The sequence below is a fragment of the Methylobacterium sp. B4 genome (assembly GCF_003201865.1).
GTDB lineage: Bacteria > Pseudomonadota > Alphaproteobacteria > Rhizobiales > Beijerinckiaceae > Methylobacterium.
This window is the reverse complement of the sequence record NZ_QJJJ01000003.1, coordinates 225,349-335,059: the sequence shown is the minus strand read 5'-3', so window position 1 is coordinate 335,059 and position 109,711 is coordinate 225,349. Positions and strand designations below refer to the sequence as shown.

112 protein-coding genes and 1 riboswitch (2 of these 113 running past the window's edge) are annotated in these 109,711 nt (G+C 71.3%); of the genes, 54 read left to right on the top strand and 58 right to left on the bottom strand.

Translation table 11 applies throughout. The features are described from left to right. Positions 1-267: the 5' portion of a YcgN family cysteine cluster protein gene (locus BY998_RS07170; protein WP_110350925.1), read on the bottom strand. 210 nt of this gene lie to the left of the window's left edge; only the first 267 of its 477 coding nucleotides appear in the window; its start codon is at positions 265-267; the stop codon falls past the left edge of the window. Positions 268-618: 351 nt separating this feature from the next. Between BY998_RS07170 and BY998_RS07165 the strand changes: the two genes are divergently transcribed. The 5 genes from BY998_RS07165 (at position 619) to BY998_RS07145 (ending at position 6,528) form a co-directional block, all read left to right on the top strand. After that, the gene (locus BY998_RS07165; RefSeq protein WP_110350924.1) at positions 619-2,910 is read left to right on the top strand and encodes a PBP1A family penicillin-binding protein; all 2,292 of its coding nucleotides are present in this window, start codon (positions 619-621) and stop codon (positions 2,908-2,910) included. 10 nt (positions 2,911-2,920) lie between these two features. Beyond that, positions 2,921-3,622 carry a DUF1214 domain-containing protein gene (locus tag BY998_RS07160; protein WP_110350923.1) on the top strand — a complete coding sequence of 234 codons (702 nt, stop codon included), beginning with the start codon at positions 2,921-2,923 and terminating at the stop codon, positions 3,620-3,622. Then, entirely contained in the window at positions 3,619-4,221 is a 603-nt protein-coding gene (locus tag BY998_RS07155) for a hypothetical protein (protein WP_110350979.1), read from the top strand. Before BY998_RS07160 ends, BY998_RS07155 begins: the two co-directional genes overlap by 4 nt. A gap of 90 nt (positions 4,222-4,311) precedes the next feature. After that, positions 4,312-5,610 carry an HlyC/CorC family transporter gene (locus tag BY998_RS07150; RefSeq protein WP_110350922.1) on the top strand — a complete coding sequence of 433 codons (1,299 nt, stop codon included), beginning with the start codon at positions 4,312-4,314 and terminating at the stop codon, positions 5,608-5,610. A 435-nt stretch (positions 5,611-6,045) separates the two neighbouring features. Continuing rightward, positions 6,046-6,528, top strand: a complete 483-nt coding sequence (locus BY998_RS07145; RefSeq protein WP_110350921.1) for a MarR family transcriptional regulator — start codon at positions 6,046-6,048, stop codon at positions 6,526-6,528. 88 nt (positions 6,529-6,616) lie between these two features. Here the strand turns inward: BY998_RS07145 and BY998_RS07140 are convergent, their stop codons facing one another. Further along, positions 6,617-6,979, bottom strand: coding sequence for a c-type cytochrome (locus BY998_RS07140; RefSeq protein ID WP_110350920.1), 363 nt, complete (start codon positions 6,977-6,979; stop codon positions 6,617-6,619). Positions 6,980-7,318: 339 nt separating this feature from the next. Between BY998_RS07140 and BY998_RS07135 the strand changes: the two genes are divergently transcribed. Together BY998_RS07135 and BY998_RS07130 are read left to right on the top strand one after the other, a co-directional pair. Then, positions 7,319-8,752: an FAD-linked oxidase C-terminal domain-containing protein gene (locus BY998_RS07135; RefSeq protein WP_110350978.1), complete on the top strand. Its 1,434-nt coding sequence runs from the start codon at positions 7,319-7,321 to the stop codon at positions 8,750-8,752. Positions 8,753-8,756: 4 nt separating this feature from the next. After that, complete coding sequence (locus tag BY998_RS07130; RefSeq protein WP_110350919.1) at positions 8,757-9,014, top strand: hypothetical protein; 258 nt, start codon at positions 8,757-8,759, stop codon at positions 9,012-9,014. Between the two features lie 13 nt (positions 9,015-9,027). Here BY998_RS07130 and rlmJ read toward each other — a convergent pair whose 3' ends face one another. Continuing rightward, a complete protein-coding gene (gene rlmJ / locus BY998_RS07125) occupies positions 9,028-9,876 on the bottom strand; it encodes a 23S rRNA (adenine(2030)-N(6))-methyltransferase RlmJ (protein ID WP_181425448.1) in 849 nt (282 codons plus the stop codon). On the opposite strand from rlmJ, the gene BY998_RS25025 reads away from it, so the two are divergent. Beyond that, complete coding sequence (locus BY998_RS25025) at positions 9,875-10,006, top strand: hypothetical protein (protein ID WP_280952888.1); 132 nt, start codon at positions 9,875-9,877, stop codon at positions 10,004-10,006. The genes rlmJ and BY998_RS25025 overlap by 2 nt on opposite strands. A gap of 317 nt (positions 10,007-10,323) precedes the next feature. On the opposite strand, the gene BY998_RS07120 is transcribed toward BY998_RS25025, so the two are convergent. The 3 genes from BY998_RS07120 to BY998_RS07110 form a co-directional block, all read right to left on the bottom strand. After that, positions 10,324-10,995 carry a ribonuclease T2 gene (locus tag BY998_RS07120; protein ID WP_110350918.1) on the bottom strand — a complete coding sequence of 224 codons (672 nt, stop codon included), beginning with the start codon at positions 10,993-10,995 and terminating at the stop codon, positions 10,324-10,326. A gap of 96 nt (positions 10,996-11,091) precedes the next feature. Next, positions 11,092-11,559, bottom strand: coding sequence for a hypothetical protein (locus BY998_RS07115; protein WP_110350976.1), 468 nt, complete (start codon positions 11,557-11,559; stop codon positions 11,092-11,094). A 181-nt stretch (positions 11,560-11,740) separates the two neighbouring features. Further along, on the bottom strand, positions 11,741-12,724 hold the full coding sequence (locus BY998_RS07110; RefSeq protein WP_110350917.1) for an extensin family protein: 984 nt from the start codon (positions 12,722-12,724) through the stop codon (positions 11,741-11,743). Positions 12,725-12,846: 122 nt separating this feature from the next. On the opposite strand from BY998_RS07110, the gene BY998_RS07105 reads away from it, so the two are divergent. Then, positions 12,847-14,082 carry an amidase gene (locus BY998_RS07105; protein WP_110350916.1) on the top strand — a complete coding sequence of 412 codons (1,236 nt, stop codon included), beginning with the start codon at positions 12,847-12,849 and terminating at the stop codon, positions 14,080-14,082. A 56-nt stretch (positions 14,083-14,138) separates the two neighbouring features. On the opposite strand, the gene BY998_RS07100 is transcribed toward BY998_RS07105, so the two are convergent. From BY998_RS07100 to BY998_RS07090, 3 genes are all read right to left on the bottom strand, one after another. Beyond that, entirely contained in the window at positions 14,139-17,969 is a 3,831-nt protein-coding gene (locus BY998_RS07100) for a GAF domain-containing protein (protein ID WP_110350915.1), read from the bottom strand. Positions 17,970-18,082: 113 nt separating this feature from the next. After that, positions 18,083-20,278: a xanthine dehydrogenase family protein molybdopterin-binding subunit gene (locus BY998_RS07095; protein WP_110350914.1), complete on the bottom strand. Its 2,196-nt coding sequence runs from the start codon at positions 20,276-20,278 to the stop codon at positions 18,083-18,085. A 35-nt stretch (positions 20,279-20,313) separates the two neighbouring features. After that, positions 20,314-20,769, bottom strand: a complete 456-nt coding sequence (locus BY998_RS07090; RefSeq protein ID WP_110350913.1) for a (2Fe-2S)-binding protein — start codon at positions 20,767-20,769, stop codon at positions 20,314-20,316. Between the two features lie 233 nt (positions 20,770-21,002). On the opposite strand from BY998_RS07090, the gene BY998_RS07085 reads away from it, so the two are divergent. Beyond that, the gene (locus BY998_RS07085) at positions 21,003-22,544 is read left to right on the top strand and encodes a HAMP domain-containing sensor histidine kinase (protein WP_110350912.1); all 1,542 of its coding nucleotides are present in this window, start codon (positions 21,003-21,005) and stop codon (positions 22,542-22,544) included. A gap of 78 nt (positions 22,545-22,622) precedes the next feature. Beyond that, a complete protein-coding gene (gene chrA, locus BY998_RS07080; RefSeq protein WP_245421504.1) occupies positions 22,623-23,996 on the top strand; it encodes a chromate efflux transporter in 1,374 nt (457 codons plus the stop codon). 7 nt (positions 23,997-24,003) lie between these two features. On the opposite strand, the gene cobT is transcribed toward chrA, so the two are convergent. Next, entirely contained in the window at positions 24,004-25,029 is a 1,026-nt protein-coding gene (gene cobT, locus BY998_RS07075; protein ID WP_110350910.1) for a nicotinate-nucleotide--dimethylbenzimidazole phosphoribosyltransferase, read from the bottom strand. 163 nt (positions 25,030-25,192) lie between these two features. Here cobT and cobS point away from each other — a divergent pair, with 163 nt between their 5' ends. From cobS to BY998_RS07055, 4 genes are all read left to right on the top strand, one after another. Further along, positions 25,193-26,020, top strand: a complete 828-nt coding sequence (gene cobS / locus BY998_RS07070) for an adenosylcobinamide-GDP ribazoletransferase (protein ID WP_110350909.1) — start codon at positions 25,193-25,195, stop codon at positions 26,018-26,020. 36 nt (positions 26,021-26,056) lie between these two features. Beyond that, on the top strand, positions 26,057-26,722 hold the full coding sequence (locus tag BY998_RS07065) for a hypothetical protein (protein ID WP_110350908.1): 666 nt from the start codon (positions 26,057-26,059) through the stop codon (positions 26,720-26,722). A gap of 88 nt (positions 26,723-26,810) precedes the next feature. Then, the gene (locus BY998_RS07060; protein WP_110350907.1) at positions 26,811-27,023 is read left to right on the top strand and encodes a DUF1289 domain-containing protein; all 213 of its coding nucleotides are present in this window, start codon (positions 26,811-26,813) and stop codon (positions 27,021-27,023) included. Further along, positions 27,020-27,712 (top strand): TIGR02281 family clan AA aspartic protease, encoded by a 693-nt coding sequence (locus BY998_RS07055; RefSeq protein WP_110350906.1) that lies wholly within the window; start codon positions 27,020-27,022, stop codon positions 27,710-27,712. The genes BY998_RS07060 and BY998_RS07055 overlap by 4 nt, the downstream gene beginning before the upstream one ends. Before the next feature lie 34 nt (positions 27,713-27,746). On the opposite strand, the gene BY998_RS25020 is transcribed toward BY998_RS07055, so the two are convergent. Beyond that, positions 27,747-29,159 (bottom strand): DUF5666 domain-containing protein, encoded by a 1,413-nt coding sequence (locus tag BY998_RS25020; protein WP_110350905.1) that lies wholly within the window; start codon positions 29,157-29,159, stop codon positions 27,747-27,749. Then, positions 29,156-30,022 (bottom strand): DUF6502 family protein, encoded by an 867-nt coding sequence (locus tag BY998_RS07045; RefSeq protein WP_110350904.1) that lies wholly within the window; start codon positions 30,020-30,022, stop codon positions 29,156-29,158. Before BY998_RS07045 ends, BY998_RS25020 begins: the two co-directional genes overlap by 4 nt. A gap of 429 nt (positions 30,023-30,451) precedes the next feature. Between BY998_RS07045 and BY998_RS07035 the strand changes: the two genes are divergently transcribed. The 3 genes from BY998_RS07035 to BY998_RS07025 all read left to right on the top strand — a co-directional run bounded on the left by BY998_RS07035 (position 30,452) and on the right by BY998_RS07025 (position 32,000). After that, positions 30,452-30,658: a hypothetical protein gene (locus BY998_RS07035; RefSeq protein WP_110350902.1), complete on the top strand. Its 207-nt coding sequence runs from the start codon at positions 30,452-30,454 to the stop codon at positions 30,656-30,658. Positions 30,659-30,686: 28 nt separating this feature from the next. After that, positions 30,687-31,418, top strand: coding sequence for an outer membrane beta-barrel protein (locus tag BY998_RS07030; RefSeq protein WP_110350975.1), 732 nt, complete (start codon positions 30,687-30,689; stop codon positions 31,416-31,418). A gap of 141 nt (positions 31,419-31,559) precedes the next feature. Beyond that, complete coding sequence (locus tag BY998_RS07025) at positions 31,560-32,000, top strand: hypothetical protein (RefSeq protein ID WP_110350901.1); 441 nt, start codon at positions 31,560-31,562, stop codon at positions 31,998-32,000. A gap of 75 nt (positions 32,001-32,075) precedes the next feature. Here the strand turns inward: BY998_RS07025 and BY998_RS07020 are convergent, their stop codons facing one another. From BY998_RS07020 to BY998_RS06990, 8 genes are all read right to left on the bottom strand, one after another. Beyond that, a complete protein-coding gene (locus tag BY998_RS07020; protein ID WP_110350900.1) occupies positions 32,076-32,477 on the bottom strand; it encodes a DUF3775 domain-containing protein in 402 nt (133 codons plus the stop codon). 215 nt (positions 32,478-32,692) lie between these two features. Continuing rightward, entirely contained in the window at positions 32,693-32,827 is a 135-nt protein-coding gene (locus BY998_RS25015) for a hypothetical protein (protein WP_280952887.1), read from the bottom strand. A gap of 114 nt (positions 32,828-32,941) precedes the next feature. After that, positions 32,942-33,508 carry an NUDIX hydrolase gene (locus tag BY998_RS07015; protein ID WP_110350899.1) on the bottom strand — a complete coding sequence of 189 codons (567 nt, stop codon included), beginning with the start codon at positions 33,506-33,508 and terminating at the stop codon, positions 32,942-32,944. Positions 33,509-33,578: 70 nt separating this feature from the next. Continuing rightward, positions 33,579-33,845 (bottom strand): sulfurtransferase TusA family protein, encoded by a 267-nt coding sequence (locus BY998_RS07010; RefSeq protein WP_110350898.1) that lies wholly within the window; start codon positions 33,843-33,845, stop codon positions 33,579-33,581. A 75-nt stretch (positions 33,846-33,920) separates the two neighbouring features. Then, the gene (locus BY998_RS07005; RefSeq protein WP_110350897.1) at positions 33,921-34,325 is read right to left on the bottom strand and encodes a hypothetical protein; all 405 of its coding nucleotides are present in this window, start codon (positions 34,323-34,325) and stop codon (positions 33,921-33,923) included. 115 nt (positions 34,326-34,440) lie between these two features. Continuing rightward, entirely contained in the window at positions 34,441-35,808 is a 1,368-nt protein-coding gene (locus tag BY998_RS07000; RefSeq protein ID WP_110350896.1) for a glutamate--cysteine ligase, read from the bottom strand. 184 nt (positions 35,809-35,992) lie between these two features. Further along, positions 35,993-36,976, bottom strand: coding sequence for an asparaginase (locus BY998_RS06995; protein WP_110350895.1), 984 nt, complete (start codon positions 36,974-36,976; stop codon positions 35,993-35,995). 27 nt (positions 36,977-37,003) lie between these two features. Then, the gene (locus tag BY998_RS06990) at positions 37,004-37,756 is read right to left on the bottom strand and encodes a 16S rRNA (uracil(1498)-N(3))-methyltransferase (RefSeq protein WP_110350894.1); all 753 of its coding nucleotides are present in this window, start codon (positions 37,754-37,756) and stop codon (positions 37,004-37,006) included. A 310-nt stretch (positions 37,757-38,066) separates the two neighbouring features. Here BY998_RS06990 and BY998_RS06985 point away from each other — a divergent pair, with 310 nt between their 5' ends. From BY998_RS06985 to BY998_RS06975, 3 genes are read left to right on the top strand one after another with little or no spacing between them, the layout of a single operon-like run. After that, positions 38,067-38,672: a hypothetical protein gene (locus BY998_RS06985; RefSeq protein WP_110350893.1), complete on the top strand. Its 606-nt coding sequence runs from the start codon at positions 38,067-38,069 to the stop codon at positions 38,670-38,672. 35 nt (positions 38,673-38,707) lie between these two features. Then, positions 38,708-39,658 (top strand): 4-hydroxybenzoate octaprenyltransferase, encoded by a 951-nt coding sequence (gene ubiA / locus BY998_RS06980; RefSeq protein ID WP_110350892.1) that lies wholly within the window; start codon positions 38,708-38,710, stop codon positions 39,656-39,658. Between the two features lie 44 nt (positions 39,659-39,702). Next, entirely contained in the window at positions 39,703-39,891 is a 189-nt protein-coding gene (locus BY998_RS06975) for an Rmf/CrpP family protein (protein WP_110350891.1), read from the top strand. A gap of 12 nt (positions 39,892-39,903) precedes the next feature. Here the strand turns inward: BY998_RS06975 and BY998_RS06970 are convergent, their stop codons facing one another. Continuing rightward, complete coding sequence (locus BY998_RS06970; RefSeq protein ID WP_110350890.1) at positions 39,904-40,389, bottom strand: DUF6101 family protein; 486 nt, start codon at positions 40,387-40,389, stop codon at positions 39,904-39,906. 353 nt (positions 40,390-40,742) lie between these two features. Between BY998_RS06970 and BY998_RS06965 the strand changes: the two genes are divergently transcribed. Beyond that, positions 40,743-41,570, top strand: coding sequence for a 3'(2'),5'-bisphosphate nucleotidase CysQ (locus BY998_RS06965; RefSeq protein WP_110350974.1), 828 nt, complete (start codon positions 40,743-40,745; stop codon positions 41,568-41,570). A gap of 32 nt (positions 41,571-41,602) precedes the next feature. Here the strand turns inward: BY998_RS06965 and BY998_RS06960 are convergent, their stop codons facing one another. Together BY998_RS06960 and BY998_RS06955 are read right to left on the bottom strand one after the other, a co-directional pair. After that, positions 41,603-41,830, bottom strand: a complete 228-nt coding sequence (locus tag BY998_RS06960; protein ID WP_110350889.1) for an AsnC family transcriptional regulator — start codon at positions 41,828-41,830, stop codon at positions 41,603-41,605. A gap of 189 nt (positions 41,831-42,019) precedes the next feature. Next, positions 42,020-42,229 carry a cold-shock protein gene (locus BY998_RS06955; protein WP_110350888.1) on the bottom strand — a complete coding sequence of 70 codons (210 nt, stop codon included), beginning with the start codon at positions 42,227-42,229 and terminating at the stop codon, positions 42,020-42,022. A gap of 334 nt (positions 42,230-42,563) precedes the next feature. Here BY998_RS06955 and BY998_RS06950 point away from each other — a divergent pair, with 334 nt between their 5' ends. Then, a complete protein-coding gene (locus BY998_RS06950) occupies positions 42,564-42,953 on the top strand; it encodes a hypothetical protein (protein ID WP_110350887.1) in 390 nt (129 codons plus the stop codon). 198 nt (positions 42,954-43,151) lie between these two features. Here the strand turns inward: BY998_RS06950 and BY998_RS06945 are convergent, their stop codons facing one another. After that, on the bottom strand, positions 43,152-43,373 hold the full coding sequence (locus tag BY998_RS06945) for a hypothetical protein (protein ID WP_110350886.1): 222 nt from the start codon (positions 43,371-43,373) through the stop codon (positions 43,152-43,154). 173 nt (positions 43,374-43,546) lie between these two features. On the opposite strand from BY998_RS06945, the gene BY998_RS06940 reads away from it, so the two are divergent. After that, positions 43,547-44,125 (top strand): type 1 glutamine amidotransferase domain-containing protein, encoded by a 579-nt coding sequence (locus tag BY998_RS06940; RefSeq protein ID WP_110350885.1) that lies wholly within the window; start codon positions 43,547-43,549, stop codon positions 44,123-44,125. A 49-nt stretch (positions 44,126-44,174) separates the two neighbouring features. Here BY998_RS06940 and BY998_RS06935 read toward each other — a convergent pair whose 3' ends face one another. Next, on the bottom strand, positions 44,175-44,474 hold the full coding sequence (locus tag BY998_RS06935) for a hypothetical protein (RefSeq protein ID WP_110350884.1): 300 nt from the start codon (positions 44,472-44,474) through the stop codon (positions 44,175-44,177). Positions 44,475-44,612: 138 nt separating this feature from the next. Further along, positions 44,613-45,635: a TerC family protein gene (locus BY998_RS06930; RefSeq protein ID WP_110350883.1), complete on the bottom strand. Its 1,023-nt coding sequence runs from the start codon at positions 45,633-45,635 to the stop codon at positions 44,613-44,615. A gap of 280 nt (positions 45,636-45,915) precedes the next feature. Between BY998_RS06930 and BY998_RS06925 the strand changes: the two genes are divergently transcribed. Continuing rightward, positions 45,916-47,136 (top strand): TIGR03862 family flavoprotein, encoded by a 1,221-nt coding sequence (locus BY998_RS06925; protein WP_110350882.1) that lies wholly within the window; start codon positions 45,916-45,918, stop codon positions 47,134-47,136. Here the strand turns inward: BY998_RS06925 and BY998_RS06920 are convergent. After that, positions 47,133-48,011 (bottom strand): collagen-like protein, encoded by an 879-nt coding sequence (locus BY998_RS06920; RefSeq protein WP_110350881.1) that lies wholly within the window; start codon positions 48,009-48,011, stop codon positions 47,133-47,135. The genes BY998_RS06925 and BY998_RS06920 overlap by 4 nt on opposite strands. Positions 48,012-48,345: 334 nt before the next feature. Here BY998_RS06920 and BY998_RS06915 point away from each other — a divergent pair, with 334 nt between their 5' ends. From BY998_RS06915 to BY998_RS06885, 7 genes are all read left to right on the top strand, one after another. Beyond that, on the top strand, positions 48,346-48,786 hold the full coding sequence (locus tag BY998_RS06915; protein WP_110350880.1) for a hypothetical protein: 441 nt from the start codon (positions 48,346-48,348) through the stop codon (positions 48,784-48,786). Between the two features lie 163 nt (positions 48,787-48,949). After that, entirely contained in the window at positions 48,950-50,482 is a 1,533-nt protein-coding gene (locus BY998_RS06910) for a malonyl-CoA synthase (protein ID WP_110350879.1), read from the top strand. A 266-nt stretch (positions 50,483-50,748) separates the two neighbouring features. Beyond that, a complete protein-coding gene (locus BY998_RS06905) occupies positions 50,749-52,215 on the top strand; it encodes an HWE histidine kinase domain-containing protein (RefSeq protein WP_110350973.1) in 1,467 nt (488 codons plus the stop codon). A gap of 180 nt (positions 52,216-52,395) precedes the next feature. Then, entirely contained in the window at positions 52,396-53,556 is a 1,161-nt protein-coding gene (locus BY998_RS06900) for a YihY/virulence factor BrkB family protein (RefSeq protein ID WP_110350878.1), read from the top strand. Between the two features lie 114 nt (positions 53,557-53,670). Further along, positions 53,671-54,087 carry a peptide-methionine (R)-S-oxide reductase MsrB gene (msrB, locus tag BY998_RS06895; protein ID WP_110350877.1) on the top strand — a complete coding sequence of 139 codons (417 nt, stop codon included), beginning with the start codon at positions 53,671-53,673 and terminating at the stop codon, positions 54,085-54,087. A 260-nt stretch (positions 54,088-54,347) separates the two neighbouring features. Then, a complete protein-coding gene (locus BY998_RS06890; RefSeq protein WP_110350876.1) occupies positions 54,348-55,439 on the top strand; it encodes a hypothetical protein in 1,092 nt (363 codons plus the stop codon). Between the two features lie 222 nt (positions 55,440-55,661). Beyond that, positions 55,662-55,955, top strand: coding sequence for a hypothetical protein (locus BY998_RS06885; RefSeq protein WP_110350875.1), 294 nt, complete (start codon positions 55,662-55,664; stop codon positions 55,953-55,955). Between the two features lie 44 nt (positions 55,956-55,999). Here BY998_RS06885 and BY998_RS06880 read toward each other — a convergent pair whose 3' ends face one another. From BY998_RS06880 to BY998_RS06840, 9 genes are all read right to left on the bottom strand, one after another. Continuing rightward, on the bottom strand, positions 56,000-56,890 hold the full coding sequence (locus BY998_RS06880) for a DMT family transporter (protein ID WP_245421513.1): 891 nt from the start codon (positions 56,888-56,890) through the stop codon (positions 56,000-56,002). A gap of 194 nt (positions 56,891-57,084) precedes the next feature. After that, positions 57,085-58,179, bottom strand: coding sequence for a catalase family protein (locus BY998_RS06875; protein WP_110350873.1), 1,095 nt, complete (start codon positions 58,177-58,179; stop codon positions 57,085-57,087). A 93-nt stretch (positions 58,180-58,272) separates the two neighbouring features. Then, positions 58,273-59,538, bottom strand: coding sequence for a hypothetical protein (locus BY998_RS06870; RefSeq protein ID WP_245421503.1), 1,266 nt, complete (start codon positions 59,536-59,538; stop codon positions 58,273-58,275). Between the two features lie 62 nt (positions 59,539-59,600). Next, positions 59,601-60,539, bottom strand: coding sequence for a tetratricopeptide repeat protein (locus BY998_RS06865; RefSeq protein ID WP_110350871.1), 939 nt, complete (start codon positions 60,537-60,539; stop codon positions 59,601-59,603). Beyond that, complete coding sequence (locus BY998_RS06860) at positions 60,539-61,462, bottom strand: VWA domain-containing protein (protein ID WP_110350870.1); 924 nt, start codon at positions 61,460-61,462, stop codon at positions 60,539-60,541. The genes BY998_RS06865 and BY998_RS06860 overlap by 1 nt, the downstream gene beginning before the upstream one ends. Next, complete coding sequence (locus BY998_RS06855) at positions 61,459-62,496, bottom strand: VWA domain-containing protein (protein WP_110350869.1); 1,038 nt, start codon at positions 62,494-62,496, stop codon at positions 61,459-61,461. Before BY998_RS06855 ends, BY998_RS06860 begins: the two co-directional genes overlap by 4 nt. Before the next feature lie 6 nt (positions 62,497-62,502). After that, entirely contained in the window at positions 62,503-62,964 is a 462-nt protein-coding gene (locus BY998_RS06850; RefSeq protein WP_110350868.1) for a DUF4381 domain-containing protein, read from the bottom strand. A 138-nt stretch (positions 62,965-63,102) separates the two neighbouring features. After that, positions 63,103-64,041 carry a DUF58 domain-containing protein gene (locus tag BY998_RS06845; protein ID WP_110350867.1) on the bottom strand — a complete coding sequence of 313 codons (939 nt, stop codon included), beginning with the start codon at positions 64,039-64,041 and terminating at the stop codon, positions 63,103-63,105. A 5-nt stretch (positions 64,042-64,046) separates the two neighbouring features. After that, positions 64,047-65,072 (bottom strand): AAA family ATPase, encoded by a 1,026-nt coding sequence (locus BY998_RS06840; protein WP_245421502.1) that lies wholly within the window; start codon positions 65,070-65,072, stop codon positions 64,047-64,049. Between the two features lie 335 nt (positions 65,073-65,407). Between BY998_RS06840 and BY998_RS06835 the strand changes: the two genes are divergently transcribed. The 4 genes from BY998_RS06835 to BY998_RS06820 are packed head-to-tail and all read left to right on the top strand — an operon-like array spanning position 65,408 to position 67,567. Then, positions 65,408-66,124: an MgtC/SapB family protein gene (locus tag BY998_RS06835; RefSeq protein WP_110350866.1), complete on the top strand. Its 717-nt coding sequence runs from the start codon at positions 65,408-65,410 to the stop codon at positions 66,122-66,124. 56 nt (positions 66,125-66,180) lie between these two features. Further along, positions 66,181-66,459, top strand: a complete 279-nt coding sequence (locus BY998_RS06830) for an AbrB/MazE/SpoVT family DNA-binding domain-containing protein (RefSeq protein WP_110350865.1) — start codon at positions 66,181-66,183, stop codon at positions 66,457-66,459. Beyond that, positions 66,459-66,830, top strand: coding sequence for a type II toxin-antitoxin system PemK/MazF family toxin (locus BY998_RS06825; protein WP_110350864.1), 372 nt, complete (start codon positions 66,459-66,461; stop codon positions 66,828-66,830). Before BY998_RS06830 ends, BY998_RS06825 begins: the two co-directional genes overlap by 1 nt. A gap of 50 nt (positions 66,831-66,880) precedes the next feature. Continuing rightward, entirely contained in the window at positions 66,881-67,567 is a 687-nt protein-coding gene (locus tag BY998_RS06820; RefSeq protein ID WP_110350863.1) for an SDR family oxidoreductase, read from the top strand. Between the two features lies 1 nt (position 67,568). On the opposite strand, the gene BY998_RS06815 is transcribed toward BY998_RS06820, so the two are convergent. Then, entirely contained in the window at positions 67,569-67,940 is a 372-nt protein-coding gene (locus BY998_RS06815) for a hypothetical protein (protein WP_110350862.1), read from the bottom strand. Between the two features lie 314 nt (positions 67,941-68,254). Here BY998_RS06815 and BY998_RS06810 point away from each other — a divergent pair, with 314 nt between their 5' ends. Further along, a complete protein-coding gene (locus BY998_RS06810; protein ID WP_110350861.1) occupies positions 68,255-69,118 on the top strand; it encodes an NlpC/P60 family protein in 864 nt (287 codons plus the stop codon). A gap of 4 nt (positions 69,119-69,122) precedes the next feature. Here the strand turns inward: BY998_RS06810 and BY998_RS06805 are convergent, their stop codons facing one another. Further along, positions 69,123-70,289, bottom strand: coding sequence for an aminotransferase class I/II-fold pyridoxal phosphate-dependent enzyme (locus BY998_RS06805; protein WP_110350860.1), 1,167 nt, complete (start codon positions 70,287-70,289; stop codon positions 69,123-69,125). 121 nt (positions 70,290-70,410) lie between these two features. Between BY998_RS06805 and BY998_RS06800 the strand changes: the two genes are divergently transcribed. The 6 genes from BY998_RS06800 to BY998_RS06770 all read left to right on the top strand — a co-directional run bounded on the left by BY998_RS06800 (position 70,411) and on the right by BY998_RS06770 (position 77,421). Further along, a complete protein-coding gene (locus tag BY998_RS06800; protein WP_110350859.1) occupies positions 70,411-70,638 on the top strand; it encodes a hypothetical protein in 228 nt (75 codons plus the stop codon). A 59-nt stretch (positions 70,639-70,697) separates the two neighbouring features. Further along, positions 70,698-70,799, top strand: a riboswitch (glycine riboswitch). 147 nt (positions 70,800-70,946) lie between these two features. Further along, positions 70,947-72,125, top strand: coding sequence for a glycine cleavage system aminomethyltransferase GcvT (gcvT, locus tag BY998_RS06795; protein ID WP_110350858.1), 1,179 nt, complete (start codon positions 70,947-70,949; stop codon positions 72,123-72,125). Between the two features lie 26 nt (positions 72,126-72,151). Beyond that, positions 72,152-72,514, top strand: coding sequence for a glycine cleavage system protein GcvH (gene gcvH, locus BY998_RS06790; protein ID WP_110350857.1), 363 nt, complete (start codon positions 72,152-72,154; stop codon positions 72,512-72,514). A gap of 68 nt (positions 72,515-72,582) precedes the next feature. Then, complete coding sequence (gene gcvP, locus BY998_RS06785; RefSeq protein ID WP_110350856.1) at positions 72,583-75,429, top strand: aminomethyl-transferring glycine dehydrogenase; 2,847 nt, start codon at positions 72,583-72,585, stop codon at positions 75,427-75,429. A 194-nt stretch (positions 75,430-75,623) separates the two neighbouring features. Beyond that, entirely contained in the window at positions 75,624-76,880 is a 1,257-nt protein-coding gene (locus BY998_RS06775) for an adenosylmethionine--8-amino-7-oxononanoate transaminase (protein ID WP_110350855.1), read from the top strand. Between the two features lie 142 nt (positions 76,881-77,022). After that, entirely contained in the window at positions 77,023-77,421 is a 399-nt protein-coding gene (locus BY998_RS06770) for a response regulator (protein ID WP_110350854.1), read from the top strand. On the opposite strand, the gene BY998_RS06765 is transcribed toward BY998_RS06770, so the two are convergent. The 6 genes from BY998_RS06765 to BY998_RS06740 all read right to left on the bottom strand — a co-directional run bounded on the left by BY998_RS06765 (position 77,396) and on the right by BY998_RS06740 (position 84,339). Further along, complete coding sequence (locus BY998_RS06765; RefSeq protein WP_110350853.1) at positions 77,396-78,325, bottom strand: NAD(P)-dependent oxidoreductase; 930 nt, start codon at positions 78,323-78,325, stop codon at positions 77,396-77,398. The genes BY998_RS06770 and BY998_RS06765 overlap by 26 nt on opposite strands. After that, positions 78,322-78,855 (bottom strand): dTDP-4-dehydrorhamnose 3,5-epimerase family protein, encoded by a 534-nt coding sequence (locus BY998_RS06760; RefSeq protein WP_110350852.1) that lies wholly within the window; start codon positions 78,853-78,855, stop codon positions 78,322-78,324. The genes BY998_RS06765 and BY998_RS06760 overlap by 4 nt, the downstream gene beginning before the upstream one ends. Positions 78,856-79,030: 175 nt before the next feature. Continuing rightward, positions 79,031-80,260 (bottom strand): class I SAM-dependent methyltransferase, encoded by a 1,230-nt coding sequence (locus BY998_RS06755; protein WP_110350851.1) that lies wholly within the window; start codon positions 80,258-80,260, stop codon positions 79,031-79,033. Continuing rightward, the gene (gene rfbG, locus BY998_RS06750) at positions 80,257-81,354 is read right to left on the bottom strand and encodes a CDP-glucose 4,6-dehydratase (protein WP_110350850.1); all 1,098 of its coding nucleotides are present in this window, start codon (positions 81,352-81,354) and stop codon (positions 80,257-80,259) included. Before rfbG ends, BY998_RS06755 begins: the two co-directional genes overlap by 4 nt. Further along, complete coding sequence (gene rfbF, locus BY998_RS06745) at positions 81,354-82,121, bottom strand: glucose-1-phosphate cytidylyltransferase (protein ID WP_110350849.1); 768 nt, start codon at positions 82,119-82,121, stop codon at positions 81,354-81,356. The genes rfbG and rfbF overlap by 1 nt, the downstream gene beginning before the upstream one ends. Before the next feature lie 31 nt (positions 82,122-82,152). Continuing rightward, entirely contained in the window at positions 82,153-84,339 is a 2,187-nt protein-coding gene (locus BY998_RS06740) for a glycosyltransferase (protein ID WP_245421501.1), read from the bottom strand. A gap of 237 nt (positions 84,340-84,576) precedes the next feature. Here BY998_RS06740 and BY998_RS06735 point away from each other — a divergent pair, with 237 nt between their 5' ends. Continuing rightward, a complete protein-coding gene (locus BY998_RS06735; RefSeq protein ID WP_110350847.1) occupies positions 84,577-85,215 on the top strand; it encodes a MarR family transcriptional regulator in 639 nt (212 codons plus the stop codon). 91 nt (positions 85,216-85,306) lie between these two features. On the opposite strand, the gene BY998_RS06730 is transcribed toward BY998_RS06735, so the two are convergent. From BY998_RS06730 to BY998_RS06685, 10 genes are all read right to left on the bottom strand, one after another. Further along, complete coding sequence (locus tag BY998_RS06730; RefSeq protein WP_110350846.1) at positions 85,307-85,633, bottom strand: hypothetical protein; 327 nt, start codon at positions 85,631-85,633, stop codon at positions 85,307-85,309. Beyond that, entirely contained in the window at positions 85,630-85,905 is a 276-nt protein-coding gene (locus tag BY998_RS06725) for a hypothetical protein (protein WP_110350845.1), read from the bottom strand. Before BY998_RS06725 ends, BY998_RS06730 begins: the two co-directional genes overlap by 4 nt. A 168-nt stretch (positions 85,906-86,073) precedes the next feature. After that, complete coding sequence (locus BY998_RS06720; protein WP_110350971.1) at positions 86,074-86,727, bottom strand: M15 family metallopeptidase; 654 nt, start codon at positions 86,725-86,727, stop codon at positions 86,074-86,076. 64 nt (positions 86,728-86,791) lie between these two features. Continuing rightward, positions 86,792-87,160: a fluoride efflux transporter CrcB gene (crcB, locus tag BY998_RS06715; RefSeq protein WP_110350970.1), complete on the bottom strand. Its 369-nt coding sequence runs from the start codon at positions 87,158-87,160 to the stop codon at positions 86,792-86,794. Between the two features lie 154 nt (positions 87,161-87,314). After that, complete coding sequence (locus BY998_RS06710) at positions 87,315-87,494, bottom strand: hypothetical protein (RefSeq protein ID WP_110350844.1); 180 nt, start codon at positions 87,492-87,494, stop codon at positions 87,315-87,317. Positions 87,495-87,570: 76 nt separating this feature from the next. Further along, positions 87,571-88,458 carry a hypothetical protein gene (locus BY998_RS06705; protein ID WP_110350843.1) on the bottom strand — a complete coding sequence of 296 codons (888 nt, stop codon included), beginning with the start codon at positions 88,456-88,458 and terminating at the stop codon, positions 87,571-87,573. Then, entirely contained in the window at positions 88,455-90,530 is a 2,076-nt protein-coding gene (locus BY998_RS06700; RefSeq protein WP_110350842.1) for a glycosyltransferase, read from the bottom strand. The genes BY998_RS06705 and BY998_RS06700 overlap by 4 nt, the downstream gene beginning before the upstream one ends. Beyond that, positions 90,527-92,410: a glycosyltransferase gene (locus BY998_RS06695; protein WP_110350841.1), complete on the bottom strand. Its 1,884-nt coding sequence runs from the start codon at positions 92,408-92,410 to the stop codon at positions 90,527-90,529. The genes BY998_RS06700 and BY998_RS06695 overlap by 4 nt, the downstream gene beginning before the upstream one ends. Further along, complete coding sequence (locus BY998_RS06690; protein ID WP_245421500.1) at positions 92,398-93,009, bottom strand: hypothetical protein; 612 nt, start codon at positions 93,007-93,009, stop codon at positions 92,398-92,400. Before BY998_RS06690 ends, BY998_RS06695 begins: the two co-directional genes overlap by 13 nt. A 171-nt stretch (positions 93,010-93,180) precedes the next feature. After that, entirely contained in the window at positions 93,181-94,566 is a 1,386-nt protein-coding gene (locus tag BY998_RS06685; RefSeq protein WP_110350839.1) for a M20/M25/M40 family metallo-hydrolase, read from the bottom strand. Positions 94,567-94,866: 300 nt separating this feature from the next. Between BY998_RS06685 and BY998_RS06680 the strand changes: the two genes are divergently transcribed. From BY998_RS06680 to BY998_RS06670, 3 genes are read left to right on the top strand one after another with little or no spacing between them, the layout of a single operon-like run. Beyond that, positions 94,867-95,391, top strand: coding sequence for a (2Fe-2S)-binding protein (locus tag BY998_RS06680; RefSeq protein ID WP_110350838.1), 525 nt, complete (start codon positions 94,867-94,869; stop codon positions 95,389-95,391). Next, on the top strand, positions 95,388-96,401 hold the full coding sequence (locus BY998_RS06675; protein ID WP_110350837.1) for a xanthine dehydrogenase family protein subunit M: 1,014 nt from the start codon (positions 95,388-95,390) through the stop codon (positions 96,399-96,401). Before BY998_RS06680 ends, BY998_RS06675 begins: the two co-directional genes overlap by 4 nt. A 10-nt stretch (positions 96,402-96,411) precedes the next feature. Then, complete coding sequence (locus tag BY998_RS06670) at positions 96,412-98,673, top strand: xanthine dehydrogenase family protein molybdopterin-binding subunit (protein WP_110350836.1); 2,262 nt, start codon at positions 96,412-96,414, stop codon at positions 98,671-98,673. A 166-nt stretch (positions 98,674-98,839) separates the two neighbouring features. On the opposite strand, the gene BY998_RS06665 is transcribed toward BY998_RS06670, so the two are convergent. Together BY998_RS06665 and BY998_RS06660 are read right to left on the bottom strand one after the other, a co-directional pair. Further along, a complete protein-coding gene (locus BY998_RS06665) occupies positions 98,840-100,276 on the bottom strand; it encodes an acetamidase/formamidase family protein (protein WP_110350835.1) in 1,437 nt (478 codons plus the stop codon). A gap of 115 nt (positions 100,277-100,391) precedes the next feature. Continuing rightward, positions 100,392-102,725: an NADP-dependent malic enzyme gene (locus BY998_RS06660; RefSeq protein ID WP_110350834.1), complete on the bottom strand. Its 2,334-nt coding sequence runs from the start codon at positions 102,723-102,725 to the stop codon at positions 100,392-100,394. Positions 102,726-102,800: 75 nt separating this feature from the next. Between BY998_RS06660 and BY998_RS06655 the strand changes: the two genes are divergently transcribed. Genes BY998_RS06655 through BY998_RS06645 form a run of 3 tightly spaced genes read left to right on the top strand, consistent with a single transcriptional unit; the run spans position 102,801 to position 104,254 of the window. Beyond that, complete coding sequence (locus BY998_RS06655; RefSeq protein WP_110350969.1) at positions 102,801-103,427, top strand: CatB-related O-acetyltransferase; 627 nt, start codon at positions 102,801-102,803, stop codon at positions 103,425-103,427. A 33-nt stretch (positions 103,428-103,460) separates the two neighbouring features. Next, positions 103,461-103,712, top strand: a complete 252-nt coding sequence (locus tag BY998_RS06650; protein WP_110350833.1) for a DUF3297 family protein — start codon at positions 103,461-103,463, stop codon at positions 103,710-103,712. Positions 103,713-103,753: 41 nt separating this feature from the next. Further along, positions 103,754-104,254: a hypothetical protein gene (locus tag BY998_RS06645; RefSeq protein ID WP_110350832.1), complete on the top strand. Its 501-nt coding sequence runs from the start codon at positions 103,754-103,756 to the stop codon at positions 104,252-104,254. Positions 104,255-104,307: 53 nt separating this feature from the next. Here BY998_RS06645 and BY998_RS06640 read toward each other — a convergent pair whose 3' ends face one another. Further along, positions 104,308-105,009, bottom strand: coding sequence for a response regulator transcription factor CtrA (locus tag BY998_RS06640; protein ID WP_110350968.1), 702 nt, complete (start codon positions 105,007-105,009; stop codon positions 104,308-104,310). 519 nt (positions 105,010-105,528) lie between these two features. On the opposite strand from BY998_RS06640, the gene fliI reads away from it, so the two are divergent. The 4 genes from fliI to BY998_RS24250 all read left to right on the top strand — a co-directional run bounded on the left by fliI (position 105,529) and on the right by BY998_RS24250 (position 108,997). Continuing rightward, positions 105,529-106,893 (top strand): flagellar protein export ATPase FliI, encoded by a 1,365-nt coding sequence (gene fliI / locus BY998_RS06635; RefSeq protein WP_110350831.1) that lies wholly within the window; start codon positions 105,529-105,531, stop codon positions 106,891-106,893. A 92-nt stretch (positions 106,894-106,985) separates the two neighbouring features. After that, positions 106,986-107,390: a flagellar export protein FliJ gene (gene fliJ / locus BY998_RS06630; protein WP_110350830.1), complete on the top strand. Its 405-nt coding sequence runs from the start codon at positions 106,986-106,988 to the stop codon at positions 107,388-107,390. 185 nt (positions 107,391-107,575) lie between these two features. Continuing rightward, complete coding sequence (locus tag BY998_RS06625; RefSeq protein ID WP_110350829.1) at positions 107,576-108,631, top strand: lysylphosphatidylglycerol synthase domain-containing protein; 1,056 nt, start codon at positions 107,576-107,578, stop codon at positions 108,629-108,631. Between the two features lie 225 nt (positions 108,632-108,856). Continuing rightward, positions 108,857-108,997 (top strand): hypothetical protein, encoded by a 141-nt coding sequence (locus BY998_RS24250; protein ID WP_181425447.1) that lies wholly within the window; start codon positions 108,857-108,859, stop codon positions 108,995-108,997. Between the two features lie 31 nt (positions 108,998-109,028). On the opposite strand, the gene flhA is transcribed toward BY998_RS24250, so the two are convergent. Then, positions 109,029-109,711, bottom strand: partial view of a flagellar biosynthesis protein FlhA gene (gene flhA, locus BY998_RS06620; RefSeq protein ID WP_110350828.1) — the 3' portion only. It continues 1,456 nt past the right edge of the window; only the last 683 of its 2,139 coding nucleotides appear in the window; its start codon lies off the right edge, out of view — the gene reads right to left on this strand; it ends in the stop codon at positions 109,029-109,031.

The window sequence follows — 109,711 nt, the reverse complement described above, 5'->3', positions numbered from 1 at the left end:
GCGTACCGCCTCCGGGGTCAGGCGCACGCAGTCCGGCACCCGCTTGGCGCGGTTGCGGTAGTCGCGGCAGCGGCAGGCATGGGTGTCGAGCAGGGTGCAGCCGACATCGGTGTGGTGGATCGCGCCGGTGTCGTCGTCCTCGAGCTTGAGCAGGCAGCAGCGCCCGCAGCCGTCGCACAGGCTCTCCCACTCGGTTGGGGTCATCGCCTCCAGGCTCTTGGCACGCCAGAACGGCCATGGGCTGCGATCGGCCGTGTCGTCGGCCATGTCAGGCGCCTCGCTCTCTTCGATTCCACCGGGGAGGGTCCGGCCGGCGACGGGCGCGCGGCGGATCGTGCCGTTTCGGGACGGACCGCCCCTCCTGACGCATGACGATTCCGGAGGCAAGCGCGGCCATCCGCCATCCACGCGCCCAGATCGTCCGGCAATGCCGCCGCCTTAAGGTTAACGTGTAATCGGGCCGGCTCGGCCGGGACGGCGGCCCGCTCCTCGCGTTCCTTAACGGAAGCGAAAGCTCGCGGGCCGGCGCGTGTCCTGATACAGAACGTATCGGGACGCCGCGTCAGGGTCCCGGCCTGAAGCCGACCCGGACGACGTGAAGAGAAACCGGAAAAAGCCGTGCGCCTGCCCAGCCTCAAGTCGCTGACGACACGGATCAGCCGCGCGGCTCTGGCCTTCGACGCCTGGGTGAACGCGAGCCTCTACGAGGGCGGCCACTCCACCACGGAAGCCTACGAGCGCTTCCAGGCGCGGATGCAGGTCTTCTCCGTCCGCGGCTGGAAGCGCTTCGCGCTCGATCTCACCAGCGAGGGCGTCACCCTCGGCACCGCCGGGGCGATGGTGCTGCTCTTCCTGGCCCAGCCCGCCTTCAACCTCACCAGCGACAACTGGCTCAAGGCCCAGGATCTCGCCGTCACCTTCCTCGATCGCTACGGCACCGAGGTCGGGCGGCGCGGCATCAAGCACGACGACTCGCTCAAGTTCGACGACTTCCCCGAACTCATGATCAAGGCGCTGCTCTCGACCGAGGACCGGCGCTTCTACGAGCACTGGGGCATCGACCCGATCGGCACCGCCCGCGCCCTGGTCTCGAACTCGTCGGGCAAGGGCAACATGCAGGGCGGCTCGACCATCACCCAGCAGCTCGCCAAGAACCTGTTCCTGACGAACGAGCGCTCGCTCGAGCGCAAGGTCAACGAGGCGTTCCTCTCGTTCTGGCTCGAGACCCATCTCACCAAGAACCAGATCCTCAAGCTCTATCTCGATCGCGCCTATATGGGCGGCGGCACCTTCGGCGCAGTGGCGGCGGCGGACTATTATTTCGGCAAGCGGCTGCAGGACATCACCCTGGCGGAAGCCGCGATGCTGGCGGGCCTGTTCAAGGCGCCGACCAAGTACTCGCCCAACGTCAACCTGCCCGCCGCCCGCGGCCGGGCCGTGGACGTGCTGCACAACATGGTCGAGGCGGGCTTCGTCACGGAAGGCCAGATCCAGACGGCCCTGCGCAACCCGGCGACCCCGGTCACCCGCACCAAGGACATCACCGCCGACTACTACCTCGACTGGGCCTTCGGCGAGGTGAAGCGGATGGCCGACGCGGGCAAGCTGCGCAGCGACCGTGTGCTCACCGTCAAGACGCCGCTCGACCTCTCGATCCAGAGATCGGCCGATCAGGCGGTCGAGAACATGCTGCGGCGCCTGGGCGACCAGTACGACGTGGACGAGGCGGGTGTGGTCATCCTCGATCCCGACGGCGCGCTGCGCGCCATGGTCGGCGGCGCGGATTACGGCGAGAGCCAGTTCAACCGTGCCACCGACGCCCTGCGTCAGCCGGGCTCGTCGTTCAAGCCCTACGTCTACGCCGCGGCGCTCGCCTCGGGCCTCTACAAGCCGGACACCGCGGTGGTGGATTCGCCGGTCTGCGTCGGCAACTGGTGCCCGCAGAATTACGGCCGCTCCTATTCCGGCCGCCAGCCGCTCTGGCTCGCGGTGGCCAAATCGGTCAACACGATCCCGATCAAGATCACCACCGCCATCGGCAAGGGGCTGGGGATCACCCACGAGTGGAACGCGGCCAAGGCGGGCCGGGCCAAGGTGATCCAGCTCGCCAAGGCCATGGGCGTGACGACGCCGCTGACCGACACGCCGTCGCTGCCCATCGGCGCCACCGAGGTGACGGTGATGGATCAGGCGGCGGGCTTTGCCGTGTTCGCCAACGGCGGAAAGGTCGCCAAGCCCTACGCCGCCACCGAGGTGCGCAATTCCAGCGGCGAGGTGATCTACCGCCACGCCGACGAGAAGCCGGTGCAGGTGCTCTCGTCCCAGGTGACGGCGGACATGAACTACATGCTGAACAAGGTCGTCGAGGAGGGCACCGCGCGCAAAGCCCAGATCGAGGGCGTGAAGGTCGCGGGCAAGACCGGCACCACCAACGGCTACCGCGATGCGTGGTTCGTCGGTTACACCGGCAATTATGTCGGCGCCGTCTGGTACGGCAACGACGACCACAGCCCGACCAACAAGATGACCGGCGGTTCGCTCCCCGCGATGACGTGGCACGAGATCATGGCGCCCGCCCACCAGGGCATCGAGCTGAAGCCGATGCCCGGCCTCAACGAGCGCAACCGCGGTGCGCAGGTCGTCCAGGCCCAGGCCGACAACGCGGCGGCGAGCACGGCGGGCAAGCTCTCGCGCCGCTCCTTCGAGGTGCTGTCGAGCCTCAACGGCCTGTTCCGCACGGTCGAGCCGAGCCGCTCGGCCGCCAAGAACGAGCCCGGCAAGACCGAGCCCGGCAAGCCGGAGCCCGCCCGATCCGGCGCGCTCGCCCCGGACAGGATGCGGGCTCCCGGCATCGCCCCCGTCGACGTCGCCGAGGGCGCGCGCGCCTCCGGCGGCTTCGGGACGCCCTGAGGCAGCGTCCATGGCGTTCTCGAGCGAGATCGGCCCGGCGGCCGGCACGTCCCCGCGCGGCCCGTCCACGGGGGGGCGGAACGGTGCGGCGCGGCTGCGGCGCTTCGCCCAGGGGGCCGCGCGGCGCACCTCGCGGGTGGGATTGTTCGTCTACGCACTGAGCCTCGGCGGCCTGCTCGGTCTGGCCACCGCCGATTACGCCACCAGCGGCGGCTACCCCTTCGGCGGCACGGGCATCGGAAGCTGGACCGCGTGGCCGCGTGCCGGCTCGCTCGATTCCAATCCCTATGCCCGCGCCGTCAACGCCCGGCGCGGCGACGTCCCGCTCGCGGTCGGCGAGGGCATGCTGCTGACGGCGGCGAGCGACGATGCCGGCCGGACGCTCGACGCCCGCTGCACCTATCGGCTCGCGGGGGTCACGCCGCCGGCCCGCGCCTGGACGCTGACCGTCACCGGCCGCGGCCGGCCGGAGCCGGGGCAGGAGCCGGTGCGGACCGGATACACCTCGACCGAGATCCTGCGCGAGACGGATGGGCGCTTCGCCATCGGCCTCAGCCCGGAGGTCCAGCCGGGCAACTGGCTGCCGATGCCGCGTCCGCGCGGGCCCGTGCGGTTGGCGCTGCGCCTCTACGACACGCCGGTGGCGGCGAGCGTCGGCTCGCTTGACCGGGACAGCCTGCCCGCGATCGAGCGCGTGGAGTGCCGCTCGTGAGCCGCAGCGCCTTCCTTCTTGCCACCGCCTGCGGCCTCGTCATCGCGGGTGCCGTCCACATCGCCACGGTGCTGGCGATTCCCCGCTTCGCGGAAGGGGACGCCTTCACTCGCGCGCGGGCGAGCGAGACGCTCGACCACCCCCTGCGCATCCACGGGCTCGCTCCCGGCGAGGCTGCCGCGGGCGGCGATTGGCTGCCCAATCCCGACCCGTCGGTCTCGGTCGGCGTCTGCTCCTACGATCTCGACGACGGCCCGATGCGGGTCTCGGCCCAGACCGGATCGCTGATGCTCTCGGTCTCCATGCATACCCGCCGCGGCGCCTTCTACGCGGTGACCGATCAGGCGGCGGTGCGCGGCGGACTCGATCTCGTGGTGATGACCCGCGCCCAGTTCGACGAGGCGCTCGCCAACGACGTGGCCGGCGAGGTGACCCGCGACGTGCGCATCATCGCTCCCGCCCGTCGGGGTTTCGCCGTGGTCCGCGTGATCGCCGCGCTGCCGAGCGAGCGCGCCATGGCGGATGCGGCCGTGCAGGCGGTCTCCTGCACCATCGACAGCCCGGCGGAGCCGACCGGCGAGGGCGACGGCAAGAGCTGACCGAGGCATCGTATGGACCCGGGAGGCCGGGCGCCGCATCATGGCAAGAGCCCCGCTCGACCCGGCGTCCCGAGATCGTCCCGACCGTCCATGGAATTCACCGAACTCTGGCTCGCGGCGGGCATCGTCCTGATCTCGCTGGTGCTGTCCGCCTTCTTCGCCGGGGCGGAGACCGCCTTCACCGCCGCCTCGCGGGCGCGGATGCTCTCCCTGGAAACCGGCGGCAGCCGCCGGGCGGCGATCGTCAACCGCATCCTCGGCGACCGGGAGCGCTTCATCGGCGCCATGCTGATCGGCTACAACGTCGTGGCCATCGGCGCCTCCGCCTTCACCGCGGCCGTGCTCACCAGCCTGTTCGGCCGGGAGGGCGTGCTCTACGCCACCCTCGCGACCTCGGTGCTCGTCATCGTCTTCGCGCAGGTGCTGCCCAAGACGCTGTCCATCAACAATCCCGATCGCATCGCCCTGGCCTCCGCCCGGCCGGTCGCCTTCGCCGTGGGGCTGCTGGGGCGCCCGGCGCTCGCGGTGGAGGCGCTGGTGCGTGCCGTGCTACGCCCGCTCGGGTTGTCGATCGATGCGGGCCGCTCGATCCTGACGCCCCGGGAGGAAATCCGTGGGCAGGTCGCCCTGCTGCACCGGGAGGGCGGGGTCGAGAAATCCGACCGCGACATGCTGGGCGGCTTGCTCGATCTCAACGAACTCACGGTCTCGGCGGTGATGGTCCACCGCACCAAGATGCGCACCATCGACGCGCGCCTGCCGTCGGAGGAGATCGTGCGCGAGGTGCTGGCTTCGCCCTATACCCGCATGCCGCTCTGGCGCGACGGCCAGGAGAACATCGTCGGCGTGCTCCACGCCAAGGATCTCCTGCGGGCGCTCGCCGCCGCCGGGGGCGATGCCGGTTCGCTCCAGGTCGAATCCCTGGCGCTGGAGACGTGGTTCGTGCCCGGCACCACGACCCTGCGCGACCAGCTCAAGGCCTTCCTGGCGCGCAAGACCCACTTCGCCCTCGTCGTCGACGAGTACGGCGAGGTGATGGGCCTCGTGACCCTGGAGGACATCCTGGAGGAGATCGTCGGCGACATCGCCGACGAGCACGACGTCACCGTCTCCGGCGTGCGCCCGCAGGCCGACGGCTCGGTCCACGCGGACGGGAGCGTGCCGATCCGCGACCTCAACCGGGCGATGGACTGGAGCCTGCCCGACGCCGAGGCGACGACGGTGGCCGGACTCGTCATCCATGAGGCCCGGGCCATCCCCGATGCGGGCACGGCCTTCAACTTCCACGGCTTCCGCTTCCAGGTGCTGCGCAAGGCCAAGAACCGGATCACGACGCTGCGCATCACGCCGCTGGCGCCACCGCCGGCCGCGCGTCACGAGGACGCGTAGCGTACGGCCTCCGGGGAATCGGCCATCATTTGCCGTTGATCGCCCGGACGGCCGCGCCGCCGCTTTCGAGGGCCCGCCAATCGCTGCGCGAGGCGCCCAGCGCAAAAATTAACGCTGTTCATGCGGATGAAGGCGAAAGCCATGCGCGTGGTTCGATTGTACGCGCCACGATTTTTCTTTACGGTCCGCGTCTTAGGTCCGCCGCAAGGTTTCCGCCGCGCGGCCGCCGCCGATTGTGACACCTGTCACGAGAAGACGGAGAGCTGCACGGACCGGTTGCTTTGCCGTGCAGGGTCTTCTTCGAGAGGGTGCAGTGGGCGCGCGGGCGTCCGAACGATTCGTGAAGGCGGCTTGCCGCCTCCTGTCCGAAGGGTCCGGGTTCGTGCGCCGGGCCGCAAACGCCAGTGCGCCGTGTGCGCACCGAGGAAGAGTGCCATGAGTCGACCGGGCCGCGATGACCCGCAATCCCTGGACAACCAGCTCTGCTTTGCCGTCTACGCTGCGGCGCATGCCTTCGGCCGCGCCTATCGCAGTCTGCTGGCCCATCACGAGCTGACCTACCCGCAATATCTCGTGCTGCTTGTGCTGTGGGAAGAGGAGGGCCTCTCGGTCAAGGAGATCGGCAGCCGGCTCTTCCTCGATTCGGGGACGCTCACGCCGCTGCTCAAGCGCCTGGAAGCGTCGGGCCATGTCCGCCGCGCCCGCGACCGGCCGGACGAGCGGCAGGTCAGCATCTTCCTCACGGACAAGGGGCGCGGGCTCAAGGGCAAGATGGATTGCCTGCCGCTGACGGTGGGCGGCATGACCGGTATGACGATGGAAGAGCGGCGCGGGCTGCTCGAGAATCTCGCCTCGATGCGCGACGAGCTGCATGCCCGCGCGGGCAGCGCCGGGGTGCCGGCCGAGCCGCCCTGCTGACGGCGCCCCGTCCCGAAGCGAGGGCCCGAGACGAGAAAAGCCGCCCCGAGGGGCGGCTTTCCTATTTCCGACGGAAGGGCGCGATGCCTCAGGACTTGGTCTTGAGGTAGGCGATGATGTCGTTGACCTTCTTCTCGTCCTTGATGCCCGGGAAGACCATCTTGGTGCCGGGCACCTTCTTCTTCGGGTCGATGAGCCACTCCTTGAGGTTCGCCTCGTCCCAGGTGATGCCGGACTTCTTCAGCGCGTCGGAGAAAGCGTAGCCGTCTGCACCCTCACCGGCCTTCATGCCGACCACACCCTTCAGGGTCGGGCCGACGCCGTTCTTCTCGAAATTGTGACAGGCCTTGCAGGGCGCGAAGGCCTTCTCGCCGGCGGCGGCATCGCCCTCGGCGTGGGCGGCGACAGGCAGCAGCAGCGCAAACGCGGCGCCGAGGATGAGGTGACGCATGTTGTTTTCCTCCTTGGGTCGGCCGTAGCCGCCTTGCTTATGGCAAAGCTTTTTGCCTTAGAACAGATATAGACTTCGCTCGCCCGCCGTCCAGTCGAGGTTGCTCCGTCCAAGACGCTGCGGCTCCTTTCGGTGGCTGCATGGCTCGGTGGGAACGACCGTGCGTCCCCGAACGCTTTCGGCTAGAGTCGTGGCTTGCATCGTCCGGACGAGCCTTCGGCACGGCGGCTGAAGCGGGGCTGAAGGCTCCGCCTCCATGGCCGGGACGGCGCCGCCCGGCACGGGCGACAAGGTTGCGAAGCCGCCCCCGGGGCGGCTCCTCTGGAGGAGATGCCGGCCATGTCGATAGCCTTCCCCGCCCCGAATGCCGGCGTCGTCGCCCGCCGCGAAGCGATCATCGAGGGGTTGTCCGCGCTGGTGGCGCCGGAGGCGCTCGTGACGACGGAGGACGAGCGCCGCGCCTTCGAGACCGACGGGCTGACGGCCTACCGCAAGATGCCGCTCGCCGTGGTGCTGCCCTCCACGACGCAGGAGGTCTCGGCGGTGATGGCCTTCTGCCACGCCAACGGCGTGCCGGTGGTGGCGCGCGGTGCGGGCACCTCGCTCGCCGGCGGTGCCATCGCTCAGGAGGATGCGATCATCCTCGGGGTGGGCAAGATGACGCGCATCCTCGATCTCGATTTTTCCAACCGCACGGCCCGGGTCGAGGCCGGCATCACCAATCTCGCGATCTCGGGCGCGGTGGCCCACGAGGGCTTCTTCTACGCCCCCGACCCGTCGAGCCAGCTCGCCTGCACCATCGCCGGCAACATCGCCATGAACTCGGGCGGGGCGCATTGCCTGAAATACGGCGTGACGACGAACAACCTCATGGGCGTCACGCTCGTGACCAACGACGGCACCGTGGTCGAGCTCGGCGGCGCGCATCTCGATTCCGGCGGCTACGACCTGCTCGGGCTGATCTGCGGCTCGGAGGGGCAACTCGGCATCGTCACCGAGGCCACCGTGCGCATTCTTCGCGCGGCCGAGGGTGCGCGGCCGGCGCTCGTCGGCTTCTCCTCGGTGGAGGATGCCGGCGCCTGCACCGCGGCGATCATCGCGGCGGGCATCATCCCGGTCGCCATCGAGTACATGGACCGCGAGGCGATCCTCATCACCGACGACTTCGCCAAGGCCGGCTACCCCCGCGACGCCGCCGCGATGCTAATCATCGAGGTCGAGGGTTCGGACGAGGAATGCGCGGACATGCTGGCCCGCATCGAGGCCATCGCCGCCCGTTTCAACCCGACCAGCATCCGCGTCTCGAAGTCCGAAGCCGAATCCGCCGCGATCTGGAAGGGCCGCAAATCCGCCTTCGGCGCCACGGGGCGCATCTCCGACTACATCTGCATGGACGGCACGATCCCGACGGGCCAGCTCGGCCACGTTCTGGAGCGCATCGAGGCGATCTGCGCCGAGCAGGGCCTGCGCGTCGCCAACGTGTTCCATGCCGGCGACGGCAACCTGCACCCGCTGATCCTGTTCGACATCAACACGCCCGGCGAGTTGCAGAAGGCCGAGGCCGCGGGCGATGCGATCCTCAAGCTCTGCGTCGAGGTCGGCGGTTGTCTCACGGGCGAGCACGGCGTCGGCATCGAGAAGCGCGAGCTGATGCGCTTTCAGTACGCGCAGGAGGATCTCGAGCAGCAGATGCGGGTGCGCAACGTGTTCGACCCCGCCTGGCTCATGAACCCGGCCAAGGTGTTTCCCCTCGAAGGCCGGGTGGCCGCGTAGTCAGATGCCGCGCTACTTCTTCCACACCCAGATCGGCGACGACATCCTCACCGACGAGGAGGGCGCGGAGCTGCGCGACCCCGACCATGCGTGGCGGGTGGCGCAGGCGACCATCCGCGCGAGCCTGGAGGAGGAGGGCAGCGATCCACGCCTGATCCGCGCGATCCTCGTCGTCACCGATGCGGCGGGCGAGGTGGTGCTGGAATTTCCCTTCGCAGAGACCATCACCGGGACCGAGCCTGAGGCGGGGACGCTGCACTGAGGCGTGACCCGTCCTATCCTTCCGGCCCGAGCCTCTCGCAGCGGAAGGCGCCGTAGCCGGTGCGGGCCAGCCGCTCCGCGAGGGCGGGCAGAAACTGCTCCGCCTCCGCCGCCAGGGTCCAGGGCGGGTTGACGACGATGAGGCCGGTGCCGGACAGGCGCGTCGGGTCGTCCGGCCGCTCGATCATCAGGTCGAGGCGTAGGGCCGGACGCTCCAGGCCCGCATCGAGCGTGGCGGCCATCCGATCGACCGCCGACAGGTCCTTGATCGGATACCAGCCGAGATAGATCCCGGTCGGCCATTTCCGGGCGGCCTTGAGCAGGCTCTGGCCCAGCCGGTCGATCTCACCGCGCTCCTCGTAGGGCGGGTCGATCAGCACGAGGCCGCGGCGCTCCGGCGGCGGAATCAGGGCGTTGAGCGCGGTCCAGCCGTCGAGATGCATTACCTTGGTGCGGGAATCGCTGGCGTAGCGGTGCGCGAGCGTCTCCGCATCGATCGGATGGAGTTCCACGAAGACGCCCTTGTCCCCGGCGCGCAGATGCTCGCGGATGATCGCGGGCGAGCCGGGATAGGTCGTGGCGCCGTGCCGCGCCCGCACGCCCTCCACCGCCGCCCGGTAGGGCGCGAGCAGCGCCTCGACCTCGGCCGCGAAGGGCGTCTCGAGCCGGCCGAATCCGTCGTGCCACTCGCCCGTGCGCCCAGCTTCCTCGGCCTCGAGATCGTAGACGCCGAGCCCCGCATGAGTGTCGATGGCGCGGAACGGTTTGTCCTTGGCGCAGAGATGCACGAGCACGCGGGTCAGTACGACGTGCTTGAGCACGTCCGCGAAATTGCCGGCGTGGAAGGCGTGGCGGTAGTTCATGCCGTTTCCGTTCGATCACTGCATCGCGCTTCCGCACTCCGTCATCCCGAGCGTCAGCGAAGCGATCCAGCAGCGCGACTTACCCAGAGATGGCGGCGCGCTGGATTGCTTCGGCTTCGCCTCGCAATGACGGGAAAAGATCGGAGCCGGCGGGCGGCTGCCGTCTTAGGGGGGCAAGTCCGGATCTGGAAGGGGCGCAGGTTCGAGCCGGCAAAGGCCGGCGCCGTCATCGTGGGCGGGGCGCATTACGACCCGTCCTGCCCGGCGGTGTCAGGCGTGACCGTTCCCGATTGCGGTGAGCAACACCCTGACGAAACGCGAGATGGTTGGCGCCTAGCCATCCACCTCGCGCTGATCCGATCAGGATCGTCCGATAGAAGGCCGGTGGGCGGCCGCGCGGCCGTCACGGCCCGCAACATTCGCTGCCGAATTGGCGCTGACGCAGCGTCAGCGCGCCGCCTCGATCGAGACTTCGCCCGCGCGGCAGTTCTGGCGGGCCACCTCGGGGCAGGGGGTGAAGCCGCGCAGGTCCTTGGAGAAGCAGATCCGCACCTCCTGCAACTGTCCGCGGCGGCAGGTCACCGACATCATGTCCGGACGCAGGCCCTTGTTGGCCGCCACGAACTGCCGGGCGATGTCGATGGGGGCGGCACGCAAGCCCGCCTCCGGCTTGGTGAAGGCCTCGGGGATCGTCACCGCTTCACGGGCGGTCTTCACGGCCTTGAAATAGGCGAGCGGATCGAGGCCGGAGCAGGTGCCGTGGGTGCGCCACTCGTGCCGGGCCAGCCCCTCGCTCGGCATGATCTCGCCTGCGGCCTCGACCGCGTTGCGGGTAAGAGGGCGCTCCACCGCGGAGCAGTTCGAGGGGAAGCCGCGCTCGTATTGCGGCCAGAGCCCGTGCACCACGAAGCCGAGGCCCCGGCCCGGCGCGCACTGGCCGTTGCGGTCGCGGCGCGCGCCCTCGCCGTCGCAATAGGTCGGCGACCAGGACAGCGCCAGCACGTAGAAGTCGAAGCTGCCGGGCTCGCCGCCGCGTCGAAAACCGCCGAAATCCTGCGCTCCCGCCCCGGTGGCGAGCGTCAGGCCGAGGGCCAGGGCAGCGAAGCGGCGACGGATCATGGGGCGGTCTCGGGCAGGCACGGCTGCGACGATGCCGCGCCGGAAATACAAGTCAAGCGTGCATCGTCCGCAGGCCCCGCCTTTTCCTCACCGGGATCAGGGCCGGGCCATCCGGCAGGCGGTGGCGTAGGCGTAGGCGAGGTTGCGGTCGAGCCCGTGGACGCAGAATTCGACGCCCCAAGTCGAGCCGATGATGCCGAGGCTCTCGCGCACGGAGTAATCGACCTTGCGGCGCACCCCGTCCGAGGTGGTGGCGACCGCCGAGCAGTAGCGGCGCGGGATGAAGTCGACGCCGTAGGGCCGCCAGGCGGTGCGCTCGATCTTGTCGTAGGCGACGATCGTCAGCGACGAGTTCCAGAACTTCGCCTCCTTCTCGGCGAACTGGGTCGAGACCTTCTCGAGCACGTCCGCATCCTGACAGCCGGGGATGTCGGCGTCGTAGGGGAAGGTCTGCTCCTCGGCGGGCGAGATTTCCTCGCGGCCCGAGCGGGCGAAGGCGGGAAGTACGGAGGAGGCCGCGACGAGGCCGAGAGCCAGGACGGCGAGAGGAAGGTTCGGGCGCATGCCGCTCAGATCCGCCTGTTGAAGGTGCCCCGCATCGAAAACCCCTTGCCAGAGAAGGGGCACGGCGGGCACCGGATGGGCGAAAGACGATGCTCCGTGCCGGTTCCAAGTCAAGCTTGGACCGGGCATGGGCGCCGCTTTTAGGCCGGGCTGGGGTGTGCCGGGCACACCTCGGGAGGGATCAGTAGATCGGCTCGTCCGGGGCGTGGTCGGCGGCATGGGGTGCGGCCAGCGACAGCGGCGCGTAGGCCGCATCGTGGGCCGGGACCGGAGGACGCGGGCGGCTCGGGGGCGGGGCGGCGGCGTAGGCCGTGGGAGCCGCCGGCGAGCGGGCGACCCGCGTCCCGGTCGTGCGGGAGGAGGTCGGGGCGACGCCGTAGGGATCGTCCTCCTCCACGTCGATCGGGGCCTGCGACGGCAGGGTCTGGCGCGCGGGCGGACGGGGCGAGGCGAGCGGCCGGGCCGCGCCGTTGGCGGCATTCAGCTGCGACTCGAACTTGAGGAGCGGCTTGCAGACGCGCCGCAGCCCGCGCGGGTCGTGCATCGCCAGATCCACGTGGATGTGATCGTAGTGGAACACGTTGGAGCCCGGCGCCAGCACCGTCGAGAAGCGGGCGCAGGCCCCGACGAACACCTCGCGCAGGAAGGCCTGCTCCGCCTCGGTGCCGCGCCAGCCGCCCTTCACCGTGATGACGTGCCCGTCGGCTAGGGTGAAGGACATGATGTCCAGCGCGTTGCCGAAGGAATGCTCCGAGAGCTTGGCGCCCGCTTGGTTGTTGCGGCCGCGGCAGGAATAGGAGCCCGCGTTGATCTCGGCCACCGGCACGCCGAAATACAGGTTGGCGGCGGGCTGGATCGTGTCGGCGAGCCATGCCTCGGCCTCGGCGAGCGCCGGGCAGGCCAGCGTCATGCGCTGCTTGAGCGCGACGCTTCCGCCGCCGAGCTTCGTCACCCGGAAGGGCTGCTGCATGCCGCAGGGGCCGGGGCCGTCGATCTCCTTGGCGAGGGAGACGTAGGCCGTCGGCTGCACGAGCTTGCGGGAAATGCACATCTGCTCGGCTTGGTCGCGCCAAGCCTCCCGGCGCTCGAACCGGTTGATCGCACAGCCCGTGAGCCCCGCGCCGAACAGCACCAGGGCCGAGAACGCTAACGCTTTACGCCACATGGCCCGACGATGCGCAGCGTTGCGTAAACGCGCCGCTAACGATGCGGTGTCGTGTCGGTCCCGGTCCGGCGCCCTGTGGAACGGTGTTGACAGATCCGGCGGCTTGCGACGACTCGGGGTGCATGATTTCGCTCCTCGACACGCGTGCCCGCGTCGCGAACGGCACCCTCACGGCGGCGGAGGCGATCCGCGCCGCCCGCGAACGCATCGCCGAGCGCGATCCCGCGCTCCGGGCCGTCCTGCGCACGGCGCCGCCCGAGACGGCGGTACCGGAGAGCGGGCCGCTCGCCGGTATCGCGGTCGGGGTGAAGGACATCATCGACACCGCCGACATGGCGACCGAGTTCGGCTCGGGCATCTATGCCGGCTGGCGGCCGAGGGCCGACGCGGCCATCGTCTCGCGGCTGCGGGCGCTCGGCGCCGTGCCGCTCGCCAAGACGGCGACCACGGCGTTTGCCGGCCTCGACCCCGCGGCGACGCGCAACCCGCACGATCCCGGCCATACACCGGGCGGCTCCTCCTCCGGCTCGGCCGCCGCGGTGGCCGCCGGGCTGCTGCCGCTCGCGCTCGGCACGCAGACCGGCGGCTCGGTGATCCGCCCGGCGGCCTTTTGCGGGGTCGCGGCGATCAAGCCGTCGTTCCGGCTCCTTCCGACGGTCGGGGTGAAGACCTTCTCCTGGGCGCTCGATACGCTCGGCCTGTTCGGGGCCTCGGTGGCCGACATTACCCGGGCGCTGGCGCTGATCGCCGACCGGACGGAGATCGAGGCGCGCGAGCCTGACCGCCCCCGCCTCGCCCTCTGCCTCCAGGATTTCGCCGGCGCGCCGGATGCGGACGCGCTGGCGGCCCTGACCGTCGCGGCGCGGGCAGCGGAGCGGGCGGGAGCGAGCCTGCGCGATCTCGTCTTACCGGAGCCCTTCGCCCGGGCCTGGGCCGCGCATCCGACCGTGCAGGATGTCGAGGCGCGCCAGGCGCTCGCCTGGGAATATGCCGGGCATCGGGAGGCGCTGCCGCCGGTGCTGCGCGGACAGCTCGACCGGGCGCAGGCGCTGAGCACGGCCGATTACGACGCCGCCCGCCGGGATGCGCACCGGGCGCGCCGCCTCCTCAAGGAGATGTTTTCGGAGTTCGATGCGATCCTGACGCTGTCGAGCGTGGGCCGCGCCCCGCGGGGCTTGAGCTCGACGGGGGATGCGCGCTTCAACCGGCTATGGACCCTGATGGGCGTGCCCTGCGTCAACGTCCCGGTGCCCGGCGACGGCCTGCCGCTCGGCGTGCAGGTGATCGCCCGCTTCGGCGATGACGGGCGTGCGCTGGCCGTCGCGCGGATGATCGAAGGCGCGCTGGCACGCGCGTAGAGCCGGCGCTCCCGCCCGCGGTCCGGCTCGGCTTCCGCGCCGCGAAGGCGCCGGCATCAGGGATTGCCGGTCGTGCGCTCGCTGCCGCGCCGGTCCGTCAGCGGCAGGTCGATGGAGCAGTGCAGGGCGTGCTCGCCCAGCGCGTAATGCGTGCGCGCGTCGAGGGCGTAGGGCAGCGCCTTCTCGATCAGTTCGCGCCCGTAGCCGTACCGGGCGGGGGGAGCCGTCGCGGACGGCCCCTCGATTCCCTCCTCGGTCCATTGCAGGGCGAGCCGCGTCCGGCCGTCCTCGTCATAGGTCCGCCACGTCACCTGCAGGCGCCCCGAGGGCACGGCGAGGGCGCCGTACTTGCGGGCGTTGGTGGCGAGTTCGTGCAGGGCGAGCGCGAAGGTCTGCACCGTCGCCTTGCGCAGGCGCACGGAGGGGCCTTCGAGCAGGATGCGCTCGGCCGCCTCCCAGGCGCCCAGGGCATCGAGTTCCGCGGTGATGAGGGTGTCGAGCAGGATCGGCTCGACGTTCGAGCGCGAGAGCAGTCCCTGGACCCGCGAGAGCACGGCGAGCCGGTCGTAGAAGCGCCTGCGGAACACGTCGAGCGAGGCGCTGCTGACCACGGTCTGCTCGGCGATGGAGCGCACCACGGTGATCAGGTTGCGGGTGCGGTGCTGCAGCTCGGCCACCATCACGTCCTGCTGCTCCTGGAGGCGGCGCAGGTCGTCGATGTCGGTCGAGGTGCCGAGCCATTCCGAGTTCTCGCTCTCTCGGAGAAGCGGCAGCGCCCGCGACTGGAACCAGCGGTAGCGATCCTCCGCGTCCGACCGGATGCGGAAATTCAGGGTGAGCCCGCTGGCGGCCTCGGCTTCGGTCCAGGCCGTCCGCACCCGCTCGCGGTCGTCGGGATGAAGCGCGTCGAGCCAGCCGAAGCCCAGGGGGGCTGCCTCGCTCTGGCCGGTGTAGCGGCACCATTGCGGACTGGCCCAGGTCCAGCCTCCGCCCATCGCCGAGCGCCAGACCAATTGGGGAATGCCCTCGATTAGGGCGCGCTGCCGTGCCTCGCTCGCGCGCAGCTCCGTCTCGGCCTGCGCCCGCTCCGCCGCCTCCCAGGTCCGCGCCGCGACATCCTCGAACAGCGCCACCTCGCCCGGCGACCATGCCCGGGGCCGGTCATGGGTGGCGTAGAACGCCGCGCGCAGCCGGCCGTTGCGCACCAGCGGAACCGCCAGGAGGCTGTGGATCTCCACACTCCTCCAGAAGGCGGGATTGGCGACGCCGTCGAGGTCTTCCACGGCGACCGTCTCGCCCCGGTGCAGCCGGCCGCGGACGCCCTCGCCGAAATCCCGCAGGCGCAGCGGCCCCAGCGGCGCCTCCTCCCGCGCGGTGAAGCGCACCTGCCGCTCGATGATCTCGCCGCCGGCATAGGCGCGCACGTAGCCGACCCGGCTGACGGCCAGGTGCCGCCCCAGCGCCGCGACGGCGATGTGCAGGGTCTCCTGCGGATCGTTCTGGCCCTGCAGTCTGTCGGCGAGATCGAGCAGGAAGGTTTGACGGGCCTCCTCCAGCTGCAGCTTCTCGGCGGCGAGGTGCTGGTCGTGGATGTCGGTGGCCGCGCCGAACCAGCGCAGGACCCGGCCCTCCGCGTCGCGGGCCGGCGCGTGGCGGACGAGGAACCAGCGATAGACGCCGTCCCGGCGGCGGATCCGGTGCTGCCGCTCCAGGCCATGGCCGGTGGCGTAGGCGTCGGCGAAGACGCGGGCGGTCTCCTGCGCGTCGTCGGGGTGGATCACGGCCAGCCAACCGCCGTTCTGCACCTCGGCGAGGGTCTGCCCGGTATATTCGGTCCACCGCCGGTTCACGAGGGCGGTCCGCCCCTGCGTATCGGCGTCCCAGAGCAGGCTCGGCACCAGTTCGGTCAGGGTGCGGAAGCGCTCCTCGCTCTCGCCCAGGGTGTCGGCGGTCCGCTTCCTCAGGAGGGCCTGGAGGATCGCCGGAGCGAGCGCCTCGGCGGCCTCCAGATCCTCGGGCCGGTAGCCGCCCGCACGGTTGCCGTAGCCGATCATGCCGATGGTCCGGCCGTCCCGCTTCAGCGGCACGCCGAGGAAGGCCTTGAGCGGCGGGTGACCCGGCGGCGTGCCGATCCGATCGGGATGCGCGTGCGGCGCGTTGGCGATGAGGCCGCTGCCGTCGCGCAGCACCCGTCCGTAGAGGCCGTGGAGCGGAAGGCCCGTCGGCGCCTTTCCCGCGGGGAAGGCGGGGTTCTCCATGGCGAAGTGCCGCCAGCCCCGATCGCTGATGGAGAGTTCGTCGAACCGATCCGTCTCGAGGTTGACCTCGCCCATGAAGCTGAAGGCGCTGCCCGTCACCTCCTCGGCGATGGCGAGGCAGGCGCGGCCGAGTTCCTCCTCCGTGGAGGCGCCGAGCGCCTCGCGGAAGATGCGGTTGATTCCTTCCAGCACCGCGTTCTTGTGGCGGATGTCCACCTCGGCCCGGCCGCGCTCCACCGCGGCCCAGATGCGTTCGGCGACGTCGCGCAGCAGCTCGACCTCGTCGCCGGTCCATTCCCGTGGGCGGGATTGGGTGACGCAGAGCACGCCGACCAGTCGTCCGTCCTTCACGAGCGGCGCGCCCATGCAGGCGACGATCCGAAGCGCGGCGAGGTGAGGCCGCTCGGTCTCCGGCACGTCCGGCGAGGTCTGCGCGTCGGCCACGACGCGGCACTCGCCGCGGCGAAGGATCTCGGCCGACCACGCGAAATCCGCGAGCCGGTGCTCGCCGGCCAGGGAGGGCGCGTCGCCGCGGACGTGATCGTGCGCGATCCGGGCGAGCCCGACCGCCTCGTCCACCGCGGCGTAATAGGCCCGCTCCACCCCCAGCCGCTCGGCCAGGAGCCGGCAGATCTCGCCCTCGATGGCCGCCGGATCGGTCAGCCGACGCACGGCGTCGCTCATCGCCAGGAGGAAGGCCTGCCGCTCCTCGCGCTCCCGCAGGGCCGCCTCGGCCGTCTTGCGCTGGGTCACGTCGTCGTAGAGGACGAGCAGCCGGTCGCCCGCTTGCGGGTAGACAGAGACCTCGTACCAGCGTCCCTTGGGCGTCTCCCTGTGCTCCAGCCGCCTCGGCACGCCCGTTTCGACGATGCGCTCGTAGGTCTCGAACCACCAGGGGTCGATCTCCGGCACGAAATCACGCCCGCGCCGCCCGCGGGCCAGAGCCGCCGGCGGGCCGACCAGCCGCTCGAAGGCGGGGTTCACCTCGATGTAGCGCCAATCGACCGCCCGGCCCGCCGCGTCCCGCACCAGTTCGAGTTCGCAGAAGCCCTGGCCCATGGTCTGGAACAGGGTGCTGTACTTCTCCTCGCTGACGCGCAGCGCCGCCTCGGCCCGGGATTCCCGCGCTTGAGGTTCCTGCGCCGGACGCTCCGTGCCGGTCGCAGGCGTATCCGTGACGATGGCGAGCAGGCCCGCCACCGTTCCGTCGGCCCGGCGCAGCGGCGTGAGCGAGAGCGTGACGCGCGCGCTGTCAGCACCGTCCGGCCCGACGCCGAGCGCGAGGTCTGCGGCGGGGACGGCCTCGCCGCAGCGGACGCGTTCGACGAGTGCGGCGAGCGCCTCGCCTCCGAACTCGCCGCCGAGAGCTGCGAAGGACTGTCCGAGCGGGTCCGTCCCCCTGTCGAGGAGAGCGGCGAAGGCGTCGTTGCACAGGAGGGTCGAGGCTTCGCCCCAGCCGAGGGCGGCGGGCAGGGCCATGTCGAGCACGAGCCTCGCCGCGGAGCGCAGCGTCTCGGGCCAGTCGGCGGCGGGGCCGAGCGGCGTCGCGGACCAATCGTGCGCGCGGACCCGCGCCTCCATCGCGCCCTCGCCCGATCGCCACGCAGTCGGGTTCGTCCGCTCGCCCATCCTGCGTCCCGCGTTGGCTCGACGGGGCTGAACCTAAGCGATGGTTGGGCCACGTTGTAAAGCCGGCCGGCGCCATCGCGCCGGCCGGCCTTCTCACAGGCGGGCCGAAGGCCTCAGGCCCCGCGCAGGCTCGACAGGTCGAGGGGCAGCGAGCGCAGGCGCTGGCCGGTGGCGGCGAAGACCGCGTTGGCGATGGCCGGGGCCAGCACCGGAACGCCGGGTTCGCCGATGCCGGTGGGCGCAACCTCGGAGGGCGTGATGTGCACCTCGACCCGCGGCATCTCGGTCAGGCGCGTCGGCTGGTAGCTGTCGAAGTTCGTCTCCTGCACCACGCCGTCCTTGAGGGTGATGCGGTTGCGCAGCACCGCCGAGAGGGCGAAGCCCACCGCGCCCTCGACCTGAGCGCGCACGACGTCCGGGTTCACGGCGATGCCGACATCGACCGCCGCGACGATCCGGTTGACCTTCACGCTCGAATCGCCCGCCGTCACGTCGGCCACCATGGCGACGTAGGAGCCGAAGGATTCGTGGACGGCCACGCCCAGGCCGCGGCCCTTCTCGGACGGCTTCCGGCTCCAGCCGGCCTTCTCGGCGGCCAGACGCAGGACGCCCGACAGGCGCGGCGCGCGGGTCAGCAGCGACAGGCGGTAGGCGACCGGGTCGGCGCCCGCGGCATGCGCCAGCTCGTCGATGAACACCTCCATGACGTGGGCGGTGTGGGTGTGGCCGACCGAGCGCCACCACAGCACCGGCACGCCCTCGCGGGCATTGTGCACCTCGAAGCGATAGGCGGGCAGGGCGTAGGGCGTGTCGGAGGCGCCCTCCACGGTTGTGGAATCGATGCCGTTCTTGACCAGCATCGCCTCGAAGGGCGAGCCGATCATGATCGACTTGCCGACCATGGCGTGGCGCCAGCCGGTGACTTGCCCCTTGGCGTCGATCCCGGCCTTGACCGTGTGGTAGACCTGCGGGCGGTAATAGCCGCCGGCCATGTCGTCCTCGCGGGTCCAGACGAGGTGGACCGGGGCCTTGCCGTCCCAGGCCTTCACGATCGCGGCCGCCTCGGCGAAATAGTCCGCGCCCGGCGTCGCCCGCCGGCCGAAGGAGCCGCCGGCCCACTGGGTGTGCAGCCGGACCTTGTCGGTCGTGACGCCGAGGGTCGCGGCCAGCACCGCCTGCTCGACGGTCTGGATCTGGAAGCCGGCATAGACGTCGTAGCTGCCGTCGGCCGCCCGCTCGATCGTGGCGTTCAGGGGCTCCATGGCGGCGTGCGCGAGGTAGGGGAAGGAGAATTCCGCCTCCAGCACCTTGGCCGAGCCCTTGATGGCGCCGTCGGCGTCGCCCGCCTGCGAGGCGACGAGGCCGCTCTTCTTGGCCGTCTCGCGGTACTCGGCCAGGATCGCGTCGGAGGAGCGTGTCTCGGCGGCCGAATCGTCCCAGGTGACCTTGAGGGCCTCGCGGGCCTTCATCGCGCTCCAGGTGTCGCGGGCGATGACCGCCACGCCCGTCGGGATCGTGACGACAGCGACCACGCCGGGCATGCCCTGCGCGGCCTCCGCATCCACCGACTTCACCGCGGCGCCGAAGCGCGGCGGGTGGGCGACGAGCGCCGTGACCTGACCGGGGCGGCGGATGTCGAGGGAGTAGATCGCGCTGCCGTCGGTCTTGGGCGCGGAATCGATGCGCGGCACGCGCTTTCCGATCAGCGTCCACTCGGCGGGCGTCTTGAGGCGGGGCTCCTGCGGCACCGGCTTGGCGGCCGCAGCCTCCGCGAACGCGCCGAACCGGCCCTGCTTGCCGGATGTGTGGCTGATCACGCCCTTCGAGACGCTGACCTCGCCCGCGGGCACGCCCCAGCTCTCGGCCGCGGCGGCCACCAGCATGGCGCGGGCGGCCGCACCCGCCTTGCGCAACTGGAACCAGGAATTGGCGATCGCCGTCGAGCCGCCGGTGCCCTGCACGGGGCCCATCAGAAGGTTGGCGTAGAGTTTCGCGTCGGCCGGCGCGAAGGCGACCCGCATCTGGCCCCAATCGGCGTCGAGCTCGTCGGCGACGATGGTGGTGAGCCCCGTCGTGTTGCCCTGGCCCATGTCGAGATGCTTGATCATCACCGTCACGGTGTCGTCGGCACCGATCCGCACGAAGGCGTTGGGCTGGGCCGGCGCCTTGGACAGCGCGTCGTTGCCGCCCGCGGCGCGGGCGCCCCGCAGGTCGAGGCGGAAGGCGAGCAGCACGGCGCCCGCCGCGGCGGCGCCGAGGAAGGCGCGCCGCGAGGGAACGGGCGCATCGGTCAAATCGAGCTTGAGCATGCCGGGCTCCAAATCGTGAAAGGCTGCGGGGCGGCTCAGGCGAGCGTGCGGGCGGCTTCGTGGATGGCGGCGCGGATGCGCTGGTAGGTGCCGCAGCGGCAGACATTGCCGTCCATGGCGCCGTCGATATCGGCGTCGGTGGGCTTGGGGTTGTCGCTGAGCAGGCCGATGGCCGACATGATCTGTCCGGACTGGCAGTAGCCGCACTGCACGACTTCGAGGCCGCGCCAGGCCGCCTTCACCGCGTCGGCGACCTTGCCCTGCACGCCCTCGATCGTGGTGATCTTGGCCTCGCCGACATCGCCGATGCGGGTCTGGCAGGAGCGCACGGGCTGGCCGTCCATGTGCACGGTGCAGGCGCCGCACTGGGCGATGCCGCAGCCGTACTTGGTGCCGGTCATGTCGAGCCGGTCGCGGATCACCCAGAGCAGCGGCATGTCGGGATCGGCGTCGACCTCCCGGGACACGCCGTTCAGGTTGAGGGTCAGCATGGCGGTCGGCTCCGGGATTTGGAATCGTTCCGATTCTGATCCCTCGCGTCCGCCTCCGATGTGCGCGGGCGCACCTGCATTAAGAACGCGTATGCCGCGTCCGGGATCGGCGCAATTCGCCCGATCGGGGAAGCCGCTTCTTAACGGTTCCCGAGGCACCCTGACGGCTCCCCGACCCGCCCCGGGCGCCGCACCTCACGACCGGGCTTCCCCTCGCGTTCCGATCCCGATCGATGCCCGACCTGACAGCGGAGATGGTTCAGCGTGGACGCGGTCCCTCCTCGCAGGAGGTGGCCAAGCGTCGCGGCATCGCGCGCGACATGCGCTCGGCCCGGGAGCGGCTGACCTCGACAAGCGGCCTGGAACGAGCCTTCGATTACGAGTTGCTGCGTCTCTACGCCCAGTACCGGGTGGGGGCCGGCATCCCGCTGCTGCTGCTGGCGCTGGTGGTGGCCGGCGCCTCCACGATCTGGGTGCCCGCCGTCACGGCCGCGGCGGTCTCGGCCGGGGCGCTCGCCGCCGGCGCGATCATGACGCTGCTGTGCCGCCGCTTCCTGCGGCAGGCGCCGGGCTGCCTGCCGCTGGCCCGCTGGCGGCGGATCTTCATCGCCGCGGAATTCGGTCAGAGCCTCGCTTGGGCGATGCTGCTGCTGGTCGGCATCCCGGAGGCACGCACCTTCGCGCTGTTCGGGCTCGTCATCGTCGCGGCGGTAACGACGATGCTGGCCGCGACCGTGCCGGTCGCCGCGCTCTCCGGGCTGCTGCCGCTGATGCTGGCGGCCCTCTCCCTGCTGCTGTCCTCGCGCGACATGGACACGATGCTCCTCGTGGCGATGACGGTGGCGAGCCAGCTCTTCTTCGCGGGGCTGGCGCGCCGGCTCTACGCCTCGGCGGTCGGCACGCTGCAATCGCGGGCGGAGAAGGACGCGATCTTCGCCGAACTCGAACAGGCCAAGGCCAATTCCGACGAGGCCCGGCGGCGGGCAGAAGAGGCGAACCTCGCCAAGTCCCGCTTCCTCGCCACCATGAGCCACGAGCTGCGCACGCCCTTGAACGCCATCCTCGGCTTCTCGGAGGTGATGAAGAACGAGGTGTTCGGCGCCCACACCGCCCCGGCCTACCGGGAATACGCCACCGACATCCACGACAGCGGGATGCACCTGCTCAATCTCATCAACGAGATCCTCGACCTCTCCCGCATCGAGGCGGGGCGCTACGACCTGAGCGAGGAGGCGGTGCAGCTCGCCCACGCGGTCGAGGAGTGCCGCCACATGATGACCCTGCGCGCCCGCAGCAAGGGGCAGACCTTCGCGAGCCTCATCGACGATTCCCTGCCGCGCCTCTGGGCGGACGAGCGGGCCCTGCGCCAGATCGTGCTCAACCTGCTCTCGAATGCGGTGAAGTTCACGCCGCCGGGCGGCGAGATCACGATCAAGGTCGGCTGGACCTCCTCGGGTGGGCAATATGTCAGCGTCAAGGATTCCGGCCCCGGCATCCCCGAGGACGAACTCGGCACGGTGATGTCCTCGTTCGGGCGCGGCTCGCTCGCCATCAAGACCGCCGAGCAGGGCTCCGGCCTCGGCCTTCCGATCGTGAAGGGGCTGGTCGATCTCCACGGCGGCGGCTTCCAGCTCAAGTCGAAGCCGCGCGAGGGCACGGAGGTGATCATCACCTTCCCCGCGAGCCGCGGCATGGACACGCTGCCCGCCGTCGATCTGGCCGCCGCGCCGGCTCCGGCCGAGACGGCGCCGCCCCGGCGCGCACGGGCGGCTTGATCCGCGCGCACGATTGACGGAGGGAACGCTCCTCGCCCAAGGGGAGGGTTCGCGCGGCGCAAGACGATCCATCGAAACGTGGTGAAGAGCGAAGCCCATCACGGCGTCACCCTGGGCGAGGCCACCCGTGTCTGGGCGCGCATCGCCCTGCTGAGCTTCGGCGGTCCGGCCGGGCAGATCGCGGTGATGCACCGCATCCTCGTGGACGAGCGGCGCTGGATCGGCGAGGCGCGCTTCCTGCACGCCCTGTCCTACTGCACCCTGCTGCCGGGACCGGAAGCGCAGCAACTCGCCACCTATATCGGCTGGCTGATGCACCGCACGCCCGGTGGGCTGATCGCGGGCGGCCTGTTCATCCTGCCGGGTGCCGTCTCGATCATGGCGCTGAGCGTGATCTACGCGGCCTATGGCGGCGTCGGGATCGTCGGCGGCCTGTTCTTCGGCCTCAAATGCGCGGTGCTCGCCATCGTGGTCCAGGCCGTGGTGCGTCTCGGCGGCCGGGCTTTGCGCAACGCCGCGATGCGCCTGATCGCGGCGGGCGCCTTCGCGGCGATTTTCCTGTTCGACCTGCCCTTCCCGCTGATCGTGCTCGCCGCGGGCCTGATCGGCTACGGCTTCGGGCGTGTGGGCGCCAAAAGCTTCCGCGCCGGCGGCCACGGACCGGCGGGGCCCGGGCTCGCCGAGGCCGACAGCCTGCTCGGGGCCGAGGTGCCGGCCCATGCCCGGCCCGATCCGCGCTGGTCGCTGCGGATCGCCGCCGTGTTCCTGGCGCTCTGGCTGGTGCCGGTGCTGGCCCTCGTCGTCGGTCTCGGCCCGGGCCACGCGCTCGCCGACATCGCCGTCTTCTTCTCCAAGATGGCGGTGGTCACCTTCGGCGGCGCCTACGCCGTGCTGGCCTACGTCGCGCAGGCGGCGGTCGAGACCTATGGCTGGCTCAAGCCCGGCGAGATGCTGGACGGGCTGGGGCTGGCCGAGACCACGCCCGGCCCGCTCATCATGGTCACGCAGTTCGTGGGGTTCCTCGGGGCGTTCCGGGCGCCGAACGGGCTCGACCCCTACCTCGCGGGGGTGCTCGGGGGGCTCGTCACCACCTGGGTGACCTTCGTGCCCTGCTTCCTCTGGATCTTCGCGGGTGCGCCCTACGTCGAGGGCCTGCGGGAGAACCGTGCGCTCTCGGGCGCGCTCGCGGCGATCACCGCGGCGGTGGTGGGCGTGATCCTCAACCTCGCGGTCTGGTTCGCGCTCCACCTGCTGTTCGCCGAACGCGTCGCCCTTCGCCCCGGCCTCGGCCTGCGGCTCGAATGGCCGGTCTGGACGAGCCTGAACGGGCCGGCCCTGCTGCTGGCCTCCGCCGCGATGCTGGCGGTGCTGCGCTTCCGCCTCGGCGTGATCCCGACGCTGCTCGCCTGCGCGGTCGCAGGCCTCGGGCTGCACGCGGCGGGCTTCGCCTGAGGGCGCGTCAGTCGGAGGATTTCCCCGCGACGCCGGCCTGCTCGAAGGTCGCCATGTCGCGGTGGCAGGCAAGAGCGCCCTTCAGAACACCGAGGGCCAGCGCCGCCCCGGACGCCTCGCCCAGCCGCATTCCGAGCGAGAGCACGGGCGTGAGCCCGAGGCGCGCCAACACTTCCCCGTGGGCGCCCTCCGCGGAGAGGTGGCCGGCGATGCAATGGTCGAGGGCGCGGGCGTCGAGGGCGTGCAGCACCGCCGCCGCGGCGGTGGTGACGTAGCCGTCGAGCACCACCGGCACCCGCTGGAGCCGCGCGGCGAGGATCGCGCCAGCCATGGCCGCGATTTCCCGGCCGCCGAGCCGGGCGAGGATCGCCAGCGGATCGGTGAGATGCCCCGCATGGGTTTGAAGCGCCAGCCGCACGGCCTCGGCCTTGCGCGACAGGCCGGCATCGTCGAGCCCGGTGCCGCGCCCGACCCAGTGCTCGGCCTCGCCGCCGTAGAGCGCGGCGTAGATCGCTGCCGCCACCGTGGTGTTGCCGATGCCCATCTCGCCGACCGCGAGGCAATCGGTGCCCGCCGCGACCGCCTCCATGCCGAAGGCCATGGTGGCCACGCAGCCCTTCTCGTCGAGGGCGGGCCCCGCGCAGATGTCGCCGGTCGGCAGATCGACCGCGAGGTCGAACACGCGGAAGCCGAGGCCGTAGGCGGCGCAGAGCTGATTGATCGCCGCGCCCCCGGCGGCGAAGTTCTCCAGCATCTGCCGGTTCACCGCCGCCGGAAACGCCGAGACGCCGCGCGCCACCACGCCGTGGCTGCCCGCGAAGACGCAGACCATCGGCCGGTCGAGGCTCGGCATCGCCTTGCCCTGCCAAGTGCCGAGCCATTCCACGAGCCCTTCGAGCCGGCCGAGCGCGCCCGGCGGCTTGGTCAGGCGCGCGTCCCGGGCGCGGATCGCGGCGGCCGCCTCTTCATCGGGGCCGGGCATCTCGGTGAGCAGGCGGCGGATGTCGGCGAAGGGCGCGGCGTCGGAGGTCATCGGGGTCTCGTTCGCGTCGGGTGCGGGGCGCCGAACGGATCGCTCGATCGGCGGGGACAATCGACCGGTTCGCCGGCAGGTCCGCGTAGCAGGCAAGGGGCTTCCGGCGCTATAGAAGGGGGCGGGCCCGCGGTACAGGCGGCCGGGCCGCGAGGGGAGCGGAATGATCGGGCGCAGCGGCAGCGATCTGGGACCGCCCTTTCCCGGGGCGGAGCTGGTCTACGACCTCGCCGCCTGCCTGCGCTTCTTCACCCGCCTGCCGATTCCGCCCCTGCCCGACGAGCCGGATCCGTTCGGCGTGCCGGACTTCCGCACCGTTCCGCGCATGCTGCCCGTGGCGGGGCTGCTGCTGGCGCTCCCCGCGGCCCTGGTGCTGGTGCTGGCCTGGGAGATCCGACTCGGTCCGTTCGTCGCCGCCGCGCTCGCCCTCGTCGCGACCGCGCTGATCACCGGTGCCATGCACGAGGACGGGCTGGCCGACGTGGCGGACGGCTTCGGCGGCGGGCAGAGCCGTGAGCGCAGCCTGGAGATCATGCGCGACAGCCGCATCGGCGCCTATGGCGGCACCGCCCTGTTCCTCGGGCTGGCCCTGCGGGCGGCGACGCTCGCCACCCTGCTCGACCGCAGCGGTGCCCTCGCGGCCATCGCCCTGCTCTTCGCCGCCGCGCTCTCGCGCACCGCCGCCCTGATCCCGATCGCGCGGCTCGAACCGGCCCGGCCCGGCGGCGCGGGCGCCGCGGTGGGCCGTCCGACCCGGGCGACGCTCGGGATCGCGGCTTTGCTCTGCCTAATGCTGGCCGGGCTCGGCGCGGCACTCGGCCTGCCGCCGCTCGGATTGCTGCTCGCGCTCGTCCTCGCCCCGCTGGCGGCCCTGGCCCTGAGCGCGCTGGCCCGGCGAAAAATCGGCGGCCAGACCGGCGACGTGGTCGGCGCCTGCCAGCAGGTGGGCGAGGTAGTAGTCCTGCTCGCGCTGGTGGCGGCGACGGCGTAGCGCACAGGGAGTCGCGCACAGGGATCGGGATCGCGCATGCGGGAATTCTTTCGCCGGCTCTTCGGCGGCCAACCGATCGCGATGCCCCGAGAGGCAGCCTCCGGCGCATCCGTGGAACCGGTCGATCGCGCCGATACGGTCGAGCGGATCGAGGTCCTGACCTGGGGTGGGTTCGAGACGCCCGCATCGACCCTCGAGGCGATCCTGGAAGAGTATCTGATGCCCGAGTCGATCGGCCCCGACGACCGGGGCTGGATCGAGGCGGAGGTCGCCCGGGCCTTCGCGCGCAAGCGGGACGAGGAGGCGACCTGGCCGGCGCAGACGGATGTCGACCGGCTCGCCGTCGCCTTCGAGGCTCTGGACGCGGCCGGGATCATCGCGCTCCACCGTGCGGGCTACACGCGCTCGGACGGTATCTCGGATGCGGCGGAGGTTTACCACGCGCGTCGGGAGCAGGGGCGGGAATCCCGCGGCTTCGTTTTCTACCACGGGCAGGATGTCGAGGCGGTCCTGGTCGATCGCGGGCTCTACCTCGCCTTCGGCGCCTATGACGACCGGGACGAGACCGCGGCCGGCATCGCCGCCGAGATCGTGGCGGCGGTGGAGGCGCAAGGGTTGCGCACGACTTGGGAGGGCGATGTGGGCAAGCGCATTCTCGTCCACCCCATCCGCTGGCTGAACCGCAGCCCGTCCGACGCGTGAGCGGACCGCCCGCGCAACGCCTGGGACGAAAGGAGCCGTCGGCAAAGCCCTTGATTCACGGCCCCGCTCCGCCCCATCTGCGCAGGCGATGACGGCGATCCCTTCCCAAAAACCTTCCAGCCCCTGCACCAAGGTCTGTGTGCTCGATGCCGCAAGCGGCCTGTGCGAGGGCTGCGGACGCACCCGCGACGAGATCGGCCTGTGGGGCTCGTTGCCCGAATCGCGGCGGCTGGCGATCATGGCGCTCCTGCCCGAGCGGCTGCGCCGGGCCTATCCGGGGCGAGGGGCACTCACGCGATGATGTGGCTCGGGCTCGCCATCCTCGGGATCGGCCTCGTCGTCCTGGTCGCCAACCACGACGGCGGCCCCGTGATGGGGCTCGATTCGGATCAGCTCGCCGGCCTCGTCTCGATGGGCGCGCTGCTGATCCTGCTCACCGCCGGCCGCTGGCGTCAGGCGCTGGCGATGCCGGGCGCGACCCTGCGCTCGATCCTGATCTGGCTCGCCATCGGCGCGGTGCTCGTGGCGGGCTACGCCTATCGCGACGACGCGCAGCGGGTCGGCGCAGGTCTGGTCGGGGCCCTGCGCCCCGGCACTGCCGTGGTCGGCCCCGGCGGCGAAGTGACGATCACGCGCCGTTCGGACGGCGATTTCGCGGTCCTGGCCGAGGTGAATGGCGGCCGGGAGCAGCGCTTCGTCTTCGATACGGGGGCGAGCAGCGTCGTGCTCACCGCCGAGAGCGCCGCGGCGCTCGGCATCCGCCCGCCGGAGAGCGCCTTCACCCAGCGGGTCTCGACCGCCAACGGCACCGCGCTCACCGCCCCGATCCGGCTCGACTCGATCACCGTCGGGCCGATCACCGAGCGCAACGTCGACGCCATGGTGAGCCGGCCCGGCGTGCTGACCGTCAACCTGCTCGGGCAGAGCTTCCTCACGCGGCTGCCCTCCTACGAGGTCCGGGGCGACCGGCTGATCCTGCGCAGCCGCTGACCCGCTGCCCGAGCCGTACGAGAGCCCCGCCGGCTCAGCGCGGGCCGCCCCCGCCCGGCCCACCTCCGCCCGGACCACCACCGAACCCGCCCGGTCCCCCGCCCCCGCCGAACCCGCCCGGGCCAGCGCCCGGCCGGCCGAAGCCGCCGCCGAGGCCGCCTCCGGGGCTTCCCCCGGGTCCGCCGAACGCGCCGCCGAAGCCGCCAGGCCCGGAGCCCGCCGATCCGGGGGCCGGCCGGGTGTCGATCGGATAGCCGCCGGGCATCGAGGAGCCGCCGCGAACGGGGCCGAAGCCGCCGGCATCGCCGCCCGGGCGGGGGGAGGGGGCTCCGCCGCCCGCACCGCCGCGTCCCGAGCCGGCAGGATTCTGCGCACCGCCGGAGCCGGCGGGGCCGCTGCCACGGGGACTGCGATCGCCCCTGCCTTGTCCGGCCGGCCCCTGTCCGCTCGGGCCTTGCCCACCGATACCTTGCCCGCCCGTTCCCGGCCCACCCGATCCCGGCCCGCCCCGTCCCGGTCCGTCGCCGCGCACCGCTTCCACCCGCATGCGGCCGTCGCGGCCGATGTCGGTCTCGATCACGGCGGGGCGTCCGCCCCGGGGAAGCGCCGCGGGATCGATCCGGCCCGAGACCGAGAGGCCCGAGCCGAGCCGTAGCCCGCCGTCGGCCCGTGCGACGTAGGCCTCGATGGAGGCGCGGGTGAGCCCCGCCGGGAAGGGCCGGCTGAGATCGCGGACCGCGACGACTCTCAGGCCGGCTGCACCCGCCTCGCCCTCCACGAGGGTGCGCCGGCCGACGAGGGCCGGCGCCAGCCCGTCGAGCCGCAGGCCGCCGATGCGCAGGCTGCCGTCCCGGCCGCGCCGCACCGGGCCGGCGAGGCGGGCGGGGGCCTCGGGGCGGGGCTCGATCAGGCTCGCGACGATGGTGCCGTCGGGGCGCCGCAGCCCACTCACCGCGACGCGCTCGCCCAGGGCGAAGGTTTTCGCCTTCGCGATCCCCGCGGTGGCGACGCTCTGCCCGAGCACCGTGAGCCGGCCGCGGGCGACGGCCTCGACCGGGCCGATCACCTCGCTCGTCACGTCGATGGCGCGGGTCGAGAGGCCGCCCTCGGCGTCGCGGGCCACCACGCGCACGACGTGACCGACCTTCAGATCGGCGGCGCGGGCCGGCACGCCGTCGATGCGCACCCGGACGTCGGCCGGGTAGGCGATGCGCAGGTCGTTGACGACGATGGAGCCGAAGCGGCGGATCGTGCCGATCACGCCCGTGCCGCCGATGCCGCGGTCGCCGCCCGGATTCTCCTCCTCGCTGGGGCGCGCCCCCGTGCCGCCGATGCCGCGGTCGGACGGCATGTCGTCCGCCTGCGGCCAAGCGGGTTGGGGCCGCCACAGGGCGGTGCCGGCCAGCAGCGCCAGCAGACCCCGGCGGGTCGGGTTCGGGCGGCTCAAGGCGTGCGGCCCCGCTCGGCCTCGGCAGCGGGTTCCGCCTCGCGTGCCGGCACGTCCTCGCGGTAGATGTAGATGCCGAAGTTCCAGCGATGGCGCCCGCCCGCGTCGTCGGCGCAGGCGGCGTGCGCCTCGGCGTTGGCCTGCTTCAGCGCCCCCATGGCGATCTCCCGCGAGCGCGCCTCCAGCTGTGCGGCCAGCGTCTCGGACAGGCCGTCGTAATGCACCGCCCGTTCGAAGAAGCGGGGCGAGGGGGCGGCGATGTTCTCCGCCGCCGCCGCGAGATGGTCGTGGAGGTTGCGCCCGAAATAGTAGAGCTGCGGCTCCGCGCCGCCGCGGGGCAGGTAGGCCGCCTCGAGCAGGTGCACGCGGCCTCTCTCGTCGAGCACGGCCACGCCGCGATCGAGCCATTCGTCGAGCACGGCGCGGGGGCGCACGTCCTTGGTCACGCCCTCCACCAAGCTCTCGAAGGAGGGCGCGTCTCCTTCGGCGGAGCGCGGCAGCGGCAGCGGCCGGCCCTCGCCGTCGGTGAATTCGGGTGCCGCGACCCAGCGCGCGATGATCCGGCCGGTGCGGGACACGGTGGCGGGGACTCGGCTCACCGGGGCACCCGCTCCGCGCAGGCGGCGCACCTCCTTGCGGTGGATGCCGGTGAGCAGGCTGACCCGGCTGTCGGTCTGCTCCTTGCCGGGCAGGGCGAAATCGTACTCGGCCACGTTCACGTAGAGTTCGCGCAGCAGGTTCGTCAGCGCCGGGAAGGTGATGCCTCGCTGGACCAGGAGGCGCACGAGCGGACGCAGCAAGCGCGCCACGGGCCCGTGCAGGGCGCCACCGTCCAGCGGCGCGGATTCGGTCTCCTGAGACATGCCCCGAGTGTAAGCGCGCTGCCGTGGGACGCAATCCCACAACGTGCGCCGACGCACCTCGGCCGCTCGATATTCCGTTGACGTGGGATTTTTGCACACGGTAAAGCTTCGTGGTAAATTTTCCCACGCAAGTGCCGAGGCATCGATGGACGCCATCACGATCGAATTGAGGCCTTCCCTGGGAGCGGGCGATGCGCCGTTGCGGCTTACGGCGTGCTCCGCACCGGTCTTGGACGCCTCCGCCCGTCCCTTGATCCGTGCCGCCACGCTCGCCGCGATTCTCGCCGCCGCCCTCGCCCTGCCGGCCTTCTCGGAGCTCGTCGTCGGGCCCGGTCCGGCGCGTGGCGCTTCGGCAGGGGCCGCGAGCCCGGCTGCCCCATCGGATCCCGCCGCCTCCCTGCGTCTCGCCGGGCTTCGGGGGAACGCGCGATGAGGACCGCGTTCCCGACGAGCTTTCCAACCGCCGGTCTCGCCGCGAGCCGAATCCGGCCGCGCCCGTATCCCGCTCGGCCGCCGCGGGGCCGCCCAGGCATCCGCGGCGCAGGTGAGGCCTGCGGCGGCGAGACGGTGATCGACTTCGCACTCTGCCTGCTGCTGGCCGTCCTCGTGGTCGGCCTGCTGCTGCTCGCGCTCTGAACCAGTCCCACCCGCAAGAGAGATGACCATGATCCGACGCTCGCTGCTGCCGGCCCTGACCGGCTTCCTCGTCGCGACCGGGGCCGGCGCCGCCGACCTTCCGCGCCGCGCGGCACCCCCGCTCCCGCCGGCCCCACCCGTCTTCACCTGGACCGGCTTCTATGTCGGCGCCAATGCCGGCTACGGCTTCCGCGGCGGGTCATCGAGCTTCACGGACGCCACCTACGGCACGGTGACCGGCAGCGGCGGCAGCGGCGGCTTCGTCGGCGGCGGTCAGATCGGCTACAATTATCAGATCACGCCCGGCTCGGGCTGGGTGCTGGGCGCCGAGGCGGATTTCCAGGGCACCACGTTCGGCCGCCGGGGCGACGGCACCATCGGTACCACGCCCTATTACGGCGTCGCGCCGAGCCTCGACTGGTTCGGCACCGTGCGCGGGCGCCTCGGCTACGCCTTCGACCGTTGGCTCGTCTACGGCACGGGGGGCTTCGCCTATGGCGGTGGAAGCGCCTCCCCCTACGCCTCCGCCTATGCCGCCACGTTGCCCGACACGGCGCGGCTCGGTTTCGCGGCCGGCGGCGGCGTCGAATATGCCCTGACCGACCACATCTCGGTGAAGGTCGAAGGGCTCTACGTCGATCTGGGTAAGCGCAGCTCCGGCGTGACCGTCTACGACGCAACCGTCCCCGCCTATTACGGCACCGGCCGCTCGGAATCGGGATTCGGCCTCGTGCGCGGCGGCCTGAACTATCGGTTCTGATCGTCCGCCGGGACGGCCGATGGTGCAGTGCGAGTGAACTTAAGCCGGAAGAAACCGTTTGAACGGCGCAGCCTTTTTCGATCGCGGGATGGGATCCCGCCGGCGGCTGTGAGGGGAGCATTTCGAACGGAGCGTTTAACCTTGGCCTTTTCTTCGCACCGCACCAACCGGCGCCTCCCTCTGATCCTCGGTCTCTCCGCCGCCCTCGTCGGCTTCGCGCCGCTGACGGTTTCGGCCCAGACCATCGCCGTTCCCGAGGAGGAGGCGGCGGCCATCGAGGCTCCGGCCGCCCCCGCTCTCGGCAAGGGGCTGCCCAAGGGTGCCCTGGTGTTCCACGGCAATTACTGCGGCCCGGGCAGCCGCGGCGCCGGCCTTGCCCCGGTCGACGCCCTCGACCGGGCCTGCATGCATCACGATGCCTGCTCGCCCCCGGTGGGGCAGGGTCTGCCGACCTGCTCCTGCAACGATCAGCTGGAACGGGAGGCCTCCCTCGTCGCGCATTCGCCGCGGGTCCGCGAGGATCTGCGCTCGACGGCGGAATTCGTCGCCATGGGCGCGAAGGTGCTGGCCTGCGAGCCCTGAGCACCGACCATTGACGTCAGGAACCGGCCCGGAACGCCTTGCGTCCGGGCCGTTCTCGTTTCCGGAGCCGCCGGCTCAGGTCGCGTCCGACACGTCGAGGCTGATGCCGAGCGCGTCGAGGCCCTCGTCGAGCAGCGATCCGGCATCCGGCGAGCCGAGCAGCTCGCGCATCACCGTGTCGCCCGCAGCCTCGCGCTCCTTGGCGAAGCGGACCGCCTCGCCCCATTCTGCCGCCTCGTAATCGCCGCGGCCGATATAGAGCAGCGCTCCGAGATCGGCCCGCTCGTCCTCGTTGAGCCCGGCGATCATGCTGCGGAGTTCCTGCTCGGTGGCGTCGTCGGTTCCGCTCACCAGCACGTCGGTCGCACCGTCATCGGTCGGGTTCGATCCCGAATCCGGATCGGTCGGGCCCTCCTTCGCCTCGATCGCCCGCAGCCGCAGGATGATCTCGGAGACCTTGTCGAGGGCGATGTCCATGCTTCACTCCAAACTTCGGCGCCCCCGCCGGGGACGGGCAGGGGCGCCCTGTGCGAACGAAACGCGCGGGATCGCCGGGGCGCTCCGGACAAGCCGGTTCGTCGGGCCGCGGCGGGGCGCAGAGCCTCGACAACCCGTGGCGTGGGCGTTGGTTCGCCGCGGTGCGGACGGCCGGACCGCCGACGCCGCGAAGGATGGGGGAGGGGGGAAGGACGCTATGCCCGGGGCGGGTATCCGCCCGGCTCGGCGCTCACGGCCTGGACGGGGCGCTCCTCTTCGCGCCGGTGCCACATCAGGAGCAGGAAGGAGACCACGAGCCAGGGGCCGGCAATCCCGATGAAGAACGACATGGGCGCATCTCCCGCGCGGCGGAGCCATTTTTCGGATCGCGCTCCGATCCGCTCGACGCATGATGATAGACCGACCCCGCCCGCCCGCAAGCCGGGCGTCGGCCCGCGCCGGCTTCAGGCGAAAAGGTCGGGCCGGCGCAGGCGCAGGCCGAGAATCAGCACCAGCGTCTTCATGTCGGTGATCGCGCCGGTCTCGCTCATCGCAGCGAGCTCGGCGAGCGGCATCTCGACCACGGTGATCGCCTCGTTCTCCTCGGCCAGTCCGCCGCCGGGTCCCTCGCGGTCGGCCTCCGTGTAGGGGGCGAGATAGAGGTGCATCCGCTCGGTGGAGATGCCGGGCATGCTCCAGACCGTGGAGAGGGATTCCAGGCGCGACAGGCGCAGGCCCGTCTCCTCGTAGGCCTCCCGGCGCACGCCGGCCTCCGGGTCGGCCTCGTCGAGCAGGCCGGCGGGAGCCTCCAGCAGGTCCGGCACGCCGGCCGTGAAGAAGGGAGGAGCGCGGAACTGGCGGATCAGCACGGCGACCCGGCGCTCGGGATCGTAGGGCAGCACGCAGACGGCCTCGCCGTGATCCTCGATCTCGCGGGAGACCTCGGCGCCGTCCGGCGTCGTCACTTCGGCGACGAGGAAACTCGCCCAGCCATCGTGGACGGTGCGGGTGCCGCGAATCTCGGGGGGCATGGCGTCTCCGGGATGATGCGCGCGCCCGGATCGAGGCCCGGGGCGCGGCGGAATGGCGTCGAGGCCAGCCCTAGCTAGGGCTGTGATCCGTCCGGGCGATGGGACGGATCAGGAAGCGCGAGACGGGGCCGTGCCGCTCCTGCGCTTCCAGCGCGGCGCCTTCCTCGCGGACGACGTTGGGAATGTCGATCCCGGCGAGCGGATCCGTGCAGGTCACGGCAAGCCGGGCGCCGGGCGCGAGCCCGCGCAGGGCCTTGCGGGTGCGCAGGGCCGGCAGGGGACATTTCAGGCCGCTGAGGTCGAGTTCGACCGTGCCGGCATCCGGGATCTCGCGCATCACGCGGCCGCCATAGCACGAAAAAGCCCCGTCGGCCGGGCGGCAGCGACGGGGCTTTCGAATGGGACGGCGCCATTACCAGCCGTAGGGATAGTACCCGCCGTAATAGCCGCCATAGGCCGGATAGCCGTAGCCGTAATAGCCGACCGGGCGGGCGTAGCCGTAATCGTAGTAGCCGTAGCCGCCGTAGTACCGCGGGGCGGCGCTGGCCGCGATGGCACCGCCGATCAGGCCCAGCGCCGCGCCTGCGAACAGGGCGCCCGCGGCATTGCGGCGGCGATAGCCGTATCCGTAGCGGGGGCCGTGATAGCCACCATAATAGCCGCGGCGCCAGCCCACGGTGTCGACGGTGGTGGTCGCGCCCCCGACCTGGGCGGCGCTCAGGGCCGGCAGGGGCACGGCCTCGGCGGAGGGAACGGCCGCGATGGTCAGACCGGTCGCGGCGAGGCCGGCGAGCGCCAGGGTCGTGATTTGGGACATGGCTGCGGACTCCTCAACATCATCAAGGAATACACGCAGGAACAACGAGGCGCCGAACGCGTTCCACCGGCCCCGCTTGCCCGGCGGAAGAATCTGCTCCGGCTGTCGTGAAGGATCAGAAGGTGCAGGCCTTGAAGGCCGGCTCGACGGACTTCTCCCACGGCCCCTCGTAATCGGCCAGCCGCTCCTCGGCCTGGCTGCGGCCGGCGGCGATGATCGCCTCCAGCGGCTGAAGGTAGACCGCCTCGTCGCGTCCGCTCCCGTCGCGGCGGGCCCGTGCCTGGAGGCCGGACCGGGCGATGGAGAGAGCTTCCGCCGCCACCGCGCCGAGGCAGCGCCCGCCGATGCTGGTGTGGAGCCCGAGACGGGGCACGGCGGCGCGGATCGATTCCCGCTCACTGGCGGACCAGCCGCGCACGAGGTCCCAGGCGGCCGACAGGGCGGTCTCGTCGTAGAGCAGCCCGACCCAGAAGGCCGATTGCGCCGCGATCATCGCCCGCCCGCCCACATCGGCGCCGCGCATTTCCAGGAAGCGCTTGAGCCGCACCTCGGGGAAGACGGTCGAGGCGTGGTTGGCCCAATCGGAGACGGTGGCCCGCTCGCCCGGCAGCTGCGCGAGGCGACCGTCCATCAGGTCGCGGAAGGAGGCGCCGGAAACGTCGTGATAGGTCTCGCCGCGCTTGACGAAGTACATCGGCACGTCGAGCAGCCAGTCGACATAGGCCTCGTAGCCGAAGCCCTCCTCGAAGGCGAAGGCCAGCATGCCGGTGCGGTCGGGATCGGTGTCGCGCCAGATCTCGGAGCGGCGCGACAGGAAGCCGTTGGGGCGCCCGTCGGTGAAGGGGGAGTTGGCGAAGAGCGCGGTCGCGATGGGCTGGAGCGCGAGGCTGACGCGCATCTTGCGCACCATGTCGGCCTCCGAGGCGAAATCGACGTTCACCTGCACGGTCGCCGTGCGCAGCATCATGTCGAGGCCGAGCTTGCCCACCTTCGGCATGTAGCCGCGCATGATGCGGTAGCGGCTCTTGGGCATCTGCGGCGTGGCCTCGCGGGTCCATTTCGGACTCATGCCGAGGTCGAGGAAGCCGATGCCGAGCGGCGCCGCGGCGCGTTTGGAGGCGGCGAGGTGCTCGTCGAGTTCGGCCACGGTGGCGTGGATGTCGGCCAGCGGCGCCCCGGAGAGCTCGAACTGCCCGCCGGGCTCGATCGAGATGGCGCCGCCCTCATGGCCCGCGAGCCCGATGATGTTGCCCGCGTCGAGGATCGGCTCCCAGCCGGTCTCGCGCGCGAGGTTCTCCAGCAGCGCCCGGATGCCGCGCTCGCCCTCGTAGGGCACGGGCGCGTGGTCGGCCGTGTAGAACGGAATCTTCTCGTGCTCGGTGCCGATGGCGAAGCGCTCGCGCGGCTTCTCCCCCGCGGCGAACCACGCGATCAATTCGTCGCGCGTGGTGAGCGGGGTCGTGTCGGACGTATCGCGCGCCATGCGCTGCCTCGAAGGTGACGTCGGTCGAAGAAGTCAGCGGGCGCGCCGGTCGTCCGCCACCGGACGGACCGGTGGCGGCCTCACCGGATGTCGTGTCCTTAGAGGACGCCGCAAGGGTGAACAACGCGCCCGCACCGCGCATGGCTGACATGAACCCGCCTTGTGCACGATCATCGCGCGGGCCTTACGGCTCCGCGAAGAAGGCGCCGTACGCGCTTGGCGCGAGGCCCGCGCGCAGCAGAAGCTGGAGCAGCAGCCGCGCTTTCAGGCCCGACAGCGACCCGGCCGAAAGGGCGCCGCGGCGCAGGAGGTCGATCTCCCCGCCGGGATACCCGTATGTGCGGCAGAACACAGGCCCGCTCTGGGCGCGGGTGGCGAGCACCACCGGCATCAGCTCGACCAGCCCTGAGACGGTCTCCGCAAGCGCCTCCGGGACGTGGCCCGCGCCCATGCCCTCGATCACCGCGCCGGCAAAACCGAGTTCGGGCAAGGCGGCGAGCAGACGCCCGTCGTCGCCGAGCCCGATCTTCACGAGCGCCACGGGGGGCGGCTCCGCCGCCAGCGGCCCTACGACGGGGAGGCTGCGGCCGACGCGGACATGAATGCGGGCCTCGCCCTCGATCACGAGGCCGAGCGGGCCGGCCAGCGGCGAGCGGAAGGCGGAGGGCAGGGCGGTGTGCGCCTTCTGGACGAGGCGGGCGGCGTGGATCTCGTCGTTGAGGACGGCGAGCGTGCCGAGGCCCCGCGCCGCCCGGCTGCCTGCGACGATGGCGGCGGCCAGAAGGTTGGCGGGACCGTCGGCCCCGGCGCTCTCCGGGCCGCGCATCGCCCCCGTGACGACGACCGGCTTGTCGCTCGTCACGAGGCGATCGAGCACGAAGGCGGTCTCCTCGATCGTGTCGGTGCCCTGGATCACCACCGCACCGTCGAGATCGCCCGCGAGGCGTTCGATCAGCGTGCGCGCCACCCCGATCAGATCGTCGAGGCTCAGCCCCGCGCTCGGACGGCGCAAGGGAGACAGCGTCTCGATGGCCGCCACCGCATCGAGCCCCGGCACCGTGGCCGCGAGGTCGGACGCCGTGAGCGTCGGCACGATGCCGCCCCCGCTGCTGCGGGTCATCGTGATCGTCCCGCCGAGGGACAGGAGCAGGAGGCGGGGGAGGCTCATATCTTCAGAAATCCTTCGGACCCGCGCTCACCGCCCGTCACCCAGCACTGCCTGCACCAGCGCCAGCACGGCCACCGCGGCCGTATCCGCTCGCAGGATGCGCGGTCCCAGCGAGAGCGCGACCGTGTTGGGGCGGGCGGCGATCAGCGCGCGCTCCTCCTCGTGGAACCCACCCTCGGGGCCGACCAGAACCGCCAGCGGCGGCAGTCGATCCGGGTCGGCGGCCCCGCGCAGGGCCGCCACGGGATCGCGCACGGCGGCGTCCTCGTCGCAGAAGACGAGGAGGCGGTCGGCTTCGAGCGCGTCGAGGCAGGCGGGAAGCCGGGCCGGCTCGCCGATCTCGGGCACGGCGAGAATCCCGCACTGCTCGGCCGCCTCAATCGTGTTGGCCTGCAGCCGGTCGAGCTTGATCCGCTCCCCTTGCGTGAAGCGGGTGAAGACCGGCTGGAGCCGGCCCGCGCCCATCTCCACCGCCTTCTGAGCCATGTAGTCGAGCCGGCCGGTCTTCAGGGGTGCGAACAGGTAGTGCAGGTCTGGCGGAACCGGCTGCGGGCGGGTTTGCGCGACCACGCGCAGATCGGCGCTCTTGCGCCCCTGCGGCACGATCTCGGCCCGCCACTCGCCATCGCGGCCGTTGAAGAGCAGCACGGGCTCGCCCTCCGCGCGGCGCAGCACGGTGAGCAGGTAGTTCGCCTGCGCCCGCTCCAGCGGCAGGACGCGCCCCTCCACCAGATCCGCTTCGACGAAGAGGCGCGGGGCGGTGAAGTCGTAGGCAGCCATGATCTCTCGCAACGAAGGCCGGTCTCGTCGCGTGGCCGCCCCGGCCTGTCAATCGGCGCCGAACGCGGCGGAATGTGATGCGGAAATGTCACCCTGCCCGCGTTTCGAACGATTTCCCACCGTCGTGGCCGGCGGAAGCCGCGCGGCACCATTGGCGCCACATTCCCATGCGCAACAAGCTTCCGCATCGAAACACGTTCAAGCCCCTCGCCGGGGCCCACGGCGCAGCAGCGTCCGGGCCGAGGCCGGGCGGGCGCTGCGGGATCGGGGGCTACACCCGTCGCGGCACGCGGGGAGAAGGACCGGCCGAATGTCTGCCTGGATGTCTGCATCGTCGAAGACCGTCGCCGCCGCTTTCGCCGGCCTCGCCCTTCTGGCCGGGCCCGCGCTCGGCCAGGGAATGAGCGGCATGCCGCTGCCGTCGATGGATACGCCGGCCGAGCCCGCCCCCTCGGCGGGCGCGCCGATGAGCATTCCCGCCCCCATGGCGCCGGCGGCTCCCGCCCAGTCCGTGCCGCAGCAGGCGGGCACCGATTGCGGCTCGATCCAGAAGACGCTGATCGAGCGCAAGAACCTCGTGGCCAAGGCGAACTCGGCCTCGAACTCCAAGAAGAAGATGACGCCGCAGGAGGCCTGCTCCCTGTTCGGCCAGCTCCAGGCCAACGGCGCGACCGGCATAAAATGGATCACCGCCAACAAGGAATGGTGCTCGATCCCTGATTCGTTCGCGGAAGGCTTCAAGGCCGACCACAACAAGGTCGGGGCGATCCGCACCAAGGTCTGCGGCATCGCCGCCCAGGCTTCGAAGATGGAAGCCCAGGCCAAGGCCCAGGCGCAGAACGGCGGCGGGGGCGGCGGTCTGCTCGGCGGCCCCGGCCTGTCCGGCGCCTTCCGCATGCCGCAGGGCGCGCTCTAAACGGCGCGTTCCGACCCGCCGAAGCCGCAGCCCCATTGCCTTCTCCGTCCGAGCCCGGCTCCGGCCGCGTCGCCGACGCGGTTGCCGGCCACTGGGCCGACCGGCTCGCGCCGGCCGCGGCACGGCCCTATCTGAGGCTCGCCCGGATCGAGCGGCCGGTCGGCTGGTGGCTTCTGCTGCTGCCGTGCTGGTGGTCGGCGGCCCTCGCCGCGACCGCCGCCGGGCGCCCGGGTCCCGATCCCATCCACCTCGCCCTGTTCCTCGTCGGCGCGGTGGCGATGCGGGGCGCCGGCTCGACCTACAACGACATCGCCGACCGCCGGCTCGACGCGCAGGTCGAGCGCACCCGCTCGCGCCCGCTGCCCTCGGGGCAGGTGACGACGAAGGGGGCCGCCGCCTTCCTCGTGGCGCAGGCGCTCGTCGGCCTCGCGGTGCTGCTTCAGTTCAACACGACCGCGATCCTCGTCGGCATGCTCTCGCTGGCGCCGGTGGCGATCTACCCGTTCATGAAGCGGGTGATGCCGATGCCCCAGGCGGTGCTCGGCCTCGCCTTCGCCTGGGGCGCGCTGATGGGCTGGGTCGCCGTGTTCGGCCGCCTCGACCCGCCGGCCCTGTGGCTCTACGCGGGCACGATCTGCTGGATCGTCGGCTACGACACGATCTACGCGGTGCAGGACATCGAGGATGACGAGATCGTCGGCATCCATTCCTCGGCCCGGCTGTTCGGCGCGCGCCTGCGTCTCGCGGTGGGGCTCTGCTACGCAGGCACCGTCGCCCTGTTCGTGCCGGCGCTGATCGGGGCCGGCGCCGGCCCCCTCGGTTGGCTCGGCCTCGCGCTGTTCGCCGCCCACCTCGCCCGGCAGGTGGCGATGCTCTCCGAGCGCGATGGCGCGCGCGCCCTGACGCTGTTCCGCTCGAACCGCGATGCCGGGCTGATCCTGTTCGCGGGTCTGGCTGCCGACGCGCTCTGGCAGGGTTGGCGCTAGGGCCAGCCGTGGCCGGACCGGCCACCCGCGCCATATTCGGCGGCATGAGCGAGAACGATCCGCACCGACAACCGGAAGACACTATCGCCGAGGGCGCCCGCGCCCGAGCTCAGGGGCGTCCGCGCGACGCCTGCCCCTATCCGCGGGACACGCCCGAGCGCACGGGCTGGCTCGAGGGCTACGACGGCTCTCCGGCCGACCGCGCGCCGGATCAGCGGCTGGACGCCGGCTGAGGCTGTCGCGTCTCAGCCCCGGGAGATGATCTCGCTCTCGCCCCGGTGGATGCAGGGCCGGGCCGGGAGCCGGGCAGTCTTGCGCCGCACGAGGAAGCGTGGGCGGCGGCCGCTGAGGGCGGCGTGGCGGCGGCGCTGGCGGCCCTTGCCGAGCACGACCGGCCCGAGCTGCTGCGAGACCGGGACGATGGAGCCGTCCTCGCGCAGCAGCATCCGGGCGAGACCGCCCTTGGCCGAGACATCGCGCCACACGGCCACGACATCCTCCTCCGCGAACGGCCCGAGCCGCATCGCCACCTCGCCCTCGGCATCGACGAGCAGCAGCGCGAAGCGGTCCTCTCCGCAGGCATCGGCGGCCTCGTCGGCGAAGGCGAGAGCGACGCCGACAGCGGCGCCGAGCACGGGCAGCGGCGTGGCGGGCACCTGAAGCGTGCTCGCGAGGGTGCCGTCTTCGGAGCCGGGGCGAAAGTTCTGATTCAGGATCTCGAAAGTCATCATCGGTGCGACGCCCTATCCCTGGCCGCGGTCTCTGTCGGACGCGCTGATCTGACAAGCACAGTGCCGTTCGTCCTCCCCAAGCTGCCTTAAAAGTGACAGTTAAGCGTTCGTGGATCGAGCCGAAGCCTGCGGAATGCTCAACGGACCCTTGCCGCGATCGGCGCAAATGCGCGCAAGCGGGGCCGGAGCAGGAGCCCGTGCCGCGGGCGCATGAGGGCATGGCGGCACGGCCTGCATCGCACGGTCCCGAAAACCGGTGGCCACATTTTCCAGGGATGCTTTAGAACGGAACCGCGCCGATGCCGTTGAAGCGGAACGTGGTCGGCTTCGCACGGCGGCTCCAAGCGGCTCTCATGACTCAGACGACACCCTCTCTCGAGGCGCTGCGGCCGGATCTGCGCGAGGCGATGCAGGAGGCTGCGGCCCTGGCGCTGCCCTACTTCCAGGAGGGCGGACATACGAGCGCGAAGGTCTGGTCGAAGGCGGGCGGGTCGCCGGTGACGGAGGCCGACGTCACCGTGGACGCCTTCCTCAAGGTCCGCCTGTCGCAGATCGAACCGCGGGCGGCCTGGCTCTCGGAGGAGACCAGCGACGATCCCGTGCGGCTCGGTCACGACCTCGTCTGGATCGTCGACCCCATCGACGGCACCCGCGCCTTCCTGTCCGGGCATCCGGACTGGTCCATCGCGGTGGCGCTCCTGTCGGGTGGCGAGCCGGTGCTCGGCTCGGTCTTCGCCCCGGCGCTCGGGCATTTCTACGAGGCTGCGGCGGGGGCGGGCGCCACACTCAACGGCGCGCCGATCCGCGTCTCGACGCAGACCGGGCTGGAGGGCGTGCGGGTCACCGGCCCCAAGCCGCTTCAGGACCGTCTGCTCGACGGCGCGGCGCACGGGGCCGGAGGCGCGCGGCCCTCGGTCACGGTGGTCGAGCGGATTCCCTCGCTCGCCCTGCGGCTCGCGCGGGTGGCCGAGGGTCGGATCGACCTCGGCCTCGTCTCGAAGGATTCGCGGGACTGGGACCTCGCCGGCGCCGACCTGATCGTGCGCGAGGCGGGGGGCATCGTCTGCAATCTCGATGGGACTCCGGTGGCCTACAACCGACCGGAGCCGCGTCACGGCGAACTCATCGTTGCGCCGCTCGCCCTGCGCGAGGCCGCCTTAGCGGCCCTGGCCGGGCGGTAGACCCCGCTCCCGAAGGCGCGGGGCTCAGGCTTTCAGGCCGCTTCCTTCAGCCGAACCGCGGCGGGGGCGAGGCCCAGCCGATCGGCGAGGTGCCAGCGCAACTCGCGCGGCGAGTGGTACTCGTAGGAAGGGTCGATGAGGTGGCTGAGGTCGGCGGACGCGTTGCGCGTCGGCGTTTCGACCAAGCGGTCCACCCGGAAGGTCACCGCATTTGTGACGGGTGAAATGGCGCCGACATGGCGCCGGAACTCGAAATGCATTGTCTTTTCTTCTCTCTTCACCGGATCCCGCGCCATCCGTGGCGTGGCCGGCGTCGTTTCTGGTTGTTGTGATGCTCGATCGGCGGCGGCGCCCGCCGCCGGATCCGGGATGGATCCTGGGTCGGTGGGTGCCGCTTGATGTGTCAGGCTACGCGGTTGGGCCGGTCGGTTACCGGCCCCTGGGCGGGATCAGACCGCCTGGAGGTTTCCGGCGGCATCCTTGCCGCTGCGCTTGTCCGTCAGAACCTCGTAGGAGATCTTCTGGCCCTCGACGAGGTTGCGCAGGCCGGCCCGCTCGACGGCGGAGATGTGGACGAAAACGTCCTTGCCGCCGTCATCCGGCTGGATGAAGCCGTAGCCCTTGGTCTCGTTGAACCACTTAACAGTCCCAGTATCCACGAATAGTTCCTTCGTATCTCACGAGCCAAGCGCAAGCATCTGCTCGAAGCGAGCACATGGTCTCGTCCGCCGATTTTGCGGGATGACGGGTCACATGAGGATGGCAGCGGAATCGACCGCCTTGCCGTGCCCGTCAGAACTACATGTAGGCCGGCCGTGCGGCCTTAACAAGGCGGGACGAGCCGGCGGAGGCGGGCGGGAAAGCCGCAGGGGCGGCGCGGCCGGCTGCGCCCGGCGCTTCGGCCACCCTGTGACAAAGCCTCGGGCCGGTGCATATATGACCGTCAATCCAGGCGGTTACGCACCGCCCTCAGGCAGTGCAGTCAGGCAGTTCATGGCGGGCATCTCGGTTTCCCTCGAAGGCGCGAACATCCAGCTCTCCTTCCAGAAGGACGACCAATCGACGGCGGTGGTCATGGACGCCCGCGCCGCCCGCGCCCTGGTGCGCGCCGTGGGCCAGCTCCTCACCGCCATCGACGACGACGGCGAGGCCGACCTGCCCGACGAGACGGGCGACGAGGAGATCGCCATGCTCGACGTGACCTCCTCGGCGATCGAGGTGGGCACCGATGAGCAGGGGCAGGCCGTGGTGGCCCTGCAGGCCGGCGCGCTGCCGCCGTTCCAGCTGCGCCTCACCGACGAGGAGGCTCGCCACGTGGCCACCAGCCTCAGCGAGATCCTGGCCGCGCCGCGGGACGTCCGCGCCTCCCACGGCGGGCATTGAGGCTGCGACCCGGGTGCTGCCCCGCTCGGGCTCTGAGACCTCCGGCTTGCCGCGGCGGCGCTCGGGCACGGCGCACTGAAATGTAATGTCGATCAATTCTACCGGCCCGGCGAGTGCAAGGTCTTCCGGGCCGGCAGGAAGGCGTCGGCCTCCGGCGCCTGAGCTGAAGGCGCCGGAGGCCGGTCCTCGCAACGAGGGCTAGAGCCGGATGCCGGGATCCGTTGGGCCGCCGGGCAGATAATCGGGCTCGGAGCCGGGACCCTTGGGTTCGTCGATCCCGGGATCGTCCACGGGATAGGGCGTGCGCGGACCGGTCGGGCCGATATCCGGCATGTCGTCCGGCTGCGGCGGTGGGGGAAGGTCGCCGGGGATGTTGCCGCCGGGGGTCGGATCGGGTGTCGGGACGCCGGGATTGGCCATGGGCCGCCTCCATTCTGGTGTCGGGGATGGGCGTCCAACACATGCCTGCCGGTGCGGTTCCGTTCTCTCTTCGTCTCGCCCCGTCCCGGGTGCGGCCGCGTGTCCGGCGCAGGAACCGCCTGCGGGGCGACCTGTTGGCCCGGCAAATCCCTCATTCGATCCGGAGAGATACCATGCCCGACATTCGCGACGCCAAGATCCTCATCCTGGCCACCGACGGCTTCGAGGAAAGCGAACTGACCGTGCCGCAGGCCAAACTCGCGCAAGCCGGCGCGACCGTGACGGTCGCGAGCCCGCAATCGCGCCAGTCCAAGGGCACGATCCGCGGTTGGGACAAGACCGATTGGGGCAAGGAGGTCTCGGTCGACCTCGATGTCGAGAGCGTGAACCCGGACGCCTACGACGCGCTGGTGCTGCCGGGCGGGCAGATCAACCCGGACAAGCTGCGGGGCGAGCCCAAGGCGCTGGAGGTGATCCGCAGCTTCCTCACCTCCGGCAAGGTGGTGGCCGCGATCTGCCACGCGCCCTGGCTGCTGATCGAGGCGGGCGCGGTCAAGGGCCGGACGCTGACCTCGTTCTCCTCGATCAAGACCGACGTGATCAACGCGGGCGGCAACTGGCAGGACAAGGAGGTCGTCACCGACGGCGGCATCGTCACGAGCCGAAACCCCGGCGATCTCGACGCCTTCTGCGCCAAGATCGTCGAGGAGATCCGCGAGGGCCGCCACGAGCCGCGCCGGCTGGCCGCCTGATCGACCGTCCGAGGCCGTCGGGCTGCCGCCCGGCGGCCGTTTCGTCGGTTCAGCGCTTGGCCACGGCCTTCTGGACTTTCGGCCGGTCCGTGGACGCGCCCGCCATCAGCTTGGCGAGGTGCTGCTGATCGAGGCCGGCCCCGAGGCTCGCGGGCATGACCGACGCGTCGGCCGCGCGCTCGACCTTGCGCGGGGTGATCGAGCCGGTCGTCACCGGATCGGGCAGGGCGGCCACCGGCATGGCGGACGCCGCCGGCTCCCGCTGAAGGCGCATCGCCCAGTGGGCGGCGGTGGACAGAGCGGCGACCGCCAGGATCGCCTTGATGCCGCTGGTCAGGAAACGCCGCATGATCGGCCCCGGGAAACGCAAGGAACGCGGCTGGTTCCCCAGCCTGTCCCCAGGATTGCCCAAGATCGTGAACGAAGCGCTCTCGCCCTGTCCGGGCGCAGCGTGCCGGATCGGGATGTCGGCCCGATCCGGATCGGCTCAGCCGCGCTGGGCGGCCTCCCGGTGCGGCTTCTCGGGCGCCGCCTCCACCGCGCCGCGAGTGCGCCACAGGCTGTAGACGACGCCGATCGTGAGCAGCACGAGGGTAACGAGCAGGGACACCCACGGCGGCAGGTGGACCAGCTCCAACGTGTCGGCCACGACGATCTTGCCGCCGATGAAGAGCAGGATGAAGGCGAGCGCCGTCTTGAGGTAGGCGAACCGGTCCACCATCGCGGCGAGCGCGAAGTAGAGCGCGCGCAAGCCCAGGATCGCGAAGATGTTGGACGTGTAGACGATGAACGGATCGGTGGTGATGGCGAAGATCGCCGGCACGCTGTCGACGGCGAAGATCACGTCCGCGATGTTGACGAGCACCAGCGCCACGGCGAGCGGCGTCAGCCACCGCACCATCCGGCCGGTCTCCGGATCGGGCCTGCGCACGATGAAGGCTTGGCCCTCGGGCTTGTCGGTGACGCGCACGAACCGCTTGAGGAAGCGCATCGACGCGCTCTCGCGGATGTCGTGCTGGTCCTCCTCCTTCGAGACCAGCATCTTGATGCCGGCATAGATCAGGAAGACGGCGAAGATCGACAGCACCCAGTGGGCCTGCTGCACGAGGATCGAGCCGAGCCCGATCATCACGCCGCGCAGGATCACCGCTGCGAGGATGCCCCAGACCAGCACCCGGTGCTGGGCCGCCCGCGGCACCCCGAGGGAGGTGAGGATGACCGCGATGACGAAGACGTTGTCCATCGACAGCGACTTCTCGATCACGAGGCCGGTCACGTATTCCTGGGCCGGATTGGCCCCGAGCATCCACCAGATCCAGCCGCCGTAGAGCAGGCCGAGGGTGAAGTAGAAGGCGGTGAGGAGAAGGCTCTCCTTCACGCCGATCTCGTGGTTCTTGTCGCGGTGGAGCAGGCCGAGATCGAAGGCGAGCAGGCCTGCCACGAGCGCGTGGAAGCCCAGCCACATCCAGACGGGTTTGCCGAGCCACTCGTAGGTGAGAAGTTCCATCATGCGGGACCCCGATGCTTCACTCAAGGAGAGCATCGGCTCCGACATCACGGACGCGTCTTCCGCGCCTCTCACGGTCGGGCCGCCGCGGCAGCGCGGACGGGGAATGGCTCCCGTATGCGGGCAGCCTCGTGAGACGCACGGTGCGCGTTCCGCCAGAGGGGCCCGCAGCCGATCCGGGGCAGTTAGAGAGGCGGCCGCGTCGATTCAAGGGCCGCACGGGTTTCATCTCGCGCGGTCTATCCCGCTTGACAGCGGGGCCCTCTCGGGGCCTCCCCGGGGCATGAGCAGGGATCGGGAGAGTGCGGTCGCCGTCGTCGGCGGCGGGCCGGCAGGGTTGGCCGCGGCGGAGGTGCTGGCCGGGGCGGGGCTTCCCGTCACGGTGTACGAGCGGATGCCCTCGGTCGCGCGAAAGCTCCTCATCGCCGGCCGGGGCGGCCTCAATCTCACCCATTCCGAGCCGCTGCCGGATTTCCTGCGCCGCTATCATCCGGCCGAGCCGCGCCTCACGGCCTCCGTCGAGGCTTTCCCGCCCGCGGCGTTGCGGGACTGGAGCGCGGATCTGGGCCAGGCCACCTTCGTCGGCTCGAGCGGGCGGGTCTTTCCCGAGAGCTTCAAGGCCTCGCCCCTGCTGCGGGCCTGGCTCGCCCGGCTCGACGGGCTCGGCGTGACGATCCGGACCCGGCACCGCCTCGTCGGCTTCGGCGACGGAAGCCTCCGCTTCGAGACGCCGGAGGGGCCGCTCGCCGTCCGGCCACGGGCGAGCCTGCTGGCGCTGGGCGGCGCGAGCTGGCCGCGCCTGGGATCGGATGGGGCCTGGGTGCCGCTGCTGACGGCCGAGGGCGTTGCGGTCGCGCCGCTGAAGCCCGCCAATGTCGGCTTCACCGTGGCGTGGTCGGACCATTTCTCGGAACGCTTCGCCGGCGAGCCCCTCAAGCGCGTCGCCGCGCGGATCGGCGAGCACCGCGCCCGCGGCGAGGCAATCGCGACGAAGGACGGCATCGAGGGCGGCCTGATCTACGCGCTCTCGCGGCCGATCCGCGAGGCGATCGAGCGCGACGGGGCGGCGAGCCTCGTCCTCGACCTGCGCCCCGATCTCGACGTGCCCGCGCTCGCCGCCCGGCTCGCCCGCAGCCGCTCCGGAGAGAGCCTGTCGACGCGCCTGCGCAAGGCCGCCGCCCTGAGCCCCGCCGCGGCGGGACTGCTGCGCGAGGCGCATGCCAACACGCTGCCGAGCGAGCCGGCGGCCCTGGCCGCGGCGATCAAGGCGGCGCCCTTACGGCTGCTGTCGCCGGCCCCGATCGCGCGGGCGATCTCCTCGGCGGGCGGGGTCGCCTTCGATGCGATCGACGCGCGCTTCATGCTGCGGGCGCGGCCCGGCACCTTCGTCGCCGGCGAGATGCTCGATTGGGAGGCCCCGACCGGCGGCTACCTGCTCCAGGCGGCCTTCGCCGGCGGCCGCGCGGCAGCCGCCGGCCTGATGGCATGGCTGTCCGAGCGCTAGGGACGGGCGCAGATTCCGACCATGCCGCCGCTGTCGGCGGGGCAGGTGCCCTCCCGCTCCGAGCTCAGGCTCGCCCCGGCGCCCTTGAGGCAGGTGGCCGAGGCCAGCACCTCGCCCGTCTCGCAGGCCAGCGTGCAGCCGCTCTCCCCGCAGGATTGCGCCCGCACGACGCGGAACGGCGCGGCGCTCGCCCGAGCGGCCTCGCCCTTCGGTCCCGGCGCACCCGGCGCACCGGCCTCACCCTTGAGGCCCGGCTCACCCTTGGGGCCGCCGGGCCCGGGCGGTCCGGCCATGCCCGCCTCGCCCTTGGCCCCCGGCTCACCCTTCGGTCCCGGCTCACCCTTCGGCCCATGGTCACCCTTCGGCCCCTGATCACCCTTGGGCCCCGGCTCCCCTTTCGGTCCAGCCGAGCCGGGCGGCCCCTGCAATCCCGCCGTGCCGGCCGGTCCAGGCTCGCCCGCCTTGCCGGCCGGGCCTTCCGGCGCGCAATTGGCGACCACCGCCTCCCGCTCGTCCTCGCCCGCCTTGATGACCGCGACGCAGGTCGCCGGGCGGTAGGGCAGCCGGAACTCGAAGCGTCCCCGCCGGTCGGACAGGACCGAGATGTCCTCATCGAGGATCACGGTCACCCCGCTCTTGCGCACGCTGCCGCTGATGCGCAGGTCCCCACCCTCGATGCGTGCATCCCAGATCTGGATCGGCTGGGCCGGCTGGCTCGGCGCCTTACGGGCGGCGCGCTGAGGGGCTGCGCGTTGCGGGGCGGCCGAGGGCTCGCCCGGGCCGGGCTGCTGGGCCGCGGCCGGCGCGGCGAACGCGAGGCTCATCGCGATCAGGATCGGCCACGGCCGTCGTCCCAGGCTGCGCGTCGTCGGCATTCCCGTTCCTTCCGATCGTCTCGTCCCAGGCCCGCGCGTCTCGCGGCGCGGCGGCGGGCAGGTTTCCGCCGCCCACTTGCCGGGGTCAAGCCCGGCGCTTCGTCCACATCCGTCCACAGGGGGTATCCACAGGCCAAGGGGCTGTGACGCCTCGTCTTTGCCGGCGCGCTCCACAGGTGCCGCAGGTCTCCGCGGTGTCCCCTAGCCATGCCCGTTCCGTCCGCGACCGAAATCGGGAAGCCAGGAACGGGACGATGATCTAAACGGGATCCACGAAGCTCCCGGACGATCGGCCCGTCCTCGGCCGGGAGCGGAAGGAGTTCGATCCGCCGCCATGCTCGTCCCGCTTCTCGCCGCCCTGCTCTTGCTCTCGACCGCCGCCCGGGCCGACGAGTGCGACACGCTCGCCGCCCAGGTCGCCGCGGCCACGGGGGCGAAGAAGCTCGGGCGGCGGGTCGGTCCGAGCATCGAGGTGCGGGCGGCGAGCGGGGTCAAGCTCGACCTCACCTGCCGCGCCCAGCCCATCGTGCAGGCCGCCTCCGGCGATCCGTCTCCGTCCGAGGCCTATTTTCGCGAGCTGACGGTCGCCGCCGAGATCGTGGTCGGCGAGCCCGCATCGACCGTGCAGCCGATCCTCGGGCGCGCCTACGAGACGGCCCTGCGCGAGGGGCGCAAATCCTTCATCCAGCAGAACGGCTGGTCGGCAAGCTGCTACACCGACAGCGCGGGCGCCCTGCGCACGCTCTGCTCGGTCGGGCGCATCCCGAAGGATTGAGCGGTCCTGGAACGGAACGCCAGCCCTGCCGCCGGGCGGCTCGTCGAGACACGTCGGACGCGCTTTGAAAGCGATCCTCCCGGCGCGCAACGCGGTTCGCGCTTGAACCGAGCGCCCGCCCGCGCCAATGCGGGACCCAAGAACTCCCAGGGAGGAACGCGAGATGGCCCGCCCGTCCGTCAATCACCTGTTCGACCTCGTGCGGACCCACCTCCCGGCGGATCCTGCCGCGAAGGCCTTCATCGAGACGCCGGACGGCGCCCGCTACAGCTACGCCGACCTGATCGCCCGCTCCGGCGCCTATGCCGCCGCCCTGCGCGCTCTCGGGGTGAAGCCCGGCGACCGGGTCGCGGTGCAGGTCGAGAAGAGCGCGGAGGTGATCTTCCTCTATCTCGGCGCGGTGCGGGCCGGCGCGGTCTTCCTGCCGCTCAACACCGCCTATACCGGACCCGAGATCGCCTACTTCCTCGGCGATGCCGAGCCCGCCCTGTTCGTCTGCGATCCCGCCCGCGAGACCGCTCTCGCGGCGGTCGCCCGCCAGGCCGGCGTGCCGGAGCTGCGCACCCTCGACGCCGCCGGGCGCGGGAGCATGGCCCAGGCCGCCGACGCGGGCGATCCCGATTTCGCCGACGTGCCCCGCGGGCCCGACGACCTGGCCGCGATCCTCTACACCTCGGGCACGACCGGGCGCTCCAAGGGCGCCATGCTGAGCCACGACAACCTCGCCTCGAACGCCCTGACGCTGGCCCAGTACTGGCACTTCACCGAGGGGGACGTGCTGATCCACGCCCTGCCGGTGTTCCACACCCACGGCCTGTTCGTGGCCACCAACATCGTGCTGGCGACGGGCGGGACGATGCTGTTCCTGCCCAAGCTCGACCCGAAGAAGATCCTCGAAGTGATGCCGCGGGCGACCGCGATGATGGGCGTGCCCACCTTCTACACGCGTCTGCTCAAGGAGCCGGGCCTGACCCGCGCGGCCGCGGCCCATATGCGCCTGTTCGTGTCGGGCTCGGCGCCGCTGCTGGCCGAGACGCATCGGGAATGGTCGGAGCGCACCGGCCACGCCATCCTCGAACGCTACGGCATGACCGAGACCAACATGAACACCTCGAACCCCTACGAGGGCGCGCGGCGGGCCGGCACGGTCGGCTTTCCGCTGCCGGGGGTGACGCTGCGCGTGGTCGAGCCCGAGACCGGGGCGCCGCTCGGCCCGGAGGAGGTCGGGATGATCGAGGTGAAGGGTCCCAACGTCTTCGTGGGCTATTGGCGCATGCCGGAGAAGACCGCCGCCGAGCTGAAGGTGGACGGGTTCTTCATCACCGGCGATCTCGGCAAGATCGACCGTGACGGCTACGTGCACATCGTCGGCCGCGGCAAGGACCTCATCATCACCGGGGGCTACAACGTCTACCCGAAGGAGATCGAGGCCGAGATCGATGCGCTGCCGGGGGTGATCGAATCCGCGGTGATCGGCCTGCCGCACGCCGATTTCGGCGAGGGGGTCACGGCGGTGGTGGTGCCCAGCGCCAATCCGCCGGACGAGGCGGCCGTGATCGCCGCCCTCGAAGGACGTCTCGCCAAGTACAAATGTCCCAAGCGCGTGCTGTTCGCCCCGGAATTGCCGCGCAACACCATGGGAAAGGTGCAGAAAAATCTTCTGCGCGAGACGCATGCGGGTCTCTATCGCAGCTGAGATTGCCCGCGCAGCGTCGGAGGATCGGCCGGCTTCCCAATTCGAGGGATGGCCTGCTCTGATCTTCGAGGATTGCCTGCCCGGCAGCATAGGGAATACCTGGGTCGCTCCCCGTGCCTGTGCTCTCAAGCCTGTGATGTGCCGCCCGGCGACGGACGGTGATAAGAGCCGTGCCGTGTTTTCGGGGCGCCCCCCTCCTGCCGACGCGGATGCCGCCGCGGCCCGCGCCGCGTATGCTTTTTCGAACCGCGGAGATTCGTCCGACCGTGACCAGCAGTGCCGAGCATGACCGGATCGAGGCCGAGCTGGTCAGTGTCTCCAAGAGTTCCGACCCTTTCGCCGCGGCCGTCAAGGCGACCCGGATGCCGATGCTCGTCACCGATCCGCATCGGCCCGACAACCCGATCGTCTTCGCCAACGACGCCTTCACCCGGCTGACCGGCTACACGCGCCCGGAGATCCTGGGGCGCAATTGCCGCTTCCTGCAGGGGCCGGAGACGGACCCGCGCGACATCGCCCGCATCCGCGACGCGGTCGAGCGGCGGGTGCCGATCGAGATCGACCTGCTCAACCACAAGAAGGACGGCGAGGTCTTCTGGAATCGCCTGCTGATCTCCCCGGTCTTCGACGCCGAGGGGCATCTCACCTACTTCTTCGCCTCGCAGTTCGACGTGACGCTGGAGCGCGACCGGCTGGTGCGGCTCCAGCGCGATCACGATGCGCTGGAGCAGGAGGTCGAGCGCCGCAACGACGACCTGACCCGCAGCGAGCACCGCCTCGAATTCATGCTCGCCGCCGGACGGCTTGGCGCCTGGAGTCTCGACCTCGCCGAGCGCCGGCTCGTCGCCTCGGATCTGTGCAAGCAGAATTTCGGGCGGCCGCTGGGCGAGCCCTTCACCTATGACGACCTCGTGGCCGCCGTGGTGCCGGAGGACCGCGAGCGCATGCAGGCGGCCATGCAGGCGGCCATCGAGCGGCGCTCCGACTACGACGTGGAGCACCGGGTGACGGCGCCCGGCGACGAGGTGCGCTGGGTGCAGTTGCGCGGCCGGGCCTACTACCGGGCGGACGGGGCGCCGCTCTCCATGGCGGGCATCTCGCTCGACGTGACGGAGCGCAAGCGCGCCGACGAGCAGCGCGCCCTGCTCGCCGCGGAGATGAAGCACCGGGTCAAGAACTCCATCGCCACCGTCCAGTCCATCGCCCACCAGACCCTGCGCAACGCCGCCTCCCTGGAGGATGCGCGGAAGACCCTCGACGCGCGCCTGAACTCCCTGGCCAACGCCCACGATATCCTCACCTCGGAATCCACCGCCGGCGTCACCCTCGCCGAGGCGGTCGAGAGCGCGCTCCAGCCCTTCCGCGTCAGCCCGCGCAACCGCATCCGCTGCGGCGGGCCGGAAGTGCGCCTCACCTCCCGCCTGACGGTGGCCGTCGTGATGGCCCTGCACGAACTGGCCACCAACGCCGTCAAGTACGGAGGCCTCTCGAACGAGTCGGGCCGGGTGATCCTGAACTGGGAGGTCGAGGCCGGGCGGCCCAGCCAGCTGCTGATCCGTTGGGAGGAGCTCGACGGGCCGCCGGTCGAGAGGCCGTCGCGTATCGGCTTCGGCACGCGCATGATCGAGCGGGTGCTGGCCGCCGAGTTCGGCGGCACGGCGCAGATCGACTACAGGCCCCGCGGCCTCGTCCTCACCGTCGAGGCGCCGCTGCCCGAGCGCGAGTGCGGCTGATCCGTTCCGGCATCGCTTCCCTGCATCGCCTCGGTTTCGCCGCGCGATGAAGGCGCGGCGCCAGATCCTTGTCCGGTCTCGGCTTTTCCGGGGACGGCAGCCTGTTCGAGGGAACGGCCAAGCCTGGCTGGCGTTTGATCGGCGTCCGCCCCAGGCGCCTGCGCCCGACCTCAGCGAACGATGCCCTCCTCGCCCCCTTCCCCGTCGCGCATTCCCGCGGAGGGCACGGCCTCCGTGCTCTGGACCCTGATGATGGGGGCGGCCCTGGTCGCGCTCGCCGCCGCGCATCGCCGTAGGGCCGATGAGGAAGTGCTCGAGCCGGCTCGCGCCGTGAAGAAGGAGACCAACGGCGGCGCGCATTCGCACGAGGGCCGTGCCGCCCGCTGGGTAGCGGCGACGCAGCCCGAGCGGGGGCGCGACGCCGACCATCCCGGGGAGATCCCGGCGCCCGGCTGGTGGGACATCGTCGTGCGGGTCTACCAGGAGTTCAACAAGGACCGGGTGCTCTCGGTGGCGGCCGGCGTCACCTTCTATTCCCTGCTCTCGCTGTTCCCGGCAATCGCCGCGCTCGTGACCTGCTACGGGCTGGTCGCCGACGTGAACACCATCAACGTCCACCTCGCCACCCTGCACGGCGTTCTGCCGAGCGGGGCCATCGAGATCATCGGCGAGCAGGTGAAGCGCATCGCCGCCAAGGGTAGCGGCACGCTGGGCGTCACCTTCTTCACGAGCCTCACGCTCTCGCTGTGGAGCGCCAATGCCGCCATGAAGGCGATGTTCGATGCGCTCAACGTGGTCTACGAGGAGGAGGAGAAGCGCAACTTCTTCTGGCTGAACGTGCGCTCGTTGACCTTCACCGCGGGCGCGCTGCTCTTCATCATCCTGGCGCTCACCGCCATCGTGGTGCTGCCGGTGGTGTTCAACTTCCTCGGCCTCGGCGACGGGGCGCGGCTCATCGCCATGGCCCGCTGGCCGGCCCTCTTCCTCGTCCTGCTCGGGGGGCTCGCCGTGCTCTACCGCTACGGCCCGAGCCGCGAGCGGGCGCGCTGGCGCTGGGTCGGCGCGGGCTCCGTCGTGGCCGGCCTCCTCTGGCTCGTCACCTCGATCCTGTTCTCCTGGTACGTCGGCAGCTTCGGCAATTACAACGAGACCTACGGCTCGCTCGGCGCCGTCATCGGTTTCATGACCTGGATCTGGATCTCGGCCACGATCGTGCTGCTGGGCGGCGAGATCAACGCCGAGATCGAGCACCAGACCGCCCGCGACTCCACCACCAGCCCGCAGCAGCCCCTGGGCCGGCGCGGCGCGCGCATGGCCGACACGGTGGGCGCGGCGGCCTGACGGCCGATATCGGCCGGCGACCTATCATCGGTTCTTGCGCGGCCGGGTCGCACTCGCGACAAGCGGTGCCCGGCACCATCTCGGACAACGAGAGAGGCACGGGAGGAACGCGACATGGCTGGATCGAACGTCGTCGAAGGCGATCCCGACACCCGGACCGACGCGGAGTGGCGCGCGGCGCTGACGCCGGAGCAGTACCGCGTGCTGCGGGAGCACGGCACCGAGCGGGCCGGGACGAGCTGCCTCAACGCCGAGAAGCGCCCGGGCACCTTCTTCTGCGCGGGCTGCGGCGCGCCGCTGTTCGAGACCGGGACGAAGTACGAATCGGGCAGCGGCTGGCCGAGCTTCTTCGCTCCCCTCGAGGGCGCGGTGGAGACGCAGGTGGACCGCAGCCACTGGATGACCCGCACCGAAGTGCATTGCGCCCGCTGCAAGGGCCATCTCGGCCACGTCTTCGAGGACGGACCGGCGCCCACGGGCCTGCGCTACTGCATGAACGGCGTTTCCCTCGCCTTCGAACCGGAGGGATGAGCCCCTACCCACTTCGGGCCATTCTCCCGGGAATTCCACGCCTTTTCGGGCTTCCGGGTTGCTGCCCGGTTGTTTCGAGGCCTTCACTTCGTCATGAAGGACCGAGTGAAGAACAGGTTAACGCCCCGGTCTTCGCAATCCGACCGTCTGCGAAGACGGTCTGCGCTCGTCGGTCCTTCGGGATCGACCTCGCGTGCGAAGGCCGAGCATCCGGTGGAAATCCCGGGCTCAGGGGCATGCCGACCCGCGGAGGGAAGTGAATGAGTGTCGTTCGCCGGTTTCTCGTGGCGCCCTCTCTGGTCCGCCTCCTGCGCAAGGAGCGCGGCGGTTCCCGCGTGACCGAAGGCTACTTCGCGCCGCAGGCCGGGCGGACTTCCTTCGTGCGGCTGCAGGGCACCAATTGCTACCTCGTGCTGATGACCGGCGCCGAGGGTGCGATGGCCGAGGAGCGCACGGAGGTGCCGCGCGCCCACGGCGACGCGCTCCTCGACGTCTGCGCCGGCCGCGCCGTCTACGAGCGCACCACGGTCTCGCTCGGGGGCGGCGGCGAGGCGCTGGTCGACCGCTACGTGCGTCCGGCCGGGCTCGACGTCGTCAGCCTCGTCTTCCCCGATACGGGTGCCGCCCAGGCCTTCACGCCGCCGGTCTGGTTCGGTGCCGAGGTGACGACGGACAAGGCCTATGACGGCCAGTCCATCGCGCTGACCGGCATTCCGACGCCGGGCGACATCCCGCTGAACAACGCCGCCCTCGACGCGGTGCTGGACCTGATCGAGCCGCGCTTCGGCTCCGGCCGTCCCCCGCTGGCCTCGCCGAAATCGCTGTCGCCGCGGGACACGGGCTTCCCCCCGCGCGCCTCCGAGCCGCCGAAGCCGGCCCCCGTGCCGGAGGCGCTGCTGGCCGGGGCCGCCGCGGAATCCGCCGCACCGGCCGAGCCGAAGGCGGAGGAGCAGCCGCAATCCAGCGAAGAACCTCTCCCGGCCGCGTCCGGACAGGCCGAGCCGAGCGCGGAGGCCGCGCCCGAGGCTCACTTGGTCGAGGCGCATGCGCCCGCCGAACCGGTCGTCGAGGAGACGCCCGTGCCCGCCGAGGAGCCGCAGCCGGCGGAAGCCGTCCAAGTCGAGGAGCCGCAGCCGCCGGCGCACGCTCCCGAGGCCGAGGGCCGCCCCGCGGCTCCGGCCGAGTCGCAAGAGCGTCTGCCGCCGGATGCGCGCATCGATGACGTGATCGAGAGCCTGTCCAAGGCCCTCGGCGCGGCGATCCGCAACCCGCAGGAGCCCGGCCGCGACGAGGAGGTCACCGAGGCCTTCGAGCGCTGGCAGGTTCGCCCCCGCCGCACGCAGCAGACCTGAGCGGGGCCGGGCCTCAAAGCCCTCTCTCCGCGCTCGCGCATCGCTTGCAGGATCGGGCGCCGACTCTACCGAGGGTCGGCGCCCTTCTCGTTTTTACCATGCCGTGAGCCCGCCACGGCGGGCCGGAACCGGCGAGGATCATCCTTCGTTGGCAGGCACCGGTCGCGGCTCATGATCGAGAGAGCGGCCGGGACGCTTTCGCTCCCAACGAGGAACGCCGCCATGAAACGCTTCGCTGCCGTCGCCGCAGGGCTGATGCTCTGCCTCCTGCCCCTCGCCGGTGAGGCCCAGGCCCAGGGTATCCCCGGCGGCATGCGCCGCGGTGCGGCCGAGGGCGACCGGGTCGCGGGTCCGATCGGCGGTATCGTGGGTGGCGCCGTCGGCGGCGCGGTGGGCGGCGTCAACGGCGTGCTCGGCATCGATCCCGGCCGGCGCGCCTACCGCACCCGGATGCGCTCGAACCGCCACGATCACCATCGCCGCCATCATCACCACAACCGCCGCCATTACCGCTGAGCGGTAGCCACTACCGCTGAGCGGTGAGCGCGTACGGCGGGGTCTCAGCCCCGCCGCACGCGCCGGCGCCGGAGGGAATCCTCGGCCAGCAGCGCGAGGCCCGAGGCGACGATGACGCCCGTGCCCACCACGGTCCAGAGGCCCGGCACGTCGCCGAAGACGAGGTATCCGAGCAGGACCGACCACAGGATCTGCGTGTAGATGAAGGGCGCGAGCAGGCTCGCCGGAGCGCGGGCATGGGCCAGCGTCAGGAGCCAATGCCCGGTCGTGCCGAACAGCCCCACGGCGGCCAGCATCGCCCAGACGCGGGGGGAGGCCGGGGCCGACCAGATCCAGGGCAGGAGCGGGCTCATCACCGCGAGACCGCCGAGCCCGGTGAAGAACACTGTCGTGGCCGTGGAATCGTAGGCGGCGAGCTTGCGGGTCACGATCACGTAGACGGCGTAGCAGAGCATGGCGCCGAGGCTGAACAGCATGGCGGGCTTGGCCGCCAGCGCCTCCGGCCGCACGATGATGAGGACGCCGAGAAAGCCCGCCGCCACCGCCGCGAGCCGCGCCCGAGACGACCACTCGCCGAGCAGGGGCCCCGCGAGCAGGGCCACGGTGAGCGGGGCCGCGAACTGAATCGAAACCGTCTCGGCCAGCTGGAGCGAGCCCAGCGCCAGGAAGTTGAAGGCGGTGGAGCCGAACAGCAGCAACGAGCGGACGATCTGCAGCGGCAGGCGCCGCGAGCGCGCCACGCCGGGCCGCGTCACCGGATTGAGGAAGGCGGTCACCAGCGCGACGTTGACCGCGTAGCGCATGAAGGTGGTCATCAGCGGATCGACGCCCGCCGCCGCCAGCAGCTTGCCCGTGGTGTCGAGGCTCGCGAAGAAGACCGGCGCGACGCACATCAGCAGGATGCCGGCCAGATGCCGCGGGTCGCGGCCCGTCATCCGCCCCGCCTCGGCGGCCTGTTTCGCGGACACGCTGCTCTCCCGGTCTCCGGCCCGTCTGAGGCTCTGGCCGTAGACCAAGCCGGGGCGCATGGCATCCCGGCCCCGCGCGGGTCTCCTCTGTGGGAGGGAAGGGCGATCCGAGGCTCCGCATCGCCGTCCCCGCCATGCCGCGCGTCGACGATCGTCGCGCGTCAGCCGCCCTTCGAGGCCGTTCCGCCCGGCTCGCGGATCGGGCAGCCGTTATGCTCCGCCCGGAATCCGGCTGACGCGGGATAGGCCGCCCGGCGCGCCCGCATGATCGAGCCGAGGGGGCGATGCGCGGCCAGCGCGTGCCAGGGATTGAAGGCGGATCCGTCGTCGATCCGCTTCACGTTGGCCTCGCTCCACGCGTCCTGCCGCGGCACGGTGAGGCGGGCCACCGCGAGGTAGGGGCTCGTCTCCTCCGGCCAGGGCTTCGAAGCGTCCTCCACCGGCATCGTTTCCGCGTCGGTGCGCAACTGTGCCCGCAGCTCCCACACGCCCTCGTGCTCGGCGAAGAAGGCGGTGACCGCCTCGCGCAGGCCGTTCGGCCGGCCGTTGACGTTCAGGGCCGCCCCCGTGAGTGCGGTCAGCGCGGGCGAGACCGGGGCGACGGCGACCTTGGCGACGTAGTCGCCCCAGCGCAGGGGCACTTGGCTGTAGAAGGTCTCGCCGAGGATGTGCGTCTCCGGGTGGCCGCCCATCGCGATCAGGGTCGGGCTCTGGGTGCCGAGGCTCTCCAGCACGGTCTCGGCCCCGCGCAGCATGGCGGAGAACGCCTTCTTGAAGATCTGCGGCGTGTCGGTGGTGGCCGCGAGCAATTTCAGGCTTTTCAGGAAGGCCGCGTCGTCCGGCGCCGTGAAGGCGGGAGCATTGGCCATCACGAAGTCCTGCGTCGTGCCCTCGGCGCCGTCCAGGCGCTCCCCCGGAACGCCGACGATCTTGAGCGCGAGGCCGCGCGGGGTCGAGACGCTGTCGTCGAGGATGTCGCCCGGGTTGGTGGAGAAGCGCAAAACCGCCTCGTAGGAGCCCGGCCGGGCGAACAGGCCCTGCGCCAGGGCCGACGGCAGAGCGTCCAGCACCTCCAGACGGCCGGTGAGCAGGCCGTGCGCCTTGGCGTGGACGCCTCGCACCGCCCGGCCGTAATCCTCGAAGGTGGTGCACTGGATCTTGGCGAAGGTCGCCAGCATCTGCGCGTGCACGTCCTCCTCGTCGTCGCTCGGCTGCTCCACCGACGGATGGTAGGGAATCGGGCTCGCAGCGTTCACGTCCGACCTCGTCTCGCTGGCTCTCGGACCGCGTCGGAGCGGCCGCTTCGGAGCCAACCGAGGTCGAGGCGCGGCCGTTCACCGGCTCGAGGCTCACGCCTGCGCGATCGGTCCGTCGAGGGGCGCGAGCCGGGGCTCGGGGGCGAGCGCGCCCGGAAGGAGCGGGCGCCGCGGCTGCCCGAGCCTGCGGGCGAGACCGGGAAGGTCGGGCCGGGCGTCCCCGGCGGGAGCCCGGCCGAAGACCTGCCGGTCGAGGGCGGCGAGATCCCGCGCGAGATCCGGCTCCGCCCGCCAGAGGGCGGCCAGCTCCGGTTGGGCCTGCTCGGCGCGGGCCAGCGCCGCGCGGAAGGCCGCCGCATCGCCCGCGGCTGCGGCCCCGTGCAGGGCGCGGGCCCCGGCGCGTTCGAGGCGCAGGCGCCCCGGACCCGTCCGGAAGCCGATCAGCGCCAGCCCGAGGCCGAAGGCAGCCAGGGCCGCGGCGCCGAGGACGCCCCAGGAGGCGGGGGTGGCGGGCTTCAGGTCGTCCTCGCGCTCGGCGAAGCCGCCGCCGATCTGGCGGGCGGGGATCTCGGCCTCCCGCATGGTGCGCGTGAGCGTGTCGAACCAGGGGATCTTGATGGCGTCGAGCGGGATCACCTCGGCTACGCCCTTCTTGATGTCCCACTGATAGGTCGCCCGGGCCACGGGGCCGGTGGGGGTGATGATCGTCTCGCGCTTTACCGGCCCGGCGAAGGTGATGATGCCGCGGGTGCGCATCACCGGCCGCGGCGGCAGCCCCTCGGCCAGCATCCCTTGCGCTTCGAGCGTGACGATCCGCCGGGCGGTCTCGCCCTGGTTGATCGTCTCCGGGTCGGGGTCCCAGGAATCGGTGATCGCCACGTCGCGCGCCGGGAGCCACCAGGGCTCCGCCGCGTCGGGGCCGCCGCCCTCGCCCTTCCAAGGGGCCACGGGGAAGGGAACGGGCTCCGAGCGCACGTCGATCTGCTTACGCTCGCCCCCGTCGTTGATGGTGAGCCGATGCACGAACGGGTCGATGGTGAAGCTGCCCGTGTGCTGCGGGAAGATCGCGATGGTGCGCTCGAATTCCAGCGCCATCTGTCCGTCGGGCAGCCGCGTGCGGCCCCAGGTATCGCGGCCGAGCTGCGTCCAGGAGAAGTTGACGAGCGCCGGCTGGCGCACCTCCTCCAGCAGGATCTGCGTGCGGTAGACCCCGCGCAGGCGCAGGAGCACCATCTCACGGGCATAGGGCGGCGCACCGCCGGAGAGATCGGGCGTGACCGTAAGGGTGAGGTCGCCGGGCTCGATGGCCCGGGCGGGCGCGGAAAGACAGATGAGAAGGGTAAGAAGGAGCGCCAGCACCCCCCTCTCTCCCACAGAGGGGGAAGGGCGCTTCGCGCCACGCCCGAGAAAGCCGAAAAACGTCACCACGGGTTGCTGCCTCCCGGGATCGCGGTGCCGGCCTCGACGCGGCGGGCCTGCTCGGCCTTGAGGCGCAGCTTCAGGTAGCGGCCCGGCTCGTCCGGCAGGGTCTGGAGCCAGAGCCGGTCGGGGTGGATCTCGTGCGCCTCGAAGCTCTTGGTGACCCGCCGCGCCTCCCGCTCGGGGGCTGCGGCGACCATGGCCGAGCCGGCGCCCTGGCGCCCGCGGCCCGCCGCGTCGCTGGCCGAGCCGCGAGCCTGGCCCTTGCCGGAATCGATCGCCTGCTGCTCCGCCTTGCCGCGGCGCGCCACGGGGCTGGTGCCGGGCAGGGAAGCGGAGGAACCCGCCTCCTTGTTGCCGGCCAGTCCTTCACCGCTGGACGTGGCGCGGATGTCGTCGTTCTGATCCTGGTTGGCGGTGTTGTTGTAGCGGGCGCCGTACTGGGCCGCGGCATTGGCGATGCCGCCGCCCTTGCCGCGGTCGAACTCCTCCTCCAACGCCCGCGCGATCAACGAGCGGTTGGCCTGCGCGTCGGCGTCGCGCGGGTTGTAGAGGAGCGCCTCGTCGTAGGCGTCGAGCGCGCCCTTGAGGTCGCCCGAGCGGGCGAGCGCGTTGCCGAGATTGTAGGCACCGCGCTTCCCTTGCGCCCGAAACAGCGGGATCGCCTCGTTGGTGCGTCCGGCCTCGTAGAGGGCGGCCGCTCGCCAAGCGGTCTGATCGAACACCGAGACCGCCGCACCCGGAAACCCACTCGCCATCAGCAGTCGCCCGAGGCTGGTGCGCGGCTCGGACAGCAGCATCAAGCCGAGGATACCAGCCCCCGCGAGCGCCAGCCCGGCGATGCGGGCGAGCCGGCGCCAGTGCCGGGGGAAGGCCCGGGGCATGCCCCGCAGCAGAGGCGTCGCGGATGCGAAGGCGCGGGGAGGCAGCGGCGCCAGCATCACGCGCTCCGTCGGAACAGGAAGAGGGCGGGCACGAGGGCGAGCAACAGGAGCCAGCGGCCGAGATCGGCGAAGGCGAGCACGCCGTAGCCGCCCGCGGCGAGATGCTGCGCGGTCGAGGCGCCGACCCGGTCGAGCACCGGCCCGGCGGCCTCGATGTCGGCGGCCCGTCCCCCGCCCGCGGCGGCGAGCCGGTCGAGGGCGGCGCGGTCGGTCTGCGGCGCGCCCGGCGGCAGGGCCCTGGCGGCGGGAACGAACAGGCCGTGGAGCTGCCAGCCCCGGTCGCGGATCGCGGCGGCCTCGCGCTCGGCGGCCTGCCCGATGCCGTCGCCGTCCGAGATCAGCACCACGTCGGCGGAGACGACGTTCGATTCCGCGAGCGTGCGGCGGGCCAGCGCCAGGCCGCGCTCGGGATGGGTGCCGCGATCGGGCACGGTGTCGGCGTCGAGGGCGAACAGAGTGGTGGCGATACTGTCCCGGTCGGTCGTGGGCGAGACGGCGGTATAGGCGTCGCCCGCGTAGACGATCAGCGCCGCCGAGCGGGTGCCGGCGGCTTCCGCCACGGCCTGCGCCGCCTGCCGCGCCTCCTTGAAGCGACCGCCCTCGGTAACCGAGCGGGAGAGGTCGAGCACGATCACGGTGGCATCGAGGTTGCGGAAGGTGGCCGCCTCCGGCCGCTCCACGGCCGGGCCGGTCAGCGCCAGGGCGAGGAGGCCGGCCGCGAGCGCCGCGGCGAGGTTGGCCTGCCGCCGTCCGCCCAGCACGGCGCCGCGGCGGGCGAGCAGCGCCATCAGGTGGGGATCGACCGCCTTGCCCCAGTCGCCGAGCGGGGCCGAGCGCCACGCGGCGCGCAGGGCCAGAGCCGCCACGAGGGGGATCGCCAGGAACCAGAGGGGGCGCAGGAGTGCGAAGGTGTCGATCACAGCCGGCGCCTCGTCGCGAGCAAGCCGCAGGCGCAGAGGAAGGCGAGGGCCGCCGGCCAGGGCCAGAGGTCCCGGCGCAGCGGCAGCGGCGGCGCCTTGGCGCGACCGCCCTCCAGCTCGTCGATGGCGGCAGCCACGTTCTCCAGATCGTCGGTGGTCTTCACCCGGAAGGCGCGACCGCCGCTCGCCTCGGCCATGGCGCGCAGGGTCTCGACATCGACGACATCCTGCTCGTTGTTGGGGTTGTCGGCCATGTCGATCGGCCCGAGGGCGATGGTGTAGACGCGCACGCCCAGATCCTTTGCCAGTTCCGCGACCTCCTTGGGAGCGGTCTGGCCGGCATTGTTGGCCCCGTCCGAGAGCAGCACCACGACCTTGTCGCGGGACGGGGGAGGACCACCGCCCTCCGCATCGGCGACCTGCGCGGGCGCGAGGCGCTTGAGGGCGAGGCCGAGCCCGTCGCCGATGCCGGTGGAGCGCCCGACGAGGCCGATGGTCGCCTCTTCCAGCGTGCGGGCGACGGAGGCCGTGTCGAAGCTCGGCGCGGCGGCGACGTAGGCCTGATCGGCGAAGGCGACGAGGCCGATCCGGTCGCCGGCCCGGCGGCGGATGAACTCGGCGCCGACGCGCTTGACTGCGGCCAGCCGGCTCACCGTCTCGCCGTCGAGGGAGAAATCCTTGCGCTCCATGCTGCCGGAGAGGTCGAGCGTCAGCACGATCTCGCGGGCGGAAGCCGGCAGCGCCGTGGCGGGCAGGACGAGGCGGGGGCCGGCCAGCGCCGTGACCAGCGCCGCCCAGAGCGTGCCCGTGAGCCAGAGCCGGCGACGTCCGCGCGCGACCACGCTCTCGGCCCGCTCCGCCGCGCCGACGAGGGAGGGCGGCACCCGCAGGGCGCCGCTGCCGCCCTCCCGTTCCGCTGGGATCAGCCGGGCCGCGAGCAGGGGCAGGGGCAGGAGCAGCAGCGCGAGGGGGCTCGCGAAGTCGAAGGCGGAGGCGAGCGCCGTGAGCCAGACGGGAAAGAGATCGGCGGGCATGGCAGCTCAGGCCCGGATCTTGGCGACGAGGCGGCTCAGGCCGGCATCGATCCCGGCAGGGTCGCCGCTGCCGGGCCGCCGGTAGAGGTCGTCGGCGAAGGCGCGGCCGGCCCCGTTGCGGAAGAAGTCGGTGCCGAAGGTCGCGTCCAGCGTTTCGGCCCAGGCCGGGCCGCGGGTGCGGGCCGCTTCCTCGCCCTTGAGCGTGCGCACCACGCGGCGCAGGAGCCGGGCCTGGGCCACGCGCCGCGCCTCCGGCTCGAGTCGGCTCGCCAGCGCGAGTTCCTGCAGGGCCGCCCGGCGCACGGATGCACCGCGCCGCGCCCGAAGAAGGCGGAGCCCGCCGACGAGGAGCGCGAGGGTGAAGCCGAGCGCGATCGCGGCCACCATCTCGGGGTTGACCGCGCCGCCGCCTCCGGTGGGCAGGTGCAGGCCGCGCAGGGCGGAGAGGTCGGGCGCCGTCATCGCGATTCCGCCACCGAACTACCCTCCCCCCTCGGCGTGCAGGGGTCGAGGGAGGGGGGCGAGGCTTCCGGACGGTGCGGAGCCGGCCTCTCACCCGCCTGCCCCGCAGGCATCCTCTCCCGCAGTGAGGAGAGGGGCCTCGTGTCACAGCACCGCATCGAGCCGCTCCATCAGCGGGGCGTAGCTCTCGGGGCCGCCCTCGACATCGATGCGCAGGCTCTCGACGCCGCAGGCATGGAGGCGGGCGAGGCGCGGATCGTCCGCGCCGCCGGTCTCCACCGCCGGAGCGCCGGGGCGGGCTTCCACCGTGCCGCGGCGGCCGTCGGGCAGGGCGTAGGGATAGAAGCCCGGCCGGCGCTGGCGCTCGAAGGCGTCGCTGACGAGGAGCAGGCGGATCGAGAGCCGCTCGGCCAGGGCGGTGAGCAGGCTCTCCCAGTCCGGGCCCGGGGCGTCGAGGGCGCTCGCCAGCACGAGATGGCCGCCGGAGGGTAGCAGGGAACGGGCCAGCGCCAGGGTGTCGGTGAGCGGCGGGTCGTCCTTGGCGGTGGCAGCGAGGGCCGCCGCGTGGGCATGGGCGAGCGCCCCGGTCACCGCGGTCATCGCCCGCTCGCCGCCGGCCGGGCGCACCACGGCGGGCTCGCCCGCGCTCGCGACGATGAGGCCGATGCGCCCGCCGTCGCCGACGATGCGCCAGCCGAGCAGGGCGAGCGCTTCGGCCGCCGCGACCGAGCGCAGAGCCCGGCGGGTGCCGAACAGCATGGAGGGCCGGAAATCGGCGAGCAGCACCACGGCGCGGTCGCGCTCGTCGTGGTGGGTGCGCACGTGGAGTTCGCCGGTGCGCGCGGTGGCGTTGCGGTCGATGAAGCGGCGGTCGTCGCCCTCCGACCACGGCCGCACGTCGTCCGGCTCAGAGCCGCGCCCGCGTTTGCGCGTGACGATGCCGCCGGGCAGGCCGGCGATGGTGCGGGTCGAGGGTGAGACGCCGCGCCGGGCGAGGTGGCGCAGGCTCATCAGGCCGGCCCCGGAGAGATGGATGCCGGGGGCGTCGTGCGGGTCGGTGGCGGGTGCCGCGCTGGCGGTCATGGGAGCTACAGCGCCCGCGTCCGCGCGACGAGCCCGCCGACGATGCCACGGGTGGTGCGCCCCTCGGCCGCCGCCCGCCAAGTCAGGCCGATGCGGTGGGAGAGGGCATCGGCGGCCAGTTCGGAGATATCCTCGGGCACCACGTGGTCGCGCCCGTGCAGATAGGCCCGTGCCTTGCCGGCCACCATCAGGGCCAGCGTGCCGCGCGGCGAGGCCGGGTGCTCGATGGAGGCGCGCAGGTCCGGCGCCACGGCGTCGGTGCGCGTCCCCGAGACGAGCCGCACGAGGTAGTCTTTCAGGGCAGGCGAGACGTAGGTGGCGAGCGCGGCCTCGCGGGCGGCGATCACTTCGGCCACCGAGAGCTTCACCGGCATCGCCTCGGCGTGATGGTTCAACTCGCCCTCCACGAGGTCGAGGATGCGGCGCTCGGAGGCCTCGTCGGGCATCTCGACGACGACGTGGAGCAGGAAGCGGTCGAGCTGCGCCTCCGGCAGCGGGAAGGTGCCCGCGTGCTCGATGGGGTTCTGCGTCGCCACCACCATGAACGGATCGGGCAGGCGGTGGGTATGGCCCGAGACCGTGATCTGGCTCTCGGCCATGGCCTCGAGCAGGGCCGACTGCACCTTGGGCGGCGCGCGGTTCACCTCGTCCACGAGGATCAGCGAGTGGAACAGGGGCCCGGGCAGGAACTCGAACGTGCCCGCATCCTGGCGCCAGACTGTGGTTCCGGTGAGGTCGGCAGGCATCAGGTCGGGCGTGCACTGCACGCGGGCGAAGGAGCCGTCGAGCCCGTCCGAGAGGCGCTTGACCGCGCGGGTCTTGGCGAGCCCCGGGGCGCCTTCGATCAGCAGGTGGCCACCGGTCAGCAGCCCGATCAGCAGGCGCTCGACGAGCTTCTCGGCGCCGATCAGCCCGTGGCTGAGGCCGTCGCGCAGCTGGAGGATGCGGTCGCGGATGCCGGCATCGGCTTTGCGGGCGGGAGCTTCGGCCAGGGGGGCGACCGGGGGGGCGGCGAGGGCCTGACCGCTCATGCGCGGAGGCTCCCGGCGTCCGCCGGACGGACTTCCGGACTCGTCGCAGGGGAAAGATCCTGCCGCATCGGCATCTCCTCGCCGTGGGTTCTTCTTATGGCTCCCACAATCTTGCCGGTTTGCCCGCTGCCCAGGCGCCCCGTCAATCCCGCGGCGTCTCCGGTCCCTCGGGCAAATTGACCGCCCGGTCTCCGTGGCCGAAGAGGCGAGCCGCGCCCGTCTCGCTTCACGAATACGCGGGCCGCGGCGCAACGCGGCGCACGTCACGCAACCGTCACGCTCCTGCGACAGCGGGGAGTCTCTCCCTCGGATACTTCGCCAGACACCAGGACACCATGGCCGGCCCTTTTCCCGTTCCGACTCCGGAAGCGCTCAATTCCGGCATCAGCCTCGTCGTCGCCTTCGGCCTCGGCACCCTGATCGGGGCCGAGCGGCAGTACCGGCAGCGCACGGCGGGCCTGCGCACCGCCGTGCTGGTGGCCTTGGGCGCCGCCGCCTTCGTCGACCTCGGCATGCGGCTGACCGGCGGCGAGGGGGCGACGCGCACCGTGGCCTACGTGATTTCGGGCATCGGCTTCCTGGGCGCGGGCGTGATCATGAAGGAGGGCATGAACGTGCGCGGCCTCAACACCGCCGCGACGCTCTGGTGCTCGGCCGCGGTCGGCGCCTTCGCCGGCGCCGACCTGCCGCTGGAGGCCTGCTTCGTCACCGCCGCGGTGCTGGCCGGCAACACCCTGCTGCGCCCGCTCGTCAACCTGATCGACCGCATCCCCATCGACGAGAGCGCGACGGAAGCGACCTACGAGGTGCAGGTGAGCGTCGCACCCGAGGCGGCCGGTCCCGCCCGCGACCTGCTGGTCGAGCGGCTGGAGGCGGCGGATTATCCTGTCGGCAGCACGGAGGTGGAGGAGCGCGGCGAGACCAGCGTCGACGTCATCGCCACGCTCACCGCGACGGCGGTGGAGGCCAAGGATCTCGACGCCGTGGTGGCCGATCTCGCGAAGCGGCCGGAGGTGCGCCACGCGACGTGGTCGGTGCAGACGGGCGATTGAGGCCGCTCGCCCGCCTGTCGGAGCTGTGCTACATAAGTAGCACAGAAGGAGTGGTGATGACGACGATCGTGAAGGTGCGCCGTCAGGGCGGCGCCCGCATCGTGACGCTTCCCGCCGCCCTGCTCGCCCGTATCGGGGTGGATGCGGGAAGCTCGCTCGCGCTCGACGTGAAGGGCGGGGCAATCGTGGCCAAGCCGGTAGCGGACGCACCGCCCGCGCAGCGACGCCGCTACACGCTCTCGGAACTTCTCGTCGGCGCCGACCAGCTTCCGGACCTCTATCGCGGCGTCGAGGGCGCACTCGACGGCGATCCGGTTGGGGACGAGATCGGCTGATGGGGCCGCGACCAGGCGTTCCGAGACGCGGCGAGATCTACTCGATCAATCCGAACCCGGTCGCCGGACGAGAAACGCGCGATCGCCATTACTGGCTGGTCCTGAGCCCGGAGGCGGTCAACCGGCACGGGGTCGCCATCGCGGTGGTGATCTCAACGGTTGCCGCGGGTGCCCGCGCGGCCGGTCTGACCGTTCCGATCAGCGGCGACGGCGTGACGGGGGTGGCGATCTGCACGCAGGTGCGAAGCTTCGATCTGCGCGCGCGTCTCGCCGATGGGACGGCGTCCCTGGCCGGCACGGCCGATCCCGGATCCGTCGAGGAGGCCGCCGCCCGCGTCGCGGCTCTCCTCGATCCGGCGCCCGAAGGCTGAACCCCTTCGAACCGTTCGACGCATTCTCGCGCAAGGAAGACCGAACGACCATGCCCGACCGCAAGAAATCCGCGCTGATCGTCGGAGCCTCCCGTGGGCTCGGGCTCGGGCTCGCCGAAATCTTCCTCGATCGCGGCTGGCGGGTGACGGCGACGCGTCGCGGGGCCTCGCCCGGCCTCGAGGTGCTGGCGACGCGCGGCCTGCGGGTCGAGACGGTGGAGATCGACGACGACGGGTCGGTCGCCGCCCTACGGGAGCGGCTGGCGGGCGAGACCTTCGATCTGATCTTCGTCGTCGCGGGCGTCCTGATCGAAGCGGAGAAGCCGCTCCACGCGGTGCCGCGGGCGGTCCATGCGCAGGTCTACCTCACCAATGCGGTGAGCCCGATCCTATTCGCGGAACGCTTCGCCGACACCCTGGCGCCCGGCGCCACGCTCGCCTTCATGTCCTCGGTCCTCGGCAGCGTCGCCCTCAACGCGGAGGGCGGCTGGGAGAACTACCGAGCGAGCAAGGCGGCGCTCAACACCAACGCCCGCAGCTTCGCCGCGCGCCACGCGGCGCGCGATTTCGGCGTGCTGCTGCTGCATCCGGGCTGGGTCGCCACCGACATGGGCGGCGAGGGCGCCGACCTCGACGTGGCGACGAGCGCCGCCGGTTTGGCGGATGTGATCGAGGCGCGGGCCGGCCGGGTCGATCCGGCCTTCCTCGATTACCGGGGCGAGACGCTGCCCTGGTGACTCAGCGGCGCGGGTCGAGAGGGCGCCCGCGGCGCTCGATCACCACCGTCGGCCGGCTGCGCCGCTCCACCACCACCGTCCGCGGGGGCGCGCGGTTGGGGCTGGAGGGCGCCAGGATGCGGTGCTCCTGCGGGCGATGGGCCGGCCGGGCCGCCGCGGCCTTGGCGGCCGCGACCACGTGCGGGCGCACCTCGTCCGGGCTCAGGCCGATCAGCCCGGCGGCGATCTCGACCTGCTGCTCGACATCGTCGGCGAGATCCTGCGCGGCGGTCACCGCCTCGGTCACCGTGGGCGGCTCGCGCCGCACCCGGATCGGCGGCAGATCCTGGAAGCTCTTCTGGGTCTTTTTCACGGCACGACTCGCGGTCTTCATGCACCGATCTTAGGACGGCCCGTCCGGTTTGTGCAGTGCACACAGATCGGACGTGACGGACCGTCAGCCGCATGGCTTGACCGACGGACGTTCCCGCTCGTCTCCCATGCAGGATGCGCGCCGGTTGTCCTGATGCGCCAGTACATTCGATGACGATGCGAGCCGGCCGGTCCGTGTGATTCGAGGCAAAGTGTCGCGGCTATGCGGCAAGGCGTGGCATCGAGCGCAAGATCTCCTCCGCCTCCACGCAATTCCGTCGGCACGGGCCGGCGATCCCCAATCCCGCCCCGATCCTGAGCGAGGCAGGCTCCATCATGTCCGATATGCGCGATCCCCGCCTCACCCTGGCCCGGCCCGACCTCGCCGACATCCGCCTGCGCGGGATCGTCGAGGCGCAGCGATACGTCGCCGGGGAGCCTGCACGGGTCGTCGTCCCCGCCGCGCCCCTGCGCCGAGCGCCGCGCCCGGAGGCCGGGCTCGACACGGAGGCGGTGCTGGGCGACGCCGTGACGGTGTTCGATCGCGGCGACGGTTTCGCCTGGGTCCAGATCGCCCGGGACGGTTATGTCGGCTACCTGCCCGAGGCCGCGCTCGGCCCCGCCGATCCGGCGCCGACCCACCGGGTCGCGGCCCTGCGTACCTTCGTCTACCCGGCGCCCGACCTGAAGCGGCCGCACGTCGCGCATCTGAGCCTCGGCGCCGCCCTCGCGCTGGAAGGGGACGAGGGCGAGTACCGGCGGCTCGCGCAGGGCGGCTACGTCTTCGCCGGCCACGTCGCGCCCCTGGGCTCAGCCGAACCCGATTTCGCGGCCACCGCCGAGCGGCTGGTCGGCACGCCCTATCTCTGGGGCGGTCGCACCAGCCTCGGCCTCGATTGCTCAGGCTTGGTCCAAATCTGCCTGGAGACGGCGGGGCGCGCCTGCCCCCGCGATGCGGACCAGCAGGAGCGGGCGCTCGGCGAGCCGCTGCCGCCGGGGCTCGACGGCTTGGCGCGCGGCGATCTCGTGTTCTGGAAGGGCCATGTCGGGCTGATGCTCGATGCCGACCGGCTCATCCACGCCAACGGCCACCACATGGCGGTGGCGGTCGAGCCGCTGCGCGAGGCGGCCGAGCGCATCGCCGCCAAAAGCTTCGGCGCGCTCACCTCGATCCGCCGGCTCGCTCCGCACTCCGCCTGACCCGTCAGGCGGCGCGCACGCTCTCCGGAGCGAGTGCGGCCAACGCCTCGGCCAGGGCATCCACCTGCGCCTCGCCGTGGGCAGCCGAGAAGGCGACCCGCAGGCGGGCCGTGCCGGGAGCCACCGTCGGCGGGCGGATCGCGACGACGAGGAAGCCGCGCGCCTCCAAGGCTGCCGAGAGGGCGAGCGCCGCCTCCGCTTCCCCGACCAGCACCGGTACGATCGGGCTCGTCGCATCGGGCAGGCCGAGCCGGGCGGTGAAGCGGCGGGCGAGCGCCAGCGGCCGGGCCGCGCGGGCCGGTTCGGCCTCGACGATGTCCAGGGCGGCGAGCGCCGCGGCGGCGGAGGCCGGGGGCAGGCCGGTGGTGTAGACGAGGCTGCGCGCCCGGCTCGTCAGCAGGTCGATCACGGCCTGCGAGGCGCAGAGATAGCCGCCGTAGGAGCCCAGCGTCTTCGAGAGCGTGCCCATCTCCAGCGGCGCCCGGGTGCCGGGCTCGACCACGCCGAGGCCGTGGGCGTCGTCCACCAGCGTCCAGGCGTCGTATTCCCCTGCGAGCGCCAGGATCTCGGGCAGCGGCGCCCGGTCGCCGTCCATGCTGAACACCCGCTCGGTCAGGATCAGCGCCCGCCGCGCCGTGCCGCGATGCTCGGCGAGGAGGCCGCGCAACTGCGCCAGTTCGTTGTGGGCGAAGCGCACGACCTGCGCGCCCGACATCTTCGCGCCCGCGAACAGGCAGGAATGGCCGAGTTCGTCGATCAGGATCAGGTCGCCTTCGCCGACGAGGGCCGGGGCGATGCCGAGATTGGCCAGATAGCCGGAGCCGAAGAGGAGGGCCGCCTCCTTGCCCTTGTGGCGGGCGAGCCGCTCCTCCAGCGCGACGAGCGGGGGCGAATTGCCCGTCACCAGCCGCGAGGCGCCGGCGCCCGCGCCGTAGCGCGTGAGGGCTTCGGCGGCCGCCGCGATCACCCGCGGCTCGTGGGCGAGGCCGAGATAGTCGTTGCAGGAGAACGAGACGAGGGCGCGGCCCCCCCGCTCGGCCGCCGCATCGGGGCCGCGGGCGGTGGCTACGAGCCGGCGGCGCAGGGCGGCCGCATCCAGCCCGGCGAGTTTCTCGCGGGCGAACGCGTCGAGGCTCCGGGTCGGGTCTTGCGACGAAGAGGTCTGGGACATCGCGCCTGAAGGCGGCGGTCGTCGAGGGATGTCAAGCACGGGCCGCGGCAGGGCCCGTCACGGTCGGGTCGAACCCGGCTCGGGTCCGCGCGTTGCCGGAGGCTTTCGAGGAAACCGTCTCATGCCCCGTCCCATTTTCGCCGCCCTGCTGCTCGCCGCCGCCTGGGCCGTCGGCGGCCCTGCCCCGGCGCTCGCCGGCCCGGCCCAATCCTACCTGTTCGGGGAGCAGAACTTCCGCAAAGCCTGCCGGCCGCCGCTCAAATACGCGGCCGGGGCTTGCGTCCGCCGCTGCCCGGCGGGCTTCGAGAGCTTCCGCGGCTATTGCCGCCAGCGCAACATGATGCGCTGATCGTCACCGGGGTCGGCTTGCGCGCCCTCGGGCAAAGTGCGAGCCTTGCGGCGTCCGATACAGACGATACGGGAGAGCCCAGGCCGCTCGCGAGAGAGGTTATGGCGCCGACGGAGCAACCACCCCCGGAAACTCTCAGGCACAATCACCGTATCGTTGGACAATCTGGAGAGAGGCGCCGTCCGGCGTCCACCGAAGGAGAAACCTCGCTCAAGATTCGAGTGAGGGAAGCTCTCAGGTAAGCGCGACAGATGGGGGCAACTTGCCAGCCGGCCGGCGGGCAAGATCCGTCTGTCGTGGAGTGCCCGATGAGCCTGCAAGCTGCCGGGGCCTTGAGCCCCGCCGCCCCCGTTTTCGCTGATCCGCTGGCGCAGACGCCGCTGCACGCGCTCCATCTGCGCCTTGGCGCCAAGATGGTGCCGTTCGCGGGCTACGCGATGCCGCTGCACTACCCCGGCGGGCTGCTCAAGGAACACCTGCACACGCGGGCGGCGGCCGGTCTCTTCGACGTGTCGCATATGGGCCAGATCGCGCTGACGCCCCGCTCCGGCGACCTCGCGGAGGCGGCCCGCGCCCTCGAAGCGCTGATCCCCATCGACGTCCTCGGCCTGTCCGAGGGCCGCCAGCGCTACGGCTTCCTCACGGACGCAGCCGGGGGCATCCTCGACGATCTCATGGTCGCGCGCCTGCCCGACCGGCTCCACGTCGTCGTCAACGCGGCCAACAAGGCCGCCGGTTTCGCGCATCTCAGGGCGCACCTGCCGGACGAAATCGACATGGCGCTCGTGCCGGATGCGCTGATCGCGCTTCAGGGCCCGAAGGCGGCCGAGGTGCTGGCGCGGTTGGCACCCGAGACCGAGGCGATGCGCTTCATGGACGTGCGCGCGGTCGCGATGATCGGCGCGTCCTGCCTCGTCAGCCGCTCCGGCTATACCGGCGAGGACGGGTTCGAGATCGCGGTGCCCGCCGAGCGGGCCGAGGCTGTGGCCGAGGCCCTGCTCGCGGAGGCCGAGGTGCTGCCGGTCGGCCTCGGCGCTCGCGATTCCCTGCGCCTCGAAGCCGGCCTGCCGCTGCACGGGGCGGACATCGACCCCGGTACCAACCCGGTCGAGGCCAGCCTCGCCTGGGCGATCTCGCCCGCCCGCCGCCGGGGCGGCGCCCGCGAGGGCGGGTTTCCGGGCGCGGACACCATCCTCCCCGCGATGGAGGGCGGGCCGTCCCGGCGGCGTGTCGGCCTCCGCCCCGAGGGCAGGGCGCCCGTGCGGGCGGAAGCTCCGCTCTTCGCCGCCGAGGCCGGCGGCGAGCCGGTCGGCCGCGTCACCTCCGGCGGATTCGGCCCGAGCGTCGGGGCGCCCGTCGCCATGGGTTTCCTGCCGGCCGCGCTGACCGCGCCCGGCACCCGCGTCTTCGCCGAGGTCCGCGGCCAGCGTCTCCCCCTCGTCGTCTCCCCGCTTCCCTTCGTCCCGGCCGGCTTCAAGCGCGGCTGATCTCTCTCGTGTCAGGAGTTCGAACCATGCTGCGTTTCACCGACGAGCACGAATGGCTGCGCCTCGACGGCGACATCGCCACGGTCGGCATCACGGCGCATGCCGCCGAACAACTCGGCGACCTCGTCTTCGTGGAGCTTCCCAAGGTCGGAGCCAAGCTCACCAAGGGCGAGGCGGCGGCCGTCGTCGAGTCCGTCAAGGCGGCCTCCGACGTCTACGCGCCGCTCTCCGGCGAGGTCACCGAGGTCAACGAGGCGGCGGTCGCCGACCCGGCCTCGGTCGGCGCCGACCCGCAGGGCGCGGGCTGGCTCTACCGGCTCAAGCTCGACGATGCCTCCGCCATGGACGCGCTGATGGACGAGGCGGCCTACGCGGAGTTCGCCAACTAGCGCAGACGGTCAGCCCTCTCCCCTCCGCGGGAGAGGGATGCTCAGCCCATTCGCCCAAGAGGCACCCCATGAAATACGACCGCCACGACCCCTTCGATTTCGCAGCCCGCCGCCATATCGGCCCGAAGCTCTCCGAGATCGACCAGATGCTGGAGACGGTCGGCGCCAAGTCGCTGCACGCGCTGATCGACGAGACGCTGCCCCCCGACATCCGTCAGGCGGAGTACATCGATTTCGGGATCTCGCTCACCGAGCGGCGCTCGCTGGAGAAGCTGCGCGCCACCGCCAACAGGAACCGGCTGCTCGTCTCGCTGATCGGCCAGGGCTACCACGGCACGACGATGCCGCCGGCGATCCAGCGCAACATCTTCGAGAACCCGGCCTGGTACACCGCCTACTCGCCCTACCAGCCCGAGATCAGCCAGGGCCGGCTGGAAGCTTTGCTCAATTTCCAGACCCTGGTCTGCGACCTCACCGCCCTCGACATGGCCAACGCCTCGCTGCTCGACGAGGCCACCGCCGCGGCCGAAGCCATGGGCATGGCGCGCCGCGTGGCGAAGTCGGACCGCAACGCCTTCTTCGTCGATCGCGATTGCCTGCCCCAGACCATCGCCGTGCTGCGGACCCGCGCGGCACCGCTCGGCTGGGAGATCGTCGTCGGCGATCCCTTTTCGGATTTGGACCCGTCCACGGTCTTCGGAGCGCTGTTCCAGTATCCCGGCGTGAACGGCGCGGTTCACGACTTTACCCATCTCATCGCCGCGCTTCATGAGGCTGGTGCGCTCGCCGTGGTCGCCGCCGATCCGTTGGCGCTGACGCTGCTCAAGGCGCCCGGCGAGATGGGCGCCGACATCGCGGTGGGCTCGATGCAGCGCTACGGCGTGCCGATGGGCTATGGCGGACCGCACGCCGCCTACCTCGCGACCCGCGACGCCCACAAGCGGGCACTGCCCGGGCGCATCGTCGGCGTCTCGGTGGATGCCCGCGGCAACCGCTCCTACCGCCTCGCGCTCCAGACCCGCGAGCAGCATATCCGCCGCGAGAAGGCGACCTCGAACATCTGCACCAGCCAGGTGCTGCTCGCGGTCATCGCCTCGATGTTCGCGGTCTATCACGGGCCGGCCGGCCTCAAGGCCATCGCGCTGCGCGTCCACCGCGACGCCGTGCGCCTGGCCGCCGGTCTGGAACGGCTCGGCTTCACCGTCGAGCCCGCGCACTTCTTCGACACGATCACCGTGCGGGTCGGCGCGTTCCAGGGCGTGATCCTGAAAAGCGCGGTCGAGAACGGGGTGAACCTGCGCCGGATCGGCACGGACCGCATCGGCATCAGCGTCGATCAGCGCACCCGGCCCGACATCATCCAGGCGGTCTGGCGCGCCTTCGGCGGCACCGAGCTGACCTACGACGAGGCCTATCCCGAGCCGCGCCTGCCGGCGGCCCTGGAGCGGACCTCGGACTACCTGACCCACCCGATTTTCCACATGAACCGGGCCGAGAGCGAGATGACGCGCTACATGCGCCGGCTCAGTGACCGCGACCTCGCGCTCGACCGAGCGATGATTCCGCTCGGCTCCTGCACGATGAAGCTCAACGCCACCGCCGAGATGCTGCCGATCTCCTGGCCGGAATTCTCGGAACTGCACCCCTTCGTGCCGGAGGATCAGGCGCTGGGCTACCGCGAGCTGATCGATGACCTGTCACAAAAACTCTGCGCCATCACCGGCTACGACGCGATCTCGATGCAGCCGAACTCGGGCGCCCAGGGCGAGTATGCGGGCCTGCTGGCCATCCGCCGCTACCACCTCTCGCGCGGGGAGGGGCACCGCACGGTCTGCCTGATCCCGTCCTCGGCCCACGGCACCAACCCGGCCTCGGCGCAGATGTGCGGCATGAGCGTCGTCGTGGTCGGGGCGGATGCCCACGGCAACATCGATGTCGAGGACTTCCGGAAGAAGGCCGAGCAGCATTCCGAAAAGCTCGCGGCCTGCATGATCACCTACCCGTCCACGCACGGCGTGTTCGAGGCGCGGGTGCGCGAACTCTGCGACATCGTCCACGCCCATGGCGGGCAGGTCTATCTCGACGGGGCCAACCTCAACGCCATGGTGGGGCTGGCGCGGCCCGGCGACATCGGCGCGGATGTCAGCCATCTCAACCTGCACAAGACCTTCTGCATCCCGCATGGCGGCGGCGGGCCGGGCATGGGGCCGATTGGCGTGAAGACGCACCTGATCCCGTTCCTGCCCTCCGATCCGCGCTCCGGAGAGGAGGGCGCGGTCTCGGCCGCCGCCTTCGGCTCGGCATCGATCCTGCCGATCTCGTGGAGCTACTGCCTGATGATGGGCGGGCGCGGCCTGACCCAGGCGACGCGGGTGGCGATCCTCAACGCCAACTACATCGCCCGGCGGCTCGATGGGGCCTATTCCATCCTCTATGCCGGCCGGAACGGACGGGTCGCGCACGAGTGCATCGTCGATGTGCGGCCCTTCCAGAAGAGCGCGGGCGTGACGGTCGAGGACATCGCCAAGCGCCTGATCGATTGCGGCTTCCACCCGCCGACGATGAGCTGGCCGGTGGCGGGCACGCTGATGATCGAGCCGACCGAGTCCGAGACCAAGGCCGAGATCGACCGCTTCTGCGACGCCATGCTGGCGATCCGCGAGGAGATCCGGGCGATCGAGGAGGGGGGGATGGATAAGGCGAACAACCCGCTCAAGAACGCGCCGCACACGGTGCAGGACCTGATCGGCGCCTGGGAGCGGCCCTATTCGCGGGAAGCCGCCTGCTTCCCGTCGGGCAGCCTGCGCATGGACAAGTACTGGCCACCGGTGAACCGCGTCGACAACGCCTACGGCGACCGCAACCTCGTCTGCTCCTGCCCGCCGCCGGAAGCCTACGGCGAGGCGGCGGAGTAGGGACGGCTTTTTGAACCCTCCCCCCTCTGCGGGGGAGGGTGCCTGCGGAGCAGGCGGGAGAGGGGAGCGACGCTTCCGGAAAGACCTGAGCCGACCCCTCACCCGACCCCTTCGGGGCCACCCTCTCCCGCAGAGGGGAGAGGGAAGGGCTGACGCGTTTGACTCCATCAGCGCCACCCCTCAATCCCCCGCGCATGACAGCGCTCGCCTCTCAAAAACTCTGGCGCCCCTACACCCAGATGAAATCCGCCGCGCCGCCGCTGGAGGCGATCGCGACGCGGGGCTCGCGCATCACGCTCAAGGGCGGGCGCGAGCTGATCGACGGCATCGCCTCGTGGTGGACGGCGGTGCACGGCTACAATCACCCGCACATCGCGGCGGCCATGGCCGAGCAGCTGATGCGCATGCCCCACGTGATGTTCGGCGGGCTCACCCACGCGCCGGCCGAGCGGCTGGGCGCGCGGCTCGCCGCGCTGCTGCCGGGGGATCTCAACCACGTCTTCTTCACCGATTCCGGCTCGGTCGCCGTCGAGGTGGCCCTGAAGATGGCGGTGCAGCTCTGGCTCAACCGCGGCGAGACCGGCCGCACCCGGGTGCTCGCCTTTCGCGGCGGCTATCACGGCGACACGCTCGGCGCGATGTCGGCCTGCGACCCCGAAGAAGGGATGCATCGCCGCTTCGGCGCCTACCTGCCGACCCAGGTCTTTTGCGATCTGCCGCGCACGGCCGAGGCGGAGGCCGCGCTCGATGCGGCGCTTGCCCGCCACCGCCACGAACTCGCGGCGGTGATCGTCGAGCCGCTGGTCCAGGGCGCGGGCGGGATGCTGACCCATCCGCCGGAGGTGCTGGCGACCGTCGCGCGGCTCGCCCGCCGCCACGGCCTGCCGCTCATCGCCGACGAGATCTTCACGGGGTTTGCCCGCACGGGAACGATGTTCGCCTGCGAGCAGGCGGAGGTCGTGCCCGACATCCTCTGCCTCTCGAAGGCGCTGACCGGCGGCACCATGGCGCTCGCCGCGACGGTCGCGACCAGCGAGATCTTTTCTGCGTTCTGGTCGGACGATCCGGCCGCGGCACTCATGCATGGCCCCACCTTCATGGCCAACCCGCTTGCCTGCGCGGCGGCCAATGCCAGCCTCGACCTGTTCGAGACCGAGCCGCGCCTGGATCAGGCGCGCGCCATCGCCGCGCGCCTGGAGGAGGGTCTCGCCCCCCTGGGCGAGCTTCCCGGTGTGCGGGAGGTCCGCGTGCTCGGCGCCATCGGTGCGGTGCAGTTCGCGGGCCCGCCGGACCTCGCCGACCTCAAGCGGCGCTTCCTCGAGCGTGGCGTCTGGGTGCGCCCGTTCGGCGACATCGTCTACCTCACGCCCGCGCTCAGCATCGATGCGGACGATCTTGATCGCCTGATCGAGGCGGTGACGGTGGTCGTCTCACGGACCGCGAGGGGTTGACCCATCACGGTCCCCAAGGGACCCTGCAACCGGGAGCAGGGTTTCTCGTTGGATCATCGCGGCGGCACACCGGGTTCCGATAGGGGAAACGGTCAAGTCCGCGAACCAGTTGGGTCGTTGGGGCAATCGGGGAGAGCTTAAGGTGGCGAGCGAGACCGAGACGACGAATCCGGAAGCCGACCGTCCCGTCATCCTCATCGTCGAGGACGAGGCGCTGACCATCATGGATCTCGGCGACGTGCTGGAGGAGGGCGGCTACGACACCGTGCAATGCGCTTCCGCCGAGCGGGCACTCTCCATTTTACAAGCGCGGCCCGACATTTGCGGCCTCGTGACCGATGTGGAGCTGTCCGGCCGCGTCAACGGCTTCGAACTGGCCACCTCGGTGGCGCAGGCGCGGCCCGAACTGCCGATCCTGATCGTGTCCGGCCGCGCCGCGCCCGATCCCGACCGTATGCCGAACGGCGCCCAGTTCATCGCCCGGCCCTGCGCGGGCGAGGACATCCTGGCCCGTCTCAAGGGGCTGATGCCGCATTGCTGAGCGCGGCGCGCCAACCCTCGACCGTCTCGACCAAGCCGGCCTCCAGGCCGTAGGCCGGGCGAAAGCCGACCTCGTCGGTAAGCCGGCGGATGTCGGCCTCGATGCAGGCCGGCTCCGTGGCGCCGAGCGGGCGCGCGCCGAAATCGATCAGGTCGGGGCGCCCCGTCAGTGCGCCGACGCTTTCCAGGATGGCCCGGACCGGTACGGCTTCGCCCGAGCCGATATTGACCGCGCCTCCGACGCCCGAGGCGAGCAGGGCCGCGAAGGCGGCGCCGGCATCGGCGACGTGCAGGAAATCGCGGCGCTGGCGTCCCTCGCTGGTGGCGAGGCGCTGCCCCGAGATCAGGGCGCGGGCCGCGTCGCCCACGAGCCGGCCCGGCGTCTCGCCAGGACCGTAGAGGTAGAACAGTCGGCCCCAGGCGAGGGAAAGGCCGGCTGTCGCGGCATAGGCGTGCAGGATGCGGCGCAGGCCGTCCTTGGCGCTGCCGTAGAGGGTGGCCGGGCGGCAGGGGGCGGATTCAGGGAGGCGGCCGCCCTGGACGCCCGGCAAGTCGGCCCAGTCGTACTCCGCGCAGGTCCCCGCCACGACGGCACGGCTGCCGCCCGCCTCGCGGAAGGTCCGCACGAGGTCGAGGCTCGCCGCCGTCCAGTCGAGGTTGTCCGGCGCCTGCCAGTAGCGGCCGGGCGTGGTGACCCAGGCCAGATGCAGGAGGTGGCTCGCACCGGCCGCCCGCACGGCGGCGCGGCGCTGGACTTCGTCGAGCAGGTCGGCGGCGTGGAAGGCCTGCACGCCCGGCGGTGCGGTCCGACCGACGGCGTGCACCTCGAATCCGTGGTCCGTGAGCGCGGCCACCGCGTGGCGGCCGACGAAGCCGGCCCCGCCGGTGACGAGGACCCGCCTCACCGAACCGCCCAGTCGGGGAAGGCGAGATCGCGGGCTGCGATGACCGTCACCGGCTCGGGCCAGGTGAGGTCGAAGGCGGGATCGTCCCAGCGCACCCCGTCGGCGGCGCAGGCCACGAAGGGCCGGTCGATCATGTAGAGAATTTCGCTGTCGTCGCAGAGCGTCTGGAAGCCGTGAGCAAGGCCGGCCGGGATGTAGAGCGCGTGGCGGTTCGCGGCCGAGAGCGTCACGCCCACGCTGCGCCGATAGGTCGGCGAGTCGGGCCGTAGGTCGATCACCGCGTCGTGGATCGCGCCGGCCGTGCAGCGCACGAGCTTGGTCTCGGCATGGGGCTCCCGTGAAAAGTGCATGCCGCGCACCGTGCCGCGGCGATGGTTGAACGAGATGCTCGACTGGGCGAAGCGGCCGACAAGCCCGCGCGCGACGAACGTCTCCTCGCACTGGGTGCGGGCGAAGAAGCCGCGCTCGTCCGCGTGCGGCTCGGGCGCGACGCGGAACAGGCCGGGGAGGGCAAGCTCCTCGAAGATCATGAGGCGTGTTGACCGATGCGGCTCGGAAGGGCGTCGTGCGATCCACTCCCGGCCGTCATCGCGAGCGTGAGCGAGGCGATCCAGGGGCTCGCCGTTTCCGGATAGAACGGTGCAGCGGGATTGCTTCGGCTCCGCCTCGCAAGGACGGAGAGCGCGGGACCTCTGGCATCCCCCATCAGAACACCGTCAATGCGGGGATCGCCACCGCGAAGCGCCCGCCCCATTCGCGGATGGCCGCCATCTCCCCGGCGATCTCGTCCTTGAGGTTCCAGGGCAGGATCAGCACCGTGTCGGGGCGCATGGCCAGGAGTTCGTCGGGCGAGACCACCGGAATGCGGCTGCCGGGGAGCGAAGTGCCCTGCTTGTGCGGCGAGCGGTCGGCGACCGCGCCGACCAGCTCAGGGCCGATGCCGCAATAGTTGAGGAAGGTGTTGCCCTTGGCCGCCGCGCCGTAGGCGCAGACCGTGCGGCCCGCCGCCCGCTCCTCGATCAGGAAGCGGAGGGCGTCGCATTTGATGTCGGCCACCGCCTGCCCGAAGCCGGCGTAGCCGGACGCGTCGAACAGGTTGGCGCCCCACTCGCTGAGCACCACCCGCTCCAGGGCCGGGGTCGACTGGTGCGCGGCATGGGCGTGGCAGGCGAAGACGCGCAGCGAGCCGCCATGGGTCGGCCATTCCTCCACATCGAACACCCGCAGGCCCTGTTGGCGCAGGATGCCGATCACCACGCCGAGCGAGAGGTAGGAGAAGTGCTCGTGGTAGATCGTGTCGAACTGCCGGCTCTCGATCATCCGCAGCAGGTGCGGAAATTCGAACGTCGCCACGCCCTCCGGCTTCAGGATCTCGGCAAAGCCCGCCGCGAAGTCGAGGATGTCGGGCACGTGGGCGAGCACGTTGTTGGCCGCCGTCAGGTCGGCCCGGTGGCCTGCCGCGGCCAGCCGCCGGGCGGTGTCGCGGCCGAAGAAGGCGACCTCCGTCGGCACCCCGCGCTCGATTGCGACGCGGGCGACGTTGGCCGCCGGCTCGACGCCGAGCACCGGCACGCCGCGGGCGACGAAGTATTGCAGCAGGTAGCCGTCGTTGCTCGCGACCTCGACGACCTTGCTCTCCGGCCCGAGGCCGAAGCGCTCGATCATCGCGGCGACGTAGGCCTCCGCGTGCCGCAGCCAGCCGGCGGAGAAGCCGGAGAAGTAGGCGTAATCCGAAAAGATCGCCTCGGGGCTCTCGAAGGCTTCGAGCTGCACCAGCCAGCAGGCGTCACAGACATAGGCGTGGAGCGGGTGGAAGACCTCGCCCCGGTGGCGCCGCTCCGGCGTGACATAGGAATTGGCGAGCGGCGAGAGGCCGAGATCGCAGAAGGTTCGGGTCAGGGCGGCGCCGCAGGCGCGGCAGGTCGGTGCGGTCACGCGCGGGCTCCGGGCGTCTGGCCGAGGGCCTCGTAGCGCGCGATCTCGGCCTCGACCAGGGCCCGCGGATCGCTGCCGGCGGCGGCCGCGCGGTACCACGCGGCGGTCCAGTCCAAAGCCGTGTCGAGGCCGAGGCGCCGGTCCCAGCTCAGCCGGGCGCGGGCCTTGGAGGCATCGACCTTGAGATAGGTCGCCTCGTGCGGATGCGTCTGCTGCGAGAGGTGCCAGCCGGCGCCCGCGCCCCAGCCTTGAGCAAGCCGCTCGACGAGATGGGCGACCGGGCGGCAATCCTCGTCCGCCGGGCCGAAATTCCAGGCTTCCGCGAAGGCCGCGCCGCCCTCGCCCGCGAGACATTCGGCGAGGCGCAGGTAACCGGCCAGCGGCTCCAGCACGTGCTGCCAGGGGCGGATCGCGTGGGGCGCGCGGATCTCGACCGAATGCCCCGCTTGAAACGCGCGCACGATGTCGGGAATCAGCCGGTCGGCCGACCAGTCGCCGCCGCCGATGACGTTGCCCGCCCGCGCGCTGGCGATCCGAGCCGGGTGGCCGTCCGCGCCGAAGAACGAGGCGCGGTAGGCGCTCGTGACGAGTTCGGCGCAGCCCTTCGAGGCGCTGTAGGGATCGCGCCCCCCCATGGCCTCGGGTTCGCGGTAGGCGTAGGCCCATTCGCGGTTCTCGTAGGCCTTGTCGCTCGTCACCACGACGACGGCGCGCACGCTCGCCACCGCCCGCACCGCCTCCAAAAGGTGGACGGTCCCCATGGTGTTGCTTGCGAAGGTCCCGACCGGGTCCGCGTAGGAGGGCCGCACCAGGGCCTGCGCCGCCATATGGATCACGATCTCGGGCTCGGCCTCCCTCACGGCCGCCGCGAGTGCGGAGTGGTCGCGGATGTCGCCGATCCGCGAGGCCTCCGCCGGAAAGCCGATCGCCTCGAACAGGCTGGGCCGGGTCTGAGGCTGCAGGGCGAAGCCGGAAACGCGGGCGCCGAGGCGCGCCAGCCACAGGCTCAGCCACGCTCCCTTGAAGCCGGTATGCCCGGTGAGCAGCACGCGCCGTTCGGCCCAGAAGGCGGGATCGGGGTTGAGCGCACCCATCACCAGACCTTCCAGGGGGCGTCGCCTTTCGCCCAGAGTTCTTCGAGGTGCTTCTTGTCGCGCAGCGTGTCCATCGCCTGCCAGAAGCCATGATGGTGGTAGGCGTGGAGCTGGCCATCGCGGGCGAGGCTCTCCAGGGGGCCGCTCTCCCAAACCGTGGCGTCGCCCTCGATCCGGTCGAGCACGCGCGGCGAGAGCACGAAGAAACCGCCGTTGATGGTGGCTCCGTCGCCTGCCGGCTTTTCGCGGAAGGAGCGCACGGCGTCGCCCGCGAGGTCGAGGGCACCGAAGCGGCCCGGCGGGACCACCGCGGTCAGCGTCGCGAGGCGCCCATGCGCCCGGTGGAAGGCGGCGAGCGCGGTGAGGTCGATGTCGGCGACGCCGTCGCCGTAGGTCATGAAGAAGTCGTCCTCGCCCAGGTACTTGCCCACCCGCTTGAGGCGCCCGCCGGTCATGGTGGCGTCGCCGGTCTCGATCAGCGAGACCTTCCAGTCCTCGGCCGCCGAGCGGTGGAACTGCACGTCACCGCGGCCGAGATCGAGCGTGACGTCGCTCAAGTGCAGGCGGTAATTGAGGAAAAACTCCTTGATGACGTAGCCCTTGTAGCCGAGGCAGATCACGAACTCGCTCACGCCGTGGGCGGCGAAGATCTGCATGATGTGCCAGAGGATCGGCCGTCCGCCGATTTCCAGCATCGGCTTGGGGCGCACCACGGTCTCCTCCGAGAGCCGCGTGCCGAGCCCGCCGGCGAGGATCACCGCCTTCACGCACGGCCTCCGGATCGTTGCGTCGTCGCCATCATCGCCACGCCTCTACCATGCGCCGCGCGGCTTGCGGAAACCGCTCGGCATCGAGCTCGAAAGCGGGCGGGCGGATGCCGAAGGCGTCCCCGTAATACGGGTCGCGGGCCAGCCGCGCGCCCCAGCGCTTGCGGAAGCGGGCCTGCTCGGCGGGATCGACGGTCGGCACCCGGTTGCGGCTCTCGTAATGGTGGAGGCTTGCCTCGGCGCAATAGACCGTGCGCAGGCCGCGCTCGCCCAGCCGCAGGCAGAGGTCGATGTCGTTGTAGTTGATGGCGTAGCCCTCGTCGAAGCCGTCGATCGCCTCGAATTCGGCGCGCCGCACCATCACGCAGGCACCCGTCACCGCGAGGTAGTTGCGGTTGGTCAGGCTCGAACCGTGATCGCCGGGATCGTCGCCGGGGTAGCCGCGGCGGACATGGTCGGGCAGGCCCTCGCCGAAGACCACGCCGGCATGCTGGAGCGAGCCATCCTCGAACAGGAGCTTCGGGCCGACCGCGCCGACGCCGGGGTTTTGCGCCAGCCCTAGCATCGCTTCGATCCAATCGGGCGTGATGACGCTGATGTCATCGTTGAGGAAGACCAGCACATCACCGCGCGCCGCCCGCGCCCCGAGGTTCATCTTGGCCGCGACGTTGAAGACCGGCTGCTCCCAGGTCGCGGAGCGCGCCCCGAACTGTTCCAGAGCCGCGCGGGTCAACGGCCGCAGGTCGCCGTTGTCGACGGCGACGATCTCGATGCTCTCGTAGCTGCTGGTCCCGCGGATGCTGGCGAGGCAGGCGGCGAGCAGATCGACGGTCCGGCCGCCGATGAGGCTGTCGCGCCCGGCGGTGGGGATCACGATCGAGACGAGCGGGCGCGTCGGCAGGCTTCGCCTCAGGGCGTAGAGGCCGGGGGCGACGATGCGCACGGAATCGAGCCCGCCGGTGCGCCGTGCCCGCTCCGCGAGCGCCCCGGCCGCGGCCTCGTCCGCTTCGGCCGTCTCGCGGCGGTGGCAGAGGATCTGGGCGACGTGCCCAACGCGCTTCGTGCGCTCGGTCAGGCGCAGCGCGAGGTCGTAATCCGGCGCAGCCTCGCTTCCCGCGCGGAAGCCGCCGACGGCGCGCACCAGGGACGTGCGGTAAAGGGCGAGCGCCCCGGTATAGAAGCCAGCCTCAAGCGTTTCGGGCGACCAGTCCGGCTTGAAGTGCGGGTCGCGCCGCTCGCCGTCGGGACCGAGCCGGTCTTCGTCGGAATAGAGCATGTCGAGGTCGGGCTCGGCGCCGAGCCGCCGGACCATGGCGAGCAGGGCGTGGGGCGCGAGCCGGGCGTCGGGCGCCAGCGGAGCGAGGTAGGGCCCTCGCGCGCCGTTCAGCGCCGCATCGAGGGCCGCGAGCGGGCTGCCGGAGGGTGCGGGCAGCCGGCGGATGCGGGCGTCCTCGGCGGCAAGCGCGTCGAGGGCGGGAGCGGGCGGGACCGCGAGGCACAATTCCCACTCGGGATAGCTCTGCGCCCTCAGGCTGGCGACGGCCTCGGCGAGATGCGCGGGATCGGCCGTGCCCGGCGCCATGACAACCGAGACGAGCGGGCGCTCCGGCAGCGCCGCGAGGATCGCCGGTACCGCCGAGGGAGCGGGCAGGGCCGAACTCTCCACCGCCGCGATCCAGGCGGCGTAGCTCGCGGGCGGGCGGCGGGTCTGCGCGGCGCGGGTCAGGCGCCGCCGGATCTCGCCCGGCGGCACGCTGCGCAGGAGGCCCCAGGCTCGGCGCAACAGGCGGAGCGGGCGGCGCTCCTGCGGCGGCAGCCGTTCGAGGACGGCGCGCGCGGCGTGAAACCCCGCCGTGATCCGGCCCACGGGCTCGATCCGCACGGCGTCGAGGCGGAAGGAGGGGCCTGCCTCGACAGCCTCGATGCGCAGCGCGCGGGTCCCGGCGGGCAGGCGGATCACGTCGTCGGTGCCCTCCGGCCGCGGGGTCAGCCGGTAGCGGCGCGGCTCCGACTCGCCCTCCGCCTCGACCGCGAGCACGGGCCGCACGTCTTCCGGCCGGCATCGGACGCGGATGCGGCTGCCCGAGAAAGCCGCCAAAGCCGTGGCGGGGCCGAGGGCGAAGACCGGGTCGGAGCCGGTCGCTCTCCAGGCGCCGTCCGGGGCTCGGCGCAGGTCGCGCAGGGGATAGAGGCCGAGCGATTCCCGGCCCCTCGGCACGCCCCGTTCTCCCGATGTCGCGTCGATGGTCATGCGGCGCGGGAAACCACGGAATCGGCGGTCGGGTGAAGCGATTTTTCGCACGAGCGGTGTATTGTCGGCTCGGTTCGCGTGATCGGACCGGCTCTGTCATCGAAGTTTCATCGCGAGGCGGCAGATGCTGTCCCGCGGGAAGCCATAGGACGACATCCTATGTCAGCGTCGAAGCCCGCGCGTCCGCGAAGGGAACCCGGGATCATGTCGGCGACAAACGAAGCGGTCGCCGTGTCGACGCACGGCGAGATCTCCGGCAAGGCGTCCGGGCGCGGCGCGAAGGACGGCAAGACCGTCAAGCGCCTGCGTCCGCCAGCGGCCAAGAGCGTCGGTTGGGCGCTCGTCCAGGCGGCGCGCCTTCACCGCGCCCGGGTCGGCGACCGCCTCGCTGCCCTCGATCTATTCGCGGGCCAGGAACAGGTGGTGCAGGCGCTGGCCGCGGCCGGCAGCATGACCATGGGCGACCTCGCCGCCACCCTGCGGGTGCGTCCCCCCACCGCCTCGAAGACGATCTCCCGGCTCGCCGCGCTCGGCTTCGTCGAGCGTCGGGCCGAGGCCGGCGACGGCCGCATCGTGCGGGTCCGCCTGACCGAGATGGGGATGGCCAAGGCCGCCGCGATCGAGCGAATCTGGGACGAGGTCGAGGCCGAGCTCCTCGAAGGCTTCGACAACAAGGAGCGCCGCCGCCTGCGCAAGCTCCTGCGCAAGGTCGCCCGCAGCCTCGCGGAAGCCGCGGGCGTCACGGGCCACGAGGAGGCCGACCACGAGATGGACGGCGAGGCCGACGAGGAGGAGGAGATCCTGCTCGGCCCCGGCGCCTCGGATGCGGTCGCCCGCAGCTGAACCCGGGGCGCGGCGCGGGCCGAATGAGGCGCGCTCCAGCCGGATCGACCCGTCAAGCGTGTCGCGCTGCCCCGCGACGACCGACCCGGGATCAGGCCCGGCCGGCCGGCGCCATGTCGGCGAGATCCGTGTGGCCGGGGCGGGAGAGGGCGGCGGCCAGCATCGCTTCCAGCACGATGAGGTCGCAATCCGGATCCGGCTCCCAGCCGCAGCAGCAGGAGCCGTTGGGGCCGTGCACGGCGGCGGCCTGCCGGTAGAGCGCCCCCACGGTGCGCGCCGCAGCCTCCAGGGCTGCCATGACGTGCATCGGCTCCCGCTGCAGCGCCTGCCAGAAGGCGGCCGTCAGAGCCCGCTCGAGCGTGCCCTGCGCGTGACGCTCCGCGGCGTCCGGCAAGGTGGTGATCAGACCCGCGCTCATGCCCGCACCGTCACGCGTGCCGCCACGAGGCCGCGGCGCGGGGGCGTCGCGTCGCCGGGCTCCAGGCCGACGAGCGATTCCAGCCCGCCCCGGCTCAGGCGCAGGGAGGATCCGTCCCACCACGCCAGCCGCAGGGCATCGAACAGGCCGTCGAGGAAGGCGTCGACCGTTGCAGCGGGGCCGCCAAGCGGTCGGCCGGCGGGCGTCGCGGCGGCCGGTGACGGCCAGGGGCTGCCCTGGGGAGTGTCCGGAAGGTGAATGATGTGTGCCATGGGTTCATCATGGCGCACTTGCTGTTTACTGCGCAAGTTCCTGAGAAAAAATTGGAAATACTTTAAGTCGCTGTTTTTATGCTGCGGTCCAGTCTCGATTTGGAAGAATTCAAGCGGGCCGAAAAAGACGCGCTGGCGTCTCGGCTTGTCCCTCTCGCCCCGGCCGGCTCAGCGCACGGGCCGGTCGAAGGCGGTGTCGGGATAGGGCTCGTCCCGGAGCGTGAAGTGCCACCATTCCTGGGCGTAGGGGGCAAAGCCGGCGCGAATCATCGCGTCCCGCAGCCGGCGCCGGTTGCGAATCGGCGTCGCGCCGATCCCGGGCGCATCGGTGGCCGAGGCCTCGTCGAAGAGGTCGAACGGGGTGCCCATGTCGCGTTCCGCTCCGTCGGCGAGGCGGACGAGCGTCAGGTCCACGGTCGAGCCGCGGGAATGGGCGGAGCGCTCGGCGATGTAGCCGAGGCGGAACAGGTCCGCCTTGTCGACCCGCGGATAATAGGCGGTCTTCATGCGGGTGTCGGCGGGGGCGCGGGCCCAGGCCGCGAAATCGGCGACCGCGCGGCGCGGCCGGTAGCAGTCGAATACCTTCAAGCCGAGGCCCTCCGGCGCCAGTGCCGCCTGAGCTCGGCCGAGGGCCCGCGCCGCCTGCGGCGTCAGCAGGCAGCGGGGCGCCTCGTAGCCAACGATCGGCCGGCCGACGAAGTTGTCGGAACCGGCGTAGCGCATGTCGAGGCGAAGCCCCGGTACCACCCCGGCGGCATCGACGAAGGGGTTCGCCTGCGCCGCGGCCGCTGCCGGCGCGGCCGCGAGCGCCGCCGCGAGCAGTAATCCGCATCGGCAGGAGTGCGGAGGCAGGCTCACGGGCCAACCTCGATCGAAGCGGACGCCGTCACAGGACTTGCCGCATCACCAGGAGCGCGAGGGCGAGCCCGCCGATGCCGGCGAGCACCGAGACCAGCACGTAGGCCAGGGCGGCCGGCCACTCGCCCCGCTCCAGCAGGGTGACGGCTTCGAGAGAGAAGGTCGAGAAGGTGGTGAAACCGCCGAGAAGGCCCGTGGCCACGAACAGCCGGGTCTGGGGCAGACCGCCGCGCAGGGCCAGCCAGCCGGTGACGAGCCCCATCAGCACGGAGCCGACGACGTTGATGCCGAGCGTGCCCCAGGGAAAGCCCGAGCCCAGCCGCAGGGCGAAGAGGTTGACCCCGTGGCGCAGCACGCCGCCGAGGCCGGCGCCGAGGAAGACGAGGAGCGTGTTCAAGGCGTGAACCCAGGAGGCGGCAGGCGGCAATCGTGCGGGTGCAAGCCTTGTTCCCGGAACGGGCCGGCGTGCCAAGAGGTGGCGCGCGGCGGCGCGACCGGGATTTCCGGCAGACGGGGCCGCTTCGATCCCTCGGTGCCGCGCCGCAGCGGCCTCAGAGCGTGCGAATCGTCTCCTCGATCCGCTGGGCCTCTTCCTCGTCCACCTGAACGGGCCGGCCGCTGTCGTCGGGGATGCCCTCGCCGGTCTGGGCGATGGTGTCGTTGCGCGGGCGCGCATTGGGTCCCGTCGAGTCGGGGCGCTCGTCGCGCTGGTTCGGGCCGTCGCGGATCATGGGCGTGATCCTTGAATGTGATCCTGGCGGGCATTCTTGCTCGGGAAACGCCCGCGGCCGCGCCGGTTTCCCCGGCTCAGCCGGCGGACCAGTCCTCGCCCTTGGCGAGCCTGCGCGCGGAAAACGAGCCGCCGGGAAACACCGCGGCGACGCCCGGCCGCTTGAGGCGAAGGTCCCACACCCGCGCCTCGGCGTAGCGCAGGGTCAGCGTCCGGCCACCGGCCGCGCGGGAGAGGAAGCAGCGCTCGAAGGCGAGGAGCTGCGTCGGCATCGGCGGATGGGGGCCCGCGCCGGTGTCGATTGCCAGGGCGATCGCCGCCTGCGCGCCCGTCTCGAAGGCGCGGAAGGCGTCGAGCAGGGCGTCGTACTCGACCCCGTCGACGCAGAGCTGGAGACAGACGCGCGGGGCGAACTCCGCCTGCGGGTCGAGAGGCGCGTGCCGCAGCAGCGTCAGGGCAAAGCGCCCGCCCTCCGCATCCGGAAGCGTGAGGATGTGATCCTCCGCCACGCCGTCGAGCGCGCGCAGCCGGTCCGGCTCGATCGGGGAGGGGGCGGCCTCGCGCCCCTCCGCGCGGCCGTCGTTGCGGAAATGCAGGAGCGGGTTGCTCCCGGCGCTCACCACGTCGGGGTAGCGGGCGAGGTACAGGCTGGTGCTGAAGGCCGGGCTCGGGTCGAGGCCTGCCGCCGCGCCGATCCGCTGGTAATGGCGCACCGGATCGAGCCGGGTCCGCCCGCTCTGGCGGCGGTAGAAGGCGGTGTCGAAATCCGCGTTCGGGTTGCGGTCCTGTCGCGCGCCGAACCAGACATAGTGCAGGAAGGGGTCGAGGCCGCTCCGCGCCACGCCCGGGTTGCGCTCCCGGTAATAGGCCGCATCGAACAGCTTCGGCACGCGGCCGATCACGGCGCGGCGCAGGAGACCGGAGGCGAGGCCGACGAGGCGGGCGAGGGGAGAGGGCGCGCTCATGCCACCACCTGCGCCTCGCACAGGCCCCGGATCGTGGCGGCGAAGGCGTCCGCGTCGCAATCCTCGGCGATGCGCGCGAGGCCCTCGGCGCGGACCGCCTGCCAAAGGGCGCCATCCTGGTGCAGGCGGATCAGCGCCTCGGCGAAGCCGGCCGGGTCGCGCCAATCGCGCACGAGGAAGCCGGCGCCGTCCTTCCAGCCGACCTGATCGGCGAGGATCGGCGTCACGGTGCAGGGCAGCCCCCGGGCCAGCGCCTCGTGGACCTTGTGCGGGATGCCCGCGGCGAAGCGCGTCGGAGCGAGGAAGACGCGGGCGGCATCGAGATAGGGCTCGGTCTCCGGTACCCGGCCGGTGACGCGCACGCCGGGCTGGCGGGCAAAGCGCTCGCGGATCTCCGGGGCAATCCCGCCGACGACCGTGAGGCTCGCCTCCGGCAGCCGCGACCGCACCCGCGGCCAGACGCTCTCGAAGAACCAGTCGAGGGAATCGACATTGGGCTGGCCCTCGCGGGCGAGCGCGCCGACGAAGACGAAGCCGGTGCGCGCGGCGAAATCCGGCGTCGGTGTCTCCGGGAGCGTCAGGGCGTGGCCGAGCACCGCGACGTTGCAGGGGCTGTAGCGGGCGAGCACCCGCGCCTCGGCGGGCGAGACGCAGACCACGGCGTCGGCGAGGCCAAACAGGCGGGTCTCCCGCGCCGCCTGCCAAGCGAGGTCCGCGGCGACTGCGCTGCCGTCGGTGGCCGCGCCCGTCACGAAGTCGCGCAGGGCGAACAGGGCCTCCGAATCGAAGATCACCCGCGAGCGCACGAAGCCGCGCGGGTCGAGGCCGGCGGCCTGGAGCGCCTGCGTCACGAACAGGATGTTGTGCGGCCGGCTCACCCAGAGCACGTCATAGCGGTCGCGCCGCTCGGCGATCAGGCGTGCGAAGCCGGCGTCGCCGCTGGCATGGAGGATCTCGATCCGCTCGTCGAGGTCGCGGTAGCGCTGCGACTCCTCTGCATCCGCCTCGTAGTTCGGGAAGAAGGTGACGGCGTAGCCGAGGCCCGCCATGGCGTTGAGGATGACGTTGGCCCGCGGCAGGCCGGCGCCGAGGTCGAGATGGGGCACGCGGTCGTCGACGTAGAGCACGCGCAGGCGCCACGGGTCGTGGTCGAGCGTGGTCCCGCCCCGCGGCTGCGGACCCTGCTCGAACAGGCTCGCCCGGTGGCGGTCGAGGAAGCGGGCGCGATTGCGGTCGAGCAAGGCCTCCACGTCCTCGCGGCGGGCGCTGGTGGCGTTCTCGTAGTGGATCGCGGTGGCCCGCGGCTGCACCAGCACCCGCCGCCCGGCCTGATGGCAGCGCAGGCAGAGGTCGGTGTCCTCGAAATAGGCGGGCGCGAAGAGCGGATCGAAGCCGCCGAGCTCTTCGAAGAAGACCCGCTCGATCATCAGCACCGCACCGGAGACGTAGCCGACCTCGCGGGTCGCGGCGTGTTCGGGCGCGAGGGGGTCGGCGTCGCCGCGCCCGTACGGGTGGGTGAGCTGCGGATCGTCGCGAAAGCCCGCGCCTGATTCCTGGAGATAGCCGCCGGGGAAGACGAGGCGCGCGCCGACGATGCCGGTGCCCGCGTGATCACGGAAGGTGCCGACCATCGCGTCCAGCGCGCCGGGCAGGAGGTCCACGTCGGGATTGAGGAACAGGATGAACCGGCCCCGCGCCGCCGCCGCTCCGGCGTTGCAGGCCGGGCCGAAGCCGGTGTTGGTCGCGTTCTCGATGAGCCGCACGCCGTCGAGCCGCCCGTAGAGGGCACGGGTCTCCGGCGCGGAGGCGTTGTCGACCAGCACGACCTCGAAGCTCGCCCCGGCGAGCTTTTGGCCGGCGCAGAGGCGGTAGAGCGTCAGCGCCAGGAGATGGCGGGCGTCGCGGGCGACGATGACGATGGAAACGTCCGGCTCGGGCTCCGGCGCGAAGGTGAGGCGGACGCCGTTGCGGAACAGCGACTCCCACAGCAGCGCGGCCTCCGCCAGGGCGGCCCGGCGGCCGGTGCCGGGATCGACGGTGTCGAGCAGGGCGATGGCGGGCGTCTCGCTCATGCGGCGTCCTCGGCGAGAGCGATCCGGCCGATCCCGTCATCGGTGAGGAAGACGAGGCGCGCCGGCGCGGCCGGCAGCGGCTCGGCGGCGCGCAGCCCCAGGCTCACCGGCAGCGGCGCGGGCAGGCGCCCGGTTCGGTCGGCATAGGCCTCGGCGCCGCGCAACTGGAGCGGCGTGACCCGCTCCAGGCGCAGTTCGACGGCGCCGTCTCCGGCGATCAGGAAGCAGGCGGCCGGATGACTCCCGCCGACCAGAACGCCGGGCAGCAGCGTCGCGATCTCGATGCGCTCGGCCGTGCGGCCGACGATCCGCCCCTCGCTCTCCCAATCCGCCCGCATGCCGGCGAAGGCGCGGGCCAGAGCCGCCCTTGCCGGTGCGGGCAGGATCTTGTCGCGCACCCATTCCGGCGAGAGCGCGACGTCGAGCGCGCCGAGATCCGGCATCGGTCCGGTCGCGGCGGCATCCGGGCGGGCGAACCAGCGCCGACGCTCCGGCCGGTAGACCTCCGCCCTGCCGCTGCCGGAACGCCGCTCGGTGGCGACGAGCACGCCGTATTCGGGCTCGCTCGCAGGCAGGGAGCGGGTCGAGGTCTCGTAGGTCAGGACGAGGCCGGCGCCGCGGGTGGCGCTCGTCGCGCCGATGCCGCGGTCGTCGCGATCCTCTTCCCGCGGGCGGGGAGAGGGGGGGACGCGGCCGGAATGGTGGGCGTCGAGAAGCCCGATCAACTCCGCTTCGGCCGCCAGCGCCGTCTGCGCGTAGCGCTCGTAGAGTGCCGCGCTCGCCTGCGTCACCCGCGCCAGCGCCTCCGCGTCACGCGCCACCGCCAGCACGGCCGCCTTGACGGCCTCCGCGTCCCGGCAGCGATGGGCCGCTTCGGTCGGCTCGAAGCCTTCGAGGCCGATCTCCGTGCCGATCACCGGACGGCCGAAGGAGAGCGCCTCGCCGACCTTCATCTTGAGGCCGGAGCCCATCAGCATCGGCGCCACGATGAGGTCGGCTTGGTCGTAGAAATCCTCGAGCCGGTCGAGATAGCCGAGCAGTCGCACGCCCGGCCCCTCGACGCCGCGCAGGCTGCGGCAGATCTCGCCCGCGATGACGAGTTCCGGCCGGCCCGGCGTCCAGTCCTGCGCCCAGGTGCGGACGAAGCGTCCGATCGAGAACAGGTTCGGATCGTTGCCGTGGCCGAGGAAGCCGATGCGCGTCACCCGCTCCGCCACGGTGAAGGGCCGCCGCGTGGGGAAATGCGGCGGCAGCAGCAGGACGCGGCGGTCGGTGAGAGCCGCGAAGCCCCGCGCCTCCGCCGCCTGGATCGCCAGCACGAGGTCGGCGCGCGACAGCCCCGCCGCCTCGCCCGCCTCGTCGGTGTAGAAGAAGTTCGGCTCGGCCCGGAACGGCCGGTACTGCTCCTGCCGGCCGGCGAAGCGGTCGTGGGTGTCGATGAGCGTCAGCACGCCCGGCGGCACCCGCTCCAGCGCGCGGGAGAGGAAGACGTAGTTCACCAGCACGGCGCCGGTCTCGGGATATTGAGAGAAGTACCACGTCACGAAGTCACCGACCTCGTCGGGGCACCATTCGTCGATGCCGAAGGCGTTCGAGCGCGTCTTGAGCGGGATGACGGTGCGGGCCTCGATCAGGAAGACGTTCCGGAACGATCGCTCCATTCCCGAAAAATTGGTCGGCGGATGCTGGCCGAAGCGGCGATAGACCTGATCCTCGTGGGCGTAATAGGCGAGGTCGACGGTGAAGCCGCCGCGAGCCAGCGCCTCGCAGGTGGCGACCAGCCGGCGCCGGTTGCCGGCGCTGACGGGCGCCGCCGGCATCGGGGCGAGCACGAGGATCGCGGGCTTGTCCGTCCCTGCGGCCGGCATCAGGAGGCCCATGTCGTCAGCGCGGTGAAGCCGTGGGCATGGAGCGCGAAGGAGCGCTCGGGCAAGCCCTCCGGCGCCGCGCCCCAGACCGGGTCGAGGGTCAGCCGCTGGCGCGGATGAGACTTGAACCCGAGAGCGGCGCGCGCGACCCGGGCACAGCCCCAGCCGGCGCGGGTGCGAAACAGCAGGCCGTGCGGAATGGCCGTGCCGCCGAGCGTCCAACCGCCGGCCTCTTCGGCAAGGTCCGGCGCATCCTCGGCGACCGGCAAGGCCGTGACCGCCGCCTCGACGAGCGTGAACAGGCGTCCGAGCAGCGGGAGGCCCGCCGCGCCGGAGGAGAGCAACGCCCGCGCGAGGAGGGTACGCTCCGCGGCGCTCAGGGCGTCGGCCGAGGCCGGTTCGGAGAGCACCGTGATGTCGCGGAAATGCGTGGCGAGCGTCAGGGTCTCGCCGACGGCCATACCCGCCGCGTCGAGCGCCAGCAGGCAGACGGGCCCCCCGCTCGCGCCCGCTTCCAGCCCGGCGAAGGCCCAGGTGACCAGCGCGACGCCCTCGGGCGCCGCGACGTGCAGGGGGATCGGCAGCGAGGGCGGCAGAGGGAAGCGCAGCACGAGGGCGCCGGGTGCGGCCGCGATGAGGCGGCCCGCGACGGGCGCAGGCTCACCGTTCGCCGATCGAGGAAGCGGAGCGGCGCTCATGCAGGGGAGCGACCCGCCGAGAGAGGCTCGAAAATAGTCATCCGCATCCAGGCAAACCGCGAAGAGGCCTCGTAGATCGTTCCCTCACGCGGCCGCGAGCGCCGAGAGAATCCGCGCCCAGGAGCGCGTGCCCTTGTGGAAGCTCGTCAGCTCGTACTTCTCGTTGGGTGAGTGAATGCGGTCGTCGTCGAGGCCGAAGCCGATCAGCAGGGTATCGAGCCCGAGGATGCGCTTGAAGTCGCCGATGATCGGGATCGAGCCGCCGGCCCCCACCGCCACCGCCTCGCGGCCCCACTCGGCCGAGAGCGCGGCCTGGGCCGCGGCGAGTTGCGGCATGTCGTAGGGCAGAGCCACCGCGCGCGACCCCTTGTAGCAGACCACCTCGACCGAGCAGTCGGCGGGGATGCGCGCACGCACGAAGGCCTCGAAGGTCTTCGAGAGCGCTTCGGGGTCCTGGTCGTCCACGAGGCGGAACGAGACCTTGGCCGAGGCTTGGCTGGCAATGACCGTCTTCGTGCCCTCGCCGGTATAGCCGCCGATGATGCCGTTCACGTCGCAGGCCGGGCGCGACTGGATCAACTCGATCGGCAGGCGTCCGCGCTCGCCGGCCGGCTGCTTCAGGCCGATCGGTCCCAGGAACTTTTCAGGCGTGAGATCGAGCGAGCGCCACTGCTCCAGCAGGTCGGCCGGCGGCTCGCGCACGCCGTCGTAGAAGCCCGGCAGGGTCACGCGGCCATCCGCATCGTGCAGGTCGGCGATGACCCGCGACAGGACGTGAATCGGGTTCGCGGCCGCGCCGCCGAAGAAGCCGGAATGAAGGTCGCGGTCGGCGCACGTCACCTTCACCTCGTAATAGGCGAGGCCTCGGAGCGAGGTGGTGATCTGCGGGGTCTGGCGGTCCCACATGCCGGTGTCGCAGACGAGCACGACATCCGCCTTCAGGCGCTTGCGGTTGGCCGCGACCCATTCGGGCAAGCCTTGCGAGCCGTTCTCCTCGGCCCCCTCGACCAGGATGGTGACGCCCACCGGCAGGTCGCCGTTCATGGCCAGATGCGCCCGGCAGGCCTCGACGAAGGTCATCACCTGGCCCTTGTCGTCGGAGGCGCCGCGGGCGACGATTTTCTTGGAATCTCCCGCCTCGTCGATGCGCGGCTCGAAGGGCGGGGTCTGCCAGAGATTTAGCGGATCGACCGGCTGCACGTCGTAATGGCCGTAGAACAGCACGTGCGGCGCGCCCGGTTTGGGTCGATGCGCCAGCACGACGGGATGCAGCGAGGTCTCCTCGACGCTGGTCGCGAAGCCGAGCGCGTTCAGGTTGCCTTCGAGCCACCGTGCCGCCTCGCGGCAATGGCCGGCATAGGCCGGATCGGTCGAGATCGAGGGGATGCGCAGCCACGCGAAAAGCCGCTCCAGGCTGTTGTCCAGGTCGCGGTCGATGTCGTTGAGGACGGGGTCGAGTGCGTCGGACATGGCGGCTCCTCGAAGGCGGCGGGCGGGGCAAGCGTTAGCCGAGCTTCCCTCTCGGCGTAACCCCAATCGAACGCGCCGCCTTGGGGGCGGCCTCCGCGCTTCCCGCGCTCCCGTGACCGTGGGCCGCCGCCATGGCGCGGGGCCGCCGCGGAACAGGGCCACCTTGGAACCGTTATGGGAACGACCCGGTGCGAGCCCCGAGCCCGCGCCCTTCCAAGACGCGCAACCTCGCCCGGACCATCGCGGAACCGACTGGTTTCCGTTCGTCCATGCGGGGCGCCGCCCATCACGGACACAACCATGCTCATCGACAGCGGTTCGCCCGGCGCGGTCGGGACAATCGGCATCACGCTGACCATCAACGGCGAGCGGCGTGAGCTTCAGGTCGCCCCCTGGACGACGCTGCTCGACCTTCTGCGCGAGCGTCTCGACCTCACCGGCACCAAGAAGGGCTGCGACCACGGCCAGTGCGGCGCCTGCACCGTGCTCGTGAACGGCACCCGCATCAATTCCTGCCTCACGCTCGCCGTGATGAAGGACGGCGCCGAGATCACCACCGTCGAGGGTCTGGCCGGGCTCACGCAGCGCGAGGGCAAGAACAGCCTCCACCCGATCCAGGAAGCCTTCGTCGAGCACGACGCCTTCCAGTGCGGCTACTGCACCCCGGGCCAGCTCTGCTCCTCGGTCGGCCTGATGAACGAGGGGTACGCCAAGACGCGCGACGAGATCCGCGAGGCGATGAGCGGCAACATCTGCCGCTGCGGCGCCTACACCAACATCGTCGATGCCATCGAAGAGGTGATGCACCAGGGAGACGCCCGATGAACCGCTTCGATTACGTTCGCCCCAGCACGGTGGCGGAGGCGGTGCAGGCGCTGGGCAGCGACCCGGCGGCCCGCTTCATCGCCGGCGGCACCAATCTCATCGACCTGATGAAGTACGATGTCGAGCGGCCGGGTAAGCTCATCGACATCACCCGCCTGCCGCTGGCCGAGATCGAGGAGCGCGACGGGGGCCTTCGTATCGGCGCCCTCGTGACCAACGCCACGCTGGCCTACGATGCTCGCATCCGCGAGCGCTACCCGCTGCTGGCCGACGCGATCCTGGCCGGGGCCTCGGCGCAGCTTCGCAACGCGGCCTCCACCGGCGGCAATCTGTTGCAGCGCACCCGCTGCTACTACTTCTACGATACGGCCACGCCCTGCAACAAGCGCGAGCCAGGCTCCGGCTGCTCGGCGATCGGCGGCGTGAACCGCATCCACGCGATTCTGGGGACGAGCGGACACTGCATCGCTACGCATCCCTCCGACATGTGCGTGGCGCTGGCGGCGCTGGAGGCGGTCGTGCAGGTCAGCGGGCCGCAAGGCGACCGGGCGATCCCGTTCGCCGAGTTCCACCGCTTGCCCGGCGACGAGCCCTCGCGGGATACGAATCTGGCGGCCGGCGAGATCATCGTCGCCATCGACCTTCCGGCCAAGGGCTTTGCCGGGCACCACACCTACCTCAAGCTGCGCGACCGGCTCTCCTATGCCTTCGCGCTGGTCTCGGTCGCCGCCGCGCTCGAACTCGACGGGCAGACCATCCGCACGGCGCGCCTCGCGCTGGGCGGCGTCGCCCACAAGCCCTGGCGCAACACGCAGGCCGAGGCGCTGCTGCAAGGCAAGCCGGCCACCCGCGAGACCTTCAAGGCCGCCGCCGACCTCATCCTGCGCGAGGCCAAGCCGCAATCCACCAACGGCTTCAAGATCGAGCTGGCGCGCCGCGCCATCGTCCGCGGACTGGAGCAGGCCGCCGCCGGCACGCCCCAGTCCCAGTCCGACAAGCGTATCCAGTAAGGAGCCGTCCATGACCGTCCAGTTCAGCCCGGCGGCCGGCCGCGACCGGTTCGTCGGCAGCGCCATCAGCCGCGTCGATGGCCCGGCCAAGGTCACCGGCCTTGCCAAATATGCCGGCGAGTTCGCCGCCCCCGACCTCGCCTACGGCGTGGTCGTGTCGAGCGCCGTCGCCAAGGGCAGCATCCGGGGCATCGACGCCTCCGCCGCGGAGGCGGTGCCCGGGGTCATCAAGGTCATCACCCACGAGAACCGCCCGGCCACCTCCGACAAGCCGGAGGATTACCAGGACGCGGTGGCGCCTCCCGGCGCGCCGTTCCAGGCGCTGGCGACGAACCGCATCGTGTTTTCCGGCCAGCCGGTGGCCCTCGTCGTTGCCGAGGATTTCGAGACGGCGCGCTACGCCGCCTCCCTGGTGCGGGTCGATTACGGGGTGGTCGCCCCGCGCACCGAACTCTCGGCGCAGGTGCCGGAGGCCTACGATCCGCCGATGAAGCGGGCTGGCATCAAGCCGCCGCCGGAGCCGTGGGGAGACGCCGAAACGGCCTTCGACGCGGCCGAGATCCGCGTCAACGGCCAGTACCGGATGGCCGACGAGCACCACAACCCGATGGAGCCGCACGCCTCCACCGTGGTGGTCGAGAAGGACGGCACCTACACGGTCTACGACAAGATCCAGGGCGTCTCGAACACCCACGACTACATCGCCAGCGCCTTCGACCTGAAGCCGGAGCAGGTGCGGGTGCTGAACCCCTATCTCGGCGGCGGCTTCGGCTCGGGGCTGCGACCGCAGTACCAGCTCTTCCTGGCGATGCTGGCGGCGCGTGATCTCGGCCGTTCGGTGCGGGTGACGCTGACCCGTGATCAGATGTGGTCCTTCACCTACCGTTCGGAGGCGCTCCAGACCGTGTCGCTCGGCGCCGACCGCTCGGGCAAGCTCACCGCGCTCAAGCACGATGCGGTGCAGGGCACCTCGGCCTACGAGGATTATCAGGAGGTCGTCGTCAACTGGTCGGGCGTGCTCTACGACTGCGACAACGTCAAACTCACCTACAGCCTCGCCAAGCTCGACACCCCGACGCCCGGCGACATGCGCGCGCCCGGCGCCGTGACCGGCGTCTACGCCATCGAAACGGCGATGGACGAACTGGCCTACGCCACCGGCCAGGACCCGATTCAGCTTCGCCTGACGAACTACACCGAGAGCGACCCGACCGAGGAGAAGCCGTTCGGCTCCAAGGCGCTCAAGGCGTGCTTCCAGGAGGGCGCCGAGCGCTTCGGCTGGAGCCGGCGCAATCCGCAGCCCCGCTCCATGCGCGAGGGCCGCGAACTCGTCGGCTGGGGCATGGCGACCGGCATCTGGGAATCGATGATGATGCAATCGAGCGCGCATGCCGTGCTCACCGCGGACGGCCGGCTCGAGGTCGGCAACCAGACGGGCGACATCGGCACCGGTACCTACACGATCCTGACCCAGATCGCCGCCGACACGCTGGGCCTGCCGCTCGACCACGTCACGACCAAGCTCGGCGACACGAACCTCGCCCAGGCGCCGGTGGCGGGCGGCTCGTGGACGGCGGCCTCGTCTGGCACCGCCGTGATGAAGGCGTGCCGCGACATCGCCGAGCAGGCCTTCAAGCTGGCCCGCGGCATGGACAACTCACCGCTCGCCAACGTCGATTTCGAGCGCGTGGTGTTCACGGGCGGTCGCATCGAGGTTGCGGGCGATCCCGCCAAGAGCGTCGCGCTCAGTGAAATCCTGAAGGCCACGGGCACGGAGAAGTTGGGGGCGACAGGGGAGGCGGCTCCCGACAAGGACTTCGCCAAACAATACGAGGCCTACACCCATTCGGCGATCTTCGTGGAGGTGAAGATCGACGAGGAACTCGGAGTCGTGCGCTGCACCCGCGTGGTCTCGGCCATCGCGGCGGGCAAGATCCTCAACCCGAAGACCGCCCGCAGCCAGATCCTCGGCGGCGTCGTCATGGGCATCGGCTCGGCCCTGCACGAGGAATCGATGCTCGACCACCGCATCGGCCGGTTCATGAACCACAATCTGGGCGAGTATCACGTGCCGGTCCACGCCGACATCCACGACATCGACGTGATCTTCGTGGACGAGGAGGACAAGGCGAACCCGCTCGGCGTGAAGGGTCTGGGCGAGATCGGCATCGTCGGCGTGGCCGCCGCGATCTCGAATGCGGTCTTCCACGCGACCGGCAAGCGCATCCGCCACCTGCCGATCACCCCCGACAAGATCGTGACCGAGGGCTGACGCTCACGCGCCCCTGAAAGCCCCGCCCGCCCTCGGCGGGCGGGGCTTTTTCATGATGTTCTTTCGAGAGCCGCCGTCCTCGCGCCTCAGCGACGCGATCCCGACCGCGACTTTTCCGAAAAAGGACAGGCATTGGATTGCGTGCGCTTCGCCTCGCAACGACGGATCACACGGGGCGCTCCGCAAAGATCGACTTCTTCACGATGGCGTGGACGCCCCAATTGCCGTCGACGACCTGGGTGATGCCGAAATCGACGGCGACCGACATCAGCGAGATCGCCTCGTCCTCGGTCAGCCCCTGGGTGTGCATCAGGAACTGGCGCATCTTGCGGAAGGCGTCGCGCATGGCGAGGTCGATCGACGACTTCTGAAAGATCGCGTTCTGCGCGTCCGCGCCGAGATCCTTGAGGTAGTTCGGGTAGCTGAAGCCCGAGAGCACCCAATCCTCGCTCGTCTCGATCATCGGGAAATCGAGCGCTTCGAGCGAGGTGCCTGCAAGGTCCGCCCGCTTGTGCAGGATGAACTGGAAGGTGCCGGTGAGCGAGCACTCGATGGCCGTGCCGCACAACTCCGAATCGCCCTGGCTCGCATGGGGATCGCCCACGGAGAACAGGGCGCCGGGCACGGCGACGGGGTAGTACATCGTAGCGCCCTTGCCGATGCGCCAATTGTCGATGTTGCCGCCGGTATAGCTCGGCGGGATCGAGTTCACCATTTCGGCTTCCGCCGGCGCCACGCCCATCGTGCCGAAATGCGGGCGGATCGGCACGCGGATGCCCTTCAGGACATCGTAGGTGCGCGTCGTCTTCGTGTGATCGACGGGCAGGCCCGGATAGTCGATCGTCGGATGCGCGCGCCCGTCCGGATCGGTCACGCCCGGCCAGGGGAAGCTGTAGACCGCCCGAGCCCAATCGCGGCCGCCGCCGGCATCGACCTCGTAGATCGTGACGACCTCGCGCTTCTTGCCTTCCAGCATGTCGTTGTAGTGATAGCCCCACCACGCGGCGGCGTTGCTGCCGAAGGTCAGGCCCTTGAACTTCGGGTTGGCGGATGGGCGCGGCGCGACGTCGAGGATGCGCACCTCCAGCACGTCGCCGGGCTCCGCCCCGCGGATCGCCACCGGGCCGGTGCAGATATGCACGCCGAGCCCACCGCCGGGACCGAGCTTGGAATCCTCCGGCCCGGCGCCGCGGCGGGCGACGCCCTTGCGCTCCTTCGTCCAGAGGAAGACGCTCTCGGCACCAGGATCGCCCGTGACCATGCGCTCGGCGTCGTCGTTGGCGTGGTGGGTCAGCGTCTCGATGGTGACGAAGTCGCCCGAGGCGATCTCGACCTGCGGCTTGAGACTCTTCGAAAAGTAGCCCCAATGCACCGTCTCGGCATTGGCCGGCAGGTGGTAATGCGCCTTCTGCTTAAGCCGGCTGGTGCTGGTCTGCGCCAAAGCCGGGCTCACCAGCGACAGGCCGCCCGAGACCAGGGCCGCGCCGCCGCTCGCAACGAAGCCGCTCTTCAGAAAAGCGCGCCGCTCCGGCTCCATCTCGCGCCGGTAGCGTAGCCGGTGCTCGGCGAAGGCGGCGCAAGTCGGATCGTCACCACGGCACATTGCAGACTCCACGAGCGTTCAACGCGTGGAGCCGAATGCAAAATTATCGCCAAGCTCGGAGCCGATCCCGCCCGTGGGCCGGGCCGGGATCGGCTCCAAGGTCGTCCTTTGCGCGCTACTCCGAGAGCGGTCCCGCGCCGGGCTCCGCCTCGGGGACGAGGGCCGTCTCCGATCCGGCCTGCGCCTCGACCACCGCGGCGGCGGTGACGTTGACGATGCCGCGAGCGGTGACCGAGGGCGTCAGGATATGGGCCGGCTTGGCCGGGCCGATCAGCAGCGGGCCGACCGGGAGCGCGTCGGCCAGCACCTTGGCGAACTGGAAGGCGATGTTGGCCGCATCCAGGTTCGGGAAGACGAGGATGTTGGCCGCGCCCTTCCAGTTGGAGCCCGGCAGCACCCGGTCGCGCACCAGTTCGGACAGGGCCGAATCCGCCTGCATCTCGCCGTCGGCCTGAAGGTCGGGCGCGCGCGCCTGGATCAGCTCCAGCGCGCGGCGCATCTTCTTGGCCGAGTCCGAGTCCGATTGACCGAAATCGGAGTGGCTCAGAAGCGCGATCTTCGGCGTGAGGCCGAAGCGGCCGACATGGCTCGCACAGGCGATGGCGACGTCGGCGATCTCCTCCGCGCTCGGATTCTGGCGGACATGGGTGTCGGCGAGGAAGTAGGCGCCCTTCTTCGTGACGATGAGGCTCATTCCGGCGAAGTCGCGGAGTTCCGGCGAGAGCCCGATGATGTCGCGAATGACCCGCAGCCGGGTCTCGAAACGGCCTTCCAGGCCGCAGATCAGCGCGTCCGCTTCGCCGCGGCGCACGGCGAGCGCGCCGATCACCGTGGTGTTGGTGCGCACCAGCGTGCGGGCGAGGTCGGGGGTGATACCGCGCCGCCCGGCGACCTCCAGATAGGTCGAGACGTAATCCCGGTAGCGGGGATCGTCCTCGGGATCGATCAGGTCGAAATGCTCGCCGTGCTTCAGGTCGAGGCCGAAGCGCTTGATGCGGGTCTCGATCACCCGCGGGCGCCCCACCAGGATCGGCCGGGCCACCCGGTCCTCGACCACGGCCTGGGCGGCGCGCAGCACCCGCTCGTCCTCGCCCTCGGCGTAGATGACGCGCTTGGGGTTGTTCTTCGCCTTCGAGAAGATCGGCTTCATGATGAAGCCGGAGCGGTGCACGAAGCGGTCGAGCGACTCGGCGTAGGCCTGGATGTTCTCGACGGGCCGCCCGGCTACGCCGGAATCCATCGCGGCTTTGGCCACGGCGGGGGCGATGCGCAGGATCAGGCGCGGGTCGAAGGGGCTCGGGATCAGCGAGTGGGGCCCGAACGGCCGGGCCTCGCCGCCATAGGCGCGGGCCACCACGTCCGAGGGCGCCTCGCGGGCGAGCGCCGCGATCGCCTTCACCGCGGCCTTCTTCATCTCCTCGTTGATCGCGTGCGCGCCGACATCGAGGGCACCGCGGAAGATGTAGGGGAAGCAGAGGACGTTGTTGACCTGGTTGGGGAAATCCGAGCGTCCGGTGCAGATCATCGCGTCGGGCCGCCGCTCCTGGGCCAGATCCGGCATGATCTCGGGGTAGGGGTTGGCCAGCGCCATGATCAGCGGCTTCTCGGCCATCTTCTCCAGATATTCGGGCTTGAGCACCCCGCCCGCGGAGAGCCCGATGAACACGTCGGCGCCGGGGATCACCTCGGCCAGCGTGCGCGCCTCCGTCTCCTGCGCGTAGATGTCCTTCCAGCGGTCCATCAGTTCGGGTCGGCCCTTGTAGACCACGCCCTTGATGTCGGTGACCGTGATGTTTTCCCGCGTCGCGCCGAGAGAGACGAGCAGGTTGAGGCAGGCCAGAGCCGCCGCGCCCGCGCCCGAGGTGACGATCTTGGCGTCCGAGAGGTTCTTGCCGGCCAGTTCCAGGGCGTTGAGGACGGCCGCCGCGACGATGATCGCCGTGCCGTGCTGGTCGTCGTGGAAGACCGGGATGTTCATCCGCTCCCGGCAGCGCTCCTCGACCTCGAAGCACTCGGGGGCCTTGATGTCCTCGAGGTTGATGCCGCCGAAGGTCGGCTCCAGGGAGCAGACCACGTCGACGAGCTTGTCGACGTCCTTCTCGTTGACCTCGACGTCGAACACATCGATGCCGGCGAACTTCTTGAAGAGAACCGCCTTGCCCTCCATCACCGGCTTCGAGGCCAGCGGGCCGATATCGCCGAGGCCGAGCACGGCGGTGCCGTTCGTGAGCACCGCGACGAGGTTCTGGCGGATGGTGAGGGTGGCGGCCTCCTGCGGATCGTCGTGGATCGCCATGCAGGCGGCGGCGACGCCGGGGGAGTAGGCGAGGGCGAGGTCGCGCTGGTTGCCGAGCGGCTTGGTCGCCTGGATCTCGAGCTTTCCGGGTTTCGGCAATCGGTGGTAGACGAGCGCCCCGGACTTCAGATCCTCGGACATGTTGTCGGCCATGGCGATGCCGTCCTCTCTCGCTCGTTTATGCGCGCCCGCACCCTCGCTTCGCGGGGGACGCTGTTGAGGCATCTGTTGCAACGGCTGAAGCGGGGGCGCAACCCGCACAACGAGACCCGACTGCATCTCGAAAAGCTGGCCCGCCGCTGGAATTTCTCAATCGGCGCATACTCTTACGGAAGGCCGAAGGTGCGCTTCCCCGAATCGGGGCGGCGGCTGACGATCGGCCGGTATTGTTCCATCGCCGACAAGGTCGAGATCCTGCTCGGCGGCGATCACCGGCTCGACTGGGTTTCGACCTACCCCTTCGCCGCGATGCCCGGCCTCTGGCCGGGAGCGGACGCGCCGCAGGACTATCACGCCGCGCGCGGGGACGTGGTCATCGGGCACGATGTCTGGCTCGGATCGGGCTGCCTGATTCTGTCGGGCGTCACGCTGGGCCACGGCGCGGTGGTCGCCGCCCACGCCGTCGTCACCCGCGACGTGCCCCCCTACGCGGTCGTCGCCGGCAACCCGGCGCGGATCGTGCGCCGCCGCTTCGACGAGGCGACCGCCGCCGCGCTGGTGGAGGCCGCATGGTGGGACTTCCCCCACGAGACGGTGGCGCGCTGGATTCCACTGCTCCAGAGCGGACGGGTGGCGGAACTGATCGCTGCCGCCCGGGCGGAGGCCGCCATTGCTCCTCCAGCCCGATTGCCGTAACCGGCCGGCACACTTGGCAGGAACGCACGAGTCATGTCCGACACGCCCCCCGACCGCCTCTCGGTGAACCCGAACAGCCCCTTCTACGACGAGGCTGCCCTCGCCCGCGGCGTGGGCGTGCGCTTCAAGGGGGCCGAGAAGACGAATGTCGAGGAATACTGCGTCAGCGAGGGCTGGGTGCGGCTCTCCGCCGGCAAGGCCCTCGACCGGGCCGGCAACCCAATGACGGTGAAGCTGAAGGGCGCGGTCGAGCCGTATTTCCGCGAGGAGCCGGCCGAGGCCTGATCCGGCGACCGGCATTCGAGCGACGCGAAGGAAGGTTCTGCATGCGAAGACTCGCCCTCGCCCTCCTCCTCGGCCTTGCACCTCTGTCGGCCCTCGCCGAAGGGTTCGCCGCCCGCGATCTCACCACGGTCGCCTCCGAGGCGAAGGCAGCCTTGGGGGGGCGCTACGCGGCGCGCGCCGAGGCGGCCCGGCTGACGCTTGTCTGCACCGAGTGTGAGGGCAGCCCGATGATCGACGTGCTGCTCGGCCGTCAGGCCGACGGCACGGAAGAGCGCGTGCGCTCGGGACAGACGCCGATCGCCCGCCTGGAAGCGCGCTGCCGGCAGCGCAATCCGGACTGCCGCGTGACCGGCCTGTCCGTGGCGCCGGCGGTCGGATGGATCAGCCGCTACCGCATGGGCGCGATGTCGGGCGCGACGGCGATCGTCCTGCGCGACGGCGACCTCCTCACGATCCGCTCGCTGGCCGGCGACGAGGCCACCGCCTCCCACAACGCCCGGACCCTGGTCGAGGCACTCAGCCCCCGGATCGTCGGACCCTGAAACGAAAGAACCCCGCTGGAGCGGGGTTCTTGGGTCATTCACGACAGGGCGGATCAGACCGCCATGCGGTCCTCGCCCTCGACCGGCTCGCGGAGCACGTAGCCGCGGCCCCAGACGGTCTCGATGTAGTTCTTGCCCTCGGACGCGTTCGCCAGCTTCTTGCGCAGCTTGCAGATGAACACGTCGATGATCTTCAGCTCGGGCTCGTCCATGCCGCCGTAGAGATGGTTGAGGAACATCTCCTTGGTCAGCGTCGTGCCCTTCCGCAGGCTGAGGAGTTCCAGCATCTGGTACTCCTTGCCGGTGAGATGGACGCGCGAGCCGGACACCTCGACGGTCTTCTGATCGAGGTTCACGATCAGGTCGCCGGTGGTGATGATCGACTGGGCGTGGCCCTTCGAGCGGCGCACGATGGCGTGGATGCGCGCCACCAGCTCGTCCTTGTGGAAGGGCTTGGTGAGGTAGTCGTCGGCGCCGAAGCCGAGACCCTTCACCTTGTCCTCGATGCCGGCCATTCCCGAGAGGATCAGGATCGGCGTCTTCACCTTCGCCACGCGGAGCGAGCGCAGCACCTCGTAGCCCGACATGTCGGGCAGGTTCAGGTCCAGAAGGATGATGTCGTAATCGTAGAGCTTGCCGAGATCGACGCCCTCTTCGCCGAGGTCGGTCGTGTAGGTGTTGAAGTTCTCGGATTTGAGCATCAACTCGATGCTCTGCGCCGTCGCGCTGTCGTCCTCGATCAGAAGTACGCGCATCGTGATCCCCACCGGACAGGCCGTTTCGGGGCGCTTGAGACAAGCCGCCGCCGGTCGCCCGCCGACGGCCTCGGCGGACGCTCCCTCATTCCCACTTTCGAAACGCTATTCCTTAACCGTTAACAAAAGCCGAATCCCGCTTGCAAGCACTGTCTCTTTCGAGTCCGGCGCCGATTCTCCCGCCTGTTGGCCGTCCGTTCTCCCCTGGCGGCCACTCCGCGCCGACGGTCGATAATCCGCTTGCGCTAACCCCTTCTGTTACCTCGCATTGGCGGGAATGTTGCCGAAAGGAGACGGCGGTCATTCGTCGCCGAACTCTTTTTTCCGGCTGCGGCGCCGGAGCCGCCGGATCGACGGGGATGCCTTGGCGCCGGGGTCTTCGGTGTTAAGACATCGGCCGGTTCGATGGCTGTGATGGGTTAAGATCGACTCACGAGAAGCCGGCCACGGACCGCCACGCTTTCCGCGCCGGCCGCGCGGCGGGCGTTCCGTGAGTGGCACGAGCGGGGTCGAGGGCGGATGGTGCAGGAGCGCGGCTCCGGGAGGCTGGCGGCGGCGCTCGCCGCGCTCTCGACCGTCGAGACCCTGGAGACCTTCGGGCGGGTCACGGCGATCCGCGGCCTGCTGGTCGAGGTCGCCGGGCCGGTGGCCGCCATGCGGCTGGGCGGTCGTATCGACATCGTGGTGGAGGCGCGCGGCGGACCCGGCGAGGCGCCCGCGACGGTGCCGTGCGAGGTCATCGGCTTTGCCGGCGACCGGGCGCTCGCCATGCCGTTCGGCTCACTGGAGGGTGTGCGCCGCGGCTGCCCGGCGCTGGTGCGCGACGAGGCTGCCGGAGCGATCCGGCCCAGCGCGGCCTGGCTCGGGCGCACGGTCGACGCCCTCGGGCGACCCATCGACGGGCTCGGCCCCCTGGCGCAGGGACCGGCGATCTATCCCCTGCGGGCCGATCCGCCGCCCGCGCACGGTCGCAGGCGCGTCGGGCCCCCGCTCGATCTCGGGGTTCGCTGTATCAACACCTTTCTCACCATGTGCCGCGGGCAGCGCATGGGCATCTTCGCCGGCTCCGGCGTCGGCAAGTCGGTCCTGCTCTCCATGCTCGCCCGCTACACCGCCGCCGACGTGGCGGTGATCGGCCTCGTGGGCGAGCGCGGTCGCGAGGTGCAGGAGTTCCTGCAGGACGACCTCGGTGCGGCGGGCCTTGCTCGCTCGGTGGTGGTGGTGGCGACCTCGGACGAGCCGGTGCTGATGCGCCGCAACGCCGCCTACGTGACCCTGGCGGTGGCCGAGTATTTTCGCGATCAGGGCGCGCAGGTGTTGTGCATGATCGACTCGATCACCCGCTTCGCCATGGCCCAGCGCGACATCGGGCTGGCCGGCGGCGAGCCGCCCACCGCCAAGGGCTATACGCCCACCGTCTTCTCCGAATTGCCGCGCCTGCTCGAACGGGCCGGGCCGGGGACGGGGGAGGGGGCGATTTCCGGCCTGTTCACGGTGCTGGTGGAGGGCGACGACCATAACGAGCCCGTGGCGGATGCCGTGCGCGGCATCCTCGACGGCCATATCGTGATGGAGCGGCGCATCGCCGAGCAGGGCCGCTACCCGGCGATCAACGTGCTGCGCTCGGTCTCGCGGACCATGCCGCGTGCCTGCGACCCGACCCACCTTCCGACCGTCCGGCGTGCGCGAAAGGTGCTCGCGACCTACGCGGACATGGAGGAACTGATCCGGCTCGGCGCCTACCGGGCCGGCTCGTCGCCGGAAGTGGACGAGGCGGTGGCTTTGATGCCGGATCTGACGGCTTTTCTGGGGCAGGGTAAGGAAGAAGCAACCTCCATCGGCGAGTGTTACGCACGGTTGGCCGCCATCGTGGGCGGTGGGTGAGGCGGTTTTCAGATCGCGTCGGGTGAAGGTCCGCAAGGGTCTCCGCGCCTCTCGAGCCCTTCGCCGGCGTAGCGTGGAGTGGATGGCCCGACATGAAATCGCGTGACACGCTGATCCGGCTGCGTCGGTTCCAGGTGGATGAGAAGCGCCGCCGGGTCGCCCAGATCGAGATGATGATGGCCGACTTCAACCGCATGGCGGCCGAGCTCGACCGCGAGGTCGCGCAGGAAGAATCCCGCGCCGGCATCTCCGATCCGGCCCATTTCGCCTACCCGACCTATGCCCGCGCCGCGACCTCGCGCCGGGACAACATGCGCCAGTCCGCTGCCGCCCTCGAAGGGCAGCTCGCCGAGGCCAAGGCGGAGCTGGGCGAGGCCTTCGAGGAACTGAAGAAGGTCGAGATCCTCGAGGATCGCGAGCGCTCCGCCGAGCGCGCGGCCGAAGCCGCCCGCGAGCAGGCCGAGATGGACGCGATCGGCCTGCGCGCCCGGGCGTGACGGCATCTCGGGAGGAGCGGGACCGGCGTATGCGCGGGCTCCCGTTCGTCGGCGGGTTTCGGCATGAAACCGTCATGATCGGCGGGCAAGAGCCCGCCTCATCGGGACGACCCATCCGGTTCCGCTTGCGAAGCGCGCAACGGTGACGCAGGACGGACCGGTTCCGAGAGAGGCGGCCGGTGCTCATGAAGAAGATCAGTGAAATCGTCTGGGGCCTCGTCGGCCTCGCCGCCGTGGCGGTGTCCTGCTACCTCCTCTGGGGTGAGCTGAAGACGCTGTCCTGGGCGAGCATCGAGGCGGCCTTCGCCGCCATTCCGCTCCATCACTTCCTGTTCGCGGCCCTCTCGACGCTGGTGGCCTACGCCGCGCTCGCTTGGTACGACCGCATCGCGCTGCTGCATCTGGGCGTTCGCCACATCTCGTGGACGTTCGTGTCGCTGTGCTCGTTCACGACATACGCGCTCTCCCACAATATCGGCGCCTCGGTCTTCTCCGGCGCCCTCGTGCGCTACAGGGCCTACACCTCGAAGGGGCTCTCGGCGGCGCAGGTCGCGGTGCTGGTGGCGCTCTGCTCCTTCACCTTCGGCCTCGGCACGATCCTGCTCGGCGGCTTCGTCCTGGTCTACGACCCGAATCTGCTCGCGCGGCTCGACAACCTGCTGCCGGCGGCGCTGACCAACCCGGCCACCTCCCGTCTGGTCGGCTTCGGCCTGCTCGCCTTCGCCGCGCTCTACGTGATCGGCTCGGTCCTGCGCTTCCGCCCGCTGACGATCCGCAACTTCAAGGTCGAGTATCCGCGGCCCGGCATCATGGTGCGCCAGCTCATCGCGGCGCCGCTGGAACTCCTGGGCGCGGCCGGCATCATCTACTTCGCCCTGCCCGACAGCCTGAATCCCGGCTTCATCCCGGTGCTCGGCATCTTCCTCGCCTCGTTCTCCGTGGCGCTCGCCTCGCACGCCCCCGGGGGCCTGGGCGTGTTCGAACTCGTCTTCTTCACCGCCATGCAGTTGCAGACCGATGCCGAGAAGGCGCCGGTCCTGGCCGCGGTGCTGATCTTCCGCCTGTTCTACCTGTTGATCCCCTTCGCCGTGGCGATCGTCGTGGTTCTGCTGTTCGAGCGCTCACGCCTTTCGCAGGCGCTTCATAAGAGCGGCGAACCGACGCCGCCCGAACCGCCGCTCGTCGCGCCCGGTCTCGACAACCACGTGATCGAGAACCGCCTGGAGAAGAAGGCGGTCTGATTGCCGCGACCCGCGCTGTCAGCCGGCGGTCGCTCCGGACGGAGCGGCCGCCGGCTTGCGTTCGGGGAGGGCGTTCCCGCACCGTTTCGTCGCAGTGACGCGGGGCGAGCGGATCCCCACGTCACGCCGCTCCCGTGGACGGAGGACCTGCCGGGGTTGCGGGCTCTTCAGGAACGGTTAAGCTTCGACGGGATGGGGAGCCGCCTCGGCTCCCGGATGGATATCATGGCTTCGATCAAGGTACGGGTCGCCGAGGACGGCACCTGCTCGATCTGCCGCAACGGCACGATCATCAGTTCGGGACTCACGCGTTCACAGGCCGATCAGCTCGTCGCCGTCCTGCGCGCCATCGAGGGTCACGCCTGACCGGGGAGGCGCTGACCCCCTCTCACCAGAGTTAAACCGACCCGACCGTCCGTAGCCGTGCCCGCGGATGGATCTCCGCTTGGCTCATCACGGGCGTCTCGCGGCGGAAGCGCTCGATGATCGAGCGCACGAAGGGCCGGGCCTGGACCGAGGTGACGAGCACCGGCATCTCGCCCATGCGGGCGGCCTGCTCGAAGCGGTCGCGCACGGTGTTGACGAACTCGGTGAGCTTCGACGGCTGCATGGCGAGGTAGCGCTCCTCGCGCTCGCCGACGATCGCTTCGAGGAAGGCCTGCTCCCAGGCGGGTGACAGGGTGATGATCGGTAGCGTTCCGTCCGGTCCCTGGTACTGCGCGCAGATCTGGCGGCCGAGCCGGGCGCGGACATGCTCGACGATGTCGCGCGGGTTCTTCACGTGGCCCGCCACCTCGGCGATGCCCTCGACGATGGAGCCGAGATCGCGCACCGAGACGCGCTCGGCGAGCAGCAATTGCAGCACGCGCTGGATGCCCGTGGTGGCGATCTGCGAGGGCACCACCTCCTTGAGGAGTTCGGTGTGCTCCTTGGGCAGTTCGCGCAGCAGCTTCTGCACCTCGACGTGGTTCAAAAGCTCGGAGACGTGCGCCTTGATGAGCTCGGTCAGGTGGGTCGAGATCACGGTCGCCGCATCCACCACGGTGTAGCCCTTGATCTGAGCCTGATCCCGCAGGGAGG

What these genes read in the sequence shown, in the direction of transcription:
- BY998_RS07160 (WP_110350923.1), top strand. Translation starts at nt 2,921, where the DNA reads ATGGCGTTCTCGAGCGAGATCGGCCCGGCGGCCGGCACGTCCCCGCGC.
- BY998_RS07150 (WP_110350922.1), top strand. Translation starts at nt 4,312, where the DNA reads ATGGAATTCACCGAACTCTGGCTCGCGGCGGGCATCGTCCTGATCTCG.
- BY998_RS07145 (WP_110350921.1), top strand. Translation starts at nt 6,046, where the DNA reads ATGAGTCGACCGGGCCGCGATGACCCGCAATCCCTGGACAACCAGCTC.
- BY998_RS07140 (WP_110350920.1), bottom strand. Translation starts at nt 6,979, where the DNA reads ATGCGTCACCTCATCCTCGGCGCCGCGTTTGCGCTGCTGCTGCCTGTC.
- BY998_RS07135 (WP_110350978.1), top strand. Translation starts at nt 7,319, where the DNA reads ATGTCGATAGCCTTCCCCGCCCCGAATGCCGGCGTCGTCGCCCGCCGC.
- BY998_RS07130 (WP_110350919.1), top strand. Translation starts at nt 8,757, where the DNA reads ATGCCGCGCTACTTCTTCCACACCCAGATCGGCGACGACATCCTCACC.
- BY998_RS25025 (WP_280952888.1), top strand. Translation starts at nt 9,875, where the DNA reads ATGCCGTTTCCGTTCGATCACTGCATCGCGCTTCCGCACTCCGTCATC.
- rlmJ (WP_181425448.1), bottom strand. Translation starts at nt 9,876, where the DNA reads ATGAACTACCGCCACGCCTTCCACGCCGGCAATTTCGCGGACGTGCTC.
- BY998_RS07120 (WP_110350918.1), bottom strand. Translation starts at nt 10,995, where the DNA reads ATGATCCGTCGCCGCTTCGCTGCCCTGGCCCTCGGCCTGACGCTCGCC.
- BY998_RS07115 (WP_110350976.1), bottom strand. Translation starts at nt 11,559, where the DNA reads ATGCGCCCGAACCTTCCTCTCGCCGTCCTGGCTCTCGGCCTCGTCGCG.
- BY998_RS07110 (WP_110350917.1), bottom strand. Translation starts at nt 12,724, where the DNA reads ATGTGGCGTAAAGCGTTAGCGTTCTCGGCCCTGGTGCTGTTCGGCGCG.
- BY998_RS07105 (WP_110350916.1), top strand. Translation starts at nt 12,847, where the DNA reads ATGATTTCGCTCCTCGACACGCGTGCCCGCGTCGCGAACGGCACCCTC.
- BY998_RS07100 (WP_110350915.1), bottom strand. Translation starts at nt 17,969, where the DNA reads ATGGGCGAGCGGACGAACCCGACTGCGTGGCGATCGGGCGAGGGCGCG.
- BY998_RS07095 (WP_110350914.1), bottom strand. Translation starts at nt 20,278, where the DNA reads ATGCTCAAGCTCGATTTGACCGATGCGCCCGTTCCCTCGCGGCGCGCC.
- BY998_RS07090 (WP_110350913.1), bottom strand. Translation starts at nt 20,769, where the DNA reads ATGCTGACCCTCAACCTGAACGGCGTGTCCCGGGAGGTCGACGCCGAT.
- BY998_RS07085 (WP_110350912.1), top strand. Translation starts at nt 21,003, where the DNA reads ATGCCCGACCTGACAGCGGAGATGGTTCAGCGTGGACGCGGTCCCTCC.
- cobT (WP_110350910.1), bottom strand. Translation starts at nt 25,029, where the DNA reads ATGACCTCCGACGCCGCGCCCTTCGCCGACATCCGCCGCCTGCTCACC.
- cobS (WP_110350909.1), top strand. Translation starts at nt 25,193, where the DNA reads ATGATCGGGCGCAGCGGCAGCGATCTGGGACCGCCCTTTCCCGGGGCG.
- BY998_RS07065 (WP_110350908.1), top strand. Translation starts at nt 26,057, where the DNA reads ATGCGGGAATTCTTTCGCCGGCTCTTCGGCGGCCAACCGATCGCGATG.
- BY998_RS07060 (WP_110350907.1), top strand. Translation starts at nt 26,811, where the DNA reads ATGACGGCGATCCCTTCCCAAAAACCTTCCAGCCCCTGCACCAAGGTC.
- BY998_RS07055 (WP_110350906.1), top strand. Translation starts at nt 27,020, where the DNA reads ATGATGTGGCTCGGGCTCGCCATCCTCGGGATCGGCCTCGTCGTCCTG.
- BY998_RS07045 (WP_110350904.1), bottom strand. Translation starts at nt 30,022, where the DNA reads ATGTCTCAGGAGACCGAATCCGCGCCGCTGGACGGTGGCGCCCTGCAC.
- BY998_RS07035 (WP_110350902.1), top strand. Translation starts at nt 30,452, where the DNA reads ATGAGGACCGCGTTCCCGACGAGCTTTCCAACCGCCGGTCTCGCCGCG.
- BY998_RS07030 (WP_110350975.1), top strand. Translation starts at nt 30,687, where the DNA reads ATGATCCGACGCTCGCTGCTGCCGGCCCTGACCGGCTTCCTCGTCGCG.
- BY998_RS07020 (WP_110350900.1), bottom strand. Translation starts at nt 32,477, where the DNA reads ATGGACATCGCCCTCGACAAGGTCTCCGAGATCATCCTGCGGCTGCGG.
- BY998_RS25015 (WP_280952887.1), bottom strand. Translation starts at nt 32,827, where the DNA reads ATGTCGTTCTTCATCGGGATTGCCGGCCCCTGGCTCGTGGTCTCCTTC.
- BY998_RS07015 (WP_110350899.1), bottom strand. Translation starts at nt 33,508, where the DNA reads ATGCCCCCCGAGATTCGCGGCACCCGCACCGTCCACGATGGCTGGGCG.
- BY998_RS07010 (WP_110350898.1), bottom strand. Translation starts at nt 33,845, where the DNA reads ATGCGCGAGATCCCGGATGCCGGCACGGTCGAACTCGACCTCAGCGGC.
- BY998_RS07005 (WP_110350897.1), bottom strand. Translation starts at nt 34,325, where the DNA reads ATGTCCCAAATCACGACCCTGGCGCTCGCCGGCCTCGCCGCGACCGGT.
- BY998_RS07000 (WP_110350896.1), bottom strand. Translation starts at nt 35,808, where the DNA reads ATGGCGCGCGATACGTCCGACACGACCCCGCTCACCACGCGCGACGAA.
- BY998_RS06995 (WP_110350895.1), bottom strand. Translation starts at nt 36,976, where the DNA reads ATGAGCCTCCCCCGCCTCCTGCTCCTGTCCCTCGGCGGGACGATCACG.
- BY998_RS06990 (WP_110350894.1), bottom strand. Translation starts at nt 37,756, where the DNA reads ATGGCTGCCTACGACTTCACCGCCCCGCGCCTCTTCGTCGAAGCGGAT.
- BY998_RS06985 (WP_110350893.1), top strand. Translation starts at nt 38,067, where the DNA reads ATGTCTGCCTGGATGTCTGCATCGTCGAAGACCGTCGCCGCCGCTTTC.
- BY998_RS06975 (WP_110350891.1), top strand. Translation starts at nt 39,703, where the DNA reads ATGAGCGAGAACGATCCGCACCGACAACCGGAAGACACTATCGCCGAG.
- BY998_RS06970 (WP_110350890.1), bottom strand. Translation starts at nt 40,389, where the DNA reads ATGATGACTTTCGAGATCCTGAATCAGAACTTTCGCCCCGGCTCCGAA.
- BY998_RS06965 (WP_110350974.1), top strand. Translation starts at nt 40,743, where the DNA reads ATGACTCAGACGACACCCTCTCTCGAGGCGCTGCGGCCGGATCTGCGC.
- BY998_RS06960 (WP_110350889.1), bottom strand. Translation starts at nt 41,830, where the DNA reads ATGCATTTCGAGTTCCGGCGCCATGTCGGCGCCATTTCACCCGTCACA.
- BY998_RS06950 (WP_110350887.1), top strand. Translation starts at nt 42,564, where the DNA reads ATGGCGGGCATCTCGGTTTCCCTCGAAGGCGCGAACATCCAGCTCTCC.
- BY998_RS06945 (WP_110350886.1), bottom strand. Translation starts at nt 43,373, where the DNA reads ATGGCCAATCCCGGCGTCCCGACACCCGATCCGACCCCCGGCGGCAAC.
- BY998_RS06940 (WP_110350885.1), top strand. Translation starts at nt 43,547, where the DNA reads ATGCCCGACATTCGCGACGCCAAGATCCTCATCCTGGCCACCGACGGC.
- BY998_RS06935 (WP_110350884.1), bottom strand. Translation starts at nt 44,474, where the DNA reads ATGCGGCGTTTCCTGACCAGCGGCATCAAGGCGATCCTGGCGGTCGCC.
- BY998_RS06930 (WP_110350883.1), bottom strand. Translation starts at nt 45,635, where the DNA reads ATGATGGAACTTCTCACCTACGAGTGGCTCGGCAAACCCGTCTGGATG.
- BY998_RS06925 (WP_110350882.1), top strand. Translation starts at nt 45,916, where the DNA reads ATGAGCAGGGATCGGGAGAGTGCGGTCGCCGTCGTCGGCGGCGGGCCG.
- BY998_RS06920 (WP_110350881.1), bottom strand. Translation starts at nt 48,011, where the DNA reads ATGCCGACGACGCGCAGCCTGGGACGACGGCCGTGGCCGATCCTGATC.
- BY998_RS06915 (WP_110350880.1), top strand. Translation starts at nt 48,346, where the DNA reads ATGCTCGTCCCGCTTCTCGCCGCCCTGCTCTTGCTCTCGACCGCCGCC.
- BY998_RS06910 (WP_110350879.1), top strand. Translation starts at nt 48,950, where the DNA reads ATGGCCCGCCCGTCCGTCAATCACCTGTTCGACCTCGTGCGGACCCAC.
- BY998_RS06900 (WP_110350878.1), top strand. Translation starts at nt 52,396, where the DNA reads ATGCCCTCCTCGCCCCCTTCCCCGTCGCGCATTCCCGCGGAGGGCACG.
- msrB (WP_110350877.1), top strand. Translation starts at nt 53,671, where the DNA reads ATGGCTGGATCGAACGTCGTCGAAGGCGATCCCGACACCCGGACCGAC.
- BY998_RS06890 (WP_110350876.1), top strand. Translation starts at nt 54,348, where the DNA reads ATGAGTGTCGTTCGCCGGTTTCTCGTGGCGCCCTCTCTGGTCCGCCTC.
- BY998_RS06885 (WP_110350875.1), top strand. Translation starts at nt 55,662, where the DNA reads ATGAAACGCTTCGCTGCCGTCGCCGCAGGGCTGATGCTCTGCCTCCTG.
- BY998_RS06880 (WP_245421513.1), bottom strand. Translation starts at nt 56,890, where the DNA reads ATGACGGGCCGCGACCCGCGGCATCTGGCCGGCATCCTGCTGATGTGC.
- BY998_RS06865 (WP_110350871.1), bottom strand. Translation starts at nt 60,539, where the DNA reads ATGCTGGCGCCGCTGCCTCCCCGCGCCTTCGCATCCGCGACGCCTCTG.
- BY998_RS06855 (WP_110350869.1), bottom strand. Translation starts at nt 62,496, where the DNA reads ATGCCCGCCGATCTCTTTCCCGTCTGGCTCACGGCGCTCGCCTCCGCC.
- BY998_RS06845 (WP_110350867.1), bottom strand. Translation starts at nt 64,041, where the DNA reads ATGACCGCCAGCGCGGCACCCGCCACCGACCCGCACGACGCCCCCGGC.
- BY998_RS06840 (WP_245421502.1), bottom strand. Translation starts at nt 65,072, where the DNA reads ATGAGCGGTCAGGCCCTCGCCGCCCCCCCGGTCGCCCCCCTGGCCGAA.
- BY998_RS06835 (WP_110350866.1), top strand. Translation starts at nt 65,408, where the DNA reads ATGGCCGGCCCTTTTCCCGTTCCGACTCCGGAAGCGCTCAATTCCGGC.
- BY998_RS06830 (WP_110350865.1), top strand. Translation starts at nt 66,181, where the DNA reads ATGACGACGATCGTGAAGGTGCGCCGTCAGGGCGGCGCCCGCATCGTG.
- BY998_RS06825 (WP_110350864.1), top strand. Translation starts at nt 66,459, where the DNA reads ATGGGGCCGCGACCAGGCGTTCCGAGACGCGGCGAGATCTACTCGATC.
- BY998_RS06820 (WP_110350863.1), top strand. Translation starts at nt 66,881, where the DNA reads ATGCCCGACCGCAAGAAATCCGCGCTGATCGTCGGAGCCTCCCGTGGG.
- BY998_RS06815 (WP_110350862.1), bottom strand. Translation starts at nt 67,940, where the DNA reads ATGAAGACCGCGAGTCGTGCCGTGAAAAAGACCCAGAAGAGCTTCCAG.
- BY998_RS06810 (WP_110350861.1), top strand. Translation starts at nt 68,255, where the DNA reads ATGTCCGATATGCGCGATCCCCGCCTCACCCTGGCCCGGCCCGACCTC.
- BY998_RS06805 (WP_110350860.1), bottom strand. Translation starts at nt 70,289, where the DNA reads ATGTCCCAGACCTCTTCGTCGCAAGACCCGACCCGGAGCCTCGACGCG.
- BY998_RS06800 (WP_110350859.1), top strand. Translation starts at nt 70,411, where the DNA reads ATGCCCCGTCCCATTTTCGCCGCCCTGCTGCTCGCCGCCGCCTGGGCC.
- gcvT (WP_110350858.1), top strand. Translation starts at nt 70,947, where the DNA reads ATGAGCCTGCAAGCTGCCGGGGCCTTGAGCCCCGCCGCCCCCGTTTTC.
- gcvH (WP_110350857.1), top strand. Translation starts at nt 72,152, where the DNA reads ATGCTGCGTTTCACCGACGAGCACGAATGGCTGCGCCTCGACGGCGAC.
- gcvP (WP_110350856.1), top strand. Translation starts at nt 72,583, where the DNA reads ATGAAATACGACCGCCACGACCCCTTCGATTTCGCAGCCCGCCGCCAT.
- BY998_RS06775 (WP_110350855.1), top strand. Translation starts at nt 75,624, where the DNA reads ATGACAGCGCTCGCCTCTCAAAAACTCTGGCGCCCCTACACCCAGATG.
- BY998_RS06760 (WP_110350852.1), bottom strand. Translation starts at nt 78,855, where the DNA reads ATGATCTTCGAGGAGCTTGCCCTCCCCGGCCTGTTCCGCGTCGCGCCC.
- rfbG (WP_110350850.1), bottom strand. Translation starts at nt 81,354, where the DNA reads ATGGGTGCGCTCAACCCCGATCCCGCCTTCTGGGCCGAACGGCGCGTG.
- BY998_RS06735 (WP_110350847.1), top strand. Translation starts at nt 84,577, where the DNA reads ATGTCGGCGACAAACGAAGCGGTCGCCGTGTCGACGCACGGCGAGATC.
- BY998_RS06730 (WP_110350846.1), bottom strand. Translation starts at nt 85,633, where the DNA reads ATGAGCGCGGGTCTGATCACCACCTTGCCGGACGCCGCGGAGCGTCAC.
- BY998_RS06725 (WP_110350845.1), bottom strand. Translation starts at nt 85,905, where the DNA reads ATGGCACACATCATTCACCTTCCGGACACTCCCCAGGGCAGCCCCTGG.
- BY998_RS06710 (WP_110350844.1), bottom strand. Translation starts at nt 87,494, where the DNA reads ATGATCCGCGACGGCCCGAACCAGCGCGACGAGCGCCCCGACTCGACG.
- BY998_RS06705 (WP_110350843.1), bottom strand. Translation starts at nt 88,458, where the DNA reads ATGAGCGCGCCCTCTCCCCTCGCCCGCCTCGTCGGCCTCGCCTCCGGT.
- BY998_RS06700 (WP_110350842.1), bottom strand. Translation starts at nt 90,530, where the DNA reads ATGAGCGAGACGCCCGCCATCGCCCTGCTCGACACCGTCGATCCCGGC.
- BY998_RS06695 (WP_110350841.1), bottom strand. Translation starts at nt 92,410, where the DNA reads ATGGGCCTCCTGATGCCGGCCGCAGGGACGGACAAGCCCGCGATCCTC.
- BY998_RS06685 (WP_110350839.1), bottom strand. Translation starts at nt 94,566, where the DNA reads ATGTCCGACGCACTCGACCCCGTCCTCAACGACATCGACCGCGACCTG.
- BY998_RS06680 (WP_110350838.1), top strand. Translation starts at nt 94,867, where the DNA reads ATGCTCATCGACAGCGGTTCGCCCGGCGCGGTCGGGACAATCGGCATC.
- BY998_RS06675 (WP_110350837.1), top strand. Translation starts at nt 95,388, where the DNA reads ATGAACCGCTTCGATTACGTTCGCCCCAGCACGGTGGCGGAGGCGGTG.
- BY998_RS06670 (WP_110350836.1), top strand. Translation starts at nt 96,412, where the DNA reads ATGACCGTCCAGTTCAGCCCGGCGGCCGGCCGCGACCGGTTCGTCGGC.
- BY998_RS06665 (WP_110350835.1), bottom strand. Translation starts at nt 100,276, where the DNA reads ATGTGCCGTGGTGACGATCCGACTTGCGCCGCCTTCGCCGAGCACCGG.
- BY998_RS06660 (WP_110350834.1), bottom strand. Translation starts at nt 102,725, where the DNA reads ATGGCCGACAACATGTCCGAGGATCTGAAGTCCGGGGCGCTCGTCTAC.
- BY998_RS06650 (WP_110350833.1), top strand. Translation starts at nt 103,461, where the DNA reads ATGTCCGACACGCCCCCCGACCGCCTCTCGGTGAACCCGAACAGCCCC.
- BY998_RS06645 (WP_110350832.1), top strand. Translation starts at nt 103,754, where the DNA reads ATGCGAAGACTCGCCCTCGCCCTCCTCCTCGGCCTTGCACCTCTGTCG.
- BY998_RS06640 (WP_110350968.1), bottom strand. Translation starts at nt 105,009, where the DNA reads ATGCGCGTACTTCTGATCGAGGACGACAGCGCGACGGCGCAGAGCATC.
- fliI (WP_110350831.1), top strand. Translation starts at nt 105,529, where the DNA reads ATGGTGCAGGAGCGCGGCTCCGGGAGGCTGGCGGCGGCGCTCGCCGCG.
- fliJ (WP_110350830.1), top strand. Translation starts at nt 106,986, where the DNA reads ATGAAATCGCGTGACACGCTGATCCGGCTGCGTCGGTTCCAGGTGGAT.
- BY998_RS06625 (WP_110350829.1), top strand. Translation starts at nt 107,576, where the DNA reads ATGAAGAAGATCAGTGAAATCGTCTGGGGCCTCGTCGGCCTCGCCGCC.
- BY998_RS24250 (WP_181425447.1), top strand. Translation starts at nt 108,857, where the DNA reads ATGGCTTCGATCAAGGTACGGGTCGCCGAGGACGGCACCTGCTCGATC.